At 56.0% G+C, this 112,379-nt stretch carries 106 protein-coding genes, 1 rRNA gene, 1 pseudogene and 1 riboswitch; of the genes and pseudogenes, 61 read left to right on the top strand and 47 right to left on the bottom strand.

Annotation, left to right across the window (positions count from 1 at the left end; translation table 11 throughout):
• Positions 1-359 precede the first annotated feature (359 nt).
• Complete coding sequence (gene murI, locus F3J39_RS17130; protein ID WP_039381143.1) at positions 360-1,211, bottom strand: glutamate racemase; 852 nt, start codon at positions 1,209-1,211, stop codon at positions 360-362.
• Entirely contained in the window at positions 1,156-3,021 is a 1,866-nt protein-coding gene (gene btuB, locus F3J39_RS17135) for a TonB-dependent vitamin B12 receptor BtuB (RefSeq protein WP_166714470.1), read from the bottom strand. Before btuB ends, murI begins: the two co-directional genes overlap by 56 nt.
• A gap of 68 nt (positions 3,022-3,089) precedes the next feature.
• A riboswitch (cobalamin riboswitch) is annotated at positions 3,090-3,271 on the bottom strand.
• A gap of 112 nt (positions 3,272-3,383) precedes the next feature.
• Here btuB and trmA point away from each other — a divergent pair.
• Entirely contained in the window at positions 3,384-4,487 is a 1,104-nt protein-coding gene (trmA, locus tag F3J39_RS17140; protein ID WP_108570136.1) for a tRNA (uridine(54)-C5)-methyltransferase TrmA, read from the top strand.
• 31 nt (positions 4,488-4,518) lie between these two features.
• On the opposite strand, the gene F3J39_RS17145 is transcribed toward trmA, so the two are convergent.
• Positions 4,519-4,875 carry a YijD family membrane protein gene (locus F3J39_RS17145; RefSeq protein ID WP_039381151.1) on the bottom strand — a complete coding sequence of 119 codons (357 nt, stop codon included), beginning with the start codon at positions 4,873-4,875 and terminating at the stop codon, positions 4,519-4,521.
• An 18-nt stretch (positions 4,876-4,893) separates the two neighbouring features.
• Entirely contained in the window at positions 4,894-5,538 is a 645-nt protein-coding gene (fabR, locus tag F3J39_RS17150) for an HTH-type transcriptional repressor FabR (RefSeq protein ID WP_039381154.1), read from the bottom strand.
• 193 nt (positions 5,539-5,731) lie between these two features.
• On the opposite strand from fabR, the gene sthA reads away from it, so the two are divergent.
• Positions 5,732-7,132 (top strand): Si-specific NAD(P)(+) transhydrogenase, encoded by a 1,401-nt coding sequence (gene sthA, locus F3J39_RS17155; RefSeq protein ID WP_039381156.1) that lies wholly within the window; start codon positions 5,732-5,734, stop codon positions 7,130-7,132.
• On the opposite strand, the gene oxyR is transcribed toward sthA, so the two are convergent.
• The 5 genes from oxyR to argC form a co-directional block, all read right to left on the bottom strand.
• Positions 7,115-8,032, bottom strand: coding sequence for a DNA-binding transcriptional regulator OxyR (oxyR, locus tag F3J39_RS17160; protein ID WP_039381159.1), 918 nt, complete (start codon positions 8,030-8,032; stop codon positions 7,115-7,117). The two genes, sthA and oxyR, sit on opposite strands and share 18 nt — an antisense overlap.
• Before the next feature lie 348 nt (positions 8,033-8,380).
• Positions 8,381-9,754 (bottom strand): argininosuccinate lyase, encoded by a 1,374-nt coding sequence (gene argH / locus F3J39_RS17165; protein WP_039381161.1) that lies wholly within the window; start codon positions 9,752-9,754, stop codon positions 8,381-8,383.
• A 68-nt stretch (positions 9,755-9,822) separates the two neighbouring features.
• Positions 9,823-11,040 (bottom strand): argininosuccinate synthase, encoded by a 1,218-nt coding sequence (locus F3J39_RS17170; protein ID WP_039381164.1) that lies wholly within the window; start codon positions 11,038-11,040, stop codon positions 9,823-9,825.
• Positions 11,041-11,054: 14 nt separating this feature from the next.
• Positions 11,055-11,831, bottom strand: coding sequence for an acetylglutamate kinase (argB, locus tag F3J39_RS17175; RefSeq protein WP_039381166.1), 777 nt, complete (start codon positions 11,829-11,831; stop codon positions 11,055-11,057).
• A gap of 18 nt (positions 11,832-11,849) precedes the next feature.
• Positions 11,850-12,854, bottom strand: a complete 1,005-nt coding sequence (gene argC, locus F3J39_RS17180) for an N-acetyl-gamma-glutamyl-phosphate reductase (protein ID WP_039381168.1) — start codon at positions 12,852-12,854, stop codon at positions 11,850-11,852.
• 164 nt (positions 12,855-13,018) lie between these two features.
• Here argC and argE point away from each other — a divergent pair, with 164 nt between their 5' ends.
• Together argE and ppc are read left to right on the top strand one after the other, a co-directional pair.
• The gene (gene argE / locus F3J39_RS17185; protein WP_166714471.1) at positions 13,019-14,167 is read left to right on the top strand and encodes an acetylornithine deacetylase; all 1,149 of its coding nucleotides are present in this window, start codon (positions 13,019-13,021) and stop codon (positions 14,165-14,167) included.
• Between the two features lie 249 nt (positions 14,168-14,416).
• Positions 14,417-17,068: a phosphoenolpyruvate carboxylase gene (gene ppc, locus F3J39_RS17190; RefSeq protein WP_094111625.1), complete on the top strand. Its 2,652-nt coding sequence runs from the start codon at positions 14,417-14,419 to the stop codon at positions 17,066-17,068.
• A 56-nt stretch (positions 17,069-17,124) separates the two neighbouring features.
• On the opposite strand, the gene F3J39_RS17195 is transcribed toward ppc, so the two are convergent.
• Together F3J39_RS17195 and metB are read right to left on the bottom strand one after the other, a co-directional pair.
• A complete protein-coding gene (locus F3J39_RS17195; protein ID WP_039381176.1) occupies positions 17,125-19,557 on the bottom strand; it encodes a bifunctional aspartate kinase/homoserine dehydrogenase II in 2,433 nt (810 codons plus the stop codon).
• Positions 19,558-19,559: 2 nt separating this feature from the next.
• A complete protein-coding gene (gene metB / locus F3J39_RS17200; protein ID WP_039381178.1) occupies positions 19,560-20,720 on the bottom strand; it encodes a cystathionine gamma-synthase in 1,161 nt (386 codons plus the stop codon).
• A gap of 275 nt (positions 20,721-20,995) precedes the next feature.
• Here metB and metJ point away from each other — a divergent pair, with 275 nt between their 5' ends.
• Positions 20,996-21,313 carry a met regulon transcriptional regulator MetJ gene (gene metJ, locus F3J39_RS17205; protein WP_065648453.1) on the top strand — a complete coding sequence of 106 codons (318 nt, stop codon included), beginning with the start codon at positions 20,996-20,998 and terminating at the stop codon, positions 21,311-21,313.
• Between the two features lie 73 nt (positions 21,314-21,386).
• On the opposite strand, the gene rpmE is transcribed toward metJ, so the two are convergent.
• Positions 21,387-21,602 (bottom strand): 50S ribosomal protein L31, encoded by a 216-nt coding sequence (gene rpmE / locus F3J39_RS17210; protein ID WP_039381182.1) that lies wholly within the window; start codon positions 21,600-21,602, stop codon positions 21,387-21,389.
• A 221-nt stretch (positions 21,603-21,823) separates the two neighbouring features.
• On the opposite strand from rpmE, the gene priA reads away from it, so the two are divergent.
• The 6 genes from priA (at position 21,824) to rraA (ending at position 29,067) form a co-directional block, all read left to right on the top strand.
• Positions 21,824-24,022 (top strand): primosomal protein N', encoded by a 2,199-nt coding sequence (gene priA / locus F3J39_RS17215; protein ID WP_145339934.1) that lies wholly within the window; start codon positions 21,824-21,826, stop codon positions 24,020-24,022.
• 164 nt (positions 24,023-24,186) lie between these two features.
• On the top strand, positions 24,187-25,218 hold the full coding sequence (cytR, locus tag F3J39_RS17220) for a DNA-binding transcriptional regulator CytR (protein ID WP_039381188.1): 1,032 nt from the start codon (positions 24,187-24,189) through the stop codon (positions 25,216-25,218).
• Positions 25,219-25,428: 210 nt separating this feature from the next.
• The gene (ftsN, locus tag F3J39_RS17225) at positions 25,429-26,373 is read left to right on the top strand and encodes a cell division protein FtsN (RefSeq protein ID WP_094111627.1); all 945 of its coding nucleotides are present in this window, start codon (positions 25,429-25,431) and stop codon (positions 26,371-26,373) included.
• A gap of 176 nt (positions 26,374-26,549) precedes the next feature.
• Positions 26,550-27,080 (top strand): ATP-dependent protease subunit HslV, encoded by a 531-nt coding sequence (gene hslV, locus F3J39_RS17230; protein ID WP_071668633.1) that lies wholly within the window; start codon positions 26,550-26,552, stop codon positions 27,078-27,080.
• Between the two features lie 11 nt (positions 27,081-27,091).
• Complete coding sequence (hslU, locus tag F3J39_RS17235; protein WP_039381194.1) at positions 27,092-28,426, top strand: HslU--HslV peptidase ATPase subunit; 1,335 nt, start codon at positions 27,092-27,094, stop codon at positions 28,424-28,426.
• Positions 28,427-28,581: 155 nt separating this feature from the next.
• Positions 28,582-29,067, top strand: coding sequence for a ribonuclease E activity regulator RraA (rraA, locus tag F3J39_RS17240; RefSeq protein WP_039381195.1), 486 nt, complete (start codon positions 28,582-28,584; stop codon positions 29,065-29,067).
• Between the two features lie 51 nt (positions 29,068-29,118).
• Here rraA and zapB read toward each other — a convergent pair whose 3' ends face one another.
• On the bottom strand, positions 29,119-29,358 hold the full coding sequence (gene zapB, locus F3J39_RS17245; protein WP_039381198.1) for a cell division protein ZapB: 240 nt from the start codon (positions 29,356-29,358) through the stop codon (positions 29,119-29,121).
• Positions 29,359-29,765: 407 nt separating this feature from the next.
• Here zapB and F3J39_RS17250 point away from each other — a divergent pair, with 407 nt between their 5' ends.
• From F3J39_RS17250 to glpX, 3 genes are all read left to right on the top strand, one after another.
• Positions 29,766-30,614, top strand: coding sequence for an MIP/aquaporin family protein (locus tag F3J39_RS17250; protein WP_039381201.1), 849 nt, complete (start codon positions 29,766-29,768; stop codon positions 30,612-30,614).
• Positions 30,615-30,643: 29 nt separating this feature from the next.
• On the top strand, positions 30,644-32,155 hold the full coding sequence (gene glpK, locus F3J39_RS17255) for a glycerol kinase GlpK (RefSeq protein ID WP_039381204.1): 1,512 nt from the start codon (positions 30,644-30,646) through the stop codon (positions 32,153-32,155).
• A 97-nt stretch (positions 32,156-32,252) separates the two neighbouring features.
• Positions 32,253-33,263, top strand: coding sequence for a class II fructose-bisphosphatase (gene glpX, locus F3J39_RS17260; protein WP_071668634.1), 1,011 nt, complete (start codon positions 32,253-32,255; stop codon positions 33,261-33,263).
• Here glpX and emrD read toward each other — a convergent pair.
• The gene (gene emrD, locus F3J39_RS17265) at positions 33,253-34,449 is read right to left on the bottom strand and encodes a multidrug efflux MFS transporter EmrD (RefSeq protein WP_039381210.1); all 1,197 of its coding nucleotides are present in this window, start codon (positions 34,447-34,449) and stop codon (positions 33,253-33,255) included. The genes glpX and emrD overlap by 11 nt on opposite strands.
• Here emrD and F3J39_RS17270 point away from each other — a divergent pair.
• The 4 genes from F3J39_RS17270 to tpiA all read left to right on the top strand — a co-directional run bounded on the left by F3J39_RS17270 (position 34,448) and on the right by tpiA (position 37,061).
• Complete coding sequence (locus F3J39_RS17270) at positions 34,448-34,675, top strand: hypothetical protein (protein ID WP_166714472.1); 228 nt, start codon at positions 34,448-34,450, stop codon at positions 34,673-34,675. The two genes, emrD and F3J39_RS17270, sit on opposite strands and share 2 nt — an antisense overlap.
• Positions 34,676-34,734: 59 nt before the next feature.
• The gene (gene fpr / locus F3J39_RS17275; RefSeq protein WP_039381212.1) at positions 34,735-35,481 is read left to right on the top strand and encodes a ferredoxin--NADP(+) reductase; all 747 of its coding nucleotides are present in this window, start codon (positions 34,735-34,737) and stop codon (positions 35,479-35,481) included.
• A gap of 103 nt (positions 35,482-35,584) precedes the next feature.
• Positions 35,585-36,172 carry a YiiQ family protein gene (locus F3J39_RS17280; RefSeq protein ID WP_039381214.1) on the top strand — a complete coding sequence of 196 codons (588 nt, stop codon included), beginning with the start codon at positions 35,585-35,587 and terminating at the stop codon, positions 36,170-36,172.
• A gap of 121 nt (positions 36,173-36,293) precedes the next feature.
• Entirely contained in the window at positions 36,294-37,061 is a 768-nt protein-coding gene (tpiA, locus tag F3J39_RS17285; protein WP_039381215.1) for a triose-phosphate isomerase, read from the top strand.
• Between the two features lie 52 nt (positions 37,062-37,113).
• Here the strand turns inward: tpiA and F3J39_RS17290 are convergent, their stop codons facing one another.
• The 5 genes from F3J39_RS17290 to cpxP all read right to left on the bottom strand — a co-directional run bounded on the left by F3J39_RS17290 (position 37,114) and on the right by cpxP (position 41,906).
• Positions 37,114-37,869, bottom strand: coding sequence for a CDP-diacylglycerol diphosphatase (locus F3J39_RS17290; protein WP_166714473.1), 756 nt, complete (start codon positions 37,867-37,869; stop codon positions 37,114-37,116).
• A 133-nt stretch (positions 37,870-38,002) separates the two neighbouring features.
• Positions 38,003-38,992, bottom strand: a complete 990-nt coding sequence (locus F3J39_RS17295; protein ID WP_166714474.1) for a sulfate ABC transporter substrate-binding protein — start codon at positions 38,990-38,992, stop codon at positions 38,003-38,005.
• Positions 38,993-39,132: 140 nt separating this feature from the next.
• A complete protein-coding gene (gene pfkA, locus F3J39_RS17300) occupies positions 39,133-40,095 on the bottom strand; it encodes a 6-phosphofructokinase (RefSeq protein ID WP_039381217.1) in 963 nt (320 codons plus the stop codon).
• Positions 40,096-40,302: 207 nt separating this feature from the next.
• Positions 40,303-41,205, bottom strand: coding sequence for a CDF family cation-efflux transporter FieF (gene fieF, locus F3J39_RS17305; protein WP_039381218.1), 903 nt, complete (start codon positions 41,203-41,205; stop codon positions 40,303-40,305).
• Positions 41,206-41,393: 188 nt separating this feature from the next.
• Positions 41,394-41,906, bottom strand: a complete 513-nt coding sequence (cpxP, locus tag F3J39_RS17310) for a cell-envelope stress modulator CpxP (RefSeq protein WP_039381219.1) — start codon at positions 41,904-41,906, stop codon at positions 41,394-41,396.
• Positions 41,907-42,056: 150 nt separating this feature from the next.
• On the opposite strand from cpxP, the gene cpxR reads away from it, so the two are divergent.
• The 3 genes from cpxR to trmL are packed head-to-tail and all read left to right on the top strand — an operon-like array spanning position 42,057 to position 44,640.
• The gene (gene cpxR, locus F3J39_RS17315) at positions 42,057-42,758 is read left to right on the top strand and encodes an envelope stress response regulator transcription factor CpxR (protein WP_039381220.1); all 702 of its coding nucleotides are present in this window, start codon (positions 42,057-42,059) and stop codon (positions 42,756-42,758) included.
• On the top strand, positions 42,755-44,131 hold the full coding sequence (gene cpxA / locus F3J39_RS17320) for an envelope stress sensor histidine kinase CpxA (RefSeq protein ID WP_039381221.1): 1,377 nt from the start codon (positions 42,755-42,757) through the stop codon (positions 44,129-44,131). Before cpxR ends, cpxA begins: the two co-directional genes overlap by 4 nt.
• Before the next feature lie 35 nt (positions 44,132-44,166).
• Positions 44,167-44,640 (top strand): tRNA (uridine(34)/cytosine(34)/5-carboxymethylaminomethyluridine(34)-2'-O)-methyltransferase TrmL, encoded by a 474-nt coding sequence (gene trmL, locus F3J39_RS17325; RefSeq protein WP_039381222.1) that lies wholly within the window; start codon positions 44,167-44,169, stop codon positions 44,638-44,640.
• Here trmL and cysE read toward each other — a convergent pair.
• The 5 genes from cysE to F3J39_RS17350 all read right to left on the bottom strand — a co-directional run bounded on the left by cysE (position 44,637) and on the right by F3J39_RS17350 (position 47,746).
• Positions 44,637-45,452 (bottom strand): serine O-acetyltransferase, encoded by an 816-nt coding sequence (gene cysE / locus F3J39_RS17330; RefSeq protein ID WP_039381223.1) that lies wholly within the window; start codon positions 45,450-45,452, stop codon positions 44,637-44,639. The two genes, trmL and cysE, sit on opposite strands and share 4 nt — an antisense overlap.
• Positions 45,453-45,517: 65 nt before the next feature.
• Positions 45,518-46,537 (bottom strand): NAD(P)H-dependent glycerol-3-phosphate dehydrogenase, encoded by a 1,020-nt coding sequence (gpsA, locus tag F3J39_RS17335; protein ID WP_039381224.1) that lies wholly within the window; start codon positions 46,535-46,537, stop codon positions 45,518-45,520.
• Positions 46,537-47,001 carry a protein-export chaperone SecB gene (gene secB / locus F3J39_RS17340; protein ID WP_039381225.1) on the bottom strand — a complete coding sequence of 155 codons (465 nt, stop codon included), beginning with the start codon at positions 46,999-47,001 and terminating at the stop codon, positions 46,537-46,539. Before secB ends, gpsA begins: the two co-directional genes overlap by 1 nt.
• 40 nt (positions 47,002-47,041) lie before the next feature.
• Positions 47,042-47,296, bottom strand: a complete 255-nt coding sequence (gene grxC, locus F3J39_RS17345; protein ID WP_039381226.1) for a glutaredoxin 3 — start codon at positions 47,294-47,296, stop codon at positions 47,042-47,044.
• Between the two features lie 18 nt (positions 47,297-47,314).
• Positions 47,315-47,746 (bottom strand): rhodanese-like domain-containing protein, encoded by a 432-nt coding sequence (locus tag F3J39_RS17350; protein ID WP_039381227.1) that lies wholly within the window; start codon positions 47,744-47,746, stop codon positions 47,315-47,317.
• A gap of 249 nt (positions 47,747-47,995) precedes the next feature.
• Here F3J39_RS17350 and envC point away from each other — a divergent pair, with 249 nt between their 5' ends.
• The 4 genes from envC (at position 47,996) to F3J39_RS17370 (ending at position 52,436) form a co-directional block, all read left to right on the top strand.
• Positions 47,996-49,297 carry a murein hydrolase activator EnvC gene (envC, locus tag F3J39_RS17355; protein WP_039381228.1) on the top strand — a complete coding sequence of 434 codons (1,302 nt, stop codon included), beginning with the start codon at positions 47,996-47,998 and terminating at the stop codon, positions 49,295-49,297.
• Positions 49,298-49,300: 3 nt separating this feature from the next.
• Positions 49,301-50,200: a divergent polysaccharide deacetylase family protein gene (locus tag F3J39_RS17360; protein ID WP_071668660.1), complete on the top strand. Its 900-nt coding sequence runs from the start codon at positions 49,301-49,303 to the stop codon at positions 50,198-50,200.
• Positions 50,201-50,302: 102 nt separating this feature from the next.
• Complete coding sequence (locus F3J39_RS17365; protein WP_108570142.1) at positions 50,303-51,532, top strand: glycosyltransferase; 1,230 nt, start codon at positions 50,303-50,305, stop codon at positions 51,530-51,532.
• On the top strand, positions 51,525-52,436 hold the full coding sequence (locus F3J39_RS17370) for a hypothetical protein (protein ID WP_094111633.1): 912 nt from the start codon (positions 51,525-51,527) through the stop codon (positions 52,434-52,436). The genes F3J39_RS17365 and F3J39_RS17370 overlap by 8 nt, the downstream gene beginning before the upstream one ends.
• Before the next feature lie 30 nt (positions 52,437-52,466).
• Here the strand turns inward: F3J39_RS17370 and tdh are convergent, their stop codons facing one another.
• Together tdh and F3J39_RS17380 are read right to left on the bottom strand one after the other, a co-directional pair.
• The gene (gene tdh, locus F3J39_RS17375; protein ID WP_039381231.1) at positions 52,467-53,495 is read right to left on the bottom strand and encodes an L-threonine 3-dehydrogenase; all 1,029 of its coding nucleotides are present in this window, start codon (positions 53,493-53,495) and stop codon (positions 52,467-52,469) included.
• Positions 53,492-54,703, bottom strand: a complete 1,212-nt coding sequence (locus F3J39_RS17380; RefSeq protein ID WP_166714475.1) for a glycine C-acetyltransferase — start codon at positions 54,701-54,703, stop codon at positions 53,492-53,494. Before F3J39_RS17380 ends, tdh begins: the two co-directional genes overlap by 4 nt.
• Positions 54,704-54,933: 230 nt before the next feature.
• Here F3J39_RS17380 and rfaD point away from each other — a divergent pair, with 230 nt between their 5' ends.
• The 5 genes from rfaD to F3J39_RS17405 are packed head-to-tail and all read left to right on the top strand — an operon-like array spanning position 54,934 to position 59,936.
• Positions 54,934-55,866, top strand: a complete 933-nt coding sequence (gene rfaD, locus F3J39_RS17385) for an ADP-glyceromanno-heptose 6-epimerase (RefSeq protein WP_166714476.1) — start codon at positions 54,934-54,936, stop codon at positions 55,864-55,866.
• A gap of 17 nt (positions 55,867-55,883) precedes the next feature.
• Positions 55,884-56,942 (top strand): ADP-heptose--LPS heptosyltransferase RfaF, encoded by a 1,059-nt coding sequence (gene rfaF, locus F3J39_RS17390; RefSeq protein ID WP_071668642.1) that lies wholly within the window; start codon positions 55,884-55,886, stop codon positions 56,940-56,942.
• On the top strand, positions 56,930-57,892 hold the full coding sequence (rfaC, locus tag F3J39_RS17395) for a lipopolysaccharide heptosyltransferase RfaC (protein WP_166714477.1): 963 nt from the start codon (positions 56,930-56,932) through the stop codon (positions 57,890-57,892). Before rfaF ends, rfaC begins: the two co-directional genes overlap by 13 nt.
• Positions 57,893-58,801, top strand: coding sequence for a sugar glycosyltransferase (locus F3J39_RS17400; RefSeq protein ID WP_166714478.1), 909 nt, complete (start codon positions 57,893-57,895; stop codon positions 58,799-58,801).
• A complete protein-coding gene (locus F3J39_RS17405) occupies positions 58,779-59,936 on the top strand; it encodes an O-antigen ligase family protein (protein ID WP_108570145.1) in 1,158 nt (385 codons plus the stop codon). The genes F3J39_RS17400 and F3J39_RS17405 overlap by 23 nt, the downstream gene beginning before the upstream one ends.
• 102 nt (positions 59,937-60,038) lie before the next feature.
• Here the strand turns inward: F3J39_RS17405 and F3J39_RS17410 are convergent, their stop codons facing one another.
• Positions 60,039-61,007, bottom strand: coding sequence for a deacetylase (locus F3J39_RS17410; protein ID WP_104086053.1), 969 nt, complete (start codon positions 61,005-61,007; stop codon positions 60,039-60,041).
• Positions 61,008-61,306: 299 nt separating this feature from the next.
• Between F3J39_RS17410 and F3J39_RS17415 the strand changes: the two genes are divergently transcribed.
• From F3J39_RS17415 to coaD, 8 genes are all read left to right on the top strand, one after another.
• Positions 61,307-62,431, top strand: a complete 1,125-nt coding sequence (locus F3J39_RS17415; RefSeq protein WP_104086052.1) for a glycosyltransferase — start codon at positions 61,307-61,309, stop codon at positions 62,429-62,431.
• A 42-nt stretch (positions 62,432-62,473) separates the two neighbouring features.
• The gene (locus tag F3J39_RS17420) at positions 62,474-63,583 is read left to right on the top strand and encodes a glycosyltransferase family 9 protein (protein WP_166714479.1); all 1,110 of its coding nucleotides are present in this window, start codon (positions 62,474-62,476) and stop codon (positions 63,581-63,583) included.
• Positions 63,580-64,581, top strand: coding sequence for a glycosyltransferase (locus F3J39_RS17425; protein ID WP_166714480.1), 1,002 nt, complete (start codon positions 63,580-63,582; stop codon positions 64,579-64,581). Before F3J39_RS17420 ends, F3J39_RS17425 begins: the two co-directional genes overlap by 4 nt.
• 72 nt (positions 64,582-64,653) lie before the next feature.
• Positions 64,654-65,730, top strand: a complete 1,077-nt coding sequence (rfaQ, locus tag F3J39_RS17430) for a putative lipopolysaccharide heptosyltransferase III (protein ID WP_039381252.1) — start codon at positions 64,654-64,656, stop codon at positions 65,728-65,730.
• The gene (locus F3J39_RS17435; RefSeq protein WP_104086049.1) at positions 65,723-66,856 is read left to right on the top strand and encodes a glycosyltransferase family 4 protein; all 1,134 of its coding nucleotides are present in this window, start codon (positions 65,723-65,725) and stop codon (positions 66,854-66,856) included. The genes rfaQ and F3J39_RS17435 overlap by 8 nt, the downstream gene beginning before the upstream one ends.
• Positions 66,857-66,941: 85 nt before the next feature.
• Positions 66,942-68,216: a lipid IV(A) 3-deoxy-D-manno-octulosonic acid transferase gene (gene waaA / locus F3J39_RS17440; RefSeq protein ID WP_039381256.1), complete on the top strand. Its 1,275-nt coding sequence runs from the start codon at positions 66,942-66,944 to the stop codon at positions 68,214-68,216.
• Positions 68,217-68,219: 3 nt separating this feature from the next.
• Entirely contained in the window at positions 68,220-68,996 is a 777-nt protein-coding gene (locus F3J39_RS17445; RefSeq protein ID WP_071668649.1) for a glycosyltransferase family 2 protein, read from the top strand.
• Positions 68,993-69,478 carry a pantetheine-phosphate adenylyltransferase gene (coaD, locus tag F3J39_RS17450; protein WP_039381263.1) on the top strand — a complete coding sequence of 162 codons (486 nt, stop codon included), beginning with the start codon at positions 68,993-68,995 and terminating at the stop codon, positions 69,476-69,478. The genes F3J39_RS17445 and coaD overlap by 4 nt, the downstream gene beginning before the upstream one ends.
• Here the strand turns inward: coaD and mutM are convergent, their stop codons facing one another.
• The 4 genes from mutM to radC form a co-directional block, all read right to left on the bottom strand.
• A complete protein-coding gene (gene mutM / locus F3J39_RS17455) occupies positions 69,479-70,288 on the bottom strand; it encodes a bifunctional DNA-formamidopyrimidine glycosylase/DNA-(apurinic or apyrimidinic site) lyase (protein WP_039381267.1) in 810 nt (269 codons plus the stop codon).
• A gap of 78 nt (positions 70,289-70,366) precedes the next feature.
• Positions 70,367-70,534, bottom strand: coding sequence for a 50S ribosomal protein L33 (rpmG, locus tag F3J39_RS17460; protein ID WP_001051798.1), 168 nt, complete (start codon positions 70,532-70,534; stop codon positions 70,367-70,369).
• 11 nt (positions 70,535-70,545) lie between these two features.
• Entirely contained in the window at positions 70,546-70,782 is a 237-nt protein-coding gene (gene rpmB / locus F3J39_RS17465) for a 50S ribosomal protein L28 (RefSeq protein WP_010616494.1), read from the bottom strand.
• 243 nt (positions 70,783-71,025) lie between these two features.
• The gene (gene radC, locus F3J39_RS17470; RefSeq protein WP_104086047.1) at positions 71,026-71,682 is read right to left on the bottom strand and encodes a DNA repair protein RadC; all 657 of its coding nucleotides are present in this window, start codon (positions 71,680-71,682) and stop codon (positions 71,026-71,028) included.
• A 189-nt stretch (positions 71,683-71,871) separates the two neighbouring features.
• On the opposite strand from radC, the gene coaBC reads away from it, so the two are divergent.
• The 3 genes from coaBC (at position 71,872) to slmA (ending at position 74,237) form a co-directional block, all read left to right on the top strand.
• Positions 71,872-73,092, top strand: a complete 1,221-nt coding sequence (coaBC, locus tag F3J39_RS17475; RefSeq protein ID WP_166714481.1) for a bifunctional phosphopantothenoylcysteine decarboxylase/phosphopantothenate--cysteine ligase CoaBC — start codon at positions 71,872-71,874, stop codon at positions 73,090-73,092.
• Entirely contained in the window at positions 73,070-73,528 is a 459-nt protein-coding gene (gene dut, locus F3J39_RS17480) for a dUTP diphosphatase (protein ID WP_039381277.1), read from the top strand. Before coaBC ends, dut begins: the two co-directional genes overlap by 23 nt.
• 112 nt (positions 73,529-73,640) lie before the next feature.
• Entirely contained in the window at positions 73,641-74,237 is a 597-nt protein-coding gene (gene slmA, locus F3J39_RS17485) for a nucleoid occlusion factor SlmA (protein WP_094111963.1), read from the top strand.
• A gap of 74 nt (positions 74,238-74,311) precedes the next feature.
• Here slmA and pyrE read toward each other — a convergent pair whose 3' ends face one another.
• From pyrE to F3J39_RS17500, 3 genes are all read right to left on the bottom strand, one after another.
• A complete protein-coding gene (gene pyrE, locus F3J39_RS17490; RefSeq protein WP_039381285.1) occupies positions 74,312-74,953 on the bottom strand; it encodes an orotate phosphoribosyltransferase in 642 nt (213 codons plus the stop codon).
• Between the two features lie 50 nt (positions 74,954-75,003).
• Positions 75,004-75,720, bottom strand: a complete 717-nt coding sequence (gene rph, locus F3J39_RS17495; protein WP_094111962.1) for a ribonuclease PH — start codon at positions 75,718-75,720, stop codon at positions 75,004-75,006.
• 98 nt (positions 75,721-75,818) lie between these two features.
• Complete coding sequence (locus F3J39_RS17500) at positions 75,819-76,235, bottom strand: DUF3574 domain-containing protein (RefSeq protein WP_158249875.1); 417 nt, start codon at positions 76,233-76,235, stop codon at positions 75,819-75,821.
• 133 nt (positions 76,236-76,368) lie between these two features.
• Between F3J39_RS17500 and F3J39_RS17505 the strand changes: the two genes are divergently transcribed.
• The 6 genes from F3J39_RS17505 (at position 76,369) to F3J39_RS18900 (ending at position 81,564) form a co-directional block, all read left to right on the top strand.
• Complete coding sequence (locus F3J39_RS17505) at positions 76,369-77,232, top strand: YicC/YloC family endoribonuclease (RefSeq protein ID WP_039381293.1); 864 nt, start codon at positions 76,369-76,371, stop codon at positions 77,230-77,232.
• Positions 77,233-77,643: 411 nt separating this feature from the next.
• Positions 77,644-78,567 (top strand): kdo(2)-lipid IV(A) palmitoleoyltransferase, encoded by a 924-nt coding sequence (gene lpxP, locus F3J39_RS17510; RefSeq protein ID WP_094111960.1) that lies wholly within the window; start codon positions 77,644-77,646, stop codon positions 78,565-78,567.
• Positions 78,568-78,828: 261 nt separating this feature from the next.
• Entirely contained in the window at positions 78,829-79,224 is a 396-nt protein-coding gene (locus F3J39_RS17515) for a polyketide cyclase (RefSeq protein ID WP_071668653.1), read from the top strand.
• 433 nt (positions 79,225-79,657) lie between these two features.
• On the top strand, positions 79,658-79,924 hold the full coding sequence (locus F3J39_RS17520; RefSeq protein WP_071668654.1) for a hypothetical protein: 267 nt from the start codon (positions 79,658-79,660) through the stop codon (positions 79,922-79,924).
• A gap of 73 nt (positions 79,925-79,997) precedes the next feature.
• Entirely contained in the window at positions 79,998-80,642 is a 645-nt protein-coding gene (locus F3J39_RS17525; RefSeq protein WP_168713754.1) for an oligosaccharide flippase family protein, read from the top strand.
• A gap of 304 nt (positions 80,643-80,946) precedes the next feature.
• On the top strand, positions 80,947-81,564 hold the full coding sequence (locus tag F3J39_RS18900) for a trimeric intracellular cation channel family protein (RefSeq protein ID WP_071668661.1): 618 nt from the start codon (positions 80,947-80,949) through the stop codon (positions 81,562-81,564).
• On the opposite strand, the pseudogene ligB reads toward F3J39_RS18900, so the two are convergent.
• Positions 81,505-83,247, bottom strand: a pseudogene (gene ligB, locus F3J39_RS17530) (NAD-dependent DNA ligase LigB); the annotation flags it as partial. The gene F3J39_RS18900 and the pseudogene ligB overlap by 60 nt on opposite strands.
• A gap of 237 nt (positions 83,248-83,484) precedes the next feature.
• Here ligB and gmk point away from each other — a divergent pair.
• The 7 genes from gmk to F3J39_RS17565 all read left to right on the top strand — a co-directional run bounded on the left by gmk (position 83,485) and on the right by F3J39_RS17565 (position 92,668).
• On the top strand, positions 83,485-84,108 hold the full coding sequence (gene gmk, locus F3J39_RS17535) for a guanylate kinase (protein ID WP_104086040.1): 624 nt from the start codon (positions 83,485-83,487) through the stop codon (positions 84,106-84,108).
• A gap of 57 nt (positions 84,109-84,165) precedes the next feature.
• Positions 84,166-84,441 carry a DNA-directed RNA polymerase subunit omega gene (gene rpoZ / locus F3J39_RS17540; RefSeq protein WP_013511051.1) on the top strand — a complete coding sequence of 92 codons (276 nt, stop codon included), beginning with the start codon at positions 84,166-84,168 and terminating at the stop codon, positions 84,439-84,441.
• Between the two features lie 20 nt (positions 84,442-84,461).
• Positions 84,462-86,570, top strand: coding sequence for a bifunctional GTP diphosphokinase/guanosine-3',5'-bis pyrophosphate 3'-pyrophosphohydrolase (gene spoT / locus F3J39_RS17545; protein ID WP_039381317.1), 2,109 nt, complete (start codon positions 84,462-84,464; stop codon positions 86,568-86,570).
• A 3-nt stretch (positions 86,571-86,573) separates the two neighbouring features.
• Positions 86,574-87,269: a tRNA (guanosine(18)-2'-O)-methyltransferase TrmH gene (gene trmH / locus F3J39_RS17550; protein WP_039381320.1), complete on the top strand. Its 696-nt coding sequence runs from the start codon at positions 86,574-86,576 to the stop codon at positions 87,267-87,269.
• Entirely contained in the window at positions 87,266-89,344 is a 2,079-nt protein-coding gene (recG, locus tag F3J39_RS17555) for an ATP-dependent DNA helicase RecG (protein ID WP_039381322.1), read from the top strand. The genes trmH and recG overlap by 4 nt, the downstream gene beginning before the upstream one ends.
• 133 nt (positions 89,345-89,477) lie before the next feature.
• Positions 89,478-90,866, top strand: coding sequence for a uracil-xanthine permease family protein (locus F3J39_RS17560; RefSeq protein WP_166714483.1), 1,389 nt, complete (start codon positions 89,478-89,480; stop codon positions 90,864-90,866).
• 122 nt (positions 90,867-90,988) lie between these two features.
• Positions 90,989-92,668: an AsmA family protein gene (locus F3J39_RS17565; protein WP_039385670.1), complete on the top strand. Its 1,680-nt coding sequence runs from the start codon at positions 90,989-90,991 to the stop codon at positions 92,666-92,668.
• Between the two features lie 48 nt (positions 92,669-92,716).
• Here F3J39_RS17565 and fabY read toward each other — a convergent pair whose 3' ends face one another.
• The 5 genes from fabY to typA all read right to left on the bottom strand — a co-directional run bounded on the left by fabY (position 92,717) and on the right by typA (position 97,586).
• Positions 92,717-93,664, bottom strand: a complete 948-nt coding sequence (fabY, locus tag F3J39_RS17570) for a fatty acid biosynthesis protein FabY (RefSeq protein WP_039381327.1) — start codon at positions 93,662-93,664, stop codon at positions 92,717-92,719.
• 59 nt (positions 93,665-93,723) lie between these two features.
• Positions 93,724-94,161 carry a D-aminoacyl-tRNA deacylase gene (dtd, locus tag F3J39_RS17575; RefSeq protein ID WP_039381329.1) on the bottom strand — a complete coding sequence of 146 codons (438 nt, stop codon included), beginning with the start codon at positions 94,159-94,161 and terminating at the stop codon, positions 93,724-93,726.
• Positions 94,158-95,024, bottom strand: coding sequence for a virulence factor BrkB family protein (locus F3J39_RS17580; RefSeq protein ID WP_039381331.1), 867 nt, complete (start codon positions 95,022-95,024; stop codon positions 94,158-94,160). Before F3J39_RS17580 ends, dtd begins: the two co-directional genes overlap by 4 nt.
• A 5-nt stretch (positions 95,025-95,029) precedes the next feature.
• Positions 95,030-95,626 (bottom strand): glucose-1-phosphatase, encoded by a 597-nt coding sequence (gene yihX / locus F3J39_RS17585; RefSeq protein ID WP_166714484.1) that lies wholly within the window; start codon positions 95,624-95,626, stop codon positions 95,030-95,032.
• Between the two features lie 139 nt (positions 95,627-95,765).
• On the bottom strand, positions 95,766-97,586 hold the full coding sequence (gene typA, locus F3J39_RS17590; protein ID WP_039381337.1) for a ribosome-dependent GTPase TypA: 1,821 nt from the start codon (positions 97,584-97,586) through the stop codon (positions 95,766-95,768).
• A 439-nt stretch (positions 97,587-98,025) separates the two neighbouring features.
• On the opposite strand from typA, the gene glnA reads away from it, so the two are divergent.
• From glnA to F3J39_RS17610, 4 genes are all read left to right on the top strand, one after another.
• Positions 98,026-99,435 carry a glutamate--ammonia ligase gene (gene glnA, locus F3J39_RS17595; protein ID WP_039381340.1) on the top strand — a complete coding sequence of 470 codons (1,410 nt, stop codon included), beginning with the start codon at positions 98,026-98,028 and terminating at the stop codon, positions 99,433-99,435.
• A 177-nt stretch (positions 99,436-99,612) separates the two neighbouring features.
• Positions 99,613-100,662, top strand: a complete 1,050-nt coding sequence (gene glnL, locus F3J39_RS17600) for a nitrogen regulation protein NR(II) (protein ID WP_150018426.1) — start codon at positions 99,613-99,615, stop codon at positions 100,660-100,662.
• Between the two features lie 7 nt (positions 100,663-100,669).
• Entirely contained in the window at positions 100,670-102,079 is a 1,410-nt protein-coding gene (gene glnG, locus F3J39_RS17605; protein ID WP_039381345.1) for a nitrogen regulation protein NR(I), read from the top strand.
• Positions 102,080-102,181: 102 nt separating this feature from the next.
• Positions 102,182-102,307, top strand: a complete 126-nt coding sequence (locus tag F3J39_RS17610) for a YshB family small membrane protein (RefSeq protein ID WP_139239666.1) — start codon at positions 102,182-102,184, stop codon at positions 102,305-102,307.
• A gap of 30 nt (positions 102,308-102,337) precedes the next feature.
• Here the strand turns inward: F3J39_RS17610 and hemN are convergent, their stop codons facing one another.
• Together hemN and yihI are read right to left on the bottom strand one after the other, a co-directional pair.
• Positions 102,338-103,711 carry an oxygen-independent coproporphyrinogen III oxidase gene (gene hemN, locus F3J39_RS17615; RefSeq protein ID WP_166714485.1) on the bottom strand — a complete coding sequence of 458 codons (1,374 nt, stop codon included), beginning with the start codon at positions 103,709-103,711 and terminating at the stop codon, positions 102,338-102,340.
• A gap of 233 nt (positions 103,712-103,944) precedes the next feature.
• Positions 103,945-104,466, bottom strand: coding sequence for a Der GTPase-activating protein YihI (gene yihI, locus F3J39_RS17620; RefSeq protein WP_166714486.1), 522 nt, complete (start codon positions 104,464-104,466; stop codon positions 103,945-103,947).
• Positions 104,467-105,021: 555 nt separating this feature from the next.
• Here yihI and yihA point away from each other — a divergent pair.
• Positions 105,022-105,666 (top strand): ribosome biogenesis GTP-binding protein YihA/YsxC, encoded by a 645-nt coding sequence (gene yihA, locus F3J39_RS17625; protein ID WP_039381353.1) that lies wholly within the window; start codon positions 105,022-105,024, stop codon positions 105,664-105,666.
• Positions 105,667-105,956: 290 nt separating this feature from the next.
• Here yihA and polA read toward each other — a convergent pair whose 3' ends face one another.
• The 4 genes from polA to F3J39_RS17645 form a co-directional block, all read right to left on the bottom strand.
• The gene (polA, locus tag F3J39_RS17630) at positions 105,957-108,740 is read right to left on the bottom strand and encodes a DNA polymerase I (protein WP_104086036.1); all 2,784 of its coding nucleotides are present in this window, start codon (positions 108,738-108,740) and stop codon (positions 105,957-105,959) included.
• Between the two features lie 365 nt (positions 108,741-109,105).
• Positions 109,106-109,735, bottom strand: a complete 630-nt coding sequence (gene dsbA, locus F3J39_RS17635; protein ID WP_039381357.1) for a thiol:disulfide interchange protein DsbA — start codon at positions 109,733-109,735, stop codon at positions 109,106-109,108.
• Positions 109,736-109,761: 26 nt separating this feature from the next.
• Positions 109,762-110,748, bottom strand: coding sequence for a serine/threonine protein kinase (locus F3J39_RS17640; RefSeq protein ID WP_039381359.1), 987 nt, complete (start codon positions 110,746-110,748; stop codon positions 109,762-109,764).
• A 46-nt stretch (positions 110,749-110,794) separates the two neighbouring features.
• The gene (locus F3J39_RS17645) at positions 110,795-111,070 is read right to left on the bottom strand and encodes a YihD family protein (RefSeq protein WP_039381361.1); all 276 of its coding nucleotides are present in this window, start codon (positions 111,068-111,070) and stop codon (positions 110,795-110,797) included.
• Between the two features lie 56 nt (positions 111,071-111,126).
• Here F3J39_RS17645 and mobA point away from each other — a divergent pair, with 56 nt between their 5' ends.
• On the top strand, positions 111,127-111,699 hold the full coding sequence (gene mobA / locus F3J39_RS17650) for a molybdenum cofactor guanylyltransferase MobA (RefSeq protein ID WP_108570157.1): 573 nt from the start codon (positions 111,127-111,129) through the stop codon (positions 111,697-111,699).
• A complete protein-coding gene (gene mobB / locus F3J39_RS17655) occupies positions 111,699-112,202 on the top strand; it encodes a molybdopterin-guanine dinucleotide biosynthesis protein MobB (protein ID WP_108570158.1) in 504 nt (167 codons plus the stop codon). The genes mobA and mobB overlap by 1 nt, the downstream gene beginning before the upstream one ends.
• A gap of 77 nt (positions 112,203-112,279) precedes the next feature.
• Here the strand turns inward: mobB and rrf are convergent.
• Positions 112,280-112,379 (bottom strand): 5S ribosomal RNA (rrf, locus tag F3J39_RS17660); the annotation flags it as partial.

Raw genomic sequence — 112,379 nt, forward strand, 5'->3', positions numbered from 1 at the left:
GTGAATTAAACTTCGTAATGAATTACGTGTTCACTCAGCAAAGACTTGATATTTTTTAAAGCCCGTAGGCTTGTGATATCAATCCTGCGAGTGCCCACACAGATTGTCTGATAAATTGTTAAAGAGCAGTGCCGCGATTTCTCAAGCGGCGCGGGATGCGTATATTACGCTTTCCGCATTTTCAGTCAAGCATTTATTTTTGCTTTTCTGAAGGTTGCTGTAAAAGCCACCTGCTTAACGCGACGCTTCGTAAGCCGTTGTGCCGTGTCAGTGGAGGCGCATTATAGGGAGTTCTTCCGGGCTGACAAGTGCTAATTTTGAATTATTTTCTGAGTGTTGTTTTTTTCAGCGAAACCGCCTCAAACTGCCAGTTTTTCGAGCAGCGGAAAGCCATAACGCTGTAAAACGCCGGATAACTGTACCGCTTCTTCATCCATAGATGTGCAAAACGCGATGTTGCTGTCAGCAGAAGCCGCATCAGGCGCCTCGTGCTCAAGCAGCCAGACGGTACGCCTGGCTATAGCAGCACCGGAATCAACCAGCCGGGTTCCATCCGGCAGAACCTGCTGCAGTTCATCGCGCAGCAGTGGAAAGTGCGTGCAGCCCAGCACGACCGTATCCGGCGGCTCTTTCATACGTAACCAGGGTTGCACTGCCCGGCGAACATCATTCAGTGATACCGGTTCACCATGCAGCTTCGCCTCTGCCAGTTCCACCAGCTCAGCAGACCCCAGCATCTCAATGGTGCACTCCCGGGCAAACTGTTTCACCAGTTCATGGGTATAAGGACGCTTTACCGTTCCCCGCGTTGCCAGCAGCCCGACGACTCCGTTACGTGTCAGGCGAGCCGCCGGTTTAATTGCCGGCACCACGCCGACGACCGGAAACGCAAAGCGTTCGCGCAGTGCAGGTAAAGAGACGGTACTGGCCGAGTTACAGGCAATGATGACTAATGCGAGCGGAAAACGCTGCGTAATGGCCGTAACCACTGCCACTACGCGTTCAACAATGTACGTTTCCGTTTTCTCGCCATAGGGAAACCCTTCATTATCGAAAGCGTAGAGATAGTGCAGGTCCGGCAGCAGCTGCCGGACTTCATCATAGACGGAAAGCCCACCTACGCCGGAATCAAACACCAGCACGGTGGGACGGAGATCAGAAGCTGTAGCTGGCGCTAAGGTAGTATTCTCGTCCAGGGGTGCGATAGCCATAAACCGTCTCATAATCCTTATCCAACAGATTGGCAATTTTACCACGAACTGTCAGATGAGACGTGACCGGATACGCAGCTGAGAAATCAACCAGGCTATAACCCGGCATGCGACGCTGTGTTGCTGCGTACTGGTTGGTATTGTTGTTGTAGCTTTTACCAAAATATTGCCAGGCGAGATCAAAGTCGATATCCAGTGCGGTCCAGTCCAGCTGATACTTATATTGCTGGCGGGAACGGTGTGCCAGCACCTCATTATCGTCATCGCGGCGCGGATCGATATATTGCAGCGTGATACGGTGGGTAAAAATACCGGTATCTGCACTGCCGCTCCACTCCACGCCTTTAATCGTCGCTGACTGTACGTTGTAGTAGGTGCCAGTAAAGTTTTCGTCAGCTCTGTAGTCGATCAGGTTATTGATTTTATTCTGGTAAAGGTAGAGGTGCCATTCGACCGGACCGCTGAGTCCTTCGAGACCGGTTTCAATCTGATGTGACCTCTCAGCCCGGAGATCGGGATTGGATGCAATAAACAGACGGCTCTGCCCATACATCTGCCCCAGTGTAGGTGCCTGGAAAGCGGTGCCATACGAAAAGATGAGGCGATAATCGGGCATAAACGCCCATCCCGCCGCTGCCTGCCACGTGCCGTTCCAGCCAAACTGGTTGTTATCGTCACCGCGCAGCGCACCTTCCAGCGTAAGCGTATTGAACTGCTGCTGCGTAGTCAGATAGTAACCGGTGCTGTTACGCGTGTAGTTGTCAGCGCTGAACCGATCGCTGGACGCCAGTTTCTGCTGCTGCCAGTCGATGCCGGCGCTGAGTGTGCCATGCGCCATGGCAACACTGTTACCCCACTGCAGATTGCGCTGGCTCATATCATCCAGCGACATGCCCGGACGATAGAGGCCGAGCGTACTGGCATAGTTGTAATCTTTATAGCGCTGGTAGCTGTAGCTCAGTTCCGAAGAGTAGCGCTCTTCACTGAACTTCATACCGCCTTCATAGGTATGATTATAGATCTGCCGTTTATCACTGCCGTCCTGATAGCCTGCATCATACGCACTATTATTGCCGTAGCCGTAGCCGCGAAAGAAGGCGGATAAACTGTCGCTGAAACGGTGATTCACACCGGCCCAGAATGTTTTACTGCGAAAGCCGTCCCGATCGCCATCCACTGCGTACGCCGACTGCGGCTGGATGTTATAGCCGCGCGTCGACTGAAAGGCCCCCGCTACGGTTACCAGCGTATCCTCGCCCACCTTGTGTCGCAGCGCCGCATCATACTCCTGATAGCGATTCGACCCGAGGCCCGCCGTTATCTGCCCGCCTGGCTCGCTGTTCTCAGTAATGATGTTCACCACGCCGCCAATGGCATCGGCGCCGTAAACGGCGGAGCGTGGTCCGCGGATCAGCTCAATACGCTGAATCAACGCCAGCGGAATCTGGCTAAAGTCAGCGATGCCGGTGATCCCCGACTTCGCCAGCGGGATCCCATCAATCAGCACCAGCGTATGACGCGCTTCCGCACCGCGAATATAGATGTAACTGGTCTGGCCCGGACCACCGTTTTGCGCAATATCCACGCCCGGCAGGCGCCGCATGACATCAGTCAGCGATTTTGCCTGCCAGCGATCGATATCTTCCCGCGTGATCACCTCACCCGGTGCCAGCACGCTGCTGACCGGCTGCTGAAAGCGGTTAGCGGTGACAAGTTGCGTATTATCATTTTTCCGGGCATAGCCAGAGGGCGCCCAGAGCGACAGCGCTGTTGCACTCAGGGCGAACAGCGAAGCAGAGGTTATTTTCATTGTTATAGCATCCAAAGGATCGAGCCGGATGCCGCAGGCCTGAGATCGATAGCACGCGATGATCTCAGCGTTTGCGACGATACACCGGCAGGTCTTCGGGCTGAGAACCATAAATGGTGAAGACTTCCCATCCGTCAGGACAGTGTCTGCCTGGGCGATCACCACGACATTCTTTTACCGCTGCGCGTCAGCTCCAGATTTGCACTGGATTCCCTTTTAACTCAATGAGGCCGGCGGCCGCAGTCTACGGTTAAGCCCGCCGCCGATCCACCCCTCCCGCTTTCTGACGTTCGGTTGGGCTGGACATCAGCAGTTGAATGCCTACAATCGCCCGGCAAGCAGGCTTATTACCAGGATTGAAGATGACACCCGAACAGCTTCCGATTGACCAGTATGACGCGCAACTCGCTGAAAAAGTCAGCCGTTTACAGACGATGATGACCCCTTTCACCGCGCCTGACGTGGAGGTGTTCCGATCGCCGGTCAGTCACTACCGTATGCGCGCAGAGTTTCGCATCTGGCACGACGGTGACGACCTCTATCACATCATCTTCGACCAGACGACCAAACAGCGCATTCGCGTGGACAGCTTTCCGGCCGCCAGCGAGCTGATTAATCAGATGATGCCCAGGCTGATGGCAGCGATACGTGATAATCAGGTGCTGCGCTTTAAGCTGTTCCAGATCGATTATCTCTCCACGCTGAGCAACCAGATTGTGATCTCCCTGCTTTATCATCGCAAACTGGAAGAAGAGTGGCATGCCGCCGCCAGCACGCTGCGTGACCAGCTGCGCGCTGAAGGATTTGATGTGCAGCTGATTGGACGCGCGACCAAAACCAAAATCTGTCTGGATCGCGACTACGTGGATGAGCGTCTGCCGGTGGCGGGCAAAGAGCTGATTTACCGCCAGGTGGAAAACAGCTTTACCCAGCCTAATGCCGCCATGAACATTCAGATGCTGGAGTGGGCGCTGGATGTTACGCAGCAGTCGCGTGGCGACCTGCTGGAGCTTTACTGCGGTAACGGTAACTTTTCGCTGGCGCTGGCGCGCAATTTCCGCCGCGTACTGGCCACAGAGATAGCCAAGCCCTCGGTGGCGTCGGCTCAGTACAATATCGCTGTGAATCAGATCGATAACGTACAGATTATTCGTATGGCAGCGGAAGAGTTTACCCAGGCCATGAACGGCGTGCGCAGCTTTAACCGGCTGGAAGGCATCGATCTCAGCAGCTATCAGTGCGAGACCATTTTTGTCGATCCGCCACGCAGCGGGCTGGATGATGAAACGGTAAAAATGGTGCAGGCGTATCCGCGTATTCTGTATATCTCCTGTAACCCGCAGACTCTGTGCGACAATCTGGCCGCGCTGTCAGGCACGCATCAGATTGAGCGACTGGCGCTGTTCGATCAGTTCCCGTACACCCACCATATGGAATGCGGCGTATTGCTGACGCGCAAAGCATAAAAAAACGGGAACCCGCAGGTTCCCGTTTTTTTTACTGCCGGCTTCTGGCGCGGCGGAAGCGCGTGCCAATCCAGAACACCAGTCCCGTCATCAGAATGACAGGAATGAAGTTCGAGCCAATATCCGGATATTCTGCGCGCACCATGGCGCTATAAACCAGAATGCCCAGCAGAAAAAATGCCGCGGCCAGTGACGGCATGCCGTCCGGCATATTGCGATTGAGATAACGCTGGTGCAGGCACCATGCTGACAGCCCAAGCGCTATCAGCGGAAAAATGGAAAACGGCACAAAGCTACTGAACAGCGCCGAAAAGGAGCCGTTGATTGCTAAACCAGTGATAAAAGAGAGTAATAACGTTCCTTTATCACGAGGATGCTGCTCAATCATTTCATTATCCTTATCACGTTATTTTTCAGGGATTTCCAGGGTCACGGCCAGCCGCTCTTGTTCCCGGCGATACCAGTAGTAGGCGCCTTTGGCGATCATACGCAGCTGCAGTACCAGCCGCTCTTCCAGCTTACGCCGCTGGTCAGAGTCGACATCCAGCGCTTCAGCGCCGGCGCTAAAAACAATGGTCACCATCGCCTCAGCCTGCGCTTCGGTAAAGCTGCGCGGCATACGGCTTTCCAGCTCAAGGTAGTCAGCCAGTTCGGCGATAAAATGCTGGATCTCACGTGCAACAGCAGCGCGGAAGGCGGCTGACGTGCCGGAACGTTCGCGCAGCAGAAGCCGAAACGCATTCGGGTTGTTGCCGATGAACTCCATAAAGGTTGCCACCGACGTTTTAATGATGCTGCCGCCTTTCGCGATACGCTGGCGCGCCTGGCGCATCAGCTGGCGCAGCATCAGCCCGCTCTCATCAACCATGGTCAGTCCAAGCTCATCCACATCGCGAAAGTGACGATAAAATGAGGTTGGGGCAATGCCGGCTTCACGTGCCACTTCGCGTAAACTCAGGCTGGCAAAACTCCTTTCTGCACTAAGCTGACTGAATGCAGCTTCAATCAGCGAACGTCTTGTACGTTCTTTTTGTTGCGCCCGAACGCCCATTTTTGCGGCCTTGTGAGTAATCAGGCGCTCACTATAACAAACTTTTCAGCGTACAGCCGGGCAAACTTTGTCACCGCCTGTTAACCTCACTGAATGTCAAACTTCTGCATTTTTCACTGTTAGAATTCAGATGTGCGCGGCGAGATGTTAGAATCTCGTTGTAAAAATGTATAGAAGAATAGGACGTACTGGTATGCAAAAGTCTTACGATTACGATGCCATTGTAATTGGCTCCGGTCCGGGCGGCGAAGGTGCGGCGATGGGGCTGGTCAAGCAGGGAGCGCGCATCGCAGTGATCGAACGCTACCACAACATTGGCGGCGGTTGTACACACTGGGGAACCATCCCTTCCAAAGCGCTGCGTCATGCCGTCAGCCGCATCATTGAATTCAATCAGAACCCGCTCTACAGCGATCATACCCGTCTTCTCCGCTCCTCGTTCGCTGACATCCTTAACCACACCGAAAATGTTATCAGTCAGCAGACTGCCATGCGCCAGGGCTTTTATGAGCGTAACCGCTGTGAACTCTATCAGGGCGACGCGCATTTTGTTGATGCCAACACGATAGAGGTGGAGCAGCCTGATGGCACCCGCGAGCAGCTGACAGCAGAAAAATTTGTCATTGCCTGCGGCTCACGTCCCTATCACCCGGCTGACGTCGACTTTACACACCCGCGCATCTACGATTCCGACTCTATTCTGAACCTGCATCATGAACCGGGTCATGTGATCATCTATGGTGCCGGCGTGATTGGCTGCGAATACGCCTCTATCTTCCGCGGCCTCAACGTCAAGGTCGATCTCATCAACACCCGCGATCGTCTGCTGGCGTTTCTCGATCAAGAGATGTCCGATTCTCTCTCTTACCACTTCTGGAACAGCGGCGTAGTGATCCGTCATAACGAAGAGTTTGAGAAGATTGAAGGCGTCAGCGATGGCGTGATCATGCACCTGAAGTCCGGCAAAAAAGTCAAAGCGGATTGTCTGCTGTATGCGAACGGCCGCACCGGGAATACCGACTCGCTTTCGCTGGAGAACGTGGGTCTGGAAGCGGATGGACGCGGCCTGCTCAAAGTCAACAGTATGTATCAGACCGCGCAGCCACATATTTATGCCGTGGGTGATGTGATTGGCTATCCAAGCCTGGCTTCCGCCGCCTACGATCAGGGGCGTATTGCTGCTCAGGCGATCATCAAAGGTGAAGCGAGTGCGCATCTGATCGAAGATATTCCGACCGGTATCTACACCATTCCTGAAATCAGCTCGGTAGGAAAAACAGAGCAGCAGCTGACCGCGATGAAAGTGCCTTATGAAGTAGGCCGTGCGCAGTTTAAGCATCTGGCACGCGCGCAGATTGTTGGCATGCACGTCGGCAGCCTGAAAATTCTGTTTCACCGCGAGACAAAAGAGATTCTGGGGATCCACTGCTTTGGTGAGCGCGCGGCGGAGATTATTCACATCGGGCAGGCCATTATGGAGCAGAAAAACGGCGGTAACACGATTGAGTACTTCGTGAATACCACCTTTAACTACCCCACCATGGCTGAAGCCTATCGTGTAGCCGCGCTGAACGGATTAAACCGCCTGTTTTAACGCGGCGTCAAAATGGCCCTGCATATGGGTTTTGATTGCTTCTGCCAGCTGCTCATAGCGGCTGCGCAGAGGCGAACCTGGCCGGTAAACCAGCGCGATAGTGCGCTGCGGTACCGGTTTATAACAGGGCAGATAGCAGACACCATCGCGCACGCGCTCTTTAGGCACCGCCAGTGAAGGCAGTAGCGTAATGCCGCTGCCGGCCGCCACCATATTACGCAGCGTTTCCAGGCTGGTGGCGCGAAAATGGGTATCTTCGTCCGCACCCGCCTCAAAGCAGAAGCCCATCGCCTGGTCGCGCAGGCAGTGACCATCTTCCAGCATCAGCAGTTTTTCACCCGCCAGATCGGACATCGGCACGCGATCGCGATCGTGCCACGGGTGATCTTTGTAGATCGCCAGCTTCATGGGCTCATCAAACAGCGGCACTTCAATAAAGGCTTCACTCTCTTTAACCAGCGCCAGAATAGCGCAGTCAAGTTTCCCGCTGTCGAGCTGTGCCAGCAGCTGCTGAGTCTGTGCTTCATGCAGATACATCTCCAGCTTCGGGAAAGTCTGATGCAGCATAGGAATAATATTGGGCAGCAGATAGGGGCCGGTCGTGGGGATCAGTCCGATATGCAGCGGTCCGGACATCGCTTCACCCTGCTGGCTGGCCATCTCTTTCAGCACCTTAACCTCACGCAGTACGGTTCGCGCCTGATCAACCAGCAGTAATCCTGCCTGGGTGAACAGCACTTTACGGCTGGTACGTTCCAGCAGCATGACGCCCAGTTCATCTTCCAGCTTGCGGATCTGTCCGCTCAGAGTCGGCTGACTGACATGACAGGCATCAGCAGCGCGACGGAAATGGCGGTGTTCCGCAAGTGAAACCAGATACTCGAGATCGCGAATGTTCATTAATATCCTCCAAACCACGATAGCCCGTGGCGATAGATAGAATAGCAACGAACGATTGGCCCTATCAAGCTGTGCACGGGAATAATAGCGCTCACTGATTTAAGCCCATGCATTTGTAGAGAAATTTATTTATTTGCTGAACATGTGCCGGGGCTGAACGCTTTTACAAAAAACGCTTTTTACGCAGCAAATCTGTTTTGCTGAACCCAATCACTGTGCTGGCGGGGAGTGCCGGTACGCTGATGATGTGCCTATAAAAATATGCAATTCCGAAGCCAGAGGTTGGCGGGCTTTTTATAAAGCCCGCTTTTTTTATGGCGTATCAAACCGGCCAGCGTCCGGGAGCGGCTATTGCAGACGCGCCTGTGCTTCGCGAATCGCCTGGGCTACCTGCTGCGGCGCAACACCACCGCGCGCGTTACGCTTGTCGAGGCAGGACTGCAGCGAAAGCACCGGATAGACATCCTCTTCGATGACGTCACTGAACTGCTTCAGCTGAGCCAGACTCAGCGCTTCCAGCGCCACACCCTGCTGGATAGCCGCGACGACCGCTTCTCCCACAATATGATGCGCCTCGCGGAACGGCACGCCTTTCGCGACCAGATAGTCTGCCAGCTCAGTGGCATTGGCGTAGCCCTGTTCAGCCGCTTCCTGACAACGCGGACGTTTAACCTGAATACCATCCAGAACCAGCACTGACATATGCAGACAGTCGAGCCAGGTATCCAGCGCGTCAAACAGCCCTTCTTTATCTTCCTGCATATCTTTGTTGTAGGCCAGCGGCAGGCCTTTCAGCGTCATCATCATGCCGGTCAGTGCGCCCTGGACACGGCCGCATTTACCGCGAATCAGCTCCAGCGCATCCGGATTTTTCTTCTGCGGCATCAGCGATGAACCTGAGGTGACTTTATCAGACAGCTCGACGAAGCCCGCCTCGCCCGTGTTAAAGAAAATCAGGTCTTCTGCAAAGCGCGACAGATGCACCATGCCAATTGACGCGTCGGAGAGCAGCTCCAGCACGTGATCGCGATCGGATACGGTATCCAGGCTGTTACGCGTTGCCGAAGCAAAACCGAGCCAGCCTGCCAGCTGCTCGCGGTCAATCTCATAAGCGGTACCGGCCAGCGCACCACAGCCCAGCGGGCTGACATCCAGCCGCTTCAGCGTATCCTGCAGACGGCTCTCATCGCGCGCCAGCATTTCGGTATACGCCAGACACCAGTGGGCGAATGTAACCGGCTGCGCGCGCTGCAGATGCGTATAGCCCGGCATGACGGCATCCTGATTCGCTTCTGCCGTCGCCACCAGCGCGCTCTGCAGCTGACGCGTCGCGTCCAGCAGCAGGGCAACCTGCTCTTTGCACCAGAGCTTCAGATCGGTGGCAACCTGATCGTTACGGCTGCGTCCGGTATGCAGCTTTTTACCCAGCGCCCCGACCTTATCGATCAGCTTGCCCTCGACCCAACTGTGAATATCTTCTGCATCGCTTTCCAGGATCTGTGACGGATTCGCGCGTACGTCCGCCAGCAGCTCGTTCAGCGCCGCTTCAAGCTGCTGCTGTTCCGTTGAGGTTAAAACGTTCACGGTTACCAGCGCTTTTGACCACGCCACAGAGCCGGTAATGTCCTGCTCCGCCAGGCGGTAATCAAAACGCAGTGAATCATTAAACTGTTTAAACCGCTGGTCTGCTGCCTGCGAGAACCGTCCGCCCCAAAGTGCCATCTGCTTGCTCCTGAAATCGTGTTGAAAAAGGCGGCCTGAGCCGCCCTTATATAACTGCTGCCGCGTGCTTACTTCTTCTGCTCGTTCAGCGCACGAATGCGCGAAGAGAGGGAGAACAGGCGAATAAAGCCGCCCGCGTGACGATGGTCATACACCTCATCTTCACCAAAGGTGGCGAACTCTTCTGAGTAGAGGCTGTTAGCCGATTTCTTCTGAATCGCCGTAGCCTGACCTTTGTAAAGCTGCAGAACCACTTCGCCGTTGACCTCTTCAGCCAGCGATGCCGCCGCCGCCTGAATAGACTGGCGCAGCGGCGCGAACCAGCGACCATCGTAAACCACGTAAGACATCTCCTGGCCCAGCTGCTCACGCCATTTGAAGCTGTCGCGATCCAGAACCAGCTGCTCAACCGCACGCAGCGCATTTACCATGATGGTACCGCCAGGGGTTTCATAGCAGCCGCGTGATTTGATGCCAACCAGACGGTTTTCCACGATATCGATCCGGCCAACGCCATGTTTAGCACCCAGTACGTTCAGTTTTTCCAGGCACTGGAACGGGCTCAGCTGCTCGCCGTTTACGGCAACCACGCAGCCTTTTTCAACGGTCACGGTGACATTTTCCGGCTGGTCCGGCGCTTCAAGCGGATCCACGGTCCATACCCAGCAATCTTTATTCGGTGCATTCCACGGACTTTCCAGCACGCCACCTTCGGTGGAGATATGCCACGCGTTCTCATCGCGGCTGTAGATCTTCTCCAGCGACGCGGTCGTCGGGATATTGCGCTCTTTCAGATAGTCGAGCAGCGCCTCACGCGAACGCAGATCCCACTCACGCCATGGCGCAACAACTTTAAGCTGTGGTGCCAGCGCGGTATAGGTGGTTTCGAAACGCACCTGGTCGTTGCCTTTACCGGTTGCGCCGTGGCACAGCGCGTCAGCACCCACTTTCAGCGCCAGTTCAACCTGCGCTTTAGCAATGATAGGACGCGCCATTGACGTGCCCAGCAGATAGGTGCCTTCATACAGGGCACCGGTCTGCAGCACCGGATAGACGTAATCGCTGATGAACTCTTCACGCAGATCTACTACGTGACATTCAGATGCGCCCGACTGCAGCGCTTTTTTCTCAACGCCTTCCAGGTCGGCCGGGTCCTGACCAATATTGGCGACAAACGCCACAACTTCGCAGCCGCCGTAGTTCTCTTTCAGCCATGGAATGATGGCTGAGGTATCGAGGCCGCCTGAGTAGGCCAGAACGATTTTTTTAATGTTTTGCGTGCTCATGTCTTAATCCTTGATTATGCGAGAATCCGGGTGCCAATCGACACGCCGTTGAAAAGGTCGGGCAGCTGCTCAGCATGGCGCCAGCTGGCGATATCGACCGGACGGCCCAGCGTGCGTGCCGCATCCAGCGCAGCATTGACTTTAACAATCATACCGTCGGTAATAATGCCCTGCGCAATCAGCTGTTCCGCTTTCGCTGCGGTCATTTCAGCGATGCGCTGGCCTTTGCCGTCGAGAATGCCGCTGACGTCAGAGAGCAGCACCAGATCGGCTCCGATAGTGGCTGCCAGCGCCGTCGCTGCCTGATCGGCATTCACATTCATCAGCGCTCCGCCGGCAGTGATGCCAATTGAGCTGATAACCGGCATATAGCCTGCATTCAGCAGCGTATTCAGCAGCGCAGGGTTGCCCGGCGTGGCCTGCCCGACATGCCCCAGCTCTTCATCAAACTGCGCGACGCTGACCAGTCCGGCATCGCCCAGACACAGCCCGACAGCATTAATGCCGTAACGGGTTGCCCACGCCAGCAGCGTTTTATTCGCAGTGCCCGCCAGCGCGCCGGTAATAATGTCGATTTGATCGGCGGGTGTAACGCGCAGGCCATCTTTCTTTTTCACCGGCAGCGCGAGCTTTTTCATCAGTTCGTCGACCAGACAGCCGCCGCCGTGCACAATCACCAGCGGACGCTGATGTTCATTGCGGTACGCCAGCAGCGCATCAAACAGCCGGGCCAGTGCTTCTTCGCTATCCAGCAGTACGCCGCCCAGTTTAATGATCAGTGGATTGCTCATGGTTACGTTATCCGTCCGTTAAATCAGAGAGAGCGTTTCAGGGAAACCGAAACGAATATTCAGACACTGAATCGCCTGTGATGACGCGCCTTTCAGCAGGTTATCTTCTGCCGCGACTACAATCAGATGCTCATCCTGTACGGCAAAACCGATATCGCAGAACGGCAGGCCCACTACCGCTTTCAGCGCCGGTACGCCGTTGTCATAGAGGCGCACCAGCGGCTTGTCGTGATAGGCCGCATAAAACGCATCGGTCACATCCTGCTGCGTAATGCCCGCTTTCAGACGGCAGGTGATGGTTGCGAGAATACCGCGGGGAAAATTACCCAGATGCGGGGTAAAAATAACCGGCGCGCCAAGATGGGCAACTATTTCCGGATGATGACGGTGGTTAAACAGGCCGTAGGGCTGCAGGCTCACTTCGCAAAAGCTGGTCGCGACGCTGGCTTTACGCCCGGCTCCGCTGACGCCGCTGGTGGCATTGATTACCGGCCACTGCGCGTCATTCAGCAGATCCGCTTTGAGCAGCGGCTTCAGCGCCAGCTGCGCTGCGGTGGGATAGCACCCAGGCACGGCCACCAGCTGGGCCTCTTTAATACGTTCGTGATTCCATTCGGCCAGACCATATACCGCGTTATCCAGCCACGCCTGATGCTGATGACTGAAGCCATAATAGCGGGTGTAGAACGCCTCATCGTTGACCCGGAAGGCGCCTGAGAGATCGAAGACCACGCAGCCTGCTTTCAGAAATTCAGGTGCCAGATCGTGGCTGACTTCATGTGCCGTCGCGAGGAACACCACATCGACTTTCTCTGCCCACGCCGCCGGATCGCTCAGCGGCTGCAGCGGCAGATCCACGATACCTTTCAGCTGCGGATGGAGATCGGAGAGCAATTTTCCGGCATCCGGGCTTTGCGCTGAAACCGCTAAAGCGGTTATGTTCATATGCGGATGGCGATTCAGGTAAGTGGCAAGCTCTACGCCAGCATAACCACTGGCACCAACGATCAGCGTATTCAACATCAGGCTGTATACCTTTTTACAGTCAACGTATCGGGTCGCGGCCGTGCCCCGTTGCCCACGATGCCGTTTGCACTTTTTCAGTTCACATGCAGACGACGTTAATGTATTTTTATTCACTATTAGTGCATGAATATTGATACATCCTAACCTAAGGACCGTCAACAGTGAAGTCAAAAATTCCACCTTTTATCGAACTCTACCGCCAGTTGATCGCCTCACCGTCAATCAGCGCAACCGACAGCGCGCTTGACCAGAGCAACGAAAGTTTAATCAATTTGCTGGCGGGCTGGTTCCGCGATCTGGGCTTCAGCGTTGAAGTTCAGCCGGTGCCGGGCACGCGACATAAGTTCAACCTGCTGGCGCGCAGCGGTGAAGGCGCAGGCGGACTGCTGCTGGCGGGTCATACTGACACCGTACCCTTTGATGACGGACGCTGGACACGCGATCCGTTTGTCCTGACTGAACATGACAATAAACTTTACGGGCTGGGCACGGCAGATATGAAAGGCTTCTTCGCCTTTATTCTCGATGCGCTGCGCGATGTTGACGTCACTAAGCTTAAAAAACCGCTCTATGTGCTGGCGACCGCTGACGAAGAGACCACGATGGCAGGTGCCAAATATTTCTCTGAGTCAGCCCGGCTGCGCCCCGACTGCGCCATTATCGGTGAGCCTACCTCGCTCAAACCGGTGCGCGCCCACAAAGGCCACCTTTCACACGCTATCCGCATTGAGGGCCAGTCAGGCCACTCCAGCGATCCGGCGCGCGGCGTGAATGCGATTGAGCTGATGCACGCCTCTATTACAGAACTGATGAAGCTGCGCCATACCCTGAAAGAGCGCTATCACCATGATGGCTTTGCCATTCCTTATCCGACTATGAACTTTGGTCATATTCATGGTGGTGACGCGGCTAACCGCATCTGCGCCTGTTGCGAACTGCATATGGATATCCGGCCGCTGCCGGGCCTGAGCCTGAACGATCTGGATGGCTTGCTGAATGAAGCGCTGGCACCGGTGAGCGCCCGCTGGCCTGGCCGCCTGACCGTAGGCGAACTGCATCCGCCTATTCCGGGTTATGAGTGTCCGGCCGATCATGAACTGGTTACGGTGGTGGAGAAGCTGCTGGGCGTGCCGACGGAAGTGGTCAACTACTGTACCGAAGCGCCTTTTATTCAGCAGATCTGCCCGACGCTGGTGCTGGGACCAGGTTCAATCGAGCAGGCGCATCAGCCGGATGAATTTATCGATACCGCATTTATTAAGCCAACTCACGCCCTGATCACGCAGGTTGTGCAGCATTTTTGTCACTGATAGATAATCTGCGGGGCATTTCACTGTTTAATCAGCAAAATGCCCCGTCATTATCCGGTGTTTGCTGATAAGAATAACTTATCTCTCTCTATCCCCAATAAAACTTATCACTTTTCGCACGTTAGCTGCCTGTTTTCGTCAGTTCAGGCTAATTGACGGAGTTCACAAATCGTGGCTAGATAAAAGATGATGTTATACCCGCTGGTTGGGTCCAGAGGGGTTAAAAGACGATAAGGGTGTCAGGGTCAAATGAACGAACAATATTCCGCAATGCGAAGTAATGTCAGTATGCTCGGCAAACTGCTCGGGGATACGATAAAGGATGCACTGGGAGAGAACATTCTCGATCGGGTGGAAACCATCCGCAAACTCTCTAAGTCATCCCGTGCAGGCAATGACTCTCATCGTCGGGAGCTGCTGTCAACGCTGCAGAACCTGTCAAACGATGAGCTGCTGCCGGTGGCCCGCGCCTTTAGTCAGTTTCTTAACCTTACTAACGTGGCTGAACAGTATCAGACCATTTCACGCAGCGGCGATGGCGCTAACCATCCGGAGCTGCTGAAAAAGACGTTTGAGCGCCTGAAGCAGCATAACGATCTCAGCGAAATGGCTATCCGTCAGGCGATTGAAGAGCTGTCGCTGGAGCTGGTCCTGACCGCACACCCGACTGAAATTACCCGCCGCACCCTGATCCACAAGCTCGGCGAAGTGAACAGCTGCCTGGAGCAGCTCGATCACGCTGATATCACCGATTATGAGCGCAATCAGGTGATGCGCCGTCTGCGCCAGCTGGTAGCGCAGGCGTGGCATACGGATGAGATCCGTAAATATCGCCCTACCCCGGTCGATGAAGCGAAATGGGGCTTCGCTGTCGTGGAAAATAGCCTGTGGGAGGGCGTTCCCGCGTTTCTGCGTGAACTGAATGAGCAGGTTGAAGAGACGTTTGGCATTCAGCTGCCGGTGGATTTTGTGCCGATTAAATTCACGTCGTGGATGGGCGGCGATCGTGACGGCAACCCGAACGTGACCGCACCTATTACCCGCCACGTCATGCAGCTGAGCCGCTGGAAAGCAGCCGACCTCTTCCTGCGCGATGTAGGGGTGCTGATCTCTGAGCTGTCGATGTCGGAGTGCAGCGACGAAGTGCGCGTAATGTGCGGCGATCCGGACGCAATTGAACCTTACCGCATGATCCTGAAACGCATGCGCAGCCAGCTGATGAACACGCAGGCATATCTGGAGCAGCGCCTGAAAGGCGAACGCCTGCCGCGCCCGACCGATCTGCTGGTCTCCAATGAGCAGCTCTGGCAGCCGCTGTTTGCTATTTATCAGTCGCTGCAGCAGTGTGGTATGAGCATTATCGCTAATGGCCAGCTGCTGGACACGCTGCGCCGGGTAAAATGCTTTGGCGTTCCGCTGGTGCGCATCGACATCCGCCAGGAGAGCACCCGTCATACCGAAGCGATTGCGGAAGTTACGCGCTATCTCGGCCTCGGCGACTACGAAAGCTGGTCAGAAGCGGACAAACAGGCGTTTCTGATCCGCGAACTCAATTCAAAACGTCCGCTGCTGCCGCGTCAGTGGGAGCCGGGCGACAACACGCGCGAAGTGCTGGAAACCTGTAAAGTCGCCGCCGAAGCGCCGCAGGGTTCCATCGCGGCCTACGTGATCTCTATGGCGAAAACGCCTTCTGACGTGCTGGCGGTTCATCTGCTGCTGAAAGAGGCGGGCATTCCGTACGCTATGCCAGTCGCGCCACTGTTTGAAACGCTGGATGACCTGAACAACGCCAATGATGTTATGACGCAGCTGCTGAATATCGACTGGTATCGCGGCTTTATCAACGGCAAACAGATGGTAATGATTGGCTATTCCGACTCGGCAAAAGATGCCGGCGTGATGGCGGCCAGCTGGGCACAGTATCAGGCGCAGGACGCGCTGATTAAAACCTGTGAAAAAGCGGGCATTACCCTGACGCTGTTCCACGGTCGCGGCGGCTCCATTGGCCGTGGCGGCGCACCTGCGCACGCCGCACTGCTCTCTCAGCCGCCGGGCAGTCTTAAAGGTGGCCTGCGCGTGACAGAACAGGGCGAAATGATCCGCTTTAAATATGGCTTGCCGGAAGTCACCATCGCCAGCCTCTCGCTCTATACCGGGGCCATTCTGGAAGCGAACCTGATGCCGCCGCCGGAGCCTGAACAGGAGTGGCGGGAGATCATGAACGGCCTTTCTGCGCACTCCTGCGCCATGTATCGCGGCTATGTCCGTGAAAATGCTGACTTTGTTCCCTACTTCCGCTCTGCCACACCGGAGCAGGAGCTGGGCAAACTGCCGCTGGGCTCACGTCCGGCTAAACGTCGTCCGACCGGTGGCGTTGAATCCCTGCGCGCCATTCCGTGGATTTTTGCCTGGACGCAAAACCGTCTGATGCTGCCAGCCTGGCTCGGCGCCGGTGCGGCGCTGCAGAAAGCGATGGATGAAGGTCATCAGGATCAGCTGGAAACGATGTGCCGCGACTGGCCGTTCTTCTCAACCCGCCTCGGGATGCTGGAGATGGTCTTCTCCAAAGCTGACCTGTGGCTGGCAGAGTATTACGATCAGCGCCTGGTTGATAAAGCGCTCTGGCCGCTGGGTAAACAGCTGCGCGACCAGCTGGAAGCGGATATTAAAGCGGTGCTGACCATTGCAAATGATGCGCATCTGATGGCGGATCAGCCGTGGATTGCCGAATCCATTGCGCTGCGCAACGTGTATACCGATCCCCTGAACGTGCTGCAGGCAGAGCTGCTGCTGCGCGCCCGTGCGCAGGAAGTACGCGGTGACGAACCGGACGCGCGGGTTGAGCAGGCGCTGATGGTAACCATCGCCGGCGTGGCCGCCGGCATGCGCAACACCGGTTAGCCGATACAAAAAAGGAGCCTCAGGCTCCTTTTTTATTCTCTCTGCAGCAGTCCGGATTAAAGCAGCTGGGCGAGACGGTTCAGATCCGACTGCAGCGCACCCGCGGTAACATCACGTCCGGCACCGGGTCCGCGGATCACCAGCGGATTATCGCGGTACCAGCGGCTCTCAATGGCAAAGACGTTATCGCACGGCAGCAGCGCTGCCAGCGGATGTTCAGGCCGCACCGCTTCCACGCCGACGCGGGCTTTACCGCTGGCATCAAAGCGCGCCACATAACGCAGCACCAGGCCCAGCTCCTGCGCCGCTTCGTAGCGCTGCAGCATCTGGTTATTCAGCTCGTCTGCGTTTTCAAAAAAGTGATCAACCGATTCCGCCTCACAGTCGACTGGTACCAGCGACTCTACCCGCACCTGATCCGGCTCGATATCGTAGCCCGCCTCACGCGCCAGGATCACCAGCTTGCGCTTCACATCCTGCCCGGAGAGATCGACGCGCGGATCGGGTTCAGTCAGCCCCTGCTGCCACGCCTGATCCACCAGCTCGCTGAAGGGAACGCTGCCGTCAAACTGCAAAAACAGCCACGACAGCGTGCCGGAGAAAATTCCGCTGATGGAGAGTATTGAGTCGCCACTTTCGCGCAGGTCGCGTACCGTGTGGTTAACCGGCAAACCGGCACCGACCGTCGCGTTATAAAGCCAGTGGCGCCCGGTTTTGGCGAAGGCATCGCGGATCTGACGCCAGCTCTGGCTGTCTGATGCGCCAGCCACTTTATTTGCGCTGATCACGTGAAAACCGTGACTGGCAAAATCGAGATACTGCTGCGCCAGCGGCGCGCTGGCGGTTACGTCAAGCACCACCAGGTCATCAAACGGATGCGCGCGCATCCACAGAAACAGCGACTCCTCATCCAGCGCCTGCGCTTCATCGTCGAAAAAAGCCAGCGTGCGGCTGGCATCCAGCCCTTCGTAACTCAGCAGGCTGCGACGACTGTCAGCCACGCCAGCCAGCACAAACTCAAAGCCGGTACGGGCGGAGAGCGTTTCCTGCTCGCGAGCGAACAGCTCCAGCCAGCGCGCGCCGATATTGCCCTTTCCGAACAGCATCAGGCCGATACGTTTTTCTGCGCGAAACAGCGACTGATGCAGTCCCTGAATCAGATGGCGGGTCGGTCCTGTGCGCAGCACCGCGACCAGGCTGATATGCTCTTCTGACTGCCAGACAAACTCAACCGGCTGATCTTTAATCTGCTGCCAGAAACGGTGGCTGTGCAGCGGATTGCGCGTTACGCCAGCTCCCACCAGCGCCACCAGCGCCATGCCATCGCGCAGCTGCAGATGGCCCGGCAGCGCCGCATCCTGCAGCAGCGTAAAGGCACTGTTAACCACTTCTGCGGTATAGCAGAGCTGCAGCAGGCGACGATCGGGATGCAGGCCGCTTGCCAGCGGACGCAGCTGGGCGCGCTTCAGCAGCTGATCGATCTCTTTTTGCTGCGTAGCAAAATCGTGACCTTCAGCAAGCTGGATCTCCACCAGACAGACATCGTCGTGACTGGTGACAATACGCGCGCCGGTGCCGGAGGCCAGCACGCGCTCAATACGGGTTGAACCCTGCTCAGGCTGATAGCTGCAGCGCAGCTGTAAATCGATATCGCTGCTGGAGACCGGCTGCAGCGTACGGGTATGGAGTACCGGCGCCGCCAGTCGCGCCAGCTCGCTGGCTTCATCCAGCCGCAGCAGCGGCAGCAGGCAGGCATCGGAAACTTTGCGTGGATCGGCGCTATAGACGCCAGCCACATCGCTCCAGATGGTCACGCGCCCCGCACCCGCGAGCGCCCCGATCTGGGTAGCGGAATAGTCAGAACCGTTGCGCCCCAGCAGCACGGTTTCACCTGCCTCATTACGACTGATAAAACCGGTGACGACCAGACGCTTATGCGGATGCTGCGCCAGCAGCGCCTGCAGCAGCGGCCAGGATTTTCCCTCATCCACCTGCGGCTGAGCCGCGCGCTCCGCCCGCAGAAAATCACGTGCGTCCAGCCAGGCGGCGTCAACATCGCGCTGACTCAGTACCGCAGCCATCAGCCGCGCCGACCAGATTTCGCCATGCCCGACCACTTCTGCATATACCGCTTCAGTTATCGCGCCATCCAGTAGCGCCGCCAGGCGCTCCAGATCGCGGATAAAAAGGGTAGTCAGCCGGTCGGCCGCCTCCGCTGGCAGCAGCGCAGCAATCAGCTCGCTGTGGTAGCGGCGAAGCGTCTGCTGCACCTGGTGCGCCGAGAGGCGATCGCTCTGGCTCAGCTTCAGCCAGCCGATCAGCTGATTCGTGGTGCTGCCTGCGGCAGAGACCACCATGAGATCGCCTGGCTGACTGTAATCAGCCATAATGGCCGCTACGCGCTGGTAGCAGCTGGCATCCGCCAGGCTGCTGCCACCAAATTTATGCAGCTGCTTCGTCGGCGTTCCCGCGCCTGCTGTACTGGTCATGATTACTCCCCGGCTGCGATTCGGAAGGCGTTATCCAAATCGGCAATTAAATCTTCGTGATCTTCAATGCCGACGGAGACCCGCAGCAGTGTTTCAGAGATGCCGGCGGCTGCGCGTGCTTCCGCAGACATGCCGGCATGTGTCATGGTGGCCGTATGTGAAATCAGGCTTTCTACTCCGCCCAGCGACTCCGCCAGCGTAAACAGCTGCAGCGCTTTCAGAAAACGACGCAGCCGCGCTTCATCTGCATCCAGCTCAAAGCTTAACATGGCGCCAAAGCCGCGTTGCTGACGTCGCGCATATTCATGACCGGCATTTTCCGGCAGAGAAGGATGATACAGCTTCTTCACCAGCGGCTGCTGCTTCAGATAGTCCACTATCGCCAGCGCGTTGCGCTGGGCCGCTGCCATGCGGGGTGCCAGCGTCCGCAGACCGCGCAGCAGCAGATAGCTGTCAAACGCCGCGCCGGTCACGCCGATGTTATTGGCCCACCAGGCAAGCTCGGTGGCAACGGCCGGATCTTTTGCAATCACCGTCCCGGCCACCACGTCAGAGTGGCCGTTGAGATATTTTGTACAGGAGTGGATCACCAGGTCGGCCCCGAGGGCGAGCGGATTTTGCAGCGCCGGGCTCAGGAAGGTGTTATCCACCACGCTGACGGCACCCGCCGCGCGCGCCGCCTGACAGATTGCCGCAATATCCACTACGCGCAGCAGAGGATTGCTCGGGCTTTCCACCAGCACCAGTTTTGGCTTTTCGGCCAGCGCTGCGGCCAGCGCTGCGCTGTCACCCTGGTCGACAAACTTCACACGGTAAGCACCGCGCTTGCTGAGGCTGTCAAACAGGCGGTAGCTGCCGCCATAGCAGTCGTGGGGTGCGATCAGCAGATCGCCGGGCTTCAGGAATACAGTGGTCACCAGGTGAATCGCAGACATGCCGGTATTTGTCAGTACGGCACCCGCCCCGCCCTCCAGCTCGGCCAGCGCGCGCTGCACCACATCGCGCGTCGGATTGCCACGGCGCGAATAGTCGTGGGCGCGCGGCTCATTAAAGTCGAGAAAATTATAGGTGCTGGAGAGATGGATCGGCGGGACTACGCAGCCATACTGCTCGTCATCATTCAAACCGCTGCGTACTGCGATGGTTGCCTGTTTGCGCGTCATGGGCTCTGCTGTTCCTGAAGAGGGGTAAAGTGCCCACAGGATAACATTCCGCTAACAGACGTCAATACATCTGGACATCTAAATGTCTTTGCGTATAGATTGAGCGCAGAGCGAATAACCGCTAAAATTATAGGTTATTGCCTGCTGAGCAGCGCATGCGCTTCATTAACGCGGCGCTGAAGCACAAAATCCACGGCGCAGGCGGTCAGGCACGCAAAAATCGGGCATAATCCACGGATCATCCCCTATAACACTTTTATTAATTAAGGTAACTCATGGCTGAATGGAACGGCGAATATATCAGCCCGTACGCTGAGCACGGTAAAAAAAGCGAGCAGGTTAAAAAAATAACGGTTTCTATCCCGCTGAAAGTGCTTAAAATTTTAACCGATGAGCGTACACGTCGTCAGGTGAACAATCTGCGTCACGCCACGAACAGTGAGCTGCTGTGTGAAGCTTTTTTGCACGCGTTTACCGGTCAGCCTCTGCCCGACGACGTTGACCTGCGCAAAGAGCGCAGCGATGAGATCCCGGAAGAAGCGAAGCAGATTATGCGCGAGATGGGCATCGACCCGGATAGCTGGGAATATTAAATTCTGGTATAAAAAAACCCAGCCGAGGCTGGGTTTTCTTTTGCATCCGGGATAACCCGGCGGCAAACAAATCTTATTTTTTGCTGCCCGGAATGCTGAAACGCTTGTTGAAGCGATCAACGCGGCCGCCGGTGTCAACAACACGCTGCTTACCAGTGTAGAACGGGTGGCATTTGCCGCACACGTCCAGGTTCAGGTCGTGGTTCATGGTAGAACGGGTGTTGATCACGTTACCGCAAGAGCAAGTGATGGTCACTGCTTCGTACTTCGGGTGAATACCTTGTTTCATGGGAAAACCTCATAAAAGGCCGTGTCGCTCTCCATGCCAGGCGAACCTGCACAGCACCACACGCGGTTGAACATTATATGTATCTCTGACGAGCTATCTCACCAGAGGCGGCATAGTATACAGAATTTAACCGCCCGAGGCAAACATTGCTCAGCCATACACGCTTGCGGCCCCAGCGTGTACACTACCGTCCCTGATTACAGAACTGGATAGAGATCGCAATGTCCGTCGTAAAGGTTGCCCTGCCCGTCCCGCTACCGCGCCTGTTTGATTATCTGCTCCCTGCTGACGCTGCGCAGCCGGCAACCGGCAGTCGCGTCAGCGTGCCTTTTGGCAACCGTAAGCTGACTGGCATTGTGACCGGCGTGACCGAAAGCAGCGATCTGCCGCTGAAGCAGCTGAAACCGATAGAAGCCGTGCTGGATGACAGCAGTCTGTTTTCGCCCGCGCTGTGGCGCATCCTCAACTGGGCGGCCGGTTACTATCATTCACCCGTCGGGGAAGTGCTGAGTCATGCGTTACCGGTTCTGCTCCGCCAGGGGAAACCGGCACAGGAAGCGCCGCTGTGGCAGTGGGCGATCACGGAGGCCGGACGGGAAGTGGCGCCGGAAAGTCTGAAGCGTGCACCAAAGCAGCAGCAGGCGCTGGCCGCGCTGCGTCAGCAACCGCTCTATCGTCATCAGGTAAACGAACAGAGCTTTAACGACGCCGCTCTGCAGGCGCTCAGAGCCAAAGGGCTGTGCGAGCTGCGCGAGCATGCGCCATCTGCCGCGGACTGGCGGACGCATTTTGCCATTAAAGGCGAGCGTCTGCGGCTCAATACCGATCAGGCCATGGCCGTCGGGGCTATCCGGGCGGAAGACGATCGCTACGTTCCGTGGCTGCTGGCCGGGATCACCGGCTCCGGTAAAACTGAGGTCTATCTCACTATCCTGGAAAACATTCTGTCACGCGGCATGCAGGCACTGGTGCTGGTGCCGGAGATTGGCCTCACGCCGCAGACCATTGCGCGCTTCCGGGAACGTTTTGATGCCCCGATTGATGTGCTGCACTCTGCGCTGAATGACAGCGAAAGGCTGGCGGTCTGGCTGCGCGCCCGGCGCGGCGAAAGCGCGATTATTATTGGTACGCGCTCTGCGCTGTTCACCCCGCTGGCGCGGCCTGGCGTAATCATTATCGATGAAGAGCATGACAGCTCCTATAAACAGCAGGAGGGCTGGCGTTATCAGGCCCGCGATCTGGCGGTGTTTCGTGCACATGAAGAGAACATCCCGATTGTCATGGGTTCGGCCACGCCCGCGCTGGAGACGCTGCATAACGTGCGCGTCGGCAAATACCGGCAGCTTAATCTCACCCAGCGCGCCGGTAATGCAAAGCCCGCTTTGCAGCAGCTGATCGATCTGAAAGGACAGCCGCTTAAGGGTGGTCTGGCGCCGGCGCTGCTCAGTAAAATGCGCCAGCACCTGCAGGCGGATAATCAGGTGCTGCTGTTTCTGAACCGACGCGGCTTTTCACCGGCGCTGATGTGCCACGACTGCGGCTGGCTGGCGGAATGCCAGCGCTGCGACAGCTACTACACGCTGCACCAGCATCACCGCCAGCTGCGCTGCCACCATTGCGACAGCCAGCGTCCGCTGCCGCTGCAGTGTCCCGGCTGCGGTTCAACCCATCTGATACCGGTTGGCGTAGGCACAGAACAGCTGGAGCAGCAGCTGGGCACGCTGTTTCCGGACGTGCCGGTTTCGCGCATCGATCGTGATACTACCAGCCGTAAAGGTGCGCTGGAGCAGCATCTGGCGGATGTGCATCGCGGCGGCGCGCGTATTCTGGTGGGCACGCAGATGCTGGCAAAAGGCCATCATTTTCCTGATGTTACGCTGGTGTCGCTGCTGGACGTTGACGGCGCGCTCTTCTCGGCTGATTTTCGTGCCGCAGAACGTTTCGCGCAGCTCTATACCCAGGTTGCAGGTCGCGCCGGACGCGCCGGCAAACAAGGTGAAGTACTGCTGCAGACGCACCATCCGGAGCATCCGTTGCTGCAGACGCTGCTGCATCGCGGCTACTTCGCCTTTGCTGACCAGGCGCTGCTTGAACGCCAGTCGGTGCAGCTGCCGCCCTGGACCAGCCACGCGCTATTTCGTGCCGAAGATATGGATAATCAGCAGGCTGCCGCTTTTCTCGTCCAGCTGCGTAATCTGCTGGAGGCGAGCCCGCTGAAAGATGAAGCCACCTGGCTGATGGGCCCGGTGCCGGCGCTGGCGCCAAAACGCAGCGGTCGGTGGCGCTGGCAGCTGCTGCTGCAGCATCCGTCACGCAAACGCCTGCAGCAGTTATTAAGCAGTTCGCTGCCGCTGCTGAGCACATTGCCCGCTGCACGCAAAGTAAAATGGACGCTGGATATCGATCCCGGCGAGAGCTGATGGCATCCGCATCTGCGAGCCAGATCGAAAAAAGTCGAACAAGTCACAGTTTTTATGCAAATTAAGTAACAGCCCTGCCCGCCAATGCGTTATCAATAGGATCACCCGGCCAGGACCGGCCCTTGCAGACAAACTGTACGCTGTATCACGCCAGGAGTAACACGTTGGACCCGAAGCAAACTTCATCTGCTGCCACGATGAAAGATGTGGCTGAGCACGCAGGCGTCTCTACGGCGACCGTTTCCCGGGCGCTGATGAATCCGGAGAAAGTGTCAGCCGCAACCCGGCAAAAAGTCGAGCAGGCGGTCATTGCGACAGGCTATGCATCGCATGGCCTGTCGCGCAATGCCAGACGCAATGAAACCCGGACTATCCTGGTGATTGTGCCCGATATCTGCGATCCCTTTTTTAGCGAAATTATCCGCGGCATTGAGGTCACCGCCGCGCAGCAGGGGTACCTGGTGCTGATTGGCGACTGCGCGCATCAGGATCATCAGGAAAAAACCTTTCTTGATCTGATGCTGACGCGACAGATTGACGGCATGGTGCTGCTGGGTTCACAGCTGCCGTTTGACGCCGATCCTGAAGCGCTGCGCAGCCTGCCGCCCATGGTTATGGGAAATGAATTCGCGCCGGAGATGGCGCTGCCCACCGTGCACATTGACAACCTGACCGCGGCGTTTGAAGCCGTTAACCATTTGCTGCAGCTCGGGCATCGTCGTATCGCCTGTATTACCGGGCCTGAAGCGGTTCCGCTCAGCCAGTATCGGCTGCAGGGTTATATTCAGGCGCTGCGCCGCAGCAGCATCCCCGTTGAACCGATGTTTATCGTACGCGGTGATTTCTCGTTTGAAGCCGGTGCCCGCGCCCTGAAACAGCTGATGAGTCTGCCGCAGCCCCCGGAAGCGCTATTCTGTCACAGCGATCTGATGGCGCTGGGCGCCATGAATCAGGCGCGCAAACTGGGGATGCGCATTCCGCAGGATCTCTCCATCGTTGGCTTTGATGATATTGAGCTGGCGCGCTATTACGAACCGCCCCTGACTACCGTGGCGCAGCCGCGCTTTGATATTGGCCGCGAAGCGATGCTGCTGCTGCTGGATGAGCTGCAGGGCAAGCGGGTAAATAATGGTTCGCGCCTGCTGGATGCAGAACTGCGCGTGCGCGGCAGTACAGCACCGGCTAAAAAGCGTTAGGTCACACGTGCCGCACTGCACATTTTCAGCAGATTCTGAAGGCAGACTCTGCTGGTCAAAGTTCGCACCCTTGAGTAACATGGCGCATTCATTGCCGGGCGGTTTACACCTCATTTATACCCGTCATTTTTCAAGCTGTAGCCAGGCTGGCTGCAACTCACACTGTTCAGGGTCTACGCCCGCAGGCATTTTGAAGGTATCAGGACGAAAGTGGCACAGAGAGATTATGTAGGCCGCGGGCGTTCAACAGGGACGCGTCGCAAAAAACCCGCCGGTCGCAGCAGCAGCAAAAAAAGCAAAGGCGGATCGGGTATATCGAAACTGATGGTAGTGCTCGCTGCCGCAGTACTGGTCACTTTTGCCGGTGGTTTATGGTTCATCGCGCACCATAAAAAAGAAGAGACGCCGGTTATCCCGAATCATAAAGTTAGTGGTAATGGCCTGCCGCCCAAGCCGGAAGAGCGCTGGAAATACATCAAAGAGCTGGAAAACCGGCAAATTACGGTTCCCTCACCGACTGAGCCTTCAGCCGGCGGCGAAGTGCAGTCGCAGACGCAGCTGACCGATGAACAGCGCCAGCTGCTGGAGCAGATGCAGGCGGATATGCGCCAGCAGCCTACGCAGCTGAACGAAGTGCCGTGGAACGAGCAGACGCCGGCTCAGCGTCAGCAGACATTACAGCGTCAGCAGGTACAGCAGCAGCAACGTCAGCAGCAGATACAGGCACAGCAGCAGCAGTTGCTGCAGCAGCAGACTCAGCAACGACAACAGCAGCAACAGCAACGTCAGCAGCAGATACAGGCACAGCAGCAGCGTCAGCAGCAGTTGCAGGCTCAGCAGCGCCAGCAGCAGCAGCAGGCTGAACGACCGGCACCGGTACAGCAGGCAAAGCCAGAAACCACCAAAGTGAAGCCGGAAGAGAAAGCCTCCACACAGCGCTGGATGGTGCAGTGTGGCTCCTTTAAAGGCAGCGATCAGGCGGAATCTGTGCGCGCCGGTCTCGCTTTTGAAGGTTTTGAAAGCCGTATCACGACCGGCGGCGGCTGGAATCGCGTGGTGATTGGTCCGTTTAAAGATCGGAGTAAAGCTGACAGTACCGTGAAGCGGCTGCACAGTTCCGGTCACGGCAGCTGTATTCCGCTCGCCCTGCCCTGATAGCCTGAGCCCTGCTCCCGGCCTCACTCTACCGCCGGGAGCAGGCGTAGCCGAATTAAGACAAACCCCATCGCCCTGAGGGGTTGAAACCTTCTTAACCCACCCCATATCTGTTTGCATGATACGCCGCGCCGGGTGCGCGGTGTCTTTTTTCAACTGCAACAAGGGGTCTGCCCGTGACAACAATAGTAAGTGTACGACGCAACGGCCGGGTCGTTATTGGTGGTGATGGCCAGGCAACGCTTGGCAACACCGTAATGAAAGGCAACGTCAAAAAAGTGCGTCGTCTTTACAACGATAAAGTGATTGCGGGCTTTGCGGGCGGCACTGCCGACGCCTTTACCCTGTTTGAACTGTTTGAGCGTAAGCTGGAAATGCATCAGGGTCATCTGGTTAAAGCCGCGGTTGAGCTGGCAAAAGACTGGCGGACCGATCGCATGCTGCGCCGTCTTGAAGCGCTGCTGGCGGTAGCGGATGAGAACTCTTCGCTGATCATCAGCGGTAACGGCGATGTTATTCAGCCGGAAAACGACCTGATAGCGATCGGCTCCGGCGGCCCCTACGCCCAGGCAGCGGCACGCGCGCTGCTGGAAAATACCGACATTGGTGCACACGATATTGTTGAGAAAGCGCTGAACATCGCCGGCGATATCTGTATCTACACCAACCATAATATTAACTACGAAGAATTACCGTCTAAGGCGTAAGGACCTGAATCATGTCTGAGATGACTCCACGCGAGATTGTCAGCGAGCTTAATCGCTTTATCATCGGCCAGGACGGCGCTAAAAAAGCGGTTGCCATTGCGCTGCGTAACCGCTGGCGCCGCATGCAGCTTGACGAAGAGCTGCGTCACGAAGTGACCCCGAAAAATATCCTGATGATTGGCCCGACCGGCGTCGGTAAAACCGAAATTGCCCGTCGTCTGGCGAAGCTGGCCAACGCCCCGTTCATTAAAGTTGAAGCGACAAAATTCACCGAAGTTGGCTATGTCGGTAAAGAGGTCGATTCGATTATCCGCGATCTGACCGACTCCGCCATCAAAATGGTGCGCAGCCAGGCGATTGAAAAGAATAAATATCGTGCTGAAGAGATGGCCGAGGAGCGCATTCTCGACGTGCTGATCCCACCGGCTAAAAACAACTGGGGCCAGCCAGAGCAGAACGCCGAGCCATCAGCTGCGCGTCAGTCTTTCCGCAAAAAACTGCGCGAAGGCCAGCTGGATGACAAAGAGATTGAGATCGACCTTGCCGCCGCGCCGGCTGGCGTAGAGATCATGGCGCCTCCGGGCATGGAAGAGATGACCAGCCAGCTGCAGTCCATGTTTCAGAACCTGGGCGGTCAGAAACAGAAGCCGCGCAAGCTCAAGATCAAAGATGCCATGAAGCTGCTGATTGAAGAAGAAGCGGCAAAACTGGTTAACCCGGAAGAGCTGAAGCAGGACGCTATCGACGCGGTAGAGCAGCACGGTATCGTGTTTATCGATGAGATCGACAAAATCTGTAAGCGCGGCGGCCAGTCTTCTGGTCCGGACGTTTCACGCGAAGGCGTGCAGCGCGATCTGCTGCCGCTGGTTGAGGGCTGTACCGTTTCGACCAAGCACGGCATGGTTAAAACCGACCATATCCTGTTTATCGCCTCCGGCGCATTCCAGGTAGCCAGCCCGTCCGATCTGATCCCGGAACTGCAGGGTCGTCTGCCGATTCGCGTTGAGCTGCAGGCGCTGACCGTGAACGACTTCGAGCGCATCCTTACTGAGCCTAACGCTTCCGTCACCGTGCAGTACAAAGCGCTGATGGGTACGGAAGGCGTTAATGTGGACTTCACCGAGGATGGTATCCGCAGGATTGCTGAAGCAGCCTGGCAGGTTAATGAGACCACTGAAAATATCGGTGCACGCCGCCTGCATACTGTACTGGAGCGTCTGATGGAAGATATCTCCTATGACGCCAGCGATCGCCATGGTGAGTCCATTACCATCGACGCTGAGTATGTCGGCAAGCATCTGGATGTACTGGTCGCAGACGAAGATCTCAGCCGCTTCATCCTGTAACACCCTTCTGATCGTTTCTGCTGCCCGGCCACTGCGCCGGGCATTTTTTTGCGCAGCATATTGATGCGGCGCTGCTTTTTGCCGGTGATGATTTTGCCAACACTCTTCAGATAGCGATATACTTATCTTTCCTGTGGCAAACAGACGGCATCCTTATGAAATACGATACATCTGAACTCTGTGACATCTACCATGAAGAAGTGAATGTGGTTGAACCACTTTTTTCCAACTTCGGTGGACGCACCTCATTCGGTGGGCAGATTACCACAGTCAAATGTTTTGAAGACAACGGCCTGCTTTACGACCTGCTGGAAGAGAACGGGCGTGGACGAGTGCTGCTGGTAGATGGCGGTGGCTCGGTACGTCGTGCGCTGGTGGATGCCCAGCTGGCGCGGCTTGCGGCGCAAAATGAGTGGGAAGGTCTGGTCGTTTACGGCTCGGTGCGGCAGGTTGATGAACTGGAAGAGCTGGAAATTGGCATCCAGGCGATTGCCGCTATCCCCGCTGGGGCGGCCGGTGAAGGCATTGGTGAGAGCGACGTACGCGTAAACTTTGGCGGCGTAACCTTTTTCTCCGGCGATCATCTCTATGCGGATAACACGGGCATCATTCTATCAGAAGATGCGCTTGATATTGAGTAAACCGCAAACAAAAACGGGTGCCTGAGCACCCGCAGGTTTAAGCGCAGGTGCTTAAACCTCTTCCATTTTTCCCAGCAGTGCCCGCAGACGTTCCTGCCAGACATGCTGCTCTTCCTTCAGATGCTGATTTTCACGCGCCAGCGCGTCCTGATTGCCGGAAGCCTGGCTCACTTCGTTTTTCAGCGTATTGTTCTGCTCTTTCAGCTCTTCAATTTCCATTTGCAGCAGCGTGATGGTATCAATCGCCTGCTGTACTTTCGCTTCCAGTTTCTCAAATACTTCAAATGACATCGTTCTGACCTCTCCTAAAACTCGCAAGGCGTTGATGAAGCTGTAGCTGCCTCAATAAAGACGCATACAGCCATGTTGTCCCGATTGTATGTAGCCAAACCCGGCAAGTCCAGCGGCACGGGGCATTGGCGGCCAGTCTGTAACACTTTTCAGCTAATGCTTAAAAAATAAACCCGTTGCCAGTCATGATGCGCTAAGTGCGTTAAGAGACAGATTAATTGGCCTTAAAGAAAGGTAAAAGACGCGAAAACGCGCATTTTTATGACGCAGTACACAGAATTCAATTTCGCTATTTCTCGTTTATGTTCGTTAACGATAAATTCACATCAACCCTACATTAGCGCTGGGCGACTCAGGGATTGAGAACAAAAACTGATAACATTTAACCTCGCTTCAGGAATTCCATTATGAGTCAGACAACGAACACACTCAAAGGTCAATGTATCGCCGAGTTTCTCGGCACCGGTTTGATTATCTTTTTTGGCGCGGGCTGTGTGGCTGCGCTGAAGCTGGCCGGTGCGGCATTCGGTCAGTGGGAAATCTGCATCATCTGGGGTCTGGCTGTTTCGATGGCTGTCTATCTGAGTGCGGGCGTCTCCGGCGCGCATCTCAATCCGGCGGTCACCGTGGCGCTCTGCCTGTTTGCTAATTTTGAAGGGCGTAAAGTTTTACCTTACATTCTGGCGCAGGTTGCCGGCGCCTTCTGTGCCGCTGCACTGGTATACGGCCTTTATTACAATCTGTTTTTCGATTATGAAGCGAGCCATCAAATGGTGCGTGGCAGCGTGCAGAGCCTCGACCTGGCGGGTATCTTCTCTACTTATCCTAATCCGCACATCACGGTCGGTCAGGCGTTTCTGGTAGAGATGGTGATCACAGCCGTACTGATGGCGGTTATCATGGCGCTGACTGACGATGGCAACGGCGTACCTCGCGGCCCGCTGGCGCCGCTGCTGATTGGTCTGCTGGTTGCTATTATCGGTGGTTCAATGGGTCCCCTGACCGGCTTTGCGCTCAACCCGGCACGTGACTTTGGACCGAAACTGTTTGCCTTTATCGCTGGCTGGGGTGACGTAGCCTTCACCGGCGGCAAAGATATTCCTTACTTCCTGGTGCCTGTGTTTGGTCCGCTGGTGGGTGCATGTCTGGGTGCCTTTAGCTATCGTGCGCTGATTGGTCGCCACCTGCCGGTAAACATCGCAGAAACCAGCAAAACAGAAAAACCTGTAGCGCGCGCTGAACAGCGTAAAGCGTAAGTTTCACTCTTAATCATCAGGACATTATTATGACTACGCCAGATAAAAAATATATCGTCGCGCTCGATCAGGGTACTACCAGCTCCCGTGCCGTCGTACTCGACCATGACGCCAACATCGTTGCTGTTTCACAGCGTGAGTTTACGCAGATCTACCCGAAAGCGGGCTGGGTTGAGCATGACCCGATGGATATCTGGGCTTCACAGAGCTCAACGCTGGTGGAAGTGCTGGCACACGCTGACATTAACTCCGATCAGATCGCCGCTATCGGTATCACTAACCAGCGTGAAACCGCCATCGTCTGGGATAAAGAGACCGGCAAACCTATCTACAATGCCATTGTCTGGCAGGATCCGCGCACCGCTGACTACTGTAATAAGCTGAAGAAAGAGGGACTGGAAGAGTATATCCAGCACACCACAGGTCTGGTGATTAACCCTTACTTTTCCGGCACCAAAGTGAAATGGATCCTCGATCACGTCGAAGGCGCACGCGAGCGTGCGAAACGCGGCGAGCTGCTGTTTGGTACCGTGGATACCTGGCTGGTCTGGAAGATGACGCAGGGCCGTGTGCATATCACTGACCATACCAACGCCTCGCGTACCATGATGTATAACATCCACAAGCTGGAGTGGGATGCACGCATGCTGGAGATCCTCGACATTCCGCGCGAAATGCTGCCGGAAGTTAAAGGCTCTTCTGAAATTTATGGTCAGACCAACATTGGCGGTAAAGGCGGCACGCGTATTCCGATCGCCGGGATTGCGGGTGATCAGCAGGCGGCCCTGTATGGCCAGCTCTGCGTACAGCCTGGCATGGCGAAAAATACCTACGGTACCGGCTGCTTTATGCTGATGAATACCGGTACTGAAGCTGTAACCTCTACCCACGGCCTGCTGACCACTATCGCCTGCGGCCCGCGTGGCGAAGTGAACTATGCGCTGGAAGGTGCCGTATTTATCGGCGGCGCCTCGATTCAGTGGCTGCGCGACGAAATGAAGCTGATCAACGACTCCACCGATTCAGAATATTTTGCGCTGAAAGTTAAAGATACGAACGGCGTCTATATGGTGCCGGCATTTACCGGCCTGGGCGCGCCTTACTGGGACCCCTATGCCCGTGGTGCTATCTTCGGCCTGACGCGCGGTGCCAATGCCAACCACATTATCCGCGCGACGCTGGAGTCGATCGCCTATCAGACGCGCGATGTACTGGAAGCGATGCAGAACGACGCCGGCACCCGCCTGCAGTCGCTGCGCGTTGACGGCGGCGCTGTCGCGAACAACTTCCTGATGCAGTTCCAGTCTGACATTCTCGGCACCCGCGTTGAACGTCCGGAAGTGCGTGAGGTCACGGCGCTGGGCGCAGCCTATCTGGCAGGCCTGGCCGTCGGCTTCTGGAACGATCTGGACGAGGTGCGTGCTAAAGCCGTCGTGGAGCGCGAATTCCGCCCTGGCATCGAAACCACTGAACGCAACCTGCGCTACGCGGGCTGGCAGAAAGCGGTTGCCCGTGCCAAAGCCTGGGAAGATGAAGCGTAAGTAACCCCCTGCCCGCGGTCCGTGCCGCGGGTTTCCCCCTCTCCCGCTTTTACCGCTGTGCTACACTGCCCGCCTGTTTTTCTGTCAGGTGCAAACCATGAAACGCGAACTCGCAATTGAATTTTCCCGTGTCACTGAAGCGGCAGCGCTGGCTGGCTATCGCTGGTTAGGACGTGGCGATAAAAATGCGGCCGACGGCGCCGCCGTTAACGCCATGCGCATTATGCTCAACACCATCAACATTGATGGCCGCATCGTTATCGGTGAAGGCGAAATTGATGAGGCGCCGATGCTCTATATCGGCGAGCAGGTCGGCACCGGTCAGGGTGATGCCGTGGACATTGCGGTCGATCCGATTGAAGGCACGCGCATGACCGCTCTGGGCCAGGCTAACGCGCTGGCGGTGCTGGCAGTCGGCGATAAAGGCAGCTTTCTGCACGCACCAGATATGTACATGGAGAAGCTGATCGTCGGACCGGGAGCGCGCGGCGCTATCGACCTCAGTCTGCCGCTGGAAACCAATCTTAAAAATATCGCCATTGCGCTCGGTAAGCCGCTCGCGCAGCTGACGGTATCCATTCTGGCGAAGCCACGCCATGACGCAGTTATTGCCCAGCTGCAGGCGCTCGGCGTGCGCGTGTTTGCTTTTCCCGATGGCGATGTGGCCGCGTCGATCCTCACCTGTATGCCTGACAGTGAAGTCGATGTGCTGTATGGCATCGGCGGCGCGCCTGAAGGTGTCGTCTCGGCAGCCGTGATCCGCGCCATGGATGGTGACATGCAGGCACGCCTGCTGGCGCGGCATCAGGTTAAAGGAGAGAGCGAAGAGAATCGCCGGCTGGGCGAACAGGAGCTGCTGCGCTGCGCGGAAATGGGGATTGCGGTGGGCAGCGTGTTAACGCTGAATGAGATGGCGCGCAACGACAACGTGATTTTTGCGGCCACCGGCATCACCAGCGGCGATCTGCTGAAGGGCATTACCTGTAACGGCAATATCGCCACCAGCGAGACGCTGCTGGTACGCGGCAAGTCGCGTACCATTCGCCGCATCCAGTCGATCCACTATCTGGATCGCAAGGATACGGCGCTGCACCCGTTTATCCTGTAACCGTCTGCTTGCCGCTCTCGGGATGACGTGAGAGCGGCCACCAGCACAGCAGCATCACCAGCGACGTGACAAACATCAGCAGGCCAAGGCTGGACTGATCGTGCTGCGGTAGCAGGGCAGAGAGCCACGCGACTACTCCTGAGCCCAGGTTCTGCAGGCCGCCAATCAGCGCTCCGGCGCTGCCCGCCAGCCAGGCGTAAGGCTCCATGGCACCCGATGTTGCCAGCGGGAACAGCATGCCGGCACCGAAGAAAAACAGCGCCGCCGGCACCAGCAGCGTCCAGATATTCATTACGCCAAACCATGACGGGATCCACATCAGCAGGCCAGCCAGCAGGCAGCTGTTTACCCCATACCACATCAGCGTATGCCAGGAGGTCTCTTCCCGGCCGGCAAACCAGGCACCAAAAAAGGCGGCCGGAATAGGCAGAATAAACAGAATGCTGACGGTCAGGCCATCCAGTCCCAGTACGCCGCCCATCAGCACACCGCAGCTCGCTTCAAAGACGGCGATGCCCGCCAGCGCGCCCACCAGCAGCAGCAGATAACGGATAAAATTGCCGTCGCTCAGCAGCGTGGCGTAGCGGCGCAGAAAAGGCGTAGCCGGTGCATCGCCCGGCCGGGTTTCCGGCAGCCAGCGCGCCATAGATGCCGTAACGCCCAGGCACAGCAGCAGCAGAAAGGCGAAGCAGGCGTGCCAGCCAATCAGCCGGGTCAGCAGCGCACCTATTACCGGTGCCAGCAGCGGACTCACCAGAATGCCCATATTCAGCAGGCTGTTGGCCCGCCGCAGCGCGGTTCCGGCATACAGATCGCGCGGCATCGTGCGCGCCATAACGCCGGCAACGCCGGTGCCGAGCCCCTGGATAGCGCTGCCCAGCACCAGCATCTGCAGCGATGAGGCGAACAGCGCGATCAGCGCACCACAGGCAAAGATCGTCATGCCGGTAAGGATCACCGGGCGACGTCCGACGCTGTCCGAGAGCGGGCCGTAGATCAGCTGCGATCCGCCATAGGTGATCAGATAGGCCGCCATGACCTGCTGCATTGCGCCGCTGCGCACGTTGAGCGCTTCTGCCATCACTGCCATAGCGGGCACATAAATGGTTTGTGCCATCTGACCCACGGCCACCAGCACAATCAGCATGAATAACAGAAAACGGTTTTGAGTTTTATCGATCTGCATGGAACAAAATATCAGCCTGAAAAAAGAACGCGCCGGCAGCACTCAGGGTTCGCTGGCAGTAATGGCGGCAAAAATATCAGGATTACGTGGCAAATCGAGAGCTGAGCTGCAGGAAGCCAGGTTGCCAGCCGTCAACCTCCTGTACCAGACTGTAAACAGGTTGCTACAGGTAGTGATCTGTGCGGCGGATTTGTCGCAAAGAGCGCTTTCGCCGCCGCCGGGCTGACAAGCGCAGAGCGGGCTGGTAAAGATAGCGATAACCGGGAGAATTCAACAGGAGCACCTATGGCCGAGTGGATTAATGCAGAAGTTAAAGAGGTGAAAAACTGGACCGACGCGCTGTTCAGCCTGCGCGTTACTGCCCCTATCGATCGGTTTATCGCCGGGCAGTTTGCCAAACTGGCGCTGGAAATAGAGGGTGAGCGCGTGCAGCGCGCTTACTCCTACGTTAACGCCCCCGACGATCCGCTGCTGGAGTTTTATCTGGTCACCGTACCGGAGGGTAAACTCAGTCCGCGCCTGCAGGCGCTGCAGCCGGGTGATCACGTCATGCTGACCAAAGAGGCAGCCGGCTTTTTCACCCTGGATGAAATCCCTGACTGCCGCACCCTGTGGATGCTGGCGACTGGCACCGCCATCGGCCCCTACCTGTCAATTTTACAGCAGGGCGAAGGTCTGGATCGCTTTGACCATATTGTCCTGATTCACGCTGCGCGCTATGCCAGCGACCTTAGCTTTCTGCCGCTGATGCAGACGCTGCAGCAGCGGTATGCGGGCAAGCTGCAGATTCAGACCGTGGTCAGCCGTGAAAACAGCCCGGGTTCGCTGCAGGGCCGGGTACCGCAGCTGATTGAGAGCGGTGAGCTGGAGCGTGCCGTGGGTCTGTCGCTCGACGCAGAGAGCAGCCACGTTATGCTGTGTGGTAATCCACAGATGGTGCGCGATACCCAGCAGCTGCTGAAAGAGAGCCGCGATATGCGCAAACATTTCAAACGCAAGCCGGGCCACATGACCAGCGAACACTACTGGTAAGGATGCCGTAACATCCCGCCACGCTTTTCACCGCGCGGATTTTGACTTTCGGCGGTAAAACCCGTTTTAATCTGCCATAAGTGAATGATTCAGGGCCGATGCAATGAAGAAACTGTCAGCCGCGCTGCTGCTTAGCTGCGCGCTGTCATCTCCCGCCCGGGCAGACGAGCCGCCACCCGATCGCAGTGCGCATCTGCCGGTGGCGCCTTATCTGCTGACGGGCGCGCCTGCGTTTGATATGACGATCGCGCAGTTTCGTGAAAGCTATAACGCGGCTAATCCTGCACTGCCGCTGCTGGAATATCGTGCAATAGACAATCGTGATGACAAGAGCCATCTGACGCGCGCAGCCAGCAAAATCAGCGAAACGCTTTACTCTTCCACCGCGCTGGAACAGGGCACCGGAAAGATTAAAACGCTGCAGATCACCTGGCTGCCGGTGCCGGGTCCGGAGATGAAGCAGGCTCAGCTGCAGGCGATGAATTATATGAGCGCTCTGCTGCGCTATTTCGTGCCGGGACTCTCGCCCGAAGAGGGACGCCAGAAGCTGGACGCGTTACTGAGCGCCGGCAAAGGCGTTCGCTATTTCAGCCGCACGGAGGGCGCACTGCGCTTTGTGGTGGCTGACAATGGCGACAAGGGCCTGACGTTTGCCGTAGAGCCGATTAAGCTCACGCTGGCTACTCCCTGATATCGCAGGCAGAAGTGACGAAAAGCAAAGCCAGCGCCCCTTTTGATCTCTATACTGTCTGGCAGACATCGCTGCCATGACGGCAGCGCTATTTCATGAATCGCGTAATGCGGAGGAACGAATGCGACATCCACTGGTTATGGGTAACTGGAAACTGAATGGCAGCAAGCAGATGACCGGCGAGCTGATTGAAGGTCTGCGTACCGCGCTGTCAGGCGTGGACGGCTGTGGTGTAGCGATTGCTCCACCGGCAATTTATCTGGATCAGGCAAAACATGCGATTTCCGGTAGCCACATTGCGCTGGGCGCGCAGAATGTCGATGTTAACCTTTCAGGTGCATTCACCGGTGAAACCTCCGCAGAGATGCTGAAAGATATCGGCGCAAAGTACATCATCATCGGTCACTCTGAGCGTCGCACTTATCACAAAGAGAGCGACGAATTTATCGCGAAGAAGTTTGCGGTGCTGAAAGAGGCAGGTCTGGTGCCGGTACTCTGCATCGGCGAAACCGAAGCGGAAAATGAAGCAGGCAAAACCGAAGAAGTGTGCGCGCGTCAGCTGGATGCCGTGCTGGAAACTCAGGGCGCAGCAGCGTTTGAAGGTGCAGTCATCGCCTATGAACCCGTCTGGGCTATCGGCACCGGCAAGTCGGCCACGCCAGCGCAGGCGCAGGCGGTGCACAAATTTATTCGCGATCATATTGCGAAGAAAGATGCCGCTGTCGCACAGCAGGTCATTATTCAGTATGGCGGCTCAGTAAACGATAAAAATGCGGCTGAACTCTTTACCCAGCCCGATATCGACGGGGCGCTGGTAGGCGGCGCATCGCTGAAAGCAGACGCCTTTGCCGTAATCGTAAAAGCGGCGGCAGCAGCGAAAAAAGCATAAGCTTTTTTATAACCTGTTTCAGGGCGGCCTTACGGCCGCCTTTTTTGTACATTTACTTATTGAGCAGCTGACACTGATAATCCTGGAGTTCGCCTGCCGATCCACCATTCAGCATCAGCCAGTTACGCTCCAGCGCCAGCAACGCTAATCGGCCATCCGGTAATGCTGTCAATGCCATCCCATAGTGCCCCATTTTTTCGCGCGCCCCTGCCACTTCTTTCGCCAGACGGATAAACGCACTTTGATTGAACAAGTGTGCTTCAGAGATTGCGCGAACCAGATAGCGATGCCGGTTTATTGTCACAGGCTGCCACGCGTCATGCAGGTGAGATGCCTGACTATCGAGCAGCTGACGCACCTCCGGACGCAGACAGGAGAGATGGATATGCAGCTGATTTTGAGAGCGTCCATACTGCGCATTGATCGCCAGAGAAAATGCGCTATCGCTGACTGGCTGACTGCCCTGAACCAGCAGATCGCGATGCTGCCAGGCAGCCGCGAAAAAGTTGGGCGTGTCCGGGTCCAGCAACACCGGACTTTCCATACCAGATATTTTTTCGATGGGCATCAACAGATAATGATGCGGGCCTTTAATATCTTTGTAGATAACATGACCCTGCCGGAGATTAACTTCTTTGCAAGGGGCTGGTTTGCTGTGTTGCGCCATAGCGGGCACACACTGTTCGCTTACAATCCGCCACAGCGCCTCGCCATTCCGGTAGTAATAAAAAATGGCTATGCTCAGCATGACAATAATGATAACCAGACCCCACACCAGGCCTGATAAAAACCGATTCCTTTCTTTCATAATCAATCCCTTAGCTACTGATGAAATGGTCTTATTTTAATCAGTTACACAGCGTGATGACTATCATATATCGATTTTTATACAAAAAAAGGTCAGCTAAAAGCTGACCTTTTTTATCGCTCATAGTGGGTAATCAGGGCTTCATAACGTGATCGTAGCTGCCACCGTCGGCGAAGTGATCTTTCTGCGCTTTACTCCAGCCGCCAAACTTCTCATCTACGGTGAAGAGTTTTACTGGTGCAAAGGTACTGGCGAACTTCTTCGCGACCTCTGCATCACGCGGACGATAGAAGTTCTGCGCCGCGATAGTCTGGCCTTCCGGCGAGTAGAGATATTTCAGGTAAGCTTCCGCCACGCTGCGTGTACCCTGCGCGTCGACCACTTTATCCACTACAGAAACCGTTGGCTCTGCAAGAATAGACTCGCCTGGCGTCACGATTTCAAACTTATCTTTACCCAGTTTTTCTACCGCCAGATACGCTTCGTTTTCCCAGGCGATCAGTACGTCGCCTATTCCGCGCTCTACAAACGTATTGGTTGCGCCGCGCGCACCGGAATCCTGCACCTCAACATTTTTAAACAGCGCTTTCACATAAGCGAGCGCTTTAGCCTGGTCGCCCTGATTCTGATCAAGCGCCCAGCCCCATGCCGCCAGATAGTTCCAGCGGGCACCGCCGGAAGTTTTCGGATTTGGCGTGATCACGGATACGCCAGGCTTAGTCAGATCTGACCAGTCATGAATATTTTTGGGATTGCCTTTGCGTACCAGAAACACAATGGTGGAGGTATAGGGCGCAGAGTTATCCGGCAGGCGTTTGATCCAGTTTTTGTCGATACGGCCGCGCTCAGCAATCGCATCCACATCGGACTGCAGCGCCAGCGTAACCACATCGGCACGAATACCGTTGATGACGGAGGTCGCCTGCTTGCCGGAACCGCCGTGCGACTGACGGATCACCACGTTATCACCGGTTTCCTGCTTGTAATGGGCGCTGAAGGCCTTGTTATATTGTTCGTACAGTTCGCGGGTCGGATCGTATGAGACGTTTAACAGCTGATAATCCTTTGCCAGCGCACCAGACGATGCCAGTAACAAGGTGATGCCGATACTCCACTTATTCATTTCCTGCTCTCCCGCGTAGGTTATGCCGCAAGAGTGACACAAAGCGAACAGTGGATTAAAGAATTAAAAATAAGCAGTTATAACTTGCAGGAATATAAAAAAGAGGAAAAGGCGCGAACGGGATCGCGCCTGCATGCAGATCAGTAGAGCTTTTTCGCCGTATCGAGCCAGTCGCGCTTGAACGGACGCTTCATGTTCTCAATCGCGTCGATGATATCGTGGTGCACCATCTTCTCATTCTGGATCCCGACACAGCGGCCGCCATAGCCCTGCAGCAGCAGCTCAATCGAGTAAGCGCCCATACGCGACGCCAGAATGCGGTCGTAAGCACAGGGCGCGCCGCCGCGCTGGATATGTCCGAGCACGGTGGCGCGGGTTTCACGCTTTGTCTCTTCTTCGATGAAGCGCGCCAGATCGTCGATATCGCAGATGTGCTCGGTAATCGCCACGATGGCGTGCTTTTTCCCTTTTGCAATGCCCGCCTTAATCTCTTCAACCAGCTCTTCACGGGTATACGGGATTTCCGGCAGCACAATAAATTCGCAGCCGCCGGCAATCGCCGCGGCCAGCGTCAGATCGCCACAGTAGCGGCCCATCACTTCCACAATTGAGATACGCTGATGCGATGAGGAGGTATCGCGCAGGCGGTCAATCGCTTCCACCACCGTTTCCAGCGCGGTGAAATAACCGATGGTGTAGTCAGTCCCGGCTACATCGTTATCGATGGTGCCTGGCAGACCGATGCAGGGGAACCCCATCTCAGTCAGCCGTTTGGCGCCCATGTAGGAGCCGTCACCACCAATCACCACCAGCGCGTCGATACCCCGCTTCTTCATGTTTTCGATCGCTGCCTGGCGTACCTCTTCATTACGGAACTCAGGAAAGCGCGCCGAGCCAAGAAAAGTGCCGCCGCGGTTAATCATGTCAGAAACGCTGTAGCGGTCGAGATTGATCATGCGATCTTCATACAGACCCAGATAGCCGTCATAGATACCAAAAACTTCCAGGCCTTCACTCAGGGCGGAACGGACAACTCCGCGAATGGCTGCGTTCATGCCCGGGGCGTCGCCGCCACTGGTCAGTACTCCGATTTTTTTGATCATGACAACCTCTGGATTGTTCAAAACTAAGGATTATTCCCGCCGATCGACCGGGTCATGCCTGCTCCCGAACGTGGGGCTTAATAGTTGCAGATAGTATATCAAAGGCTCAATGCTGAATTGATTCAGGTCAGACAAGTTTTCGCTAATTTTTTAAAGAGTTGTTAGCGTTTTGTCATTTTTAACATATAAGCGCCTGAATTAGAAAAGCTAAAAGCGGAAAAAGCCCTGCTGATGTTCCGGTACGACCGAGCAGGGATCCTGGTGAATAATGATGTCAGAACCTGGAAATTTCCGGCGCAGCGCCTGTTCAATCTCATCAGCAACGTGATGCGCCTGAACCAGCGGCAGCGCATCTTCCATTTCCAGATGCAGCTGAATAAACCGCGTCGGCCCTGACTGCCTGGTACGCAATGCATGCGCGCCGCATACGCCAGGCCACTGTGTCACCAGTGCAATAATCTGCTGCTTCTCCTGCTCCGGCAGCGCGCGATCCAGCAGCGCCTGCACGGCTTCATATCCCATACGCAGCGCGTTATAGAGGATATAGACGCCGATCCCCAGCGCAAACAGCGCATCAGCACGCGCAAAACCGTAGCTGCTCAGACCCAGCGCCACCAGAATCGCGCCATTCATAACGATATCTGACTGATAGTGCAGCATATCGGCGCGAATCGCCTGACTGCGGGTGCGCCGTACAACCCAGCGCTGGAAAGCCACCAGCGCCAGCGTGGAAAAGAGGGCAACAATGGTTACGACAACGCCAACCAGCGGCGCGCGCAGCGTTTCCGGTTTTGCCAGGTGCTGAATGCCGGTCAGAAACAGAAAGAGCGCGGAGCCGGAGATAAACATGCTCTGCGCCAGCGCCGCCAGCGATTCTGCTTTGCCATGGCCGAAAGTGTGATCATCGTCGGCGGGCTGCAGCGCATAACGCACCACCAGCAGATTGGTCAGCGAGGCGGCGATGTCGACCAGCGAATCCACCAGTGCCGCCAGCACGCTGACCGATCCGGTGTACCACCAGGCAAAAATCTTGACCAGCAGCAGCGCCAGCGCCAGTGAGGTAGCGGCCAGCGCAGCGCGCCGGACCAGTGTTGCGTACTCAGAATCCATGTTTCGCCCTATTAAACAGATGCGCGTGCCCGCCTTAACTGAAAACAAGTTTATCATCAGTCCGGCAGAGCTGTGTCTGCGATGCGCTATTCACCGGCAACGGCATACGGCGGGCAAAAAAAACCCCGCCATCATGGCGGGGGAAGACAGGGATGGTGTCTATGGCAAGGAAAAACAGGGATACTATGTTACTGGTTACTACTGGTGCTACTCACTGCTTGCAGCGATGACGACGACTGCAATCCTGAGAACCGACGAACATCATTCAGCCGGCGTTCATGATTCTTTTTTAACGCTGCCTGCTGCACAGGCGTCAGCAGGTGATACATCTGATTACGAACCCGGGCCATCTCAACCTGCAGGTCAACCTGCGCGCGGGCCTGTTTTTCAGCCAGCTGGCGGATCGCCGATTCATTAAATTTGTCTGCAGTGACAAGGTCATGCATAGTTTCAATATCCTGAACGCTTAACACCGGGCGCTCATGACGTGCTTGCTGCATCAGATCCCGCATTTGCTGCCGCTGCTGTTCGGTAAGCTCAATACCATCGAACATGTGACTTTGCGGATTTTGCGTCATACTGCCTGTCGTCAAGCCGCCGTTTTGATGCATCTCTTCAATCGCTGTCGTCTCTGCTGCAACTGCGCTGGCGTGACTAAGAACCATCGCTGAAGCAATGACGATGACGGTTAAGTTGCGCATCGTTTACTCCCGGTTTGCTCTGTTTTGCGATTCAACGAGACCCAGTTTACGGCGGCAGCTGCAAACAACCGTCAGGGGGTGTAAAACTACGTAAAGCGTTGGATTGCCAGTGTGGGAACACGGTATTTTGCCTGCGGAGGGCAATAAAAAATGAATAAAATCCTGTTGGTAGATGACGACCGCGAATTAACTTCGCTGCTTAAAGAATTACTCGAAATGGAAGGGTTTGAAGTCATTGTAGCCAGCGATGGAGAGCAAGCACTTACTCTGCTGGACAGCTCTGTTGACCTGCTGCTGCTGGATGTCATGATGCCGAAGAAAAACGGTATCGATACGTTGAAAGAGCTGCGTCAGCAGCATCAGACGCCGGTCATTATGCTGACCGCGCGCGGCAGCGAACTGGATCGCGTTCTGGGGCTGGAGCTGGGGGCGGATGACTACCTGCCTAAACCGTTCAACGACCGTGAACTGGTGGCGCGTATTCGTGCGATCCTGCGTCGTTCAAACTGGAGCGAGCAGCAGCAACAGCAGCACGATACCAGTTCGCCGACGCTTGAAGTCGACTGCCTGCGTCTGAATCCGGGGCGCCAGGAGGCGAGCTTCGATAACGAAACGCTCGATCTCACCGGCACCGAGTTCACGCTGCTTTACCTGCTGGCGCAGCATCTTGGCCAGGTGGTATCGCGCGAGCATCTCAGTCAGGAAGTGCTTGGCAAACGCCTGACGCCCTTTGACCGTGCCATCGATATGCATATCTCCAACCTGCGCCGCAAACTCCCTGAGCGTCGTGATGGCCATCCATGGTTCAAAACGCTGCGCGGACGCGGCTATCTGATGGTTTCTGCATCATGATAGGCAGTCTGACGACCCGCATCTTCGCCATCTTCTGGCTTACGCTGGCGCTGGTGTTGATGCTGGTCCTGATGGTGCCCAAGCTCGATTCGCGTCAGATGACCGCTCTGATGGAAAGCGAACAGCGGCAGGGCACCATGATTGAACAGCATGTGGAAGCGGAACTCTCTCAGGATCCGCCTAATGACCTGATGTGGTGGCGCCGGCTGTTTCGCGCTATCGACAAATGGGCGCCGCCGGGTCAGCGCCTGCTGCTGGTCACCAGTGAAGGCCGGGTCATCGGCGCACAGCACAATGAAATGCAGGTGATCCGCAACTTTATCGGTCAGTCAGACAACGCCGATCACCCGCAGAAGAAAAAATATGGCCGCGTTGAGATGGTTGGTCCCTTTGCCGTACGCGACGGCGAAGATAACTATCAACTCTATCTGATCCGGCCAGCCACCAGTTCTCAGCTCGATTTTATCAACCTGTTATTCGACCGGCCGCTGCTGCTGCTGATTGTCACGATGCTGATTAGCTCTCCGCTGCTGCTCTGGCTGGCATGGAGCCTGGCTCGACCGGCGCGCAAGCTGAAATACGCGGCGGATGAAGTGGCCAGCGGCAATCTGCGTCAGCATCCTGAACTGGAGTCAGGTCCGCAGGAGTTTCTGGCGGCCGGATCCAGTTTTAATCAGATGGTCAGCGCGCTTGAGCGCATGATGACTGCCCAGCAGCGCCTGTTGTCCGACATCAGCCATGAGCTGCGCACTCCGCTGACGCGCCTCCAGCTGGCTACGGCTCTGCTGCGTCGTCGTCATGGCGAAGGGAAAGAGCTGCAGCGCATTGAAACCGAAGCGCAGCGGCTGGATGGCATGATCAACGATCTGCTGGTGCTGTCACGTACCCAGCATAAAAACGCCCTGGTCAGCGAGGCGATGAAAGCAAACCAGCTATGGAACGGCGTGCTGGAGGATGCGCGCTTTGAAGCGGAACAGATGGGTAAAACCATGGAAGTGCCCTATCCGCCTGGCCCGTGGCCGCTGTATGGCAACCCGCATGCGCTGGAGAGCGCTCTGGAGAACATCGTGCGCAATGCGCTGCGCTATTCTGATTCACACATCAGCGTGAGCTTCTCGGTGGATATTCAGGGCATTACCGTTCACGTGGATGATGACGGTCCGGGCGTAAGCGAAGAAGATCGCGAGCAGATTTTCCGCCCGTTTTATCGCACTGATGAAGCGCGCGATCGCGAGTCTGGCGGCACCGGGCTTGGGCTGGCAATTGTGGAGACGGCCGTACAGCAGCACCGCGGCTGGGTCAAAGCAGATAACAGCCCGCTGGGCGGGCTGCGCCTGACGCTCTGGCTCCCGCTATACTCTGCCCGCCAGTAATTTGTTATGCTTCGGCCCCTGATTGCGGGGGCCTTATGCTGAACATTGTTTTATTCGAACCTGAAATACCACCCAACACCGGTAATATCATCCGCCTGTGCGCTAACACCGGCTTTCAGCTGCATCTGATTGAGCCGCTTGGCTTTGCGTGGGATGACAAACGGCTGCGCCGCGCCGGACTTGATTATCATGAATATACCGCGCTGAAAAAACACGCCAGCTACAGCGCTTTCCTCGCGTCTGAGGCGCCGCAGCGTCTGTTTGCCCTGACCACGAAAGGTACGCCAGCACACAGCGCCGTCAGCTATCAGGCCGGGGACTACCTGCTGTTTGGCCCGGAAAGCCGGGGCCTGCCCGCGGAAATCCTTGACGCCCTGCCTGCCGGACAGAAGATACGCATCCCGATGCGCGCCGAAAGCCGCAGCATGAATCTCTCCAATGCCGTATCAGTGGTGGTGTATGAAGCGTGGCGCCAGCTCGATTTCGCCGGCGCGCTGATCAGAGATTAAATCCCGTCACCATATTCAAAACCGGCGCCGGTAAAATGCTGATCCATATCCATTGAGGGTTTATCGCTGGCGGGTTTGCCCACAATGCGCGCCGGAACGCCAGCGGCGGTGGTATGCGGGGGAACAGGCTGCAGTACCACCGAGCCGGCACCGATTTTTGCTCCGCGACCTACGTCTATGTTGCCGAGGATTTTAGCGCCGGCACCAATCATAACGCCTTCGCGAATTTTAGGATGGCGATCGCCGCTGGTTTTGCCGGTCCCGCCCAGCGTAACGGATTGCAGGATAGAGACATCATTTTCTACTACGGCCGTTTCGCCGATCACAATACCCGTAGCGTGATCCAGCATGATCCCGCGCCCGATACGGGCCGCCGGGTGAATATCAACGGCGAAGGAAACGGAGATCTCATTTTGCAGATAGACAGCCAGCGCGCGGCGACCCTCTTTCCACAGCCAGTGGCCAATACGATAGGCCTGCAGCGCATGGAAGCCTTTCAGGTAGAGCAGCGGCGTAGAGTATTTGTCTACTGCCGGATCGCGCTGGCGTACGGCCTGAATATCATAGGCCGCTGAGACAATCATCTCCGGATCCTGACGATACGCTTCTTCAACAATTTCACGCACAGCGATAGCAGGCATAATCGGATTCGCCAGCTTGTTCGCCAGCATGTAGCTGAGCGCGCTGCCGAGATTTTCATGTTTCAGCAAAGTCGCGTGATAAAAGCTGGCCAGCATCGGTTCGCAATCTGCCAGCGCTCTGGCTTCTGCTTTGATATGGTTCCAGACCAGTTCTAACTCTTCAGACGACATTGCTGTTTACTCCCATAAAAAAGCGCCGCAGAGGCGCTACAGGTTGGTGTGCTGAGCATCCTGCTCTAGCCCGGGCTGTTTTCGTCCTTCCTTGCACGACCCAGTAAGCTTAATGCTGCCTCTCGCGCCGTTTTTTCGCAATACAGTACCTGATAAATCTGCTCGGTTATCGGCATTTCAACGCCCATTCTCGCTGCCAGGGCTTTGACTTCTTTGGTATTTCTGTAGCCTTCTACAACTTGTCCGATAATGCGTTGCGCCTCTTCAACGCTCTCGCCCTGACCCAGCATCATGCCAAAACGGCGATTGCGTGACTGGTTATCGGTGCAGGTCAGCACCAGATCGCCCAGTCCTGCCATGCCCATAAACGTTACCGGATCGGCACCCAGCGCCGCGCCCAGACGGCTCATCTCTGCCAGGCCACGGGTGATCAGTGCGGTACGTGCGTTAGCGCCGAAGCCTATACCGTCTGAGATGCCGGCACCGATAGCAATAACGTTTTTAACGGCCCCGCCCAGCTGAACACCGGTAAAATCGGCGTTGTTATAAACGCGGAAGCTTTTGCCGCAGTGCAGCTTCTGCTGCAGATCGTCAGCAAACTCCGCATCGGTCGCCGCAAGTGCGATAGCGGTAGGTAAACCGGCGGCCAGCTCTTTGGCAAAAGTAGGCCCGGAAATTACCGCCAGCGGAATAGCGTCGCCCAGGATCTCCCGCGCAACGTCCTGCAGCAAACGGCCGGTCTCTTTTTCCAGGCCTTTGGTAGCCCAGACAACACGGGAATCGATACGCAGGTAAGGTTTAATCTGCTGCAGCACGTCGCCAAAAACATGGCTCGGTACTACTACCAGCAGATCGCGGCTCGCGCGAACCACCTGGGCGAGATCGGCTTCAGGGATCAGATTATCGGGAAAAGGAACATCGGGCAGGAAAGCGGTGTTACAGCGGTCAGCCTGCAGGCGGGCGACGCTTTGCGGATTGTGGCCCCAGAGCAGAACCGGATGCCCGTTGCGAGCCAGCGTGATAGCGAGAGCGGTGCCGTACGAGCCGGCACCGAGTACGCTGATAGACGCGTTATCTGTTGTCATCAGGCATCCTGACGTGGCGCTTCGCCTTCACCTTGCTGCTGCAGGTAGTTCATGAACAGCGCATCGAAGTTAACCGGAGCCAGATTGAGCTGCGGGAACGTACCGCGTGAAACCAGGCTGGTCACGCACTCACGTGCGTAAGGGAACAGAATGTTCGGGCAGTATGCGCCAAGGCAGTGCGCCATCTGCGTGCCATCAATACCGCTGATGGTAAAGATACCCGCCTGCTGTACTTCGCACAGGAATGCGGTCTCTTCGCCTACGGTTGCGGTTACCGTCACGCGCAGCACCACTTCATACACTTCATCAGCCAGCTGAGAAGAGGCGGTATCCAGATCCAGTTTGACTTCCGGCTCCCACTCTTTCTGAAAAACCTGCGGTGCGTTTGGCGCTTCAAAAGAGACATCTTTGGTATAAACGCGCTGGATCTGGAACTGCATTTCGTTGGTGCTTTGTTCTGACATGTTACTAAGTCCTTAAGTGATAATTATCAGTGCAGAAGAGTTAAGCCTGAAGCAGAGGATCGAGTCCCTGACGCCCGTCCAGCGCGTAGAGATCGTCACAACCACCGATGTGCTGAGCGTCGATAAAAACCTGCGGCACCGTGGTGCGGCCACTGCGCCGGATCATCTCTTCACGTTTCATTGCGTCCCCATCGATAGGGATCTCCTGATAAGAAACGCCTTTCTGATCCAGTAACGCCTTTGCACGATGGCAGTATGGGCAGGTTACTTTGGTGTAAATCTCAACATTAGCCATGCGGAATACCTCAGATGATTATTTACCGCGAACCAGCGGCAGGTTTTCGCCACTCCAGCCGCTGACGCCATCTTTCAGGACAGCGACATGTTCAAAGCCTGCTGCGCTCAGCGTTGCTGCTGAATCGCCCGCGCTCTGACCGGTGGCACATACCACAATTATGGGCTGCGACTTGTGCTTTTCCAGCTCGCCGAAGCTGCCTTTTTTAATATCTGCTGCTGCTACGTTAACCGCGCCGGAAATATGTCCCTTGCGATAATCGTCGCGTGAACGCACGTCTACTACCACCGCGTTCTCTTTATTAATCAGATGGGTCGCTTCGCCACGGCTGATGGTTTTTACCTTAGAGAACATCCCTTTAACGGTGGTCACAATCACCAGAATAAGTAAAACGACCCATGCCAGACTAAGGATGGGGTGATTGCTTGCAAACTGCATGATTTCTTGCATGAGAGGTAACGACTCCAGACCGGGCTTATAAGCTAAAACAAGGGTTCTGAGTATACCTGCGCCACTTCGCATGTACAGTCGCGATGCGGGCAGAGATACGATTTGTGCGTCATTTTCCAAAAAAAATGTTTTAATCGCAAAATTCAGACAATGTTTATCGCGCTAAGCTTTAAAGCGACACGTTTCGTAATCTAAAAGCTGGCCGGGATAACTGGTAAGCGGCTGTTCATCGTGGAATAATTATCAACTATGAAGGGAAAAGCGCGCATTACACCTACAAGGACTCATTACAACGGCCCGGCTTCTCAGCTGGTATTCCGCTGGTCCCCCCTCTCCCTCAGCCTGCTGTGTGCGGGTATTTTTTTGCTGCCTGTTACGGGTTACAGCGCTGACGACAATAAAGCGCAGCTAAAAACCATTCAGCAAAGTATCGCGGAAAAAGAGAAGAGCGTTAAAGCTCAGAAAGTTGAGCGCAGTAAACTGCTCGATCAGCTCCGGAGTCAGGAGAAGATTATTGCCCAGGCGAGCCGTCAGCTACGCGAAACGCGCAATAGCTTAAGCACGCTCGACAAAGAGGTTGCTCAGCTTACCGCCTCTATCTCTCGCCTTGAAAAGCAGCAGACGCAGCAGGAAAGCCTGCTGGCGCAGCAGCTCGACGCCGCTTTTCGCCAGGGGCAGCATAATGGTGTACAGCTGCTGCTGGGCGGCGCAGAAGCGCAGCGCAGTGAACGCATCCTGGCCTATTTTGGTTACCTCAACGCCGCGCGGCAAAAAAATATCGATGAGCTGCGGCAGACCCGGCAGCAGCTGGCTGAGCAGCGTCTGACCATGCAGAGCAAACAGCAGCAGCAAAAAAATCTGCTCGTTCAGCAGCAGGCGCAGCAAAGCAAACTGGAAAACGCCAGCGCCGCCCGCAAAAAGACCCTCTCCGCGCTGGAGAACGCGCTGGAAAAAGATCAGGCAGACCTGGTTGAAATGCGTCAGAACGAAAGCCGTCTGCAGGATAAAATTGCCAAAGCAGAGCGCGAAGCGCGTCAGCGGGCCGAGCGCGAGGCGCGTGAAGCCGAGAAGGTGCGCCAGCGTCAGGCGCAGGCCAAAGCGAAAGGCTCCAGCTATGCCCCCACGCAGAGCGAGCGTGAGCTGATGGCGCGTACCGGCGGACTGGGGCGCGCAGGCGGCCAGGCTTTCTGGCCGGTACGCGGCAGAATTGAACACCGCTTCGGTGAGGCGATGCAGGGTGAGCTACGCTGGAAAGGACTGGTAATCGACGCACCGGAAGGTACCGAAGTGAAAGCGATTGCGGATGGACGGGTACTGATGGCCGACTGGCTGCAGGGCTACGGGCTGGTTGTGGTACTGGAGCACGGTAAAGGCGATATGAGCCTGTACGGCTATAACCAGAGCGCACTGGTAAGCGTCGGTGCACAGGTCAAAGCTGGTCAGCCGGTGGCGCTGGTAGGCACCAGTGGCGGCCGCGGTACGCCGTCGCTCTATTTTGAGATCCGCCGTCAGGGCAAAGCTGTTAACCCACTACCGTGGTTAGGAAGATAAGTGCTGTTTTTATCCCGAACGTTACCCGCTCTGCTATGCGGCTCGCTTCTGAGTTTCAGCGTGCAGGCGGCAAAATTAGCGATTGTCATTGATGATTTTGGCTACCGTCCCACCGAAGAGAACAAAGTGCTGGCGATGCCGGCAGCCATCTCTGTTGCCGTACTGCCCAACGCCCCGCATGCGCGTGAGATGGCAACCAAAGCCCATCAGCGCGGTCATGAAGTATTGATTCACCTGCCGATGGCGCCGCTCAGCAAACAGCCGCTGGAAAAAGATACCCTGACGCCGGAGATGAGCAGCGACGAAATCGCCCGCATTATCCGTGAAGCCAGCGGTAAAGTTCCCTACGCGGTTGGCCTGAACAATCATATGGGCAGTAAAATGACCTCCAGCCTGCCCGGCATGCAGAAAGTGATGCAGGTGCTGAATCACTACAACTACTATTTTCTCGACAGCATGACCATCGGCAATAGTCAGGCCGTTGCAGCGGCGCAGGGCACGCAGGTCAAAGTCGTGAAACGCCGCGTGTTTCTTGATGATAATCAAAATGAAGCGATGGTACGACAGCAGTTTACCCGGGCGGTTAAGCTGGCACAGCGGGACGGGTTTGCTATCGCTATCGGCCATCCGCACCCGACAACAGTGCGCGTGCTGCAGCAGATGCTGCCTTCCCTTCCGGCTGATATTACGTTGGTTACGCCAGGACAGCTGCTGAATGAGCCGCTGCGTCACAGCGCAAAACCTGCTGCAGCCTCTCCGGCTAAACCCGCCAGCGTGCGCTTCCGCGCGCCTGCCATCTGTAAAGTCAGTGCCGCGCCAGTGCCGCAGCAGCGGGCAGTGGAAATTATCGGCGAAGGCCTGATGCAGAACCCTTTCATGCTCAAACTGAAAGCGCTGTTTTAAAGCAGCGGTGTGGGCCACCGCACCGCTGACATTCACATTGCAGCCAGAAAGTTTATACTCTTGCCGGAAAACTCACGGCACAGAACAAGGACATCAGCAGGAATGACGCCGCATAAACGAAAAATTCTACTGCTTGATAATGGTCGCGAGTGGGGCGGCGGCACGAATAGCATGCTGGAATTACTGAAGCGGATCGATCGTAACCAGTTCGATATTACCTGCTGCTTTTATCATAATTATTCGCGCGGCAATAACGAAACCATTGAGCAAATTCTTGGATCGTTAACGATTCCGGTGACGTTTATTCCGCAGCGCAGACAACCTCTCTGGGCAAAAATCAGCAAAGAAATAGTCCGCACGCTGCTTTTTTTCAGCAAAGAGAGCAGAAAAAAAGCGATTCATTTTGTGGATCGCCGATGGCGTATTATCCCGAACGCGCACAAGATTGGCGCGCTTCTGCAAGCCGGGCAGTTTGACCTGCTTTATATGAATAATCAGCCCAGTACCAACACTGAAGGCTATCTGGCAGCCCGCCCGCTTAATATTCCGGTGGTTCAGCACTGCCGTATTGACCCGGTACTGAATCGCCAGCTGGTCGCGATGCTGAACCGGGACTGTGAGGCGATTATCTGCGTTTCGCACGGTGTCAGTCATACGCTGCAGCGTCATGGTGTCCATCAGCATCTCTGTCATACCGTCAGCAATGCCATCGATATCCACCAGCCGTTACCCGATCGTACCGCGGTTCGTCAGGCGCTGCAGATTGCCCCGGAAACCTTTGTGTTTGGCTCTATTGGGTCACTGATAGCGCGTAAAGCCAATCACCATACGCTGAGCGCACTGGGCCGGTTTCACCGCCTTTACCCTCACGCTGACTGGAAAATGCTGATTGTCGGTACCGGTCCGGAACAGGCTAACCTTGCACAGCTGGCAGAAAAAGAGCAGATTGCTGACCGCATCGTTTTCACCGGTTTTAAAAATAATGCGCTGGATTTTCTGGCCGCGTTCGACACGTTCATACTGGCCTCGCAAAGTGAAGGCTTACCCCGCGTGGTGCTTGAAGCGATGCTGGTCAATACTGCCGTTATCGGATCGCGGGTAACCGGGACAGCTGAGCTGATTGAACACAACCAGACCGGTCTGCTGTTTGAATATGGTGATATTGCAGAGCTGACACAGCAGCTGATCGCTCTGTGGGAGAACAGAGAATTACGTCAGAAATTAACCGACACGGCTGCCGGAAAGGTACGCGAACATTACGCTATTGAAAACTATATTCAGGGCGTAGAAACGGTTCTGGCTAATGTTATTCAGGAAAAGAGTCATGCTTAATTTTTTTAATAAACGTTTCCGCCATATTCGCGCGCGGCATAATATTCCCTACAGCCAGAGTCGCGTGCAGGGCAAGACTCCTGTCACCTCCGTGGTGATCCCGTGTGCGGGTGAGGACTATATTGAAGAAGCGCTGCTCAGCGCCTGCTTTGCCAGCCGTTTTGCCACCAGCGTCACGGAGATTGTTATCGTCAGCGACCAGCCCGCGACACAATTTGGTGAGCTGCCGGCAAAGACCCGCGTTGCCACGCTGACCATTCCGCACCGTGAAGAGAGCTACCGTTATAAACAGATTTACCGCAGCCGGCTGATCAAACTGCAGGCGCCTTTGCAGGCCAGCGGTGACGCGGTTCTGATGATCGACTCTGACCTCAACCTGCTTAAAGATCCAGCCCTCAGCCTGCGTGAAGGCCATCTTTACTCCAGCTTCAGAGAAGGCAGAATGATTGCCAAACTTGAAAACGCGGCTGAGGAGCAGATCCCGGCTTACTATAAACCCGCCATCCGGCCCTATCTGGTTGACCATGTCAACGGCGCTTATCTGGCCGCCACGCGTCAGACCTGGAAGCGTATCTGCCCGCTGTGGCTGACGCTGTTTCAGGATACCTGGGAGCTGATGAATGATAATCAGCCCCCCACCGATCAGCTGCCGCTCTCTGCGCTGCTGGATATGCTCGATCTGGTTACGGTTAACCTGGGCGAGTGGGCAAACTGGCCGGTCTCCAAGCGCATCGGCGGAACGGCAGCGGTCATTCCGCCTGAGGTCATTGGCGCACACGGCGGTTTTCCGTTAAGCGAATGGCAGAAGTATCTGCAGGACCCGGCGCAGCCGCTGCAGTTTAAAGGTCAGGACTATACGCGCAAAGTACGCTACCTGACGGATGAAGAGAAAAAACGCGGCTGATACTACTCCGGCCTGCGGGCCGGAGTCCGTTTAATCCCAGCTCAGCACCACTTTCCCTGACCGCCCGGAGCGCATGTCATCGAACCCCTGCTGAAACGCGTCGATGTCATAGCGGTGGGTGATCACCGGCGTAAGATCCAGTCCGGACTGGATTAACGCCGCCATCTTGTACCAGGTTTCAAACATCTCACGGCCATAGATACCTTTGATAAACAGGCCTTTGAAGATGACCAGATTCCAGTCGATCGACATATCGCCGGGTGGAATGCCCAGCAGCGCAATGCGTCCGCCGTGGTTCATGGTTTCCAGCATCGTGCGGAAAGCTGCCGGTGCGCCTGACATCTCCAGTCCGACATCAAATCCTTCGGTCATACCGAGATCCTGCATCACGTCGCGCAGATTTTCCTGCGCCACGTTAACCGCACGGGTCACGCCCATCTCGCGAGCCAGACTCAGACGGTATTCATTCACGTCAGTGATCACAACGTGACGGGCACCTACGTGCCTGCAGACGGCGGCAGCCATAATACCAATTGGCCCGGCGCCGCAGATCAGGACATCTTCACCGGGCAGATCAAATGACAGCGCGGTATGTACGGCGTTGCCAAACGGATCGAAGATGGCTGCCAGTTCGTCAGAAATGTTATCGGGAATTTTAAACGCGTTGTATGCCGGGATAACCAGATACTCCGCGAAGCAGCCCTGGCGATTGACCCCCACGCCCACCGTATTGCGGCACAGGTGCGTTCGCCCTGCCCGGCAGTTACGGCAGTGGCCGCAGGTAATATGCCCCTCTCCGGAAACGCGATCGCCAATGGCGAAGCCTTTCACCTCCTGTCCCATGCTAACCACTTCACCGACATACTCATGTCCGGTGATCATCGGGACCGGAATGGTTTTACGCGACCACTCATCCCAGTTGTAGATGTGGATATCCGTACCGCAAATAGCGGTTTTACGGATCTTAATCAGCAGATCGTTATGACCCGGTTCCGGCACCGGTGCATCCTGCACCATCCAGATCCCCTCTTCAGCTTTCAGTTTGGCAAGTGCTTTCATTTTTCTGCTCCTGCAGCAATCACGCCCAGCCGCTGGCCGACGCGGATAAAAGCGGCGATAGCCTGTTCCAGCTGCGCCTGCGTGTGAGCGGCAGACATCTGCGTGCGGATGCGCGCCTGACCCTGCGGCACCACCGGATAGAAAAAGCCGGTGACGTAAATGCCTTCCTGCTGCAGCAGCGTGGCAAATTGCTGCGCCACGTTAGCCTCACCCAGCATCACCGGAATAATGGCGTGATCGGCGCCGGCCAGCGTGAAGCCTGCCGCGGTCATCTTCTCCCGGAAGAAGCGCGCGTTATCCCATAGCCGCTGGCGCAGACCGTCACCCTCACTCAGCAGATCCAGCACCCGCAGCGAGGCCGCGACAATTGCCGGAGCCAGCGAGTTAGAAAACAGATAGGGACGAGCACGCTGACGCAGCCACTCCACGACCTCTTTTTTCGCGGCTACATAGCCGCCGGAGGCACCGCCCAGCGCTTTACCTAACGTTCCCGTGAGGATATCAACGCGATCCATCACGTCGCAGTATTCATGCGTGCCGCGCCCTGCTGCGCCGATAACGCCCACCGCATGAGAGTCATCGACGATGACCAGCGCATCAAACTCCTCCGCCAGGTCGCAAATCCCCTGCAGATTGGCAATCACGCCATCCATAGAGAACACGCCATCGGTAGCGATCGCGATATGCCGGGCACCTTTATCACGCGCCTCCTGCAGACAGGTACGTAGCGCCTGCATATCGTTATTGGCGTAGCGATAGCGCTGCGCCTTACACAGGCGTATGCCATCAATGATGGAGGCGTGATTCAGCGCATCGGAAATAATGGCATCCTCCAGACCCAGCAGCGCCTCAAACAGGCCGCCGTTAGCGTCAAAACAGGAGGAGAAAAGAATAGACGCTTCCATACCAAGAAAGTCAGCCAGCTTACGCTCCAGCTGCTGATGCGTATCCTGCGTACCGCAGATAAAGCGCACCGACGCCATACCAAAGCCGTGGGAATCCATACCCTCTTTCGCTGCCTGAATCAGCGCCGGATGATTTGCCAGACCGAGATAGTTATTGGCACAAAAGTTAATGACCGGCGTGCCGTGATCAACGCTGATCTCCGCCTGCTGGGCTGACGTAATGCGACGTTCCTGTTTGAACAATCCGTCCTGACGCGTTGTCTCAAGCTGCTGACGGATTTGCGAATAAAACTGATTGGACATGATTCTGCTCCTTAGATCGCAAATTACCGGAGCATCTTACTGAGCAAATAGCAGGCAGACGATATTTCAGCCAGTTAAATGTTCGTTTTGCAGCATAGTTCACGCCGTAGTCAGCGTTTGTGCGATACGCCTCACGCATCTGGCTGTCCGGACAGGGCTGAAATGTTATGATGATGAGTATTCGTGCGTGAAACCTTCTGTTTCACCCTAACTGATTAAAGGCTAAGCATATGATTATCGTTACCGGCGGCGCTGGCATGATTGGCAGCAACATCGTTAAAGCGCTTAACGATCGCGGTCATAGCGACATTCTGGTCGTGGATAACCTGAAAGATGGCACCAAATTCGTCAATCTGGCGGATCTGGATATCGCTGATTATATGGATAAAGAGGAGTTTCTCTCTTACATCATGTCAGGCGAAGATCTGGGGCCGATTGAAGCGGTATTCCATCAAGGTGCCTGTTCCGCCACCACCGAGTGGGATGGCAAGTACATGATGGATAACAACTATCAGTACTCTAAAGATCTGCTGCATTTCTGCCTTGAGCGCGAGATCCCGTTTCTCTACGCCTCCTCTGCCGCGACCTATGGTGGCCGCAATGAGAACTTTATCGAAGAACGTCAGTATGAAGAGCCGCTGAACGTCTACGGCTATTCAAAAATGCTGTTCGATCATTACGTGCGTCAGATTCTGCCTGAAGCGGATTCGCCGGTGTGCGGTTTCCGCTATTTCAATGTGTATGGTCCGCGCGAAGGGCACAAAGGCAGTATGGCCAGCGTGGCGTTTCATCTGAATACGCAAATCAGCAACGGCGAGAACCCTAAGCTGTTTGAAGGCAGCGACAGCTTCCGCCGCGATTTTATCCATGTAGATGATGTTGTGGCTGTAAACCTGTGGTGCTGGGAGAATGGCGTATCCGGTATCTATAACTGCGGCACCGGACGCGCGGAATCGTTCCAGGAAGTGGCTGATGCCGTGCTTAAATTCCATCAGCAGGGCCAGATTGAGTACATTCCTTTCCCGGATAAACTCAAAGGACGCTATCAGGCATTTACCCAGGCCGATCTGACAAAACTGCGTGAAGCGGGCTATGACAAGCCATTTAAAACTGTCGCACAGGGCGTGGGCGAGTACATGGCCTGGCTGAATCGCAACGTTTAAGGACACCCGCATCAGCGATGAAAATTCTGGTTATTGGCCCTTCCTGGGTCGGCGATATGATGATGTCGCAAAGTCTCTATCGCACTCTCAAGGTGGCGCATCCTGATGCGGTCATTGATGTGATGGCACCCGCGTGGTGCCGCCCGCTGCTGTCACGCATGCCGGAAGTGAATCAGGCGCTGGCGATGCCGCTGGGGCACGGCGCGCTGGCGTTGGGCGAACGCCGTCGTCTCGGCAAAACCCTGCAGGCCAGCGGTTACGATCGCGCTTACGTATTGCCGAACTCGTTTAAATCGGCGCTGGTCCCCTTTTTCGCCGGCATACCGCGCCGCACCGGCTGGCGCGGTGAAATGCGTTACGGCGTGCTCAATGATGTGCGGGTACTGGACAAAGCGGCGTTTCCGCTAATGGTAGAGCGCTATGTTGCCCTGGCGTATGACACGCCGGTAACCTCCGCTCAGCAGCTGCCACAGCCGCTGCTATGGCCGCAGCTGCGCGTAGAGGACGACGAAAAGCGCATGACGGCTGCGCAGTTTGGCCTCTCCACCGATCGTCCGGTTATCGGCTTTTGTCCGGGAGCAGAGTTTGGACCGGCGAAACGCTGGCCGCATTATCACTATGCTGCCCTGGCGGAACAGCTGATCGCAGAAGGCTACCAGGTCGTGCTGTTTGGCTCAGCCAAAGATCGCGACACCGGCGAGTCGATTCTGCAGGCGCTGCCTGAGCCGTTGCGTGCGCACGGCAAAAATCTGGCGGGTGAGACGCAGCTGGAGCAGGCCGTGATCCTGCTCGCCCACTGTCGCGCCGTGGTCAGCAACGATTCCGGTCTGATGCACATTGCGGCAGCGCTCAACCGGCCGCTGGTCGCGCTGTATGGCCCGAGCAGCCCGGATTTCACGCCGCCGCTTTCCCGTCAGGCCCGCGTTATCCGGCTAATCAGCGGCTATCACAAAGTGCGTAAAGGCGATGCCGCTGAGGGTTATCATCAGAGCCTGATCGACATTACCCCTGCGCGCGTGCATCAGACCCTGAGCGCGCTGCTACAGCCGGCGCAGGAGCAGACATGCACGTTTTAATCGTTAAAACCTCTTCGATGGGAGATGTTCTCCATACGCTACCCGCGCTTACTGACGCCATGCAGGCGCTGCCAGGTATCCGCTTTGACTGGGTAGTAGAAGAGAATTTTGCTCAGATCCCCGGCTGGCATCCTGCCGTAGATAAAGTCCTGCCGGTTGCAATCCGTCGCTGGCGCAAACACTGGTTTGGCAGTCAGCAGCGCGAAGAGCGCGTCGCGTTTAAGCGCAATTTGCAGTCGCGCCAGTATGATGTGGTTATTGACGCACAGGGCCTGATTAAAAGCGCAGCCCTGGTGACGCGTCTGGCAACCGGCACGAAGCATGGTCTGGACAGCCGCAGCGCGCGTGAGCCTTTTGCGAGCTGGTGGTACGACAGGCGCCATGAGGTCAGCAAGCAGCAGCACGCCGTTGAGCGCACGCGTGAGCTGTTTGCGAAAAGTCTGGGCTATGAAAAGCCTGCCACCCAGGGCGATTACGCCATCGCGGCACATTTTCTGACTCCCCGGATCGAAGCAGCCCCCTCCTGGCTGGTGTTTCTGCACGCCACAACCCGCGACAATAAACACTGGCCGGAAGCGCACTGGCGTGAGCTGATCAGGCTGCTGCAGCCCACCGGCCTGCAAATCAGGCTGCCGTGGGGTGCAATACATGAACAGCAGCGTGCACAGCGGCTGGCAGAGGGCTTTTCCCATGTAGAAGTCCTGCCAAAACTGACGCTGGAGCAGGTGGCGCAGCAGCTGGCAGGCGCGCGCGCAGTGGTCTCCGTCGATACCGGGCTCAGCCATCTGACCGCCGCGCTGGACAGACCCAATATTACGCTGTTCGGTCCCACCGATCCGGGTCTGATTGGCGGTTACGGCAGAAACCAGCATGCGCTGATCGGTAAGAATGGTTCTATGCAGGATATCGCAGCAAGTCAGGTTATTGATAAGCTGAAGGAAATTTTGTAGATGCGATCTTTTTTTAAACAATTATATCGCTATACGCACAGCAGAGGCCTAAGGCATAACGAAAATTTGTGGCCACATTTCTCCATCAAACGTGCTCCGGAAGGGCACATTAGTCAGCTCTTTTGGAAAAAAAGAGAAATTAATATAAAACCACTGGACTCTGCACTAAAAGCTGCAACAACGGATGTAACAATCGTTGCCACAGGTCCATCGGTCAGAGATACAGATTTTACATTATTAAGCAACACAACGTTTATTGGGGTAAATGGGGCTTATGAATTGCGAAAAGCGATAAGCTTTAGTTTTTATATTATTGTGGACAGGGATTTCATGAAGAACAGGTTCGATATTATCGAGAAGATAATTAACGACACTCAGTTAACATTGTTAATAACACTGCACTGCCTGAATGATTTACTCCTCAAAAAAAGCAGTGGAGATATACGCTGCAGTTTAACGATCATTGAAGATGTTAGCTATAAAATTTATCAGGAAAAGGTTAACCCAGAAGATTACACTACCGTTTATGGAAAATATCCAGAGTTCGATATCTATCCTGCAAGCCCGCAAACTGGTTTTTCATGGGATATCAGAAAAGGAATATTCGATGCCGGGACAGTAGCCTATTGGGCATTGCAGGTAGCGGTGTGGTTGGGAGCTACAAGGATATTTTTAGCGGGTGTAGATATGAATAATTTTTCCCTGCCCAGATTCTATGAAAACGAAAATGATAAGCAGCCAAGTTCCCTGCAGCTGAACTTTGAAAAATTAATAAAACCTGCTTTTTGTAAGGCCAGCCAGGGTCTGCAGAAAAAGGGCATAACAGTATATAACCTATCAATGAAAAGCGGATTGAGCGACTCTATTTTTAAAAAGGCAAGACTAAATGAACTTTTCACAAAAAAATAACTTACTGGAGAGAATCGCTTCTTTCTCTTTTATGTCTTTTATTTTCTTGCTTGTCATTTTTACTGACATCGGAAAAATAAACAATTTATTTTATATATCTTTCATCTCAATGGCTTTATATATATTTTCCTTAAAAAGGAAAAACACGGCGCTGGAGAAAATCAACTGGCGACCCTATATTTTCGTGGGAATTTTCCTGTTTTATTACAGCCTGTCCAATTTTTGGTCAGGTAATCCTTCAAACTTTTTCTCTACATTAAAACATTCTTTCTATCTGCTTTTTGTTCTGTACATCTGCAACCATATAATAAAAAAACATGGAGCAGTGACGTTTTTTTCAATAATTTTTTCCGCAAGCCTTATTCTTTTGGTGTTAATCTTGTTTATGGTTAACAAAAGTACTTTACTATCCAATCGGCTTGAACATGCTTTTTTTGCAGCCCCTTCTAACGTTATCGATTTAGGGGGATATTTTGCTATAGGAATTTTGAGCGGCCTTATTGTGGCTCGTGAATCAGGTAAGCAATGGATTTACTTCCTGTGTGCACTCCTTTTTATTGGTCTGATTTTAACACAAAGTCGAGGACCGTTTTTTTCATTACTGATAGCTCTTGCTGTCACGCTGGCTAATTATAGAAAGTACCGTATAAAAAACGTTATATATATCACTTTTATTTTAATTTCAATTTGCATATTCTTTTTTATCACTGATTATGGCCATCAGTTTTGGCTAAGAATAATTGCATCTTACAAACAAAGCTTTATTCGTTTCGGCATTTGGGAGCATGGTATTAAAGAGTCTATGATTCATCCATTTTTTGGGTGGGGGTTTGATAAAGAATTGCGCTTCGTAAATAGTGTTGGACAGCATATAGCTACTACACATAGTGTTTATGTTGCGGCTTTTCTTAAGGGCGGTTTAGCAGGATTAGCGCTCCTGTTTGTCGTTATTGCCAGCGCTCTATTGCAGGCATATAAGAAGTTTCGTCATGGCAAAGAGCTTGAGGCTGCACTCTATATATTTTCACTGGTGTTTATCTCGACTCAGGGAATGTTTGTTATCAGCGGACCAGCAGAAATGTGGATTCTTTTCTGGATACCGCTAGCAGTAGTGCTTCCTAAGCAAGAAAAATAAAATATGGCTGGCAGAAAGCTATTTCTGCCAGCCATACCTTCTCAATAGCATTAGTAATCTATACCTGAAGAGCCGGTTCAGAAAGCGCAAATCTGAAACGCATCAGCGTGCATGAGCTTTTTTATGCAAGGCATACTCTGTCAGCGTCATTCCCTGTACACGCGGCTGAAGCCAGATAAACAGCTGCTCCAGATCGTCGTACAGCCTGTCGATGTCCGCCTCCGTTTTAAACGTGGGGCTGCCGTCTGGCATGAATTCAGAGGAGTGCAGCATAAACTCGATGTAATCACTGCCCTGATCGAGCGTCTGCGCAGCAACCTTTTTCATTTCATTCAGGTTGCCGCCGGTCGGGCGCAGCCAGTTAACTGAGGGACCACGCGGCTTGCCACGCAGCTGATTCCACGCCTTTTTAAACTGGTTGGTCATCGCGCCATAGCGATACTGAATGCTCATGGGCAACTCCAGCAGCGAACTGTTACCCGGCTTTGAGATATCGCTGGTGTCTATATAGTAAGCGCGATCGGGGAAATGACTATAGTCGGTTCCTCCGCTCCCCTGCGGGGCGCCGGATGAATTACGCCAGCTGACCCGGGGCGTCACGGAGCAGTCAACCAGATAACCGTTATCGATTAAAGCCTGCGCATAAACTTCGTTAAAGGCCCAGCGACCGGCGCGATGACTGGTCATTTTTTGCTGAAATGCATCCTCCAGCAACGCCGTCATAAAGGCGACCTTATCGCGTAAAACGGACTCAGGATATTCAATCAGATAGGGTTGATAACGCCAGTCATCCTGCGTCAGTTCATATTCCGGCGGGCTATACCAGGCGTGAAGATGCATACCGATCTCCCCCTGTCCGCGGGCCAGTAGATCCTGTCCGAACTCTACATAGGCAGGATCGCTCGCCATCTCGTAATTCGTCAGCCAGGTGGGTTTGAAGCCATACTTTTCGCACAGCCTCTGAAAGCGGGGCAGGAAGCTGACATTATGCGTTGTCACCTTTCCGCTGCGGTTGCGCCACAGGTTATCGCCTTCCGTATCCAGGGTAATCAAAAAGGCAGGCTTTTCCATAACTTGTCCGGTATATTTCACTGTTATCATCACTATGGTACGCACCGCCTGTGGCAGGCGCAAACTTTTCCAGCGCCGCTGGCCGGGTCAGGGAGCAGCGCTCTGATTAAACCAGAATAGCGTGAATAAAAAGCAGGGCGGATTTATCTTTAGCTGCTTACCGCGCGCAGTTATGGCAGACTTTTTACAGCATTCGTTCATTTGCCGATAAACGTACTCATATCGGAAAGATAATAGATCAGTTTCACCACCAGGCTGACAGGCAGGCAGAGGTAGATAATTTGTCGAAACGCATTTTAATGGTGATCGATGGTTTGCCCGGCGGCGGCGCCGAAAAAGTCGTCTTAACGCTGGCTGAGGGTTTTATTTCCCTGGGACATCGTGTCTCGATTTTCTCTCTGCGAAAAATATGCGATTACCCTATCCCTGCAGGCGTGGATTATCAGGTGGTGTGCGATCACAGCGTCCGCCCGTGGCGAAAAATGACAGAAACCGTACGCCGTGCGCGCTTGCTGGATGAGGCGGTACGCCAGAGTGAAGCGCTGAACGGCAAGTTCAGTTTAATCTTTTCCCACTTACACAAAACCGATCGCATTGTCAGGCGAGCCCGATCGCTTGATTCAGCTAAAACCTGGTACTGTCTGCACGGCGTCTTTTCTGCCTCCTATCTGGGACGTAAAACAGGTTTTTCCCGCTGGTTAAAGCAGCTAAAAATACGTTATGTCTATCAGGGGCGTCAGCTGGTCGGCGTGTCGCAATATGTTATCGATGATCTGATAAAGAATGTCGGCGTCAGGCCACGCCTGACCCGCGTTATTTTCAATCCTTTCGACTTCGATCGGCTCGACGAGCTGGCGGCCGGGCCCTGCCCGCTGGCCGGCCAGAATTACCTTGTCCACGTAGGACGCATTCATGAGGCGAAACGTCAGGACCGCTTGCTTGAGGCCTATGCACGCAGCGGCATAATGGCTCCCCTGGTGTTGCTGGGTCAGGGCAGCGCGAAACTCCTGGAGGCGTTACGCCAGCAGGCACGGGACCTGGGAATTTCAGAGCGCGTCTGCTTCGAAGGCTTTCAGCAAAACCCCTATCCGTGGATCCGCCATGCTCAGATGCTGGTTATGAGTTCAGATAGCGAAGGGTTTGGCAATGTGCTGGTTGAGGCTTTACACTGCGGCACGGCGGTGGTCAGTACACGCTGCCCCGGTGGCCCGGCTGAGATCCTGACCGGCCCGCTCTCCCGCTGTCTGGCCGATCTGAACGCCGCGTCGCTGGCAGAAAAAATGCGCGATGTGTATGCCAGCCCCCCCGATTTGCAGCACCTCGATTTGAGCATTTATAGTCTGGCTACTATTTGTCAGCAATATCTGCAGCTGGATCCTGTAACAGAAACATCATTTTCAATGGCACGCCATGTTTCGAATTAAGAAATCCCCGATGGGATGCGGCCAGAATATGGGGATAATTGCTTGACCTACATTATTATATTTATCATTTTTTGCCCGATTAAATGGGTAATGAAGCTGTTCCGGACGCGTAGCGGAAAAAACCTGGTCATTCAGACCGCCAAAATTGGCGATTTTATTAATATCACTCCGCTGCTCACGCACCTCGGGAAAAGCGATGCGCTGCTGAGCAGAAGCGTTGCGCCGCTCGCCAGCAATGACGCTACCCTTGAACACATCTGGTATATCGAAGAGTATCGTTCTGGCCTGCTGAAAAAGCTCAGGTTAGTCTGGCATCTGCTCAATCGCTACGACAACGTTTATCTGCTGCACCCGACCAACCTGAATCTGTTTATTGCCGCCTGCTGCAATGCGGATAATAAGCAGTTTCTGTCCAGCTATCGCCGCAAGGGATATCAGAACCTCTTCTATTACACCGCAAGCGGCGAAGTGCAGCATGAAAAAAATACGCTGACGCTGGAAAACTATCTGAAGCTGGCCGATCGCTCTTTCACCAAAGAGAGCTACCCCAAACACGCGACGCTGCCGCTATGGCAGCCTGCTTCCCTGCCCGCAGAGATCACAGCGTGCGCGGGAACGCGTATCGGTATCAGTGTGACCGCCGGTAATCAGGCCAAAACCATTCCGCCAGCTATCTGGCAGCGTTTGTTTGACCACCTGAGCGATCTTCACTGCACCTTTTTTGCTTTTGGTGCGCCAAATGAACAATCGCGCGTTCAGGAGCTATTCAAAACAGCCGGGCATCGCGACAACCTGATCAGTCTGGTGGGGAAAGTGTCGCTGGAAGCGCTGCCGGCCGTTATCGGCGAAATGGATTTTTATATCGCCTCCGATTCCGGCAATGTGTACATCGCTGATGCACAGCAGGTACCGGTGATTCTGATTTATGGTCCCTGCTGCGTAGAAGAGCAGAGGCCGCTGGGCGATGTACTGCTGATTGGTCCTGACCATATCGCGCCCTCTTCTTTTGTATTTGATGCGCAATATAAATTCGCGCATCCGGTTGAACAGCTTTTCAACCTAGATCAGCGTAAGCTGAGTGATATCCACGATTTTATTCGCACCCGAGAGCAGCAGCGTCTGGCGCGCCGAAACAATGAAATGACCTCATGACAGCCCAGCCAGAACATTCCACACCATTACTCAGCCTTATCATCCCGATGTTTAATGCCGGCACTGAGTTTGCTGCCTGCCTCCAGGCGCTGTTAGCGCAGACGCTGACCGACCTTGAGATCATCATCGTCGATGATGGCTCAACTGACGGCTCCGGCGAGCAGGCAGACGCTTACGCTGCACGCTATCCGCATATCCGTGTGATCCATCAGGCCAACGGCGGCGTGTCACGGGCGCGAAATGCCGGCCTGGCGATCGCGCGCGGTAAGTACGTCAGCTTTCCCGACGCCGATGACACCATGGATGCGGCGATGTATCAGACGCTGACGGAGATGGCAGAGCGTGATGGACTTGACGCAGCACAGTGCAACGCCGAGTGGTATTTCAAAGCGAGCCAGCGTACCAGACCGCTTATTCCTCACGATCGTCTCACCAGCACCGCTGTGCTGAGCGGACCTGAGTGGCTGAACACCGCGCTCAGAACGCGGCGTTACATGCATGTAGTCTGGCTGGGCATTTATCGCCGCGAGCTGATTACGCGCTGCAATCTGCTGTTTGAGCCGGGGCTGCATCATCAGGATATTCCCTGGACCACGGAATTTATGTTTAACGCCACGCGCGTACGCTATACCGATCGCGTGCTCTATCGCTACTACATGCATGATGCTTCCATCAGCAACCGTAAACGCACCGGCCAGCGCAACGTAGAGTATCAGCGTCACTATCTGAAAATTGCCCGGATGCTGGAAGAGCTGAACCAGCGTTATCGCCGTCATATCCGCATTTATCCGGCATTTCACTACCAGATCACGCATGAAGCGCTCAGCGTCTGTCACGCTATCCGGCGCGAGCCTGAAGCGGAAGCACGGCAGGCGATGCTGGCGGATCTGTTCAGTACAGGGACGCATAAACGTATGCTGCGCAATGCGCGCGGCCTGAAACAGTGGTATCAGCTGCTGCTGTGGCTGAGCCGCATTTATCGCTGGCGCCAGAAATAAGCACCACTGCTCGCTTTAACCCCTTTCGGGTTTGCCCTACAATCGGCTCACTGAATCCTGAGATCAATAAGTATGGCAAGCCCGATTCCAGCCCGGTTCACACCACAATCTATTTTAGTGATCAAACTGCGCCATCATGGTGACATGCTGCTGACAACGCCTGTCATCAATGCGCTGCGCGCGCGTTATCCTGATGCACATATCGATGTGCTGCTCTATAAAGAAACCCGGCCGATGCTGGAAGCGCATCCGGCAATTCGCCAGCTGCATATTATCGATCGCAGCTGGAAAAAAGAGGGCAGCCTGCAGAAACTGCGCCATGAACTGGCGCTGCTCTCCGCCGTTCGCGCCTGCCGCTACGATCTGGTGATCAACCTCGCCGACCAGTGGCGCAGCGCCATTATTACCGGCCTGTCAGGTGCTGCGGTGCGCATCGGCTTTGCCTATCGCAAACGCGACAACGCCCTCTGGCGCTGGTGCCACAATCAGCGCGTCCCTACCACCCGGCATCATCAGCTGCATACGGTTGAACAGAATATGAGCGCGCTGGCTCCGCTCGGAATCGACGTAACAAATGCAGTCGCGTCGATGCATTTCAGCGAAGCCGATCGGCAGAAAGTAGATGTTTTGCTGGCGCAGCAGCAGATCGCCGGGCCGTTTATTGTGCTGCAGCCTACGTCGCGCTGGGTATTTAAATGCTGGGACGATGAAAAGATGGCGCAGCTGATCACGGCGCTCTCTGATGAAGGGCATACCCTGGTGCTGACGGCAGCGCCGGATAAAAAAGAGCTGGCGATGATAGCGCATATTCAGTCGCTCTGCTCCGCCTCACGCGTGGTATCCCTTGCCGGCCAGCTGTCGCTGCCGCAGCTGGCCGCGCTAATCGACGCGGCGCAGCTCTTTATTGGTGTCGACTCTGCGCCGATGCATATGGCCGCGGCGCTGGATACGCCCTGCCTGGCGCTGTTCGGACCGACAAAGCTGCAGCACTGGCGCCCGTGGGGCAATAATAACCGGGTGATCTGGGCAGGTGATTATGCACCGCTGCCGTCGCCCGACTCGATCGACACCCGCACGGAGCAGCGCTATCTTTCCGCGATTCCGGTCGCCGATGTGCTGACCGCCGCAAGGAGCTATTTGCATGAATAAAATACGTCTGGCTATCGTCCGGCAGAAATATCGCCCGGACGGCGGGGCCGAACGCTTTATTTCACGCGCGCTGGAAGCGCTGGATAGCGAGCAGCTGGATCTCAATATCATTACCCGCAGCTGGCAGGGCGCGCCCAATCCCGCCTGGCATCTGCATATCTGCAACCCGGCAAAGTTTGGCCGTATCTCCCGCGAACGCGGTTTTGCACGTGCAGCGCGCGCCTGCTGGGAGCGGGAGCAGTTTGACCTTGTTCAGAGTCACGAGCGCATCGCCGGGTGCGATATTTTTCGTGCCGGCGACGGCGTGCATCGGGTCTGGTTAGAGCAGCGGGCGCGCATTGTTTCCCCGTGGCAGCGTCTGAGCGCAGCGCTCAGCCCGTACCATCGCTATGTGCTGCAGGCTGAAGCGGAGATGTTTAACGACCCGTCACTCAAAGCGGTGATCTGCAACTCTGAGATGGTGAAGCGGGATATCCTGCGCCATTTCACGCTGGATGCCGGCAATATTCACGTGATCCACAATGCCATTGACAGCAAACGCTTTCAGCCCGCGACATCCAGCCTGCGCCATGCGGCGCGCCATCAGCTGCGGCTGCCGCAGGACGCGCACGTGATGATCTACGTCGGCTCCGGGTTTGAGCGCAAGGGGCTGAAAGCAGCAATTGAAGCGGTGGCGCAAACCGATCGCTATCTGATTGTGGTCGGTCAGGATAAACAGCTGTCGCGCTATCAGCAGCTGGCAAACCAGCTTAACTGTCTTGACCGCCTGCGCTTTGCCGGCGTTCAGCAGGATGTGCAGCCGTTCTATCACGCCGCCGATGCGCTGCTGCTGCCAACGCTGTACGATCCGTTTCCGAATGTGGTTCTGGAAGCCATGGCCTGCGGACTGGCGGTGATCACCAGCACTGGCTGCGGCGGAGCCGAGTTTATCCGCCATGGTGAAGAGGGCTTTGTCTGCGACGCGCTGGATATTCGCGCGTTAAAAGAGGCCGTGCTGGCGGTGCCTGCCCTGTCAGATGACAACCGTATGGGCGCCGCCGCCCGCCGCCGGGTGGAACCTTACGGGCCTGAGCGGCTGGCAGATGCGCTGACCTCGCTCTACCAGCGCGTGCTGAGCCAGCGCTGACGAAGTGATGTGAGCAGGCGGTGAATTTCTGATAGTATGCCGCCTTTCTCCGGTTTTTTGACGCGAATATGTCGTAACGATAACTATGACGACCCTGTATACCGCCCTGCTCTATCTGATTCAGCCATTTATCTGGCTGCGCCTGTGGCTGCGCGGTCGCAAAGCGCCGGCCTACCGTAAACGCTGGGCTGAGCGATATGGCTACTGCACCGGCAAGGTTGAGCCGCACGGTATCGTGCTGCATTCAGTATCGGTAGGTGAAACGCTGGCTGCAGTACCGCTGGTGCGGGCGCTGCGCCATCGCTATCCGTCACTGCCCATCACCGTGACCACCATGACGCCCACCGGCTCAGAGCGCGCGCAGTCGGCATTTGGTAAAGATGTGCACCATGTTTACCTGCCGTACGATCTGCCCGGTGCCATTAACCGGTTTCTGGATACGGTTGATCCGCGTCTGGTGATCATCATGGAAACCGAGCTGTGGCCAAATATCATTCGCATCCTGCACCAGCGCGAGATTCCGCTGGTCATCGCCAACGCCCGTCTCTCTGAGCGTTCCGCCCGCGGCTATAAAAAGCTGGGTGGCTTTATGCGCGATCTGCTGCAGAGCATCACGCTTATCGCGGCGCAGAACAGCGAAGATGGCGACCGCTTTCTCAGCCTGGGCCTGAAACGGTCGCACCTGGCGGTCACCGGCAGCCTGAAATTTGATATCTCCGTTACGCCAGAGCTGGCGGCCAGAGCCGTTACGCTGCGGCGTCAGTGGGCATCGCGCCGTCCGGTGTGGATTGCCACCAGCACTCACGAAGGTGAAGAGGCCATCGTGCTGGATGCCCACCGCCAGCTGCTGCAGCAGTTTCCCGATCTGCTGCTGATCCTGGTGCCGCGTCATCCGGAACGCTTTAAGGATGCGTGCCATCTGACGCAAAAGCGCGGCTTTACGTTTATGCTGCGCAGCAGCGGTGCGGTTCCTTCCGCCGCCACACAGGTCGTGATTGGCGACACCATGGGCGAGCTGATGCTGCTGTATGGCATTGCCGACCTCGCTTTTGTCGGCGGCAGTCTGGTTGAACGCGGCGGTCATAACCCGCTCGAACCTGCTGCTCATGCCATCCCGGTGTTGATGGGGCCGCACACCTGGAACTTCAAAGATATCTGCGCCAAATTGCAGCAGGCAGAGGGGCTGATCACGGTCAGCGACGCCGCTGCGCTGGAGAAAGAGGTCGCCAATCTGCTGCAGGATGATGACTATCGTCGCTATTATGGCCGTCACGCCGTTGAGGTTTTGCATCAGAATCAGGGTGCACTGCAGCGCCTGCTGCAGCTGCTGGAGCCTCATCTGCCACCGCGAGCACACTAATTTATGTCACAACGCCAACGTCTTTCGGTCGTGATGATCGCCCGGAATGAAGCTGAACTTCTGCCTGACGCGCTGGCATCTGTTGCCTGGGCCGATGAAATTATCCTGCTCGATTCGGGCAGCAGTGACGCCACTGCAGAGATTGCCCGGGCGCAGGGCGCGCAGGTGTATGAAGCGCTGCCGTGGGCAGGCTATGGCAAGCAGCGCCAGCGCGCGCAGGCATTCGCTACCGGAGAGATGATCCTGATGCTGGATGCTGACGAGCGCGTGACTCCGGCGCTGCGCCGCTCAATTGAGCAGGTGCTGTGCCAGCCGCCTTCTGCCACGGTTTATAGCCTTAGCCGCAGCAATTTTTTCCTCGGCCGTTTTATGCGTCACAGCGGCTGGTATCCGGATCGCGTGATGCGTCTCTATCCGCGCCATCTCAGCTATAACGACAATCTGGTGCATGAGTCGCTGGAGACGCAGGGCGCGCCCGTGGTGGCGCTGCCTGGCGATCTGGCGCACCTCACCTGCCGCGATCTGATAACGTTTCAGCGTAAGCAGATGAACTATGCCGAAGCCTGGGCGCAGGAGCGCTTTCAGCGCGGCAAGCGCTGCGGCCTGTTCGCCATTTTCTCCCATACGCTGGGGGCGTTTGCTAAAACGCTGCTGCTGCGCGCCGGCTTTCTTGACGGGAAGCAGGGCTGGATCCTGGCAGTGGTTAACGCACAGTACACGTTCAATAAATATGCCGCGCTCTGGGCGCTGCACCATACTTCTGCACAAGGCCGCGTATGAGTACGAAAGCGATATATCCCGGCACGTTTGACCCGATGACGCTCGGACACCTTGATATTGTCACGCGCGCGGCCCGGATGTTTGATCGCCTGGTCGTGGCGATTGCTGCCAGCCCCGGTAAGAAACCGCTGTTTACGCTGGACGAACGCGTCGATTTAGCGCGTCAGGCCACAGCGCACCTGACTAACGTTGAGGTCGTGGGCTTTAATGAGCTGATGGCTGATTTTGCCCGGACGCAGCAGGCGAACGTACTGGTCCGCGGCGTGCGGGCGGTGGCTGATTTTGAATACGAATCACAGCTGGCACAGATGAACCGCCATCTGCTGCCCGCGCTGGAAACGGTGTTTCTGCTGCCGTCGCAGGGCTTCTCATTTGTGTCGTCATCGCTGGTTAAAGAGGTGGCGCGTCACGGCGGTGACGTACAGGCATTCCTGCCTGCCGTCATTCATCAGGCGCTGCTGGCCAGACTGCAGCAGCCGTGATCAGTGCTGGCAGTGCGGACACCAGAAGGTGCTGCGCTGTCCATGCCGGCCGCTGAGGATCGGCGTGCCGCAGGCGCGGCAGGGTTCGCCAGCGCGGCCGTAAACCTGCAGCTGCTGAGCAAAATAGCCAGGCTTTCCGTCGGTCTGTAAAAAATCGCGCAGCGTGGTGCCTCCCTGCTCAATGGAGCGCAGCAGCACCGCTTTTATCGTGTCCACCAGCAGCGTCGCTTCCGCCTCGCTCAGGCTTCCCGCCGCCCGATCCGGCAGTATACCGGCGGTGAACAGCGACTCACTGGCGTAAATATTGCCCACCCCGACCACAATTTTATTGTCCATCAGCCACTGCTTGATGGCGGTACGCTTGCCGCGCGAGCGGGTAAACAGATAGTCACTGCTGAAGGCGTCGCTCAGCGGCTCCGGTCCAAGATGGGCCAGCACGCTGCTGCCCGCCGGATCGGCGCTCCAGAGCCACGCGCCAAAACGTCGCGGATCGGTATAGCGCAGCACTTTGCCGTTACTCATGACCAGATCGACATGGTCATGCTTTTCTGCCGGCTGTTCACCGGGCAGAATGCGCAGGCTGCCGGACATGCCGAGATGAATGATGATCCAGCCATGGGGCAGCTCCAGCAGCAGATACTTTGCCCGCCGCTGCACGCTCAGTACCGGCTGATCGCTCAGCGCGTGTATTTCACTGGAAACCGGCCAGCGCAGGCGCCCATTGCGCACAATAGCGTGCAGAATGGTTTCCCCCACCAGGTGTGGCTCAATACCGCGTCGGCTGGTTTCTACCTCAGGTAATTCAGGCATCGCATCTCCTCAACGTGTTGACATAGCGCACAAACAAAAAACCCGGCCGGAGCCGGGTTTTTCGCAAGAACACCAAAATTACTTAATTTTGGCTTCTTTGTAGATCACGTGCTGACGTACAACCGGATCGAACTTTTTCAGTTCCAGTTTCTCAGGTTTAGTACGCTTGTTCTTCGTGGTGGTATAGAAGTGACCTGTACCAGCAGAGGAAACCAGCTTGATCTTCTCACGAATACCTTTAGCCATGATTCAGTTCCTTAGTACTTCTCACCACGGGCGCGGATTTCGGCCAGAACCGTATCGATGCCCTTTTTATCAATAACACGCATACCTTTAGCAGATACACGCAGAGTAACGAAGCGCTTCTCGCTCTCAACCCAGAAACGGTGAGAGTGCAGGTTCGGCAGGAAACGGCGTTTCGTCGCGTTCATTGCGTGGGAACGGTTGTTACCGGTCACCGGACGCTTTCCAGTTACCTGGCAGACTCGTGACATTTCTATTCTCCAAAAATCAAATCAGCTCGAGCTTTAAAAACATAGGTTTTGGCCGCCTCGTCAGGCCTTAGCCCGCCAGGCGAGTTCCATGTGAACCCGCTAAGCTGGCCCAAACGCCAAACCCGAGATTCTCAAAGGTGGCGTAGTATACGCCGCTCAGCTCAAGTGCTCAAGTCCCGAACAGATAAAGATCCCTCCGGATCGCGCAAAAACGCCGCATTTCTGCCCGATTGAGGCGTAAAACTATAGCCAGCCGCGCTCAGCGAATGAGGTAAACTCGCCGTGACCGATCACCAGATGGTCCAGCAGGCGAATACTCAGCAGCGCGCAGGCCTGGGCAATTTTGGTGGTAATTTCCCGATCGGCACGGCTCGGATCGGCGTGTCCCGAAGGGTGATTGTGCGCCAGAATCACCGCTGCAGCGTTAATTTTCAGCGCTTCCCGCACAATTTCGCGCGGATGAACCTCCACGCTGCTGATTGAGCCGGAAAACATCTTCTGCGCCTGCAATACGCGATGCTGGTTATCAAGAAACAGCACCATGAAAATCTCCCGCTTCTCATGGGCCAGTACGCTTTGCAGATAGTGACGTGTGACCTGCGGATTCTCCATCACATTTTCACGCGCCAGCTGGCTGGCAAAAAAACGCCGTCCCAGCTCGGCTATCGCGTGCAGCTGGGTCAGCTTTGCCCGGCCAACGCCTTTAATCAGGCTCAGTTCTCGCTCGCTGGCGGTCATGATGCGATACAGTGAGCCAAACTCATTGAGCATCTGCCGCGCCAGCGTCATAACGCTGATGCCGCGCGTACCGGTGCGCAGAAAAATCGCCAGCAGCTCGGCATCATCCAGCGACTCTGCGCCCGCCTGTATCAGTTTTTCCCGTGGTGCCAGTTTCTTCATTGCGCTACTCCCTGTGGCGGAGCGTCAGGATGCGCGCTGGCGGTCAGCGATGCCAGTGCTGCATTTCTCTTTTCAGAGATGCCTCGCAAAGGGCACGGTCGGTGAACAGGCGGCCGGGCGGTTTTATGATAAAGTTGGCCTGTCTGCTGCGCCGGGCGCGGCATCATGCGTTAAGTTGAGGCAAACAACATGACTGGATTAGCCGGGAAAAAAATTCTGCTGGGCGTCAGCGGCGGTATCGCTGCATACAAAGCGCCGGAGCTGGTGCGACGTCTGCGCGATCGCGGCGCCGAGGTGCGCGTAATGATGACCTCCGCAGCCCGCGCCTTTATTACCCCGCTCAGTCTGCAGGCGGTCTCCGGCTACCCGGTGTTTGATGACCTGCTCGATCCCGCTGCCGAAGCCGCGATGGGCCATATTGAGCTGGCGAAATGGGCTGACCTGATTGTACTGGCTCCCGCCTCGGCTGATTTAATCGCCCGCATAACTGCCGGGATGGCTAACGATCTGGTGACTACCGCCTGTCTCGCCAGCGACGCGCCGCTGGCGCTGGTACCGGCGATGAATCAGCAGATGTACCGTGCCGCCATTACGCAGGAGAACCTGCAGCGCCTGCAGCAGCGCGGCGTCATGATCTGGGGACCGGATAGCGGCAGCCAGGCGTGCGGTGACACAGGACCAGGCCGTATGCTCGATCCGCTGGCGATTGTGGCGCATGCGCTTGAGTGGGCCGAGCCAGTCCGCGATCTGCAGCATCTCAGTATCATGATTACCGCGGGTCCGACCCGCGAAGCGCTGGATCCGGTGCGCTATATCAGCAACCACAGCTCAGGTAAAATGGGCTACGCGATAGCCGCCGCCGCGGCCCGGCGCGGTGCGCGCGTCACGCTGGTCTCCGGTCCGGTCACGCTGGCCGCCCCCGCCGGCGTGCAGCGTATCGACGTGACGACCGCGCTGGAGATGCAGGCGGCGGTCATGACGCAAATCGGCCAGCAGCATATCTTTATTGCCAGTGCCGCCGTGGCGGACTATCGCGCGGCAACCGTTGCAGCTGAAAAAATGAAAAAACAGGGTGACGACGATAACGTCACGCTGCAGCTGGTGAAGAATCCGGACATTGTCGCCGGCGTGGCGGCACTGCAGGAGAATCGTCCCTACGTGGTGGGATTTGCCGCCGAAACCCGGAATGTGGAAGAATACGCGCGGCAAAAACGCGTACGGAAAAATCTGGATCTGATTTGCGCTAACGATGTCGCGCAGGCGGGTCAGGGTTTTAACAGCGACACCAATGCGCTTCACCTTTTCTGGCAGGAGGGAGAAAAACGCTTACCGCTCAGCGATAAGTCGCTCCTTGGCCAACAGTTAATAGACGAGATAGTCAGCCGTTATGATGAAAAAAATAGACGTTAAAATTCTTGATGCGCGCGTTGGCAGCGACTTTCCGCTGCCCGCTTACGCCACCTCTGGTTCTGCAGGTCTCGACTTACGCGCCTGCCTTGATGAGGCACTGGAGATCGCGCCAGGTATGACTACCCTGGTACCAACCGGCCTCGCCATCCACATCGCTGACCCGACGCTGGCCGCGGTGATCCTGCCGCGCTCCGGCCTGGGCCACAAGCACGGTATCGTGCTTGGTAATCTGGTCGGCCTGATCGATTCTGACTACCAGGGACAGCTTATGGTTTCAGTCTGGAACCGCGGTCAGGAGCACTTTACCCTGCAGCCGGGCGATCGTCTGGCGCAACTGGTGTTTGTGCCGGTAGTACAGGCGGAATTTAACCTGGTCGAAGATTTTGACACCAGCGATCGCGGTGCAGGCGGGTTTGGCCACTCTGGCCGTCAGTAAGTTACCACTCTTCATTTAGCCATCTTGTTAACGCATGTCGCTGCAGGTAATTACCTGTGGCAGACAGGCAGGTATTGCCTGTATTTAATGAATTTCAGGGGTGTTGAAGGTCATGGCAGAGAAAAAAGTCGCGAAAAGGAATCGTCGCGAAGAGATTTTGCAGACGCTGGCGCAGATGCTGGAGTCAGGGGATGGCACCCAGCGAATTACCACCGCCCGGCTGGCCGCTAACGTAGGCGTTTCCGAGGCGGCCCTCTACCGCCACTTCCCCAGTAAAACACGGATGTTTGACAGTCTGATTGAGTTTATCGAAGAGAGTCTGATTACCCGCATCAATCTGATCCTGAATGACGAAAAAGAGACCACGACACGATTGCGTCTGATTGTGCAGCTGATCCTGGGATTTGGTGAGCGTAATCCGGGGCTGACGCGTATTCTGACCGGCCACGCGCTGATGTTTGAACAGGATCGCCTGCAGGGACGTATCAACCAGCTGTTTGAGCGCATTGAAACGCAGATGCGTCAGGTGATGCGCGAAAAGAAAATCCGCGACGGAGAGGGGTTCCGGACAGATGAGGCCCTGCTGGCCAGCCAGCTGCTGGCGTTTTGTGAAGGCCTGCTGTCGCGCTTTGTCCGTTCTGAGTTTCGCTACAGTCCGACCGCGGAGTTTGACAGCCGCTGGCCGCTGATAGCCGCGCAGCTGATTTAACCTCTTGCCTGCCGGGCCAGGCGTGCATCAGCGCGCATGCTGCGGCCGTCACTGATGGCGGCCGCAGCGCGGTTTCAGATACCGTATTCGTTACGGTAAGCGCGTACCTTCGCCAGATGGTCTGCCATCTCCGGCTTCTCAGCCAGATAATCAATCAGATCGCTCAGGGTAATAATGGCGGTAACCGTACAGTGATAGTCGCGCTCGACTTCCTGAATCGCTGATATCTCCCCGCGCCCGCGCTCCTGGCGATCGAGTGAAATCAGGACGCCAGCCAGCGTGGCATGATGCGCGCTGATAATGTCCATCGATTCGCGAATCGCCGTACCGGCGGTGATCACATCATCAACCAGCATCACTTTGCCTTCCAGCGGGCTGCCCACCAGCAAACCGCCTTCACCGTGATCTTTTGCTTCTTTACGGTTAAAGCAGTAGGGCACGTCGCGATCGTGATGGTCGGCCAGCGCCACGGCGGTGGTCGTGGCGATGGGAATACCTTTATACGCCGGGCCAAACAGCAGGTCGAAACTGACACCGCCGTCAACCAGCGCCTGCGCATAGAAACGCCCCAGCAGGGCCAGATCGCGTCCGCTGTTAAACAGGCCGGCATTAAAAAAGTAGGGGCTTTTTCGCCCCGACTTCAGGGTAAACTCACCAAATTTCAGCACCCCTTTATTCAGGGCAAATTCAATAAACTGACGCTGCCAGGCTTTCATCTCTCACTCCTCAAATAAAGAAAAGGCGACCCGGGGGTCGCCTTAGTACATCAACTGGATAGCGCAGCCTTCTGCGCCTGAATCAACTGTTCAATCCCGCCTCGCGCCAGCGCCAGCAGTGTTAATAGCTCCTCGTGGCTGAACGGCTCGCCTTCTGCGGTGCCCTGCACCTCAATCATGCGGCCATCTTCCATCATCACCACGTTCATATCCGTTTCCGCTGCGGAATCTTCAACATACTCCAGATCGCACAGCGCCTCGCTGCCAACGATACCGACGGAGATAGCGGCTACCATGCCTTTCAGCGGGCTGCTCTTCAGTTTACCTGCGGCAACCAGCGCATTCAGCGCATCCGCCAGCGCCACGCAGGCGCCGGTAATTGACGCGGTACGCGTGCCGCCGTCCGCCTGAATTACATCGCAATCCAGCGTGATGGTGTATTCACCCAGCGCGGCGAGGTCAACCGCAGCACGCAGCGAGCGGGCAATCAGACGCTGGATCTCCAGCGTACGGCCACCCTGCTTGCCTTTGGCCGCTTCGCGCGCCATGCGGCTGTGGGTTGAACGCGGCAGCATGCCATATTCTGCGGTTACCCAGCCCTGACCTTTACCCTTAAGAAAACGCGGCACGCCTTCCTCGACGGTCGCGGTGCAGAGCACTTTGGTTTCACCAAATTCAACCAGAACCGAGCCTTCGGCGTGTCTGGTGTAGTGACGGGTAAGGGTAACGGGACGCACTTCAGAAGTGCTACGGCCTGCAGGACGCATAGGTTCTCTCCGGCTTGCTTGAGTTTGGCTGCGCATTATACGGACTTCAGCCGCAGCTGTCCCGCGCGCGTGGAGCAGATCGACGATTCTCTTTCTGCTCAGCGGACAGCGGCGCAGACCAGCGTATCGATGCGGGTAGTGGTTTTGGCGTTAAAGCGCGTACGATACCGGTCGCGCGCGCGCTCAATCACGGCAGAAAAGGCGACATCCGGCGGATAGAGCAGCACTACAACCCGGCGCGCTTCTCCCTTTCCTGCGGCGTCATAGCTTGTCAGCGTATCGCCAAAGTGCGGCATCAGCTCCTCACGCAGAAACGGCTGCCATTCCCGCTCCGGCACTGCACTCAGCCACAGCGTGGTCTGCATCATCATCTCTCCGGCACCACACAGCGCCACCGGTGCGTTGTGCTGCGGGATCGGCTGCAGGCGCGCGGGTGCAGTCTGACATCCGGCCAGCAGCAGCAGTGCCACCAGGCTGCAAAAAGACTTATACGGAGTACGAAACAGATCGGACATCATCATCGCCGGGTAATATGCTCGCTCAGGATCAGTAGGCCTGCTCTAAACATAGCAGCGTTTTGCTATCCCTATCCCGCCGCACCGCACGCCGCTATAATGCGCAGAACATTCCCTGAAAGAGTACAAGCTTATGATCCGCAGTATGACCGCTTACGCCCGTCGCGAAGCCAAAGGCAGCTGGGGCAGCGCGACCTGGGAACTGCGCTCGGTGAACCAGCGCTATCTGGAAACCTATATTCGCCTGCCGGAACAGTTCCGCGGCCTGGAGCCGGTGATCCGCGAGCGCATCCGCACCCGCCTGACGCGCGGCAAAATTGAGTGCCATCTGCGTTTTGATGCCGATCCGGGCGCACAGGGCGAGCTGCAACTGAACGAAGCGCTGGCAAAACAGCTGGTGCAGGCTGCCAACTGGGTAAAAATGCAGAGCGATGAGGGTGCCATTAATCCGCTGGATATTCTGCGCTGGCCGGGTGTAATGTCAGCACCGGAGCAGGATCTGGACGCCATTAATGCTGAGTTGCTGACGGCGCTGGATGGCGCGCTGGATGACTTTATCGAAGCGCGTGAAAGTGAAGGTAACGCGCTGAAGAGTCTGATTGAGCAGCGTCTTGCGGGCGTATCGCAGGAAGTCAGCAAAGTACGTGCGCAGATGCCGGACGTGCTGAAATGGCAGCGCGAACGCCTGGTGACCCGGCTGGAAGAGGCAGAAGTTCAGCTGGAGAATAATCGTCTGGAGCAGGAACTGGTCATGATGGCCCAGCGCGTTGACGTAGCGGAGGAGCTGGATCGCCTCGACGCGCATGTTAAAGAGACCTACAACATCCTGAAGAAGAAGGAAGCGGTCGGCCGTCGCCTCGACTTTATGATGCAGGAGTTTAACCGCGAGTCGAACACCTTAGCCTCTAAATCGATCAATGCAGATATCACCGCTTCAGCCATTGAGCTGAAGGTGCTGATTGAGCAGATGCGCGAGCAGATTCAGAACATCGAATAACGTTTCATCTGCCAGCCTCAGCAGCATCTCTGCCTGAGCCCGCAGCAGCAGGTTCAGGCAGCAACCCTTTCGCTAGACTATTTTTTATCTTTTGCAATGTAAGCATTGTGCGTGCAATGATGTACAGCTGTGTCTGCTGCTGACCTGTCCTGACATATCTGCGGTATCTTCAGCATTAATACTGCTATTTTATCTGATTGATTTTACTTAATTAATAGAAAACTCATCCTTCCTGCAGCCGGTAATGTCCCAGGTTCCATAAATTCCATCAATCCTAAAGATACTAAAGTTAGCAGAATTCCTAAGGCACTATTTGCTAAAGTGCCGGTCGTAATTACTACAGTTGTACCGCACCAGGAACCATGGACCGACTTCTTAGCGCGTTACATTTACTCTACCTATGAAGGTGCTATGAAGAAAACCGGACAGTTTCGCTCCACACTGCTGCATCCCCGTTACTGGTTTACCTGGTTCGGTCTGGCCGTGCTCTGGCTGCTGGTGCAGCTTCCCTATCCCGTTCTGATCCGTCTCGGGGCAACGGCGGGTAAACTCTCGCGCCATTTCCTCAAGCGGCGCGAACGCATCACCCGTCGCAATATTGAACTCTGCTTCCCGCATATTAATGAAGAAGAGAAAGAGGTCATGATTGCCGGCAACTTTGAGTCGCTCGGCATGGCGCTGGCGGAAACCGGTATCGCATGGTTCTGGTCAGATGCGCGGGTTCGTCGTCTGTTTGACGTCAGCGGCATTGCTAACCTGCAGAATGCGCAGAATCAGCAGCGCGGCGTGATGGTTATCGGCGTGCACTTTATGTCGCTGGAGCTGGGCGGCCGCATTACCGGTCTCTGTCAGCCAATGATGGCCATGTATCGTCCGCATAACAATCAGGCGATGGAGTGGGCGCAGACCAGAGGCCGTATGCGTTCCAATAAAGCGATGATTGACCGTCGCGATCTACGCGGCATGGTGCAGGCGCTGAAGCAGGGCGAAGCCGTCTGGTTTGCCCCCGATCAGGATTACGGTCCGAAAGGCAGCGTATTTGCACCGCTGTTTGCAGTAGAGAAAGCCGCTACCACGAACGGTACTTTTGTTCTGTCGCGTCTTGCGCGGCCCGCAATGCTGACGATTGTCCTGATCCGCAATCCGGATAAAACCGGATACCAGCTCATCATTCAGCCGGAACTGGAAGGCTATCCGCATGAAGATGAAGCCGCTGCCGCTGCCTATATGAACAGAGTGATTGAAAAAGAGATCCTGCGCGCGCCGGAGCAGTACCTGTGGCTGCATCGTCGTTTCAAAACGCGTCCGCCAGGTGAAGCCTCTCTTTACGTCTGATCTGCGCAATAACGGTCCGCATGCATTTCCTCTTTCGTGCGGACTGCCGCTCCGGTAATCAGGATCCACCCGCTGGCAGCATCCGCTGCCGGCTGCCCTGCCCCCTCACGTAACAGCCATCCTCCTGCCGGCGGCGCGGCTTCACCGGCCATAGCGCAAAAAACCTCTGCTGCACCACACTTTTTCTGTTGCGTCATAGGCAGCCCGGTCAGCTTCCGATAGGGTGAGTTCATTATGAATGACACTGCCTCAGGAGGCATTATGCTGCCCTCACAGACTCTCACGCTTACCGTGCCGCGTAACTGGCTGGATCTGTATGAAACCATCTGGCAACCCACCTGTTTTGCAAAATGGGTAAGCGACCTGAACGGCGCAACGCTGGTGCAGGAGGGACAATACTGGCGGGCAAAGCGCGGAGAGAATTCGCTGAAACTGCGTTTTACCCCGCATAATCCGTTTGGCGTTATGGACTACTGGACAGATAACGGCAGCGGTAAAGAGCGCTACATGCCGATGCGCGTGATTGCTAATGGCCAGGGAGCTGAACTTGTGGCCGTGCTCTACTGTCAGCCTTTTACTTCCGATGCGCACTTCGTGCAGGAAGTGGCGGCCCTGCGCGCCGACATGGAAAGATTACTTTATCTTTTAACTCACTAGAATCAAACGCTTACATAAATCCTGATTTCCCAGCCATTGCTGGGCGCAATTACAAAAAAAACTGCATTTTTTTTGCGCAGTACTCCTTAACTGTTTCGTGGTTTTTTCTCCGATTTCAGCACCGTATCCCCAGCCAGGCTAAAGCGTTGTTAACAGGAAAATTCCTGGCTGACCGCATGACGTAATCCTGTAAAGGTATTGATATAAAAAGATATTCATATCATTTGGAGGTCAGGCGCTGAGAGAAATAAGACAGTTTCCTGAAAATATTAATTAGTCAGAAACATCGCTGCTTAACTATTTTAATGCATAGTCTGAAACCATTAATTTCTAAAGTTTGTTTATAGGAATTTTCTCATGGTGTTAAATTAAATAAAAAACTGTATAACGTATTCACACACAGCAAGACTTAATAATAAAAACAGGGAAAAACATGGATCGCTCAACTTATCCTTTGTTGTCAGAAAAAGAATTCGTTGAGATTGCCAGACGGATGCTGGCCGGGGATTATAATAATACAAAAGGATTTTATAACGATCTCACGGATTTCCTCCGTACCGGAGGAGATACCGTGCAGACAAAAGAAATAATAAACGCCTGCGGTATTGCGCTATTTTCAGAACACCATTTGCTGCAGTGTATTTATAAATGGCAAAACCTGAAAGGTATCTCAGGATTGCGTCAGGATGTGCTGCACTAAGGTGCAGGGCGTGCCGCTTCTGCTCTGTACAACTCCTTAACTGTGATGGTACATGTACCATAATGAGCATACTGTGGCGATACGTGAAAGAGAGCTGTCCAGCGCCAAATGGTCGCTTCTCTCTTCAGCAAAAATTATTGGCATTGGCGTTTTACAATTGACGCTGCTGGCGCAGACTTTGCAGGCGAATGAATTAAACCTGCTGGTTATCGCCATACTGGCTCTGCTGGTTATCGATACACTTGCCGATCGCGGCTTTAATAATAAAATAATTCGCAAAATAAGCTTTAATAATAGCGAAATGTCCGTTCTTTACTGGGGAAGTATTTTTACCGGCTTATTTATTTTTGCAGCATTGTTTATTGGCAGTGACATTTATAGCGCTATAGCGCAGCAGCCGCATCTTGCGGTTATGCTGGAGATGATGTCGGTAATATTTATTATTATCCCGCAGGGGCAGCACTACCGGGCTATCCTGCAGCGGGAAAAGCAGTTTACGCGTATCGCTTTTATCGAGATCACCTCGGTAGCAGCGGGCCTGGCGGCAACACTCTTTACGGTGTGGCTGATGCCGTCGGCGCTATGCGCGGTCTGGGGATACCTTGCGCTGGTCTCCGTCAGAATGCTGCTCTGTTGCTACTACGGTCGCGCCTGGTTCCAGCCTGCGTACCGTTTTAGCCTCAAAGAATTCGCCAGCGTGCGAGCAAGAAACGGATAATAACAACAAGTCTGTATGGTGGGCTCTGGGCATCTGTCCGATGCGTTCGCGTGCTGGTTAACAGCACGCTTTTTTCTTTTCTGCGCTGCAGGCGATTTAATCGATCCTCGTCTGAAAACAGGCTTCCCCGCATCATATTTTTTTATCACAAATATTGACGCATTTTGTTTACCCCCTTCCCTGCCTGCCTTTTCTTAATCATCACATTATCTATTCTAATCTGACACCGTTCAGTTGAAAAAATCTCAATAGTCTCTGCGCCGCGGAGGCTTTAGCCTTGCCGGCCAGACTGCTGGAGCCCCCCATGCTATTAACTGTTCTCTACCTTATCGGCATTACCGCTGAAGCGATGACCGGCGCGCTGGCTGCAGGCCGGCGCAAAATGGATCTGTTTGGCGTTATTATCATCGCTTCTGTCACCGCAATCGGAGGCGGCTCGGTGCGCGATATTCTGCTGGGTCACTACCCGCTCGGCTGGGTAAAGCATCCGGAGTACATCATGATTGTTGCGGCGGCAGCGGTGGTCACCACTTTTGTTGCACCGCTGATGAATCACCTGCGCAAAGTGTTTCTGGTACTTGATGCGCTGGGCCTGGTGGTGTTCTCGATTATTGGTGCGCAGGTCGCGCTGGATTCCGGCCACGCAGCGATCATCGCCGCAATTGCTGCGGTCATCACCGGCGTATTTGGCGGCGTGCTGCGCGATATGTTCTGCAACCGCATTCCGCTGGTGTTCCAGAAAGAGCTGTATGCCGGTATCGCCTTCGCATCTGGCTGGATCTATATCCTGCTGCTGAAAACCTCGCTGGCGCATGAAGCGGTGGTCATTATCACCCTGCTGTTCGGTTTTGCTGCCCGCCTGCTCGCCCTGCGTTTCCGTCTCGGCCTGCCGGTCTTCAACTATCCCCATCCTGAACACTGAGGGAGCGGCCGGAATGCCCTGCTGCTGCAGAAACGCGATTAGCTCACGCAGCTGAGGCGTCTGCAGCATGGTGACCAGCCGCTGCGCCAGCACGTCGCCAACCCCCGGCAGCTGCTGCCAGTCCGCTCCGGTGCGTGCCAGCAGCGCTTCCCACTGCGTATCCGGCAGGGACGCAAGCGCCTGACGCGGCAGCGGCAGACCCAGCGCCGCGATCCAGCGCCGCAGCGGCTGCTGACGCGTAAGCCTGAAACTGAGCCAGATACGCTGCGCCCGCGCCGGCGATATGCCTTCCACTGCGGCAATCTGCTCTGGCGTCAGCGTCAGCCATGAAAACAGGTGCGTCAGCGCACCGTGCTGCACCAGGCGCTGCCAGCTGCTGCGCTGCATACCGGCAATATCGAGTACTGTTTTCTGGCTCAGCCCGCTCAGGCGGGAAAGAAATTGCGCACGACAGGCAGGCGTAATATGCAGACAGCTGGTAGCGTGAAAATCATCACTGGCGGGCGGTTCCGGATAGTGGCGTTCCGCCACCCGCCAGATCACCCGCTCCAGACGCGGGATCCCCAGCCCGGCCAGCGTCAGCGTGACCTGATCGCCGGCTATCACATCCAGCGCGCGCCAGCGTGCAACAGAGCCGATACTGATACGCCGGATGGTTTTATCCTCTGCCTGCACCGGCTGCAGGTTCAGCACCACCGCAACTTTCCCGGTGCGGCCAATGGAAAACGTAACGGCACGCACTTCGCTGCTGACTTCGGCAGGCTGATATTTCCATGCGGCGGACCAGCTTCCCTGCCCTGGCTGCCAGTCCCGCCCGGCAGCAGAAGGCGCAGCGTGGATCACCACGCCATCGGTGGCAAACGGCAGCGCGGCGCGAAACCAGCGCTCGCGCCACGCGGCAACCTGTTCTTCATCGCTGACCGGCTGGCTCCACTGCCGGGCAAGATCAAAGCCCCAGCGCGACAGCTGCGTAAGTTTTTCCGTCATCTCCGGTGGGCCGTCCGGCCACGCCCAGATAAACAGCCCGGTGCGTTTCAGCAGCGGACCGATCTCGCGCCGCATCATCGCGCCGGCCACCTGCGCCCGCGCATTGGCTCCGCCATCGCGCGCCTGCTGATGATCGGTCATCTGCAGAAACAGCTCTCCCTGCAGGACGACCTCCGCCAGCGAGGTCTCAATCCGCTGCGGAATAGCCGGAATATGCGCCGCTTTGTCGCGCCACTCCTCACCGCGCACGCCATCGCCACGGCTGATAAGCGACGTCAGCCTGCCGTGACGATAGAGCAGCGTGACGGCCACGCCATCGACTTTAGGCTGAACCCAGAGCGCGGATTTATGCTGCATCCAGTAAGCAACCGCCAGCCTGTCGCGCAGCTTGCGCACCCCGGTATGCGCAACCGGATGTGGCGCGCCACGGCTGGCTGGCAGCGCGGTTTCATGTACCGGTTCGCCGGGTACAAAGCAGCGCTGCCACTGCTGCAGCCGGGAAAGCAGACTGTCATAGTCATCATCGCTGACCGGCGACGCCCCCTGCTGGTAGTAAACGTTGTCCCAGTGACGCAGCTGCTCCTGCAGGCGCGTTATCTCCTGCTGCGCCCGCACCGGCGACCAGACGGGGCACAGCGCTTTTCCCCGACTTTCTGCATTCAGCAGGCAGAGACCTAACCACAGCCATCGTTTCATTGCCGCTCTCCTTTTTGCTGATTGAAGCGTGCGGCGGTGGTCATAGCCAGTAGCCTGCGCAGAGTATGGAATCGCGCTCGCGCACAAATCTGACGTTTTACTCTCTGTTACCGCGTGGTTTGCGCCTGTTCGCAGAAAAGAATTGCCTTACCTGCGCGGCAAACGCTGCGTGGCGGCCCTAACCCGTGTATACTGTGCAGGAAATCGACTCCGCTCTTTACTCAATTCAAGATAACCATGGCTCAAGGCACGCTTTATATTGTTTCCGCCCCCAGCGGCGCGGGTAAATCCAGCCTGATTCAGGCGCTGTTAAAGACACAACCGCTCTACGACACGCAGGTGTCGGTATCGCATACCACCCGCGACATGCGGCCTGGCGAAGCGCATGGTGAGCACTACTTTTTTGTTTCCAAAGCTGAATTCAAAAGCATGATTGCTGAGGATGCGTTCCTCGAGCATGCCGAAGTGTTTGGCAACTATTACGGTACATCCCGTGCCGCGATTGAGCAGGTTCTGGCCACCGGCGTGGATGTCTTTCTGGATATCGACTGGCAGGGCGCGCAGCAGATCCGCAGCAGAATGCCTGCAGCACGTAGTATTTTTGTCCTGCCGCCGTCAACCGAAGAGCTGGATCGCCGTCTGCGCGGCCGTGGTCAGGATAGCGAAGAGGTTATCGCCCGCCGCATGGCGCAGGCCGTGGCGGAAATGAGCCACTATGCTGAATACGATTACCTGATTGTTAATGATGATTTCGATCTGGCGCTGTCCGATCTGAAAACCATTATTCGCGCAGAACGTCTGCGTATGGGACGCCAGAAAGCGCGTCATGATGCTTTAATCAGCAAACTATTGGCAGTCTGAATTCAGTTTCAGTATTATGCCCAGTCATTTCTTCATCATCTGTGGAGTAGCACACCTATGGCACGCGTAACCGTTCAGGACGCAGTAGAGAAAATTGGTAACCGTTTTGACCTGGTGTTGGTCGCTGCACGTCGTGCACGTCAGATGCAGGTAGGCGGCAAAGACCCGCTGGTTCCGGAAGAGAACGATAAAGCCACCGTTATCGCCCTGCGCGAAATCGAAGAAGGCCTGATCACCAACCAGATTCTGGATGTGCGTGATCGTCAGGAACAGCAAGAGCAGGAAGCCGCTGAGTTGCAAGCCGTTACCGCTATCGCTGAAGGTCGTCGTTAACCGCACTCTGCAGGTCAACCTTGTATCTGTTTGAAAGCCTCAATCAGCTGATTGAAAAATACTTGCCTGAGGAGCAAATCAAGCGCCTCAAGCAAGCCTACCTTGTCGCACGTGATGCTCACGAGGGACAGACTCGCTCCAGCGGTGAGCCCTACATCACCCATCCTGTTGCCGTGGCCTGCATTCTGGCCGAGATGAAACTCGACCATGAAACGCTGATGGCCGCGCTGCTTCATGATGTGATCGAAGATACACCTGCCACCTATCAGGACATGGAACAGCTGTTTGGCAAGAGCGTGGCTGAACTGGTGGAAGGCGTATCCAAGCTCGACAAGCTGAAGTTCCGCGACAAGAAAGAAGCGCAGGCTGAAAACTTCCGCAAAATGATCATGGCGATGGTGCAGGATATCCGCGTCATTCTGATCAAGCTGGCTGACCGCACGCACAATATGCGCACGCTGGGCGCCCTGCGTCCGGATAAAAAACGCCGCATTGCGCTGGAGACGCTGGAGATTTACAGCCCGCTGGCGCACCGTCTTGGTATTCATCATCTGAAAACAGAGCTGGAAGAGCTGGGATTTGAAGCGCTCTACCCTAATCGTTTTCGGGTGATCAAAGAGGTGGTCAAAGCGGCGCGCGGTAATCGTAAAGAGATGATTCAGAAGATCCTGTCAGAAATTGACGGGCGTCTGCTGGAGGCGGGCATTCCCTGCCGCGTCAGCGGACGCGAAAAGCATCTTTACTCGATCTACCGCAAAATGCACCTCAAAGAGCAGCGTTTTCACTCGATCATGGATATCTACGCATTCCGCGTGGTGGTGAAAGATCTCGACACCTGCTATCGCGTGCTGGGTCAGATGCACAGCCTGTATAAGCCGCGTCCCGGCCGCGTCAAAGATTATATCGCTATTCCCAAAGCTAACGGCTATCAATCCCTGCACACTTCCATGATTGGCCCGCACGGCGTGCCGGTTGAAGTGCAGATCCGTACCGAAGATATGGATCAAATGGCAGAGATGGGGGTGGCAGCCCACTGGGCCTATAAAGAAGCGGGCGAAAGCGGCACGACCGCACAGATCCGCGCTCAGCGATGGCTGCAGAGCCTGCTGGAGCTGCAGCAAAGCGCCGGCAGCTCGTTTGAATTTATCGAAAGTGTTAAATCCGATCTGTTTCCGGATGAGATCTACGTATTTACGCCGGAAGGCCGCATCGTTGAGCTGCCTGCTGGTGCGACGCCGGTCGATTTCGCCTACGCGGTACATACCGACATTGGCCACGCCTGTGTCGGCGCGCGCGTCGATCGCCAGCCCTATCCGCTGTCACAGCCGCTGACCAGCGGACAGACAATCGAGATTATCACCGCGCCTGGCGCACGCCCGAACGCTGCCTGGCTCAACTTTGTGGTCAGCTCAAAAGCGCGCGCCAAGATCCGTCAGCTGCTGAAAAACCTCAAGCGTGAAGATTCCGTTAACCTCGGGCGTCGTCTGCTGAGCCATGCGCTGGGCGGCAGTAAAAAGCTGGCTGAGATACCGGCAGAAAACGTGCAGCTGGAGCTGGAGCGTATGAAGCTCGCCAGCATGGACGATCTGCTGGCTGAAATTGGTCTGGGCAACGCCATGAGCGTGGTCGTAGCGAAAAACCTGCTGCAGTCCGCTGCGGATGCGGCGCAGAGCAGCAAGCGCAGCAAAAAACTGCCGATTAAAGGCGCGGATGGCGTACTGATCACTTTCGCCAAGTGCTGCCGTCCTATTCCCGGCGACCCGATTGTCGCACACGTCAGCCCTGGCAAGGGTCTGGTCGTACACCATGAATCGTGCCGTAATATCCGTGGCTACCAGAAAGAGCCCGAGAAGTTTATGGCTGTAGAGTGGGATAAGGTAACCGATCAGGAATTCGTGGCGGAGATTAAGGTGGATATGTTTAACCACCAGGGTGCGCTGGCGAACCTGACCGCCGCCATTAACACGGCGGGATCGAATATTCAGAGCCTGAATACCGAAGAGCGCGATGGCCGCGTCTACAGCGCCTTTATCCGTCTGACTGCTAACGACCGCGTCCATCTGGCAAACATCATGCGCAAAATTCGCGTGATGCCGGATGTGATTAAAGTCCACCGTAACCGTAATTAATGCATGAATGCTCAACGTTTTGCCCGAATTCAGGAAATGCTGGCGCTGCGTCAGCACGATCTCACCGTCTGCATGGAGCAGGTGCACAAGCCGCACAATGTCTCTGCGGTGATCCGCACGGCAGACGCAGTGGGCATTCATGAGGTTCACGCCGTCTGGCCCAGCGTGCGGATGCGCACGATGGTTTCGGCCTCCGCAGGCAGCAACAGCTGGGTAAAAGTTAAAACCCATACGCACATTACGGAAGCGGTACGCCATCTGAAAGATCGCGGCATGCAGGTGCTCGCCACCCATCTTTCAGACAAGGCGGTCGACTTTCGCGCTATCGATTACACCCGCCCGACCTGCATTCTGATGGGTCAGGAAAAAACCGGCATCACCGCCGACGCGCTGGCGCTGGCTGACCAGGATATTATTATTCCGATGGTGGGTATGGTGCAGTCGCTGAATGTCTCTGTGGCCTCGGCGCTGATTCTGTATGAAGCACAGCGCCAGCGACAGAATGCCGGCATGTATCAGCGTAAGCACAGCCTGCTGGATGAAGAAGAGCAGCAGCGTCTGCTGTTTGAAGGCGGCTATCCGGTTCTCGCCCGCGTGGCGAAGCAGAAAGGCCTGCCCTATCCGCAGATCAACATGCAGGGTGGCATCGATGCTGATGCCAGCTGGTGGTCCGCCATGCAAGCCACGGGTCGGAAATGAAAGGCCGGCTGCTGGATGCCATACCGCTCAGTACCCTGACCGGCGTCGGCGCCAGCCAGGCCGCTAAGCTGGCCAGACTCGGCCTGTTTACTATCCAGGATCTGCTGCTGCACCTGCCCCTGCGCTATGAAGATCGCACCCAGCTCTACAAAATTAACGATCTGCTGCCTGGTATCTGGGCCACCATCGAAGGCGAAGTGCTGAACAGCGAAGTCACCTTTGGTCGCCGCCGCATGCTGGTATGCCAGATTGGTGACGGCAGCGGGATTGCCACTCTGCGCTTTTTTAACTTCACCGCCGGCATGAAAAACAGCCTGGCGCCGGGTCGCCGCGTCACCGCTTATGGTGAGATCAAGCGCGGACAGCGCGGCGCCGAAATTATCCATCCTGAATACCGCGTTCAGGGTGAGCAGGGCGGCGTTGAGCTGCAGGAAACCCTGACGCCGGTCTATCCCACCACGGAGGGGATACGTCAGGCCACGCTGCGCAATCTTACCGACCAGGCGCTGACTCTCCTGGAGAGCTGTGCGATCGCTGAGCTGCTGCCGTCAGAGCTGAGCGGCGGGCTGATCAGCTTGCCTGATGCGCTGCGCACGCTGCACCGGCCGCCGCCCGATCTCCGGCTCAGCGAACTGGAAACCGGCCGCCATCCGGCACAGAAGCGATTAATTCTTGAAGAGCTGCTGGCGCATAATCTCAGCATGCTGGCCGTGCGCGCGGGCGCACAGCGTCATCATGCGCTGCCGCTGACCCCCTGCCATACGCTGGTGGACAGGCTGCTGGCCGCGCTGCCTTTCTCTCCGACCGGCGCGCAGCAGCGCGTGGTAAAAGAGATTGAGCGCGATCTGGCTAATGACTATCCGATGCTGCGCCTGGTACAGGGCGATGTCGGCTCCGGTAAAACGCTGGTGGCGGCTCTGGCAGCGCTGAACGTCATTGCCCACGGCAAACAGGTGGCGCTGATGGCGCCGACTGAACTGCTGGCCGAGCAGCACGCTGCAAATTTCCGTCAGTGGTTTGCGCCGCTCGGCATCGAGGTTGGCTGGCTCGCCGGCAAGCAGAAAGGCAAAGCGCGCGAAGCGCAGCAGGCGGCGATCGCCAGTGGTCAGGTGGCGATGGTGGTGGGCACGCACGCGCTGTTTCAGGAGCAGGTGAAGTTCAGCGGCATGGCGCTGGTGATTATTGATGAGCAGCACCGCTTTGGTGTGCATCAGCGGCTGGCGCTGTGGGAAAAAGGTGAAGAGCAGGGTTTTCATCCGCATCAGCTCATTATGACCGCGACACCCATTCCGCGCACGCTGGCGATGACCGCCTACGCCGATCTCGACACCTCGACAATCGATGAGCTGCCGCCGGGCCGCACGCCGGTCACAACGGTTGCCATTCCGGACACGCGCCGCAGCGAGATTATTGAACGCGTAAAAAGCGCCTGCCTGGAGGGACGTCAGGCCTACTGGGTCTGCACCCTGATTGATGAATCGGACGTGCTGGAAGCGCAGGCCGCTGAAGCGACCTGGCAGGAGCTGAGCGTGGCATTACCCGATCTGCGCACCGGCCTGGTGCACGGTCGGATGAAGCCCGCAGAGAAGCAGGCGGTAATGGCCGCGTTCAAAGCGAACGAGATCCAGCTGCTTATCGCCACTACCGTTATTGAGGTTGGCGTGGATGTCCCTAACGCCAGCCTGATGATCATCGAAAACCCGGAGCGGCTCGGTCTGGCACAGCTGCATCAGCTGCGTGGACGCGTCGGACGCGGCGCTGTCGCCTCACACTGCGTGCTGCTTTATAAAGCCCCGCTGAGCAAAACCGCTCAGCGTCGCCTGCAGGTACTGCGCGACAGCAACGACGGCTTTGTGATTGCGCAGCACGATCTTGAAATTCGCGGCCCCGGCGAGCTGCTGGGCACGCGGCAGACCGGCAACGCTGAATTCAGGGTCGCTGACCTGCTGCGCGATCAGGCCATGATCCCCGAAGTGCAGCGCGTGGCGCGCCATATCCATCAATATTACCCCGAACAGGCACAGGCGCTGATTGAGCGCTGGCTGCCGGAAACTGAACGCTACAGCCACGCATAGAGGCCGGTTTCAGGCGCGCCCTGCGCGCCCGCTGAAAAATTGTCCAGCCGGTAATCAACCGCAGCGATGCAAACGATTGCTTTCAGCGGGCAACCGTTTAAAATCGCCACTTTGCTGTTACTGAGAGCCTGTCATGTCTGTTAATCGTGCCGAACCCCTTTCGCCCGCCAGTGCGTCTGCCACGACAAAAAGCGAACTGATTTATCGTCTTGAGGATCGCCCGCCGCTGCCGCAGACGCTGTTTGCCGCCTGTCAGCACCTGCTGGCGATGTTTGTCGCCGTGATCACCCCGGCACTGCTGATCTGCCAGGCGCTGGGGCTGCCGGCACAGGATACGCAGCACATCATCAGTATGTCGCTGTTTGCCTCCGGCGTAGCATCGCTGCTGCAGATCAAAACCTGGGGACCGGTGGGCTCCGGGCTGCTGTCGATTCAGGGCACCAGCTTTAACTTTGTTACGCCGCTGATTATGGGCGGTATGGCGCTGAAGAATGGTGGCGCGGATGTGCCCGCCATGATGGCAGCGCTGTTTGGCACGCTGATGGTCGCCTCCTGTACCGAAATGCTGCTGTCGCGCGTGCTGCATCTTGCACGCCGGATTATTACGCCGCTGGTGTCGGGCATCGTAGTGATGATTATCGGTCTCTCACTGATTCAGGTCGGGCTGACCTCAATTGGCGGCGGCTTTGCTGCTATGAACGATCACAGCTTTGGCGCGCCTGGAAATCTGCTGCTGGCAGGTGCCGTGCTGCTGGTGATTATTCTGCTTAACCGTCAGCGCAACCCCTATCTGCGTGTGGCATCGCTGGTGATCGCGATGGCGGTGGGTTATGCACTGGCGTGGGGACTGGATATGCTGCCGGAGAGCGCGGCACCGGTAGAGCAGCCGCTGCTGGCTGTGCCTTCACCGCTCTATTACGGGCTGGGTTTTGACTGGAATCTGCTGATCCCGCTGATGCTGGTCTTTATGGTTACTTCGCTGGAAACCATCGGTGATATCACCGCCACCTCTGACGTTTCAGAACAGCCGGTCAGCGGCCCGCTCTATATGAAGCGCCTGAAAGGGGGCGTACTGGCAAACGGCCTGAACTCCTGCGTCTCTGCCCTGTTTAACACCTTCCCCAACTCCTGTTTTGGTCAGAACAACGGCGTGATCCAGCTGACCGGCGTGGCCAGCCGCTATGTAGGCTTTGTGGTGGCGCTGATGCTGGTGGTTCTCGGGCTGTTTCCGGCGGTCAGCGGCTTTGTTCAGCATATTCCGGAACCGGTGCTGGGCGGGGCCACTATCGTGATGTTCGGCACCATTGCCGCTTCCGGCGTGCGCATTGTATCCCGCGAGCCGCTTAACCGCCGCGCTATCATGATTATTGCACTATCGCTGGCGGTCGGACTCGGTGTCTCTCAGCAGCCGCTGATCCTGCAGTTTGCGCCAGAGTGGCTGAAAACGCTGCTCTCTTCCGGTATTGCTGCCGGCGGTATTACGGCGATCGTGCTTAATCTTATTTTCCCGCAGGAAAAATAGCGCAGCAGGCAGGCGCCCGCCTGCCTGCTATTTATCCGCATTTTTCGCCAGACGGTTGAGCTGTAACGGTAATTCAGGCATAACAACCACTGACCGGACAACGATCGCGATGGATGAATGCAATGAAATTCCTGGGCAAGTTTTTCCTTACTCTATTACTGCTGATTCTGCTGCTGCTGGTGATCGGTTATGTACTGGTGCAGACACAGTGGGGCGCCGGCTGGTTTAGCCGCTGGGTAAGTGATAAAACTGCGTGGCATCTCTCCGTCAGTAAAATTGAGCACAACTTCTCTTCCCCTTCGCATATCGTGCTGGATAATTTCAGTTTTGGTCACGATGGCCAGCCTGCGGTTGTCGTGGCTAAACGCATCGATCTGGGCCTGGCGATGGTGCAGTTCAGCGACTGGCTTCATTTTGACAGCATTGAAATTCATGAAGGGGAGATCAATCTCGCTAATCAGACGCCATCCACCACGCTGCCCGTTCAGGCCAACCGCCTGCAGCTACGCAATGTGCGCCTGGAAAGCCCGCGCACGGCGCTGCCGCTCTCTGCCCGCGGCGTCAATGGCGGTATTGTTCCATGGAAACCTGTATCCGCCGATATGCTGGGCAGTGACGCACAGTTTCAGATAAGCGCCGCGCAGCTGACGCTGAACGGGCTGGCCGGTGATAACGTGCTGCTACAGGGCAACGTGGCGCAGCGCCGCCTGCAGCTCACCACGATAGGTGCGGATATCGCCCGGGGATCGGTGACCGGTCGGGCAGAGCGTGACGACCAGGGTAACTGGAGCATTGATCAGCTGCGCCTGAATGATATCCGTCTGCAGACCAGCCAATCGCTGAATGATTTCCTGCGCCCGCTGCTGACGGCCCCTGCGGTCACAATTAACCGTCTGGATGTCACCGACGCCCGGCTGCAGGGACCGGACTGGGCGGTCACCGACCTCGATCTTACGCTGCGGGACATTACCCTGCGTAACGGCGACTGGCAGAGTAACGAAGGCTATCTGGCGATGAATGCCGGCAACTTTATCAATGGCAGCCTGGCGCTGGATGATCCTATCGTTAATGCAGAGTTCTCGCCTGAAGGCGTCAGACTTACGCAGTTCAGCTCCCGCTGGGTTAACGGTATTCTGCGCGCCAGCGGCAGCTGGACGCGCAGCAACCGGCAACTGACGCTGGACGATCTGGCCGTGGCCGGACTGGAGTATACGCTGCCGCAGAACTGGCGCGAGCGCTGGCAGGCCGCCCTGCCCGCCTGGCTTGACAGCGTGCTGGTGAAGCACGCCACCGCCAATCGTAACCTGATCATCGATATCAACCCGGCGTTTCCTTTCCAGATGACGGCGCTGGACGGCTCTGCGGATAATCTGCTGCTGGCGCGCGCGCATCAGTGGGGGATCTGGTCGGGCAAAGCGAGTCTTAACGCGGCAGAAGCGACCTTTAACCGTACCGATCTGCGTCATCCCTCAATAGCGCTGACGGCAGATGAGCAGCAAATCCAGATAACAGAAATGAGCGCTTTTAACGGCAATGGACTGCTGGAGGCGACGGCAACGGTAGGCCAGAGCGCCGAACGTCCGCTGACGCTGAGCCTGAAGGGCCAGGCGGTGCCGGTCAACGTACTGGAAAACTGGGGCTGGCCAGCGCTGACGCAGAGCGGTGACAGTAATCTGCAGCTGCAGCTTAAGGGGTCACTGCGCGCCGGTACGCCGCTGCGTCCGGGCATTTCGGCAGACCTTTCCGTTACCACCGACGCCGGCTCGCTGCAGCAGAGCATGCGTAACGGGCAGACAGATTAAGAACGGCAGGCCGATCGCGTTGTTGCCGCGCGATCGGCTGCACCATCCTCAGTTTATCAGCGCGCCGGAGCCACCCGCTTCGAGTGGACCATGCTGGTCCGCAGGCAGCACAATATAGACGCCCTCAAATACTGCGCCCGGCTCTTCATTTCCGTACAGCTCAACCTCCAGCTGCACGCGCGCCTTGCGCCCGCGCGCGAGGCGGTCGAGATCGCCGCTCAGCGAGCCGAGATCGGCAGTGGCGCCGGGCCGTCCGCTGATCGGTTTGCTGTAGCGGATATGCGCATCCGCCAGAATGATGGTTCCGCCCAGATGACGTTCGCGCAGCAGCAGCCAGATCAGCCCCCAGCCGGTCAGCGTGGCCAGCGAGAAAAGACTGCCGGCAAACAGCGTATGGTGCGGATTCTGATTGCCGGTCTCCGGCATGGTGGTGACAAATTTCTGCCCGGTATATTGCAGGATGCGCACGCCCATCTTCTCACTCAGGGGAATATGCTCATACCACGCCTGCTGGAGCTGGCCGCACCAGTCGGCGCGATGCAGAATATCATCCAGCGTCACCACCGGTTTGATCATCAGAAAATGGCGCACCGGCGTGGTCTGCGGTGCGGTGATTTCACCCTGATTGATAAAACCCAGCTTGGCAAAAAACTCCACGGCGTCTTCGCGCGCGCTGCAGGTTACGCGCTTGGCGCCTTCCTGTCGCGCCACGGATTCCAGCGTCATCGCCACCAGCGTCCCGAGCCCCTTGCCCTGTACCGACGGGTGCACGGCCAGAAAGCGAATAGCTGCTTCATTCTCTGCGTTGATATAGAGGCGGCCTGCGGCAACCGGCTTGCCCTGCTCATCCACCACCATCTGATGGTGCGCCAGCGCGTCCCAGGCATCCCGCTCTGAGCCCTGCGGCTGGCGCAGCGGCTTGCGCAGCATTTCCCAGCGGAACTGGTAATACATGTCCAGCTCTTCGGCCGTCTGAGGCACTCGAAGATGATACATAAAATGATTCTCCCGTTCGGAGCCAGCGTGGCCGATTGCCTGCCGCCAGGCTGCCGATCTCACACCTGCAACCAGAAAGTGACCGGACCGTCGTTAACCAGTGAAACCTGCATATTGGCCGCAAAGCGACCGCTGGCGGTTGTGATACCGCTGGCCCGGCAGCAGTCGCTGAAGACGTTATAGAGCCGCTCCGCTTCTGCCGGTACGGCACCGCCGGAAAAGGAGGGACGCATGCCCTTACGGGTATCTGCCGCCAGCGTAAACTGCGAAACCACCAGCACGCTGCCGCCAGCCTGGTGCACATTCAGATTCATTTTGTCATTCTCGTCACCGAAAACACGGTAGCCGAGCACTTTATCGCAGAGCCGCCGGGCTTTTTGATCATCATCCTCTTTTTCCACGCCCAGCAGCACCAGCAGTCCGGCGCCAATCTCACCAATGATCTGGTTGTCGACCGCCACGCTGGCGGCACTGACGCGCTGAATTAATGCAATCATGTTTCCTCACGGGATGGTTCATGTTCCTGCAGCTTTAGCTGGCGATAGTCATTCAGGGTGACGGTGACTTCCGCTCCCAGCAAAACAATACACCACGTCCAGTAGACCCACAGAAACAGAATCGGGATAACGGCCAGTACGCCATAAATTAACTGATACGAGGGAAACATCGTAACATAGAGCGCAAAGCCTTTTTTACCCAGCTCAAACAGCAGGCCTGCCACCACCGCCCCGGTGAGCGCATCGCGCCCCGGCACGCGCCGCGTTGGCACCACGCTGTAAAGCAGCCAGAACGCCAGAATGGAGAGCACCAGCGGGAAGATACGCAGCGCCTGGTCGATCAGGCTGGTAACGCCGGTGACATTGACCCAGCGCAGCGACAGCAGATAGGAGCTAATCGCCAGGCTGGCGCCAGCCAGCAGCGGGCCGAGCGTCAGGATCATCCAGTAAACGGCAAACGAATAGATCATCGGACGCGGCGAATTGCTGCGCCAGATGGCGTTCAGCGCGCTGTCAACGGAGTGCATCAGCAGCAGCGCCGTGACAATCAGCCCTACCGCGCCTACCGCCGTCATTTTATTTACGTTAGCGACAAACTGGTCAAGGTAGCGCTGGATCACGTCGCCAGCTGCCGGCATAAAGTTGGTAAAGATAAAATTCTTGAGCTGTACGCTGATGTCGGAAAAAACCGGGAACGCGGCGAACAGCGCGAAGATCACCGCCACCAGCGGCACCAGCGCCAGCAGGGAGACGTAGGCAAGATTCCCCGCCTGCGTGGTCATGTTATCTTCGTCGATGCGCCGCCACAGCAGTTTCAGCCACAAAAAGAACGCATGCGCCCGGTGGCGCAGAGTGTTAGCCATCACATTTACCCACGCGCTGCGAACCAGGCGGGCAGGGTTTTGTGATCTTCCACCAGCACGCTTTCGATTCCCAGCGCGCGCGCCGCATCGATATTCGCCTGATTGTCATCAAAGAAGATGGCCTGGTCCGCCGTGTAACCCTCCTGCGCCAGCACATGGCTGAAAATCCGCGCTTCCGGTTTACGCATGCCGAGCTCCTGCGACATATAGACGCGATCGGCAGCCTGCTGAACTTCCGGATAGTGCGTCGGCCAGAATTCAAAATGCAGCTGGTTGGTGTTGGAAAGGATCACCACGCGTTCGCCGCGGACGCGAAGCTGGTTCATGATCGCCAGCGTCTCCGGGCGAACGCCGACAAACACGGCCTGCCAGCCGGCGGTAAACTGCTCATAGCTCAGGGCAATATCGAGCTGCTCGCAAAGGCGCTCGGCAAATTCCGGGTCGCTGATCTCGCCCCGTTCATGTTGTTCAAACGCTTCATCCATGCTGAAGCGACTCTGCAGCGTGGCCAGCGGCACACGGCCTAAATCACTCCAGACGCCCAGTACGCGATTGAAGTCGATATCAACAATCACGTTACCCAAATCAAAGATGTACAGCATGACGCCTCTCCTCTGTGCTTCCGGGATCATTCACTCTAGCGGCAAAAAGCGTAGCTGAACAGGGAGCATTCGGGGAAAAAGGCGGGCAACAGAAACAAAAAAGCCCCGCAGTGCGGGGCCTGATAACAGAACGTATCGTTTACTCTTTACCGCCGCGAGACGCGCGTTTGCGATCGTTCTCGGTCAGGTGACGTTTACGGATACGGACTGACTGTGGCGTAACTTCAACCAGTTCGTCATCATCGATGAACTCGATCGCCTGCTCCAGCGTCATTTTCTGTGGCGGAACCAGCGTCGTCGCCTCATCGGTACCTGACGCACGCATGTTGGTCAGTTTCTTACCGGTGAGACAGTTTACCGTCAGGTCGTTAGAGCGGCTGTGAATACCGATGATCTGGCCTTCATAAACCTCTGCACCGTGACCCAGGAACAGCTTACCGCGATCCTGCAGACCAAACAGAGCAAACGCAACGGCTTTACCCTGACCGTTAGAGATCAGAACGCCGTTCTGACGCTGACCAACTTCGCCCGGACGCACGTCGTCGTAGTGGCTGAAAGTCGAGTAGAGCAGACCGGTACCGGAGGTCATGGTCATGAATTCGTTACGGAAGCCGATCAGACCACGGCTTGGGATCACGTAGTCGAGACGTACGCGGCCTTTGCCATCCGGATCCATGTTTTTCATGTCGCCTTTACGCTCACCCATCGCCTGCATCACTGAGCCCTGGTGGGTCTCTTCGATATCGAGGGTAACGTTCTCAAACGGCTCCTGCTTGCGGCCTTCATGCTCACGGAAGATAACTTTCGGACGGGATACCGCCAGCTCAAAGCCTTCACGACGCATGTTTTCGATCAGAACGGAAAGGTGCAGCTCACCACGACCTGATACGCGGAATGCATCAGCATCTTCGGTCTCTTCAACGCGCAGTGCAACGTTGTGTACCAGCTCTTTGTTCAGGCGATCCAGGATCTGACGTGAAGTAACGTATTTACCTTCTTTACCGCAGAACGGTGAGGTATTGACGTTAAAGAACATGGTTACGGTAGGCTCATCTACGCTCAGCGCCGGCAGCGCCTCTACATTCTGCGTGTCGCAGATGGTATCGGAGATGTTCAGTTCACCCAGACCGGTAACGGCAATGATGTCGCCCGCTTCTGCCAGATCGCTGTCAATACGCTCCAGACCCAGATGCGTCAGCACTTTACCCACTTTCGCGTTGCGGGTTTTGCCTTCGCTATCAATCACAGTAACCTGCTGGTTCGGCTTGATTTTACCGCGCTTGATGCGGCCAATACCGATAACGCCCAGGTAGTTGTTGTAGTCCAGCTGAGAGATCTGCATCTGCAGCGGCGCATCAGCTTCAACCTGCGGCGGAGAAACGTGATCGACGATTGCCTGATACAGCGGAGTCATGTCCTCAGCCATATCAGTGTGTTCCAGACCTGCAATACCATTCAGCGCTGACGCATAAATGATAGGGAAGTCCAGCTGCTCGTCAGTCGCGTCGAGGTTAACGAACAGGTCGAATACCTGGTCTACAACCCAGTCAGGACGCGCGCCTGGACGGTCAATTTTGTTGATAACAACAATAGGTTTCAGACCGTGAGCAAAGGCTTTCTTGGTTACGAAGCGGGTTTGCGGCATAGGGCCATCCATCGCATCAACAACCAGCAGCACCGAATCCACCATGGACATGACGCGCTCTACTTCACCACCGAAGTCGGCGTGTCCCGGGGTATCAACGATGTTGATACGGTAGTCGTTCCATTTGATGGCGGTGTTTTTTGCGAGGATGGTAATTCCACGCTCTTTTTCCAAATCATTGGAATCCATCACACGTTCAGTCGCTTCGGTACGAGCGTCAAAAGTACCAGACTGTTGCAGCAGTTTGTCGACCAGGGTGGTTTTTCCATGGTCAACGTGCGCGATGATGGCGATGTTACGCAAATTTTCGATCACAGCTTTGCCTCAGGCATTATAGAAATAACGCGGTATTGTACACGGATTAAGCGGAATACTGAACATGATCACAGTTTTCCCGACAATATTCTCACGCTGCTGGTTTTTAGCACCATTAGCGGTGCAAATATCTGCACTCTGCTGGCTTTATGCACCATTTTAGTGCCATCAGCGCATCTTTTTGCACCATAATAAAGCAATGCGTCTGTTCTGGTGCAGCTGCTGATGCACCGCAGCGCGCCGCACAGCGCTATTTATTGCACTTAAAAAAAGTTGGCACAGAATTCGCTTTATCTTTTTTAAGTGCAAACGACAGTGGCCTGATGGCTGAATAGCTTGCCGGGATCTTAGTCAGGGGTGGTCAGTAGTCGTGACACATTCCAGGCATTTTGAGTTCTCTCACCACGACAACAGATGACCATTTCCAGGAGAGTTGAGTATGTCCGCTGAACACGTTCTCTCGATGATGAACGAGCATGAAGTTAAGTTCGTCGATCTGCGTTTTACCGATACCAAAGGTAAAGAACAGCACGTCACCATTCCTGCTCATCAGGTTAACGCAGACTTCTTTGAAGAAGGCAAAATGTTCGATGGTTCATCCATCGGTGGCTGGAAAGGCATTAACGAATCAGACATGGTGCTGATGCCGGATGCCACCACTGCGGTGATGGACCCGTTCTTCGAAGACCCGACCCTCATCATCCGGTGTGACATCCTCGAGCCAGGCACGCTGCAGGGTTACGATCGCGATCCGCGCTCCATCGCCAAGCGCGCTGAAGAGTACCTGCGCGCTTCCGGTATTGCTGACACCGTGCTGTTCGGACCTGAGCCAGAGTTTTTCCTGTTTGACGATATCCGTTTCGGTTCATCGACTTCAGGTTCACACGTCGCTATCGATGATATTGAAGCGTGCTGGAACACTGGCAAAGCGTACGAAGGCGGCAACAAAGGCCACCGTCCGGGTCTGAAAGGCGGCTACTTCCCGGTACCACCGGTTGACTCCTCTCAGGATATCCGTTCTGCCATGTGTCTGACCATGGAGCAGATGGGTCTGGTTGTAGAAGCACATCACCACGAAGTGGCAACCGCTGGTCAGAACGAAGTGGCAACCCGCTTCAACACCATGACCAAAAAAGCGGATGAAATTCAGATTTATAAGTATGTCGTGCACAACGTTGCGCACGCCTACGGCAAGACCGCAACCTTTATGCCAAAACCGATGTTTGGTGACAACGGATCCGGTATGCACTGCCATATGTCACTCTCTAAAGGTGGCGTAAACCTGTTCTCTGGCGATAAGTACGGCGGCCTCTCTGAAACCGCGCTGTTCTACATCGGCGGTGTGATCAAGCACGCTAAAGCGATTAACGCCCTGGCTAACCCAACCACCAACTCCTACAAGCGTCTGGTGCCGGGTTATGAAGCGCCGGTTATGCTCGCTTACTCCGCGCGTAACCGCTCAGCCTCCATCCGTATTCCGGTGGTTGCCAGCCCGAAAGCCCGCCGTATTGAAGCGCGCTTCCCGGATCCAGCGGCTAACCCATACCTGGCGTTTACTGCGCTGCTGATGGCTGGCCTCGACGGTATCATCAATAAAATCCATCCTGGCGATGCGATGGACAAAAACCTCTACGATCTGCCGCCGGAAGAAGAAGCGGAGATCCCGAAAGTAGCCGGTTCTCTGGAAGAAGCACTGAACGCGCTGAATGAAGATCGCGAGTTCCTGACCCGCGGCGGCGTATTCACTGATGACGCTATCGATGCTTATATCGAACTGCGCAAGCCAGATGTTGATCGCGTTCGCATGACGCCACACCCGGTTGAATTTGAACTCTACTACAGCGTTTAAATGGCCATTCACCTCTTTTGTCCGCCAGGCCGGGCAAAAGAGGACAACGTTTTTTTGTTGCCGTGGAAACTTTAGCCCATCTCCGGATGGGTTTTTTTCACCGCAAAATTGCCGTTATCGGGGAGTTTTCCATCCCAAAACGCTATAGTGCACCCATTTGGTGCAGAGGATCGTGGTATGGTTGCTGGCTCACTGCCCGACGCAGGGCAAATTCTCAACTCCCTGATAAACAGTATTCTGCTGGTCGATGACGGGCTGGTGATCCACTATGCCAATCCGGCTGCGCAGCAGCTGCTGGCGCAGAGTTCGCGTAAGCTGTTCGGTACGCCGCTGCCGGAGCTGACCGGCTACTTTTCGCTCAATATTGACGTGATGCGCGAGAGCCTGGCCGCAGGCCAGGGCTTTACCGACAGCGAAGTCACGCTGGTGGTCGATGGACGCGCGCACATCATGTCGCTGACCGCGCAGCGTCTGCCGGACGGCCTGATCCTGCTGGAGATGGCGCCGATGGACAATCAGCGCCGGCTCAGCCAGGAGCAGATCCAGCATGCTCAGCAGGTTGCCGCACGCGATTTAGTGCGCGGCCTGGCGCATGAGATTAAAAACCCGCTTGGCGGCCTGCGCGGCGCGGCACAGCTGCTGTCGCGCGCGCTACCTGACCCGTCGCTGAACGAATACACCAACGTTATCATCGAGCAGGCAGACCGGCTGCGCAACCTGGTCGATCGTCTGCTGGGCCCGCAGCAGCCGGGGCTGCACGTTACGCAGAGCATTCATCAGGTGGCGGAGCGCGTGGTCAAGCTGGTCTCGATGGAGCTGCCGGACAACATAACGCTGGTACGCGACTACGATCCCAGCCTGCCGGAGCTGCCGCACGATCCTGACCAGATTGAACAGGTGCTGCTTAACGTCGTACGCAATGCGCTGCAGGCGCTCGGCGCAGAGGGCGGTACCATCGTGCTGCGTACGCGTACCGCTTTTCAGCTGACGCTGCACGGCACGCGCTACCGGCTGGTGGCACGTATTGATGTGGAAGATAACGGGCCGGGCATACCGGCACAGCTGCAGGATACGCTGTTCTATCCCATGGTCAGCGGACGCGAAGGGGGTACCGGTCTCGGACTCTCTATCGCCCGCAGCCTGATCGATCAGCACTCCGGAAAAATTGAATTTAACAGTTGGCCAGGTCACACCGAGTTTTCGGTCTACCTGCCCATTCGCCAGTGAGGTTTCTATGCAACGAGGGATAGTCTGGATCGTCGATGACGATAGCTCCATCCGCTGGGTGCTTGAACGCGCGCTCACTGGAGCCGGTTTAAGCTGCGCGACGTTTGACAGCGCCAGTGAGGTGCTGGATGCACTCGCCAGCAAAACCCCGGACGTACTATTGTCAGATATTCGCATGCCGGGCATGGATGGCCTGGCGCTACTGAAGCAGATCAAGCAGCGTCATCCGATGCTGCCGGTCATCATTATGACGGCGCACTCCGATCTTGATGCCGCCGTCAGTGCCTATCAGCAGGGCGCATTTGATTATCTGCCCAAGCCGTTTGATATCGATGAGGCGGTAGCGCTGGTCGAGCGCGCCATCAGCCACTATCAGGAGCAGCAGCAGCCGCGCAATCAGCCCGTCAGCGGCCCGACAACCGACATCATCGGCGAAGCGCCGGCGATGCAGGATGTGTTCCGTATTATTGGCCGTCTGTCACGCTCCTCCATCAGCGTGCTGATTAACGGTGAGTCGGGAACCGGTAAAGAGCTGGTCGCGCATGCGCTGCACCGCCACAGCCCGCGCGCCAAGGCGCCTTTTATCGCGCTGAATATGGCGGCGATCCCGAAAGACCTGATTGAATCTGAACTGTTCGGGCATGAAAAAGGCGCGTTTACCGGCGCCAATCAGATCCGTCAGGGGCGCTTTGAACAGGCTGATGGCGGCACACTGTTTCTTGATGAGATTGGCGATATGCCGCTGGATGTGCAGACGCGTCTGCTGCGCGTGCTGGCAGACGGTCAGTTCTATCGCGTGGGCGGCTACGCGCCGGTAAAAGTGGACGTGCGCATTATTGCCGCCACGCATCAGAACCTTGAGCTGCGCGTGCAGGAAGGCAAATTCCGTGAGGATCTGTTCCACCGCCTCAATGTCATTCGGGTACATCTTCCGCCGCTGCGTGAGCGCCGCGAAGATATTCCGCGTCTGGCACGCTACTTCCTGCAGGTTGCCGCACGCGAGCTGGGCGTTGAGGCTAAAATCCTGCATCCGGAAACGGAAACGGCGCTGACCCGCCTGCACTGGTCGGGCAACGTGCGCCAGCTGGAGAACACCTGCCGCTGGCTGACGGTCATGGCCGCCGGTCAGGAAGTGCTGATTCAGGATCTGCCGCCGGAGCTGTTTGAATCCGCCACGCCTGACAGTCCGGTGCAGTCGCTGCCGGACAGCTGGGCCACGCTGCTGGCGCAGTGGGCCGATCGCGCGCTGCGTTCCGGTCATCAGAACCTGTTATCTGAAGCGCAGCCGGAGATGGAGCGTACGCTGCTGACCACGGCGCTGCGTCACACCCAGGGGCATAAACAGGAAGCGGCACGCCTGCTTGGCTGGGGGCGCAATACGCTGACGCGCAAACTTAAAGAGCTGGGCATGGAGTAACGCTGCGACATCAGCGGCGCTTCTGCTGATTTTTTGCACGCACAGGCTGTACAGACCGTTACCGGTGAGTATGATATTCGCGGTAATCGGGAGAGAAGTATCATGCTGCAATCTGTCATGCTGACAATAGCGCATAATCTGGCAGCCATTGGCAGCGCGGTGGCCCATTCGCCGCAGACTGCGCTGGCTGCTGTGGTATGCGCCATTACGGCGAGCCTGTTCAGTTAATAGCAAGGGAGCGTATGCTCCCTTTGTTATTCAGATGATCCGGGAATAGTGCTGCTGGCGGCTTTTCTGCCGCAGGTAGCGATCGAAACACATGCAGACAGAGCGGATCAGCAGACGACCGCGACCGGTCGCCGTTATACGCCGCCTCTCATAGCAAACCAGCCCCTCCGCCACCAGCGGAGCCAGCTGTGCCAGATCGTCGGCAAAATAGTCCTCAAACACGATCGGCCACTGCGCCTCCACGGCGGCAAAATCGAGCGTGAAGTTGCAGATAAGCTGTTTAATCACCTCACGCCGCAGACGATCGTCCTCCGTCAGCGTTAATCCGCGCCACAGCGCGCTACCCTGCTGTTCCACCCCTGCATACCACTCATTCAGCGCTTTCCGGTTCTGCGCATAGCTGTCGCCCAGCATGCTGATGGCAGATACGCCCAGCCCCAGCAGATCGCTCTCACCGTGCGTGGTGTAGCCCTGAAAATTGCGGTGCAGCAGACCGCTGCGCTGTGCGATCGCCAGGTCATCATCCGGCCGGGCGAAGTGGTCCATCCCGATAAACCGGTAACCTGCGGCGGTCAGTGTGGCAATGCTCTGCTGCAGGATCAGCAGCTTTTGCGCGCCGTCGGGCAGGTCTGCTGCTTTGATTTTGCGCTGTGCCGCAAACAGCGCCGGCATATGCGCATAGCTGAACAGGCTCAGACGGTCGGGAGCGAGCGCGATCACCCGCTGCAGCGTCAGCGCAAACCGTTCCGCACTCTGCAGCGGCAGACCGTAGATGAGATCGAAACTGACCGAACGAAAACCCTGTTCGCGCGCGCGCTTTACCAGCGCACCAATGGCCGCTTCATCCTGTATCCGGTTAATGCGCGCCTGCACCGCCCGATCAAAATCCTGGATCCCGATGCTCAGACGGTTGAATCCTTCCGTCCGCAGATGATCGATCGTGGTCGGCGCGATCTCACGCGGATCGATTTCGATCGACATTTCAGCATCATCCGTTATCGCGAAGTGATGCCGCAGCAGCGCCATCAGCCGGCTTATCTGCGCTCCGTCAAGAAAGGTCGGCGTGCCACCGCCCCAGTGCAGCTGTGTCACCCGGCGACCGGCAAACAGCGGAGCACGACAGGCAATCTCCTGCGCCAGCGCATTCAGATAGCGATCAGCTTTTTGCCGCTGGCGCGTCACTATTTTATTGCAGCCGCAGAAGTAACACAGTTTGTGGCAGAACGGGATATGCACGTAAAGAGAGAGCGGCCGGTGAGGATAACGGGTAGCAGCCTGCTCAAAATCTGCGGCGCGAAAAGTTTCGCTGAATTCCGGCGCGGTAGGATAGGAGGTATAACGCGGGCCTGAGCCGCTGTATTTCTCCACCAGCTGCTGATCCCATTCTATCTGCTGCGCGGTCATGCTTACCTCTTTCGGTGGCGTGTGGTCCGGAAAGGTCGCGCAGAAGGGTCAGTGAAGCGGTGAAGAGAACGCCGCCGTAAACGCGACTTCAGGCGCGACAGGCGGCGTAGTTTAAACAATAACCAGAGGATATAACATGTGAGCAGCAGCGCTAAAATTGATCCAGGCCAAAACATTGTCGAATACCTGTTCAGCGCGGCATGCGATACGGCGCATGCCGTCCGGTAACGGGATTACTGCCCTTTCAGCAGGCGCATCATATCTTCTTCAGCCTGTTCATCTTCGGCGTCATCATCCAGCGCGATCCCCAGCGTTTCCATCAGCTCATCGATGCGGTCCAGCGTCTCATCCAGCCACGCCTGGTCTTCACCGCTCAGCGTCTCGCCTTTTTCCAGGCGATCGAGCAGCGTGTCGAGACGTTCATCGTTCTCCAGCTTCGCCAGCTCCTCTTCAGGCGTCAGGCGTACTTTCTGCGCTTTCGCTTTGGGCTGAGGTGCCGCTTTTGTCACGGGCTGCGTTTTGCCGTCAGCCACCAGCGCCACCGGTTTTTTGCTGCCAATGCGGGCATCGCTGCTTTTTTTAGTCTGTGCGCTGCCGCTGCTCTGCGCCGTCAGGCTGGTGCGGCTGCCCGATTTATGGCCGCTGTGCTTTTTATCGCGTTTACGATCGCGCGCTTCCTGATTCAGTTCTTCACGCGATTTACGTTTGGCTTTAGCAGCGGGTTTGCCACGCTGGGCGGGTGCAGGTTGCTTCATGATGTCCGGTCTCAGTGATGCCTGGTGAGTTCAGTATAGAATTGCGGCGAAATCTAGCAGAAAGCAGACAAAGAAAAAAGGCGATAGCTTTTGCTATCGCCTTATTTCGCACCTTCGTACGAAGGAAACTCTGAATAAATCCTTTACGGCTCTCAACGTCCCGGTCGCTCCGTCGCCTTATCGCTCCTGCGAGTAATCCCTGTCCATTCCCGATTCCTGCCTGAATCGTACTCCTGCCATGCTCCTGGTCTTCCGGACACTCCTGAGCGCATCATCCTGATGGGTGCTGCCTTGCACTGACACCAAATGTAGACGAAAGTGCCAAATCAACAAGTAAGATCTCGCTCTTTTTTAAAGGGAAAAGAGCAAAATAATGCGCAATTCATTGTATTATAATAATAAAAAAATATTGAACTTTTTATTTTTAAGCTAAAACTGGCAGCAAAAATCGGCGATCTCTTACACGATTTGTCAGGGCTACGGCTGTCGGGTACTTTTGCGCCATAACAGGTATAATCAGCGCCATTAGTCCGTATCTATCAGCTGGAGTCTATTTTGTCTGCTTTGAATTATCACATCACTCACTTCATGCTCAGTGCGCCAGATATCCGTCATCTGCCGGCCGACACGGGTATTGAAGTAGCCTTTGCCGGGCGCTCAAATGCAGGCAAATCCAGTGCGCTTAATACCCTGACCAACCAGAAAAGTCTGGCGCGCACCAGTAAAACGCCGGGGCGCACTCAGCTTATCAACCTGTTTGAAGTGGTTGAAGGCAAACGTCTGGTGGATCTGCCCGGCTACGGCTATGCCGAAGTGCCTGAGGAGATGAAACGTAAATGGCAGCGTGCGCTGGCAGAGTATCTGCAGAAGCGGCAGGCGCTGAAAGGGCTGGTGGTGCTGATGGATATTCGCCATCCGCTTAAAGATCTCGATCAGCAGATGATTGAGTGGGCCGTAAGCAGCAATATTCCGGTACTGGTGCTGCTGACCAAAGCGGACAAGCTCGCCTCTGGCGCACGTAAAGCGCAGCTCAACATGGTGCGCGAAGCCGCGCTGGGCTTTATGGGCGACGTGCAGGTTGAGATGTTCTCTTCGCTGAAAAAGCTGGGCGTGGACAAGGTGCGTCAGAAACTGGATACCTGGTTCAGCGAACTTGAGCCGGCCCGTGAAGGTGACGCAGATAACCAGCCGGCTGAGTAACGGCAGCGTTGCCGGGTGAAAAAAGCCCAATAAAAAACGCCCCAGTCATAACTGACTGGGGCGGCTAAATATTCAGCCAAATCCGATTACGTGAAGTAAAAGGTCTGAAAGATAGAACATCTTACCTCTGTACCCTACGCGACGAACTTTACCTGATTTTTTCTGACCGACAAAGGATTTTTTGTGATCCAATTTCAGCTTTTGACATAATTTTTACCAGCTCCGTCACACTTTCGCACAGCGGCTGTAGTTTAATTTCCAAAAAAATGTTTAACAGGCAGCGAGTTAGATCAGTGCGCCTGATCCCAGTTATCACCGACACCCACTTCCACCAGCAACGGTACATCCAGCGACATACTGCTCTCCATCAGCTGACGGATTTTCTCGCTGGCGCTCTCTACCGCGTCTTTGTGGATCTCAAATACCAGTTCATCGTGTACCTGCATGATCATCTTCACATCATCACTGTTCTGCTGCTGCAGCCAGCCATCCACGGCAATCATCGCCCGCTTGATGATATCCGCTGCAGTGCCCTGCATCGGCGCATTAATGGCCGCCCGCTCAGCGGCTTTGCGGCGGATAGCGTTGCTGGATTTGATATCCGGCAGCCACAGACGACGCCCGTCCAGCGTCTCTACGTAACCTTTAGACGCCGCCTGATCGCGGGTCTTTTCCATATAGCGCAGTACGCCCGGATAGCGTTCGAAGTAGAGATCCATATATTTCTTCGCTTCACCGGCACCGATGTTCAGCTGACGCGAGAGGCCAAACGCACTCATGCCGTAAATCAGGCCGAAGTTAATCGCTTTGGCGCTGCGGCGCTGCTCAGCTGAGACCTTTTCCAGCGGGGAACCAAACACTTCCGCTGCCGTGGCGCGGTGAATATCTTCTCCCTGCGCAAAGGCCTCCAGCAGACCTTTATCCTGCGACAGATGCGCCATAATGCGCAGCTCAATCTGAGAATAGTCCGCAGCAACAATGCGTTTATCTGCACCGGCGATAAAGGCCTGACGGATCCGGCGCCCTTCTTCGTTGCGAACCGGAATGTTCTGCAGGTTCGGATCGGTCGAGGAGAGCCGGCCGGTCGCCGTGACCGCCTGATGATAAGAGGTGTGAACGCGTCCTGAGACCGGATTAATCATCTGCGGCAGTTTATCAGTGTAAGTAGATTTCAGCTTCGACAGCCCGCGATGTTCCAGGATGACTTTTGGCAGCGGATAATCAAGCGCCAGCTCGGCCAGTACTTCTTCACTGGTTGACGGCGCGCCGCCCGGTGTCTTTTTCGTAGGCTTAATGCCCTGCTTTTCAAACAGGATGGTTTGCAGCTGTTTGGTGGAGGAGAGATTAAACGGCTCTCCCGCCAGTTCATGCGCCTTCAGTTCCAGCTCAGAGAGGCGGGTTGTCAGCTCCTGCGAATGTCTGGCGAGGATGTTCTGATCGATAAGCACGCCGTTACGCTCAATGCGCGAAATCACCGTAACCAGAGGCATTTCGATATCGGTAAAGACCTGTTTCGGGCCCGCTTCCTGCTCCAGTTTTGGCCACATCTGCTGATGCAGCTGCAGCGTCACATCGGCATCTTCTGCCGCATAGTGTGCCGCCTGTTCCAGCGCGATTTGGTTAAACGTGAGCTGATTTTTACCTTTGCCGGCGATCTCTGTGAATGTGACCGTCTTGTGATTCAGCCAGCGCGCAGAGAGGCTATCCATATCATGCTTGCCGCCAACGCTGTTCAGGCAGTAGGACTCCAGCATGGTGTCAAACCGGATGCCGCGCAGCTCAATACCGTAATTTTTCAGCACGCCGCGATCGTATTTCAGGTTCTGCCCCACTTTCGCCGCGCGTTCATCCTCCAGCAACGGCTTTAATTTCGTCAGCACGTCAGTGCGATCGAGCTGATCGGGTGCGTCCAGATAGTCATGCGCAACCGGCAGGTAGGCAGCCTCCCCTGGGGCGACAGCAAACGCGATACCGACAATGGTGGCGCTAAGCGTATCGAGTGAATCCGTTTCGAGATCGAATGCAAACACCTCAGCCTGCTTCAGCTTATCGAGCCAGGTGCTAAAGGTTGCCTCATCAAGGATAGTGACATACCCGTCCGCGGAGAGCACGCTGGTAGCTTCCGCAGCCTCAGGCTCATCAGCCAGAGCGCTCTGCGCCTGCACATTACTCTTTTTACCCTGCAGCCACTTACCTTCCTGCAGATCGGCCTGCCAGCGCCGGAATTCAAAGCGGGCAAACAGCGTCTGCAGCGTCTCAACGTCAGGCTGGTTTACCGTCAGTTGATCGTAACTGACCTCCAGTGGCACATCGGTTTTAATGGTCGCCAGCTGGTAAGAGAGAAAGGCCACATCGCGGTTCTGTTCGAGTTTAGCCGCCATGGTTTTCGCGCCGCGGAATGACAGACCGGACACTTTATCGAGATTGTCATAAATGGCGTGCATACCACCCAGCCCCTGCAGCAGCGCCTGTGCGGTCTTCTCTCCCACGCCGGGTACGCCGGGAATGTTATCGGAGCTGTCGCCCATCATCGCCAGAAAATCGATGATCAGTGCCGGCGGCACACCATATTTCTCTTCAACCTCTTCCGGTCCCAGTACGGTATTGCTCATGGTATTGATCAGTGTGATCTCTGGCGTGACCAGCTGCGCCATATCTTTATCACCGGTACTGATCAGTACGCTGCGCCCCTGTTTGCCCGCTTCCAGTGCCAGCGTACCGATAACATCGTCTGCCTCCACGCCCGATACAGCCAGCAGCGGCAGCCCCATCGCTTTTACCATCTCATGCAGCGGTGCTATCTGCGCACGCAGATCGTCAGGCATCGGCGGACGATGAGATTTGTAGTGTTCAAACAGTTCGTCGCGGAAGGTTTTTCCTTTCGCATCGAAGACCACAGCCACATGGCTGGGCTGATACTGCATCAACAGACTTTTCAGCATGTTGAGCACACCATACATCGCGCCGGTAGGTTCGCCCGCGCTGTTGGTCAGTGGCGGAAAGGCATGATATGCACGGTAGAGATAAGAGGATCCGTCTACCAGAATCAGGGGATTTTCTGCGATTTTCGCCATAGTGTTAAGGTTTCTTCGTTGCGAGATTCAGGCTTATAAGGATGCCACAACCTGAGAAAAATGTTGAATGAACACGGGAGAGAGGGGCTTTTTTTCACGGTTATCAAACGCGGATCGCAACGATCTTTCTGTGGATAACTTTGTGCGCAAATTTCATAAGGCGCTATTTTTTTAGCATGAGAAAAATAATAAGCAGATAATAACTATTTATTTACAACAGGTTAATAAGTTGCCGTGACGCAGAACGCGGTTTTGAAAACGCAATCGTCCATGTGGATATCGCTACGGAGCGCAGGCAGGAAAAAGAATAAATGAGGGTAAAGAAATAAAAAACGCTGGCGTTGCCAGCGTTTAAGGGTGGCGCGTTACTGCTTTTCAGCCAGGAACTTAACCACGTTGGCATAATCGGCGACAAAATTCTCCATAGAGCTGGTGTCGAGACCGCCGTTATTGACCATATATTTGCCGTTGACGAAAATAGCCGGAACGCCCTGCAGATTGACATCAGAAGCCGCTTTCTGCTGCTGCGCAACCAGCGCTTTCACCGCAAAGCTGTTCCAGGCAGCGTCATAATCGCCAGCTGAGATCCCTGCTGCTTTAATAAAGGTTTCTTTCAGGCTGGCCGGATCGGTGATGGTTTGCGTTTTCTGAATGCCATCAAAAATCGGTGCGGTAACTTTGCTTTCCACGCCCAGCGCCATGGCCACTGCCCAGGCATGCGTGACCACCGGGCCTAAATCGCCGCCGAGAAAATCGACGTGATATTTTGTCACTTTGGTCTCAGCCGGCAGGTTCTTCTTCACCGCGTCGCTGACGTGATAAACACGTTCAAACTGATAGCAGTGCGGGCAGAAAAAGGAGAAGAACTCCATGACCTGCGGTTCACCTGCCACCGGTTTCTGCAGCGTGACATACTGTTTACCGTCGGTGAACTGCGCCGCTGATACGCTAAATGCCAGCAGCATTCCCGCCAGCGCAAGCCAGATTTTTTTCATTGTTAACCTATCTCCTGAGTACGTTATTAAAATTGCGGACCAAGCCGTAATGGGGGTTCGTGCAACAGTCGCTCCTGCTCAATCAGGAGGGCAATCTGCCGGCGCCAGAAATCCTCGTCAGTCATCCAGGGAAACGCACGCGGAAAAGCGGGATCCTGCCAGCGGCGTACGACCCAGGCCAGATAATAAACCATGCGCATGGCGCGTAAAGACTCAATCAGTGTCAATTCATGTAAATCGAAATCACCGAACTCGTTATACGCCTCTATCAGGATATCCCACTGAATGCGCTGCTCCTGCCGGTCGCCGTTTATCAGCATCCAGAGATCCTGCACGGCCGGACCGGTGCGCGCGTCATCCAGATCAACAAACATCGGGCCGTCGCGCCACAAAATATTGCCCGGATGACAGTCACCGTGCAGGCGCAGCGGCTGCCACTTTGTATGCCAGCTCTGCTGCAGCGTGATAAAAAGGCTATCCAGCGCCTTCAGTAAGCTCTCTTTAAGCCTTGCTGGCACCAGCTCGCTGTGCGCCAGCGTCTGCTGTGGCTGCAGGATATACTCCTCAAGACCCAGCGTCGGACGCCGGACAAAAGGTTTACGGCAGCCGGTCTGATGCATGCGGCCGAGGAAACGTCCTGTCCACTCCATCTGTTCTTCGTTATCCGTTTCATACTGACGACCGCCAACGCTGGGAAACACGGCAAACATAAATCCGGCATGCTGGTTAAGCGTGCTGCCCTGTAGCGTAAGCGGTGCCGCTACCGGCACGTCGTCATTCAGCAGATCCAGCGACAGCGCATGCTCTTCAAGGATCTGTTCCCGGCTCCAGCGCTGCGGACGATAGAACTTAGCGACGTAGCGCCGGTTTTCATCATCGCTGAACTGGTAAACGCGGTTTTCGTAGCTGTTCAGTGCCGTTAAGCCTGACTCCACCCGCAGCCCGGTATCCCATAAAGCATCGAGGATGGCATCCGGATCCAGCGTATGAAAATTAAAGGCAGCGTCGTTCATTTTCGGCCCTGTATGTTACCTTTGCAGTAGATGCGCAAGGATAGCACTACTCGTCAGCCTTGATCACACCGCGTGCGCGTAACAGTGCCGTTTTAAAGTCTGCTTCGTAATCTTTTCTGATACCGGGTATTTCTGTCGTGCTGTCGGCATCACGCATTTTGAGATGGTAAATCAATATGTCGTCGCGTAATTCACTTAACGGGCCATGAAAGCCCGCCTCCTGCGCCAGCTTGTGTAAAAAGGCCAGTAGGTGACATTCTGGCTCCTGCTGCCAGGCAGGCTGCAGAAGCGCAATCAGTTCGTTAAGACGATGGTTTTTCATAGCGGATCCCTCATCACACTGCTTTACACTGCACGGGTTCATTAAAGGAGACAACCATGCCCGTATTTACCGGCGTTATTCTGGCAGGCGGCCAGGGTAGTCGTATGGGAGGCCGTGATAAGGGGCTGGTGCAGCTGCACAATCAGCCTCTTTATCAGCATGTTCTGCAGCGACTGCAGCCACAGGTAGATAGTGTGCTGATCAGCGCTAACCGGCACCTTGATCAATATCAGTTAAGCGGCTGTAAGGTGATAACCGACACATTACCTGACTGGCCCGGACCGCTGGCAGGTATGCTGAGCGGGTTACGCCATAGCCAGAGTGAGTGGGTCGTTTTCTGCGCCTGTGATACACCCTATATACCTCAGGATTTCGTTCTGCGGCTGTGGCAACAGCGCGCAGAAGCGCCGGCGGTCTGGGTCAGGTCAGCCATGCGCGATCATCCGGTGCTGGCTCTGCTTAACCGGGCGCTGGCTGATGAACTCGCCGTGTATCTCGCACGCGGCGAACGGCGTCTGATGCAGTTTTTGCGCGCCAGCGGCGGTCACGCAGTGCTGTTTGAGGAGGATGAGAGGGTATTTCGCAATATTAATACCGCAGACGATCTGGCACAGGAGCAGGGAGAATAATGGACGTACCTTTACTCGCCATTGCCGCGTGGAGCGGTACCGGCAAGACCACACTGCTTAAATCACTGATACCGCTGTTAAAACAGCGCGGTGTGCGGACCGGTTTGATCAAACATTCTCATCATCAGCTGGAGATCGATACGCCAGGCAAGGACAGCTACGTTTTACGTAAAGCGGGCGCCGATCAGGTGATGGTTGCCAGCGAGCGGCGCTGGGCGCTGATGTGTGAAACGCCTGATGAACCCGCCTCTCTGCAACATCTGGCAGCACAGATGAACAGCGCAGCGCTGGATCTGATACTGGTTGAAGGATTCAGGGATGAGAAAGTGACAAAAATTGCACTGTGGCGGCGTGGTGTAAAAGGTGAGGCAGAAGAGTTGCTGGATGAATATGTTATTGCCGTAGCCAGCGATGAAGCACTGGCGCTGGATCTGCCGCTGCTGGATATCAATCAGCCTGATCACGTCGCAGACTTTATCGTCAGCTGGCTGAAAAAAGGTTAACTTTTACGCATTTCTGAGCTTTCTGCGGACGTAAAAAAGCCCTGAACGCGTGTTCAGGGCTCTTTTACTTGATGGATGCCTGGCAGTTCCCTACTCTCGCATGGGGAGGCCCCACACTACCATCGGCGCTACGGCGTTTCACTTCTGAGTTCGGCATGGGGTCAGGTGGGACCGCCG

The organism is Pantoea sp. Acro-807, from assembly GCF_011752675.1.
In the GTDB taxonomy this organism is placed as follows: domain Bacteria; phylum Pseudomonadota; class Gammaproteobacteria; order Enterobacterales; family Enterobacteriaceae; genus Pantoea; species Pantoea eucrina.

Coding starts and splice junctions, on each gene's coding strand:
- tpiA (WP_039381215.1), top strand. CDS start 36,294: ATGCGACATCCACTGGTTATGGGTAACTGGAAACTGAATGGCAGCAAG.
- slmA (WP_094111963.1), top strand. CDS start 73,641: ATGGCAGAGAAAAAAGTCGCGAAAAGGAATCGTCGCGAAGAGATTTTG.
- metJ (WP_065648453.1), top strand. CDS start 20,996: ATGGCTGAATGGAACGGCGAATATATCAGCCCGTACGCTGAGCACGGT.
- F3J39_RS17640 (WP_039381359.1), bottom strand. CDS start 110,748: ATGAACGACGCTGCCTTTAATTTTCATACGCTGGATCCGGATGCCATC.
- F3J39_RS17290 (WP_166714473.1), bottom strand. CDS start 37,869: ATGAAAGAAAGGAATCGGTTTTTATCAGGCCTGGTGTGGGGTCTGGTT.
- recG (WP_039381322.1), top strand. CDS start 87,266: ATGAAAGGCCGGCTGCTGGATGCCATACCGCTCAGTACCCTGACCGGC.
- hslU (WP_039381194.1), top strand. CDS start 27,092: ATGTCTGAGATGACTCCACGCGAGATTGTCAGCGAGCTTAATCGCTTT.
- F3J39_RS17580 (WP_039381331.1), bottom strand. CDS start 95,024: ATGGCTAACACTCTGCGCCACCGGGCGCATGCGTTCTTTTTGTGGCTG.
- mobA (WP_108570157.1), top strand. CDS start 111,127: ATGCCCGTATTTACCGGCGTTATTCTGGCAGGCGGCCAGGGTAGTCGT.
- rpmG (WP_001051798.1), bottom strand. CDS start 70,534: ATGGCTAAAGGTATTCGTGAGAAGATCAAGCTGGTTTCCTCTGCTGGT.
- sthA (WP_039381156.1), top strand. CDS start 5,732: ATGCAAAAGTCTTACGATTACGATGCCATTGTAATTGGCTCCGGTCCG.
- ppc (WP_094111625.1), top strand. CDS start 14,417: ATGAACGAACAATATTCCGCAATGCGAAGTAATGTCAGTATGCTCGGC.
- btuB (WP_166714470.1), bottom strand. CDS start 3,021: ATGAAAATAACCTCTGCTTCGCTGTTCGCCCTGAGTGCAACAGCGCTG.
- F3J39_RS17645 (WP_039381361.1), bottom strand. CDS start 111,070: ATGAAAAACCATCGTCTTAACGAACTGATTGCGCTTCTGCAGCCTGCC.
- F3J39_RS17145 (WP_039381151.1), bottom strand. CDS start 4,875: ATGATTGAGCAGCATCCTCGTGATAAAGGAACGTTATTACTCTCTTTT.
- F3J39_RS17405 (WP_108570145.1), top strand. CDS start 58,779: ATGAACTTTTCACAAAAAAATAACTTACTGGAGAGAATCGCTTCTTTC.
- F3J39_RS17250 (WP_039381201.1), top strand. CDS start 29,766: ATGAGTCAGACAACGAACACACTCAAAGGTCAATGTATCGCCGAGTTT.
- F3J39_RS17505 (WP_039381293.1), top strand. CDS start 76,369: ATGATCCGCAGTATGACCGCTTACGCCCGTCGCGAAGCCAAAGGCAGC.
- F3J39_RS17565 (WP_039385670.1), top strand. CDS start 90,989: ATGAAATTCCTGGGCAAGTTTTTCCTTACTCTATTACTGCTGATTCTG.
- envC (WP_039381228.1), top strand. CDS start 47,996: ATGAAGGGAAAAGCGCGCATTACACCTACAAGGACTCATTACAACGGC.
- pfkA (WP_039381217.1), bottom strand. CDS start 40,095: ATGATCAAAAAAATCGGAGTACTGACCAGTGGCGGCGACGCCCCGGGC.
- mobB (WP_108570158.1), top strand. CDS start 111,699: ATGGACGTACCTTTACTCGCCATTGCCGCGTGGAGCGGTACCGGCAAG.
- glnA (WP_039381340.1), top strand. CDS start 98,026: ATGTCCGCTGAACACGTTCTCTCGATGATGAACGAGCATGAAGTTAAG.
- F3J39_RS17415 (WP_104086052.1), top strand. CDS start 61,307: ATGGTGATCGATGGTTTGCCCGGCGGCGGCGCCGAAAAAGTCGTCTTA.
- F3J39_RS17610 (WP_139239666.1), top strand. CDS start 102,182: ATGCTGCAATCTGTCATGCTGACAATAGCGCATAATCTGGCAGCCATT.
- gpsA (WP_039381224.1), bottom strand. CDS start 46,537: ATGACAACAGATAACGCGTCTATCAGCGTACTCGGTGCCGGCTCGTAC.
- priA (WP_145339934.1), top strand. CDS start 21,824: ATGTCCGTCGTAAAGGTTGCCCTGCCCGTCCCGCTACCGCGCCTGTTT.
- F3J39_RS17195 (WP_039381176.1), bottom strand. CDS start 19,557: ATGACCAGTACAGCAGGCGCGGGAACGCCGACGAAGCAGCTGCATAAA.
- emrD (WP_039381210.1), bottom strand. CDS start 34,449: ATGCAGATCGATAAAACTCAAAACCGTTTTCTGTTATTCATGCTGATT.
- F3J39_RS17170 (WP_039381164.1), bottom strand. CDS start 11,040: ATGAGCACGCAAAACATTAAAAAAATCGTTCTGGCCTACTCAGGCGGC.
- F3J39_RS17350 (WP_039381227.1), bottom strand. CDS start 47,746: ATGCAAGAAATCATGCAGTTTGCAAGCAATCACCCCATCCTTAGTCTG.
- F3J39_RS17425 (WP_166714480.1), top strand. CDS start 63,580: ATGACAGCCCAGCCAGAACATTCCACACCATTACTCAGCCTTATCATC.
- metB (WP_039381178.1), bottom strand. CDS start 20,720: ATGACGCGCAAACAGGCAACCATCGCAGTACGCAGCGGTTTGAATGAT.
- F3J39_RS17400 (WP_166714478.1), top strand. CDS start 57,893: ATGCGATCTTTTTTTAAACAATTATATCGCTATACGCACAGCAGAGGC.
- lpxP (WP_094111960.1), top strand. CDS start 77,644: ATGAAGAAAACCGGACAGTTTCGCTCCACACTGCTGCATCCCCGTTAC.
- F3J39_RS17410 (WP_104086053.1), bottom strand. CDS start 61,007: ATGGAAAAGCCTGCCTTTTTGATTACCCTGGATACGGAAGGCGATAAC.
- trmA (WP_108570136.1), top strand. CDS start 3,384: ATGACACCCGAACAGCTTCCGATTGACCAGTATGACGCGCAACTCGCT.
- coaBC (WP_166714481.1), top strand. CDS start 71,872: ATGACTGGATTAGCCGGGAAAAAAATTCTGCTGGGCGTCAGCGGCGGT.
- cpxP (WP_039381219.1), bottom strand. CDS start 41,906: ATGCGCAACTTAACCGTCATCGTCATTGCTTCAGCGATGGTTCTTAGT.
- rpmE (WP_039381182.1), bottom strand. CDS start 21,602: ATGAAACAAGGTATTCACCCGAAGTACGAAGCAGTGACCATCACTTGC.
- tdh (WP_039381231.1), bottom strand. CDS start 53,495: ATGAAAGCACTTGCCAAACTGAAAGCTGAAGAGGGGATCTGGATGGTG.
- oxyR (WP_039381159.1), bottom strand. CDS start 8,032: ATGAACATTCGCGATCTCGAGTATCTGGTTTCACTTGCGGAACACCGC.
- grxC (WP_039381226.1), bottom strand. CDS start 47,296: ATGGCTAATGTTGAGATTTACACCAAAGTAACCTGCCCATACTGCCAT.
- yihX (WP_166714484.1), bottom strand. CDS start 95,626: ATGCTGTACATCTTTGATTTGGGTAACGTGATTGTTGATATCGACTTC.
- zapB (WP_039381198.1), bottom strand. CDS start 29,358: ATGTCATTTGAAGTATTTGAGAAACTGGAAGCGAAAGTACAGCAGGCG.
- cpxR (WP_039381220.1), top strand. CDS start 42,057: ATGAATAAAATCCTGTTGGTAGATGACGACCGCGAATTAACTTCGCTG.
- dut (WP_039381277.1), top strand. CDS start 73,070: ATGATGAAAAAAATAGACGTTAAAATTCTTGATGCGCGCGTTGGCAGC.
- trmL (WP_039381222.1), top strand. CDS start 44,167: ATGCTGAACATTGTTTTATTCGAACCTGAAATACCACCCAACACCGGT.
- trmH (WP_039381320.1), top strand. CDS start 86,574: ATGAATGCTCAACGTTTTGCCCGAATTCAGGAAATGCTGGCGCTGCGT.
- argH (WP_039381161.1), bottom strand. CDS start 9,754: ATGGCACTTTGGGGCGGACGGTTCTCGCAGGCAGCAGACCAGCGGTTT.
- rpmB (WP_010616494.1), bottom strand. CDS start 70,782: ATGTCACGAGTCTGCCAGGTAACTGGAAAGCGTCCGGTGACCGGTAAC.
- fpr (WP_039381212.1), top strand. CDS start 34,735: ATGGCCGAGTGGATTAATGCAGAAGTTAAAGAGGTGAAAAACTGGACC.
- glpK (WP_039381204.1), top strand. CDS start 30,644: ATGACTACGCCAGATAAAAAATATATCGTCGCGCTCGATCAGGGTACT.
- radC (WP_104086047.1), bottom strand. CDS start 71,682: ATGAAGAAACTGGCACCACGGGAAAAACTGATACAGGCGGGCGCAGAG.
- F3J39_RS17445 (WP_071668649.1), top strand. CDS start 68,220: ATGTCACAACGCCAACGTCTTTCGGTCGTGATGATCGCCCGGAATGAA.
- rfaQ (WP_039381252.1), top strand. CDS start 64,654: ATGGCAAGCCCGATTCCAGCCCGGTTCACACCACAATCTATTTTAGTG.
- rfaF (WP_071668642.1), top strand. CDS start 55,884: ATGAAAATTCTGGTTATTGGCCCTTCCTGGGTCGGCGATATGATGATG.
- secB (WP_039381225.1), bottom strand. CDS start 47,001: ATGTCAGAACAAAGCACCAACGAAATGCAGTTCCAGATCCAGCGCGTT.
- F3J39_RS17370 (WP_094111633.1), top strand. CDS start 51,525: ATGCTTAATTTTTTTAATAAACGTTTCCGCCATATTCGCGCGCGGCAT.
- F3J39_RS17500 (WP_158249875.1), bottom strand. CDS start 76,235: ATGTCCGATCTGTTTCGTACTCCGTATAAGTCTTTTTGCAGCCTGGTG.
- rpoZ (WP_013511051.1), top strand. CDS start 84,166: ATGGCACGCGTAACCGTTCAGGACGCAGTAGAGAAAATTGGTAACCGT.
- polA (WP_104086036.1), bottom strand. CDS start 108,740: ATGGCGAAAATCGCAGAAAATCCCCTGATTCTGGTAGACGGATCCTCT.
- glnL (WP_150018426.1), top strand. CDS start 99,613: ATGGTTGCTGGCTCACTGCCCGACGCAGGGCAAATTCTCAACTCCCTG.
- coaD (WP_039381263.1), top strand. CDS start 68,993: ATGAGTACGAAAGCGATATATCCCGGCACGTTTGACCCGATGACGCTC.
- yihI (WP_166714486.1), bottom strand. CDS start 104,466: ATGAAGCAACCTGCACCCGCCCAGCGTGGCAAACCCGCTGCTAAAGCC.
- dtd (WP_039381329.1), bottom strand. CDS start 94,161: ATGATTGCATTAATTCAGCGCGTCAGTGCCGCCAGCGTGGCGGTCGAC.
- F3J39_RS18900 (WP_071668661.1), top strand. CDS start 80,947: ATGCTATTAACTGTTCTCTACCTTATCGGCATTACCGCTGAAGCGATG.
- F3J39_RS17435 (WP_104086049.1), top strand. CDS start 65,723: ATGAATAAAATACGTCTGGCTATCGTCCGGCAGAAATATCGCCCGGAC.
- rfaD (WP_166714476.1), top strand. CDS start 54,934: ATGATTATCGTTACCGGCGGCGCTGGCATGATTGGCAGCAACATCGTT.
- glpX (WP_071668634.1), top strand. CDS start 32,253: ATGAAACGCGAACTCGCAATTGAATTTTCCCGTGTCACTGAAGCGGCA.
- cpxA (WP_039381221.1), top strand. CDS start 42,755: ATGATAGGCAGTCTGACGACCCGCATCTTCGCCATCTTCTGGCTTACG.
- fabY (WP_039381327.1), bottom strand. CDS start 93,664: ATGTATCATCTTCGAGTGCCTCAGACGGCCGAAGAGCTGGACATGTAT.
- rph (WP_094111962.1), bottom strand. CDS start 75,720: ATGCGTCCTGCAGGCCGTAGCACTTCTGAAGTGCGTCCCGTTACCCTT.
- F3J39_RS17365 (WP_108570142.1), top strand. CDS start 50,303: ATGACGCCGCATAAACGAAAAATTCTACTGCTTGATAATGGTCGCGAG.
- F3J39_RS17520 (WP_071668654.1), top strand. CDS start 79,658: ATGGATCGCTCAACTTATCCTTTGTTGTCAGAAAAAGAATTCGTTGAG.
- fabR (WP_039381154.1), bottom strand. CDS start 5,538: ATGGGCGTTCGGGCGCAACAAAAAGAACGTACAAGACGTTCGCTGATT.
- F3J39_RS17560 (WP_166714483.1), top strand. CDS start 89,478: ATGTCTGTTAATCGTGCCGAACCCCTTTCGCCCGCCAGTGCGTCTGCC.
- gmk (WP_104086040.1), top strand. CDS start 83,485: ATGGCTCAAGGCACGCTTTATATTGTTTCCGCCCCCAGCGGCGCGGGT.
- argB (WP_039381166.1), bottom strand. CDS start 11,831: ATGAGCAATCCACTGATCATTAAACTGGGCGGCGTACTGCTGGATAGC.
- cysE (WP_039381223.1), bottom strand. CDS start 45,452: ATGTCGTCTGAAGAGTTAGAACTGGTCTGGAACCATATCAAAGCAGAA.
- glnG (WP_039381345.1), top strand. CDS start 100,670: ATGCAACGAGGGATAGTCTGGATCGTCGATGACGATAGCTCCATCCGC.
- argC (WP_039381168.1), bottom strand. CDS start 12,854: ATGTTGAATACGCTGATCGTTGGTGCCAGTGGTTATGCTGGCGTAGAG.
- F3J39_RS17515 (WP_071668653.1), top strand. CDS start 78,829: ATGCTGCCCTCACAGACTCTCACGCTTACCGTGCCGCGTAACTGGCTG.
- F3J39_RS17295 (WP_166714474.1), bottom strand. CDS start 38,992: ATGAATAAGTGGAGTATCGGCATCACCTTGTTACTGGCATCGTCTGGT.
- murI (WP_039381143.1), bottom strand. CDS start 1,211: ATGGCTATCGCACCCCTGGACGAGAATACTACCTTAGCGCCAGCTACA.
- waaA (WP_039381256.1), top strand. CDS start 66,942: ATGACGACCCTGTATACCGCCCTGCTCTATCTGATTCAGCCATTTATC.
- pyrE (WP_039381285.1), bottom strand. CDS start 74,953: ATGAAAGCCTGGCAGCGTCAGTTTATTGAATTTGCCCTGAATAAAGGG.
- mutM (WP_039381267.1), bottom strand. CDS start 70,288: ATGCCTGAATTACCTGAGGTAGAAACCAGCCGACGCGGTATTGAGCCA.
- rraA (WP_039381195.1), top strand. CDS start 28,582: ATGAAATACGATACATCTGAACTCTGTGACATCTACCATGAAGAAGTG.
- fieF (WP_039381218.1), bottom strand. CDS start 41,205: ATGGATTCTGAGTACGCAACACTGGTCCGGCGCGCTGCGCTGGCCGCT.
- F3J39_RS17270 (WP_166714472.1), top strand. CDS start 34,448: ATGGAACAAAATATCAGCCTGAAAAAAGAACGCGCCGGCAGCACTCAG.
- F3J39_RS17380 (WP_166714475.1), bottom strand. CDS start 54,703: ATGTCCAATCAGTTTTATTCGCAAATCCGTCAGCAGCTTGAGACAACG.
- dsbA (WP_039381357.1), bottom strand. CDS start 109,735: ATGAAAAAAATCTGGCTTGCGCTGGCGGGAATGCTGCTGGCATTTAGC.
- rfaC (WP_166714477.1), top strand. CDS start 56,930: ATGCACGTTTTAATCGTTAAAACCTCTTCGATGGGAGATGTTCTCCAT.
- F3J39_RS17280 (WP_039381214.1), top strand. CDS start 35,585: ATGAAGAAACTGTCAGCCGCGCTGCTGCTTAGCTGCGCGCTGTCATCT.
- hemN (WP_166714485.1), bottom strand. CDS start 103,711: ATGACCGCGCAGCAGATAGAATGGGATCAGCAGCTGGTGGAGAAATAC.